General features: G+C 66.9%; 99 protein-coding genes, 1 tRNA gene and 1 pseudogene (1 of these 101 running past the window's edge). 53 read left to right on the top strand and 48 right to left on the bottom strand.

All coding sequences use genetic code 11. The annotated features are described in order from the left end of the window. Positions 1-482: the final stretch of a PAAR domain-containing protein gene (locus tag C9412_RS18860; protein WP_258190360.1), read on the top strand. 802 nt of this gene lie to the left of the window's left edge; only the last 482 of its 1,284 coding nucleotides appear in the window; its start codon lies off the left edge, out of view; its stop codon occupies positions 480-482. Positions 483-1,820: 1,338 nt separating this feature from the next. Here C9412_RS18860 and C9412_RS18855 read toward each other — a convergent pair. Continuing rightward, positions 1,821-2,168: a helix-turn-helix domain-containing protein gene (locus tag C9412_RS18855; protein WP_107233013.1), complete on the bottom strand. Its 348-nt coding sequence runs from the start codon at positions 2,166-2,168 to the stop codon at positions 1,821-1,823. 102 nt (positions 2,169-2,270) lie between these two features. On the opposite strand from C9412_RS18855, the gene C9412_RS18850 reads away from it, so the two are divergent. From C9412_RS18850 to C9412_RS18840, 3 genes are all read left to right on the top strand, one after another. Then, the gene (locus C9412_RS18850; RefSeq protein WP_107233012.1) at positions 2,271-3,260 is read left to right on the top strand and encodes an MDR family oxidoreductase; all 990 of its coding nucleotides are present in this window, start codon (positions 2,271-2,273) and stop codon (positions 3,258-3,260) included. A 149-nt stretch (positions 3,261-3,409) separates the two neighbouring features. Further along, complete coding sequence (locus tag C9412_RS18845; protein ID WP_107233011.1) at positions 3,410-6,163, top strand: UvrD-helicase domain-containing protein; 2,754 nt, start codon at positions 3,410-3,412, stop codon at positions 6,161-6,163. A 128-nt stretch (positions 6,164-6,291) separates the two neighbouring features. After that, positions 6,292-6,678 (top strand): DUF6713 family protein, encoded by a 387-nt coding sequence (locus C9412_RS18840; RefSeq protein WP_107233010.1) that lies wholly within the window; start codon positions 6,292-6,294, stop codon positions 6,676-6,678. Between the two features lie 45 nt (positions 6,679-6,723). Here the strand turns inward: C9412_RS18840 and C9412_RS18835 are convergent. Next, positions 6,724-6,813 (bottom strand) — tRNA-Ser (locus tag C9412_RS18835). A 124-nt stretch (positions 6,814-6,937) separates the two neighbouring features. Here C9412_RS18835 and C9412_RS18830 point away from each other — a divergent pair. After that, positions 6,938-8,011 (top strand): DUF4241 domain-containing protein, encoded by a 1,074-nt coding sequence (locus C9412_RS18830; RefSeq protein ID WP_107233009.1) that lies wholly within the window; start codon positions 6,938-6,940, stop codon positions 8,009-8,011. A gap of 54 nt (positions 8,012-8,065) precedes the next feature. Here C9412_RS18830 and C9412_RS18825 read toward each other — a convergent pair whose 3' ends face one another. Then, positions 8,066-9,058 carry a LysR family transcriptional regulator gene (locus C9412_RS18825; protein WP_107233008.1) on the bottom strand — a complete coding sequence of 331 codons (993 nt, stop codon included), beginning with the start codon at positions 9,056-9,058 and terminating at the stop codon, positions 8,066-8,068. 127 nt (positions 9,059-9,185) lie between these two features. On the opposite strand from C9412_RS18825, the gene C9412_RS18820 reads away from it, so the two are divergent. Both C9412_RS18820 and C9412_RS18815 read left to right on the top strand, forming a co-directional pair. Continuing rightward, a complete protein-coding gene (locus C9412_RS18820; RefSeq protein WP_107233007.1) occupies positions 9,186-9,773 on the top strand; it encodes an NAD(P)H-dependent oxidoreductase in 588 nt (195 codons plus the stop codon). Between the two features lie 168 nt (positions 9,774-9,941). Next, the gene (locus C9412_RS18815) at positions 9,942-10,292 is read left to right on the top strand and encodes a ligand-binding protein SH3 (RefSeq protein WP_107233006.1); all 351 of its coding nucleotides are present in this window, start codon (positions 9,942-9,944) and stop codon (positions 10,290-10,292) included. Positions 10,293-10,498: 206 nt separating this feature from the next. Here C9412_RS18815 and serS read toward each other — a convergent pair whose 3' ends face one another. Then, the gene (gene serS / locus C9412_RS18810) at positions 10,499-11,779 is read right to left on the bottom strand and encodes a serine--tRNA ligase (RefSeq protein WP_107233005.1); all 1,281 of its coding nucleotides are present in this window, start codon (positions 11,777-11,779) and stop codon (positions 10,499-10,501) included. A gap of 113 nt (positions 11,780-11,892) precedes the next feature. On the opposite strand from serS, the gene C9412_RS18805 reads away from it, so the two are divergent. Further along, a complete protein-coding gene (locus C9412_RS18805) occupies positions 11,893-12,531 on the top strand; it encodes an energy transducer TonB (RefSeq protein WP_107233004.1) in 639 nt (212 codons plus the stop codon). A gap of 119 nt (positions 12,532-12,650) precedes the next feature. Then, on the top strand, positions 12,651-13,211 hold the full coding sequence (locus C9412_RS18800) for an energy transducer TonB (RefSeq protein WP_107233003.1): 561 nt from the start codon (positions 12,651-12,653) through the stop codon (positions 13,209-13,211). Positions 13,212-13,333: 122 nt separating this feature from the next. On the opposite strand, the gene aroA is transcribed toward C9412_RS18800, so the two are convergent. From aroA to C9412_RS18780, 4 genes are all read right to left on the bottom strand, one after another. Further along, on the bottom strand, positions 13,334-14,641 hold the full coding sequence (aroA, locus tag C9412_RS18795; RefSeq protein WP_107233002.1) for a 3-phosphoshikimate 1-carboxyvinyltransferase: 1,308 nt from the start codon (positions 14,639-14,641) through the stop codon (positions 13,334-13,336). Positions 14,642-14,720: 79 nt separating this feature from the next. Beyond that, the gene (gene pheA, locus C9412_RS18790) at positions 14,721-15,926 is read right to left on the bottom strand and encodes a prephenate dehydratase (RefSeq protein ID WP_181358733.1); all 1,206 of its coding nucleotides are present in this window, start codon (positions 15,924-15,926) and stop codon (positions 14,721-14,723) included. 45 nt (positions 15,927-15,971) lie between these two features. Next, positions 15,972-17,057, bottom strand: a complete 1,086-nt coding sequence (serC, locus tag C9412_RS18785; protein WP_107233000.1) for a 3-phosphoserine/phosphohydroxythreonine transaminase — start codon at positions 17,055-17,057, stop codon at positions 15,972-15,974. Between the two features lie 276 nt (positions 17,058-17,333). After that, entirely contained in the window at positions 17,334-18,140 is an 807-nt protein-coding gene (locus tag C9412_RS18780; RefSeq protein ID WP_107232999.1) for an FHA domain-containing protein, read from the bottom strand. A 125-nt stretch (positions 18,141-18,265) separates the two neighbouring features. Here C9412_RS18780 and C9412_RS18775 point away from each other — a divergent pair, with 125 nt between their 5' ends. From C9412_RS18775 to C9412_RS18765, 3 genes are all read left to right on the top strand, one after another. Beyond that, positions 18,266-18,541, top strand: coding sequence for a polyhydroxyalkanoic acid system family protein (locus C9412_RS18775; protein WP_107232998.1), 276 nt, complete (start codon positions 18,266-18,268; stop codon positions 18,539-18,541). An 80-nt stretch (positions 18,542-18,621) separates the two neighbouring features. Continuing rightward, the gene (locus tag C9412_RS18770) at positions 18,622-19,113 is read left to right on the top strand and encodes a phasin family protein (RefSeq protein WP_107232997.1); all 492 of its coding nucleotides are present in this window, start codon (positions 18,622-18,624) and stop codon (positions 19,111-19,113) included. 237 nt (positions 19,114-19,350) lie between these two features. Next, positions 19,351-20,346, top strand: a complete 996-nt coding sequence (locus tag C9412_RS18765; RefSeq protein ID WP_107232996.1) for a restriction endonuclease — start codon at positions 19,351-19,353, stop codon at positions 20,344-20,346. A 116-nt stretch (positions 20,347-20,462) separates the two neighbouring features. Here C9412_RS18765 and C9412_RS18760 read toward each other — a convergent pair whose 3' ends face one another. The 4 genes from C9412_RS18760 to C9412_RS18745 form a co-directional block, all read right to left on the bottom strand. Then, entirely contained in the window at positions 20,463-20,855 is a 393-nt protein-coding gene (locus C9412_RS18760) for a type II toxin-antitoxin system HicB family antitoxin (protein ID WP_107232995.1), read from the bottom strand. Between the two features lie 8 nt (positions 20,856-20,863). Further along, the gene (locus tag C9412_RS18755) at positions 20,864-21,046 is read right to left on the bottom strand and encodes a type II toxin-antitoxin system HicA family toxin (RefSeq protein ID WP_107233019.1); all 183 of its coding nucleotides are present in this window, start codon (positions 21,044-21,046) and stop codon (positions 20,864-20,866) included. A gap of 94 nt (positions 21,047-21,140) precedes the next feature. After that, complete coding sequence (hutC, locus tag C9412_RS18750) at positions 21,141-21,869, bottom strand: histidine utilization repressor (protein ID WP_107232994.1); 729 nt, start codon at positions 21,867-21,869, stop codon at positions 21,141-21,143. A gap of 28 nt (positions 21,870-21,897) precedes the next feature. Beyond that, on the bottom strand, positions 21,898-23,268 hold the full coding sequence (locus C9412_RS18745) for a formimidoylglutamate deiminase (RefSeq protein WP_107232993.1): 1,371 nt from the start codon (positions 23,266-23,268) through the stop codon (positions 21,898-21,900). 67 nt (positions 23,269-23,335) lie between these two features. On the opposite strand from C9412_RS18745, the gene hutI reads away from it, so the two are divergent. The 6 genes from hutI to C9412_RS18715 all read left to right on the top strand — a co-directional run bounded on the left by hutI (position 23,336) and on the right by C9412_RS18715 (position 32,509). Continuing rightward, a complete protein-coding gene (gene hutI / locus C9412_RS18740; RefSeq protein WP_107233018.1) occupies positions 23,336-24,559 on the top strand; it encodes an imidazolonepropionase in 1,224 nt (407 codons plus the stop codon). Continuing rightward, positions 24,556-26,097 (top strand): histidine ammonia-lyase, encoded by a 1,542-nt coding sequence (gene hutH / locus C9412_RS18735; protein ID WP_107232992.1) that lies wholly within the window; start codon positions 24,556-24,558, stop codon positions 26,095-26,097. Before hutI ends, hutH begins: the two co-directional genes overlap by 4 nt. Further along, a complete protein-coding gene (gene hutG, locus C9412_RS18730) occupies positions 26,094-26,948 on the top strand; it encodes an N-formylglutamate deformylase (protein WP_107232991.1) in 855 nt (284 codons plus the stop codon). The genes hutH and hutG overlap by 4 nt, the downstream gene beginning before the upstream one ends. Further along, positions 26,945-28,612 (top strand): urocanate hydratase, encoded by a 1,668-nt coding sequence (hutU, locus tag C9412_RS18725; protein ID WP_107232990.1) that lies wholly within the window; start codon positions 26,945-26,947, stop codon positions 28,610-28,612. The genes hutG and hutU overlap by 4 nt, the downstream gene beginning before the upstream one ends. A gap of 198 nt (positions 28,613-28,810) precedes the next feature. Further along, a complete protein-coding gene (locus tag C9412_RS18720) occupies positions 28,811-30,241 on the top strand; it encodes a serine hydrolase domain-containing protein (protein WP_107232989.1) in 1,431 nt (476 codons plus the stop codon). A gap of 159 nt (positions 30,242-30,400) precedes the next feature. Then, positions 30,401-32,509: a TonB-dependent receptor gene (locus C9412_RS18715; RefSeq protein WP_107232988.1), complete on the top strand. Its 2,109-nt coding sequence runs from the start codon at positions 30,401-30,403 to the stop codon at positions 32,507-32,509. A 17-nt stretch (positions 32,510-32,526) separates the two neighbouring features. On the opposite strand, the gene C9412_RS18710 is transcribed toward C9412_RS18715, so the two are convergent. Further along, positions 32,527-33,306: a hypothetical protein gene (locus C9412_RS18710; protein ID WP_107232987.1), complete on the bottom strand. Its 780-nt coding sequence runs from the start codon at positions 33,304-33,306 to the stop codon at positions 32,527-32,529. Positions 33,307-33,522: 216 nt separating this feature from the next. Further along, on the bottom strand, positions 33,523-34,098 hold the full coding sequence (locus C9412_RS18705) for a TetR/AcrR family transcriptional regulator (RefSeq protein ID WP_107232986.1): 576 nt from the start codon (positions 34,096-34,098) through the stop codon (positions 33,523-33,525). A gap of 70 nt (positions 34,099-34,168) precedes the next feature. On the opposite strand from C9412_RS18705, the gene C9412_RS18700 reads away from it, so the two are divergent. Then, entirely contained in the window at positions 34,169-34,714 is a 546-nt protein-coding gene (locus C9412_RS18700) for a thioesterase family protein (protein ID WP_107232985.1), read from the top strand. A gap of 6 nt (positions 34,715-34,720) precedes the next feature. Here C9412_RS18700 and C9412_RS18695 read toward each other — a convergent pair whose 3' ends face one another. Then, positions 34,721-35,851 (bottom strand): agmatine deiminase family protein, encoded by a 1,131-nt coding sequence (locus tag C9412_RS18695; RefSeq protein WP_107232984.1) that lies wholly within the window; start codon positions 35,849-35,851, stop codon positions 34,721-34,723. A gap of 102 nt (positions 35,852-35,953) precedes the next feature. Here C9412_RS18695 and C9412_RS18690 point away from each other — a divergent pair, with 102 nt between their 5' ends. After that, on the top strand, positions 35,954-36,838 hold the full coding sequence (locus C9412_RS18690) for a LysR family transcriptional regulator (protein WP_107232983.1): 885 nt from the start codon (positions 35,954-35,956) through the stop codon (positions 36,836-36,838). Here the strand turns inward: C9412_RS18690 and C9412_RS18685 are convergent. Continuing rightward, positions 36,813-37,595 carry an SGNH/GDSL hydrolase family protein gene (locus tag C9412_RS18685; RefSeq protein WP_107232982.1) on the bottom strand — a complete coding sequence of 261 codons (783 nt, stop codon included), beginning with the start codon at positions 37,593-37,595 and terminating at the stop codon, positions 36,813-36,815. The two genes, C9412_RS18690 and C9412_RS18685, sit on opposite strands and share 26 nt — an antisense overlap. Before the next feature lie 49 nt (positions 37,596-37,644). Beyond that, positions 37,645-38,607: a DUF2268 domain-containing putative Zn-dependent protease gene (locus tag C9412_RS18680; protein WP_107232981.1), complete on the bottom strand. Its 963-nt coding sequence runs from the start codon at positions 38,605-38,607 to the stop codon at positions 37,645-37,647. 138 nt (positions 38,608-38,745) lie between these two features. Here C9412_RS18680 and C9412_RS18675 point away from each other — a divergent pair, with 138 nt between their 5' ends. Next, positions 38,746-39,729 carry a hypothetical protein gene (locus C9412_RS18675; protein WP_107232980.1) on the top strand — a complete coding sequence of 328 codons (984 nt, stop codon included), beginning with the start codon at positions 38,746-38,748 and terminating at the stop codon, positions 39,727-39,729. A 13-nt stretch (positions 39,730-39,742) separates the two neighbouring features. Here C9412_RS18675 and C9412_RS18670 read toward each other — a convergent pair whose 3' ends face one another. From C9412_RS18670 to C9412_RS18660, 3 genes are all read right to left on the bottom strand, one after another. After that, positions 39,743-40,063, bottom strand: coding sequence for a hypothetical protein (locus tag C9412_RS18670; RefSeq protein WP_107232979.1), 321 nt, complete (start codon positions 40,061-40,063; stop codon positions 39,743-39,745). A gap of 629 nt (positions 40,064-40,692) precedes the next feature. Beyond that, positions 40,693-43,155: a prolyl oligopeptidase family serine peptidase gene (locus C9412_RS18665; protein WP_107232978.1), complete on the bottom strand. Its 2,463-nt coding sequence runs from the start codon at positions 43,153-43,155 to the stop codon at positions 40,693-40,695. A 168-nt stretch (positions 43,156-43,323) separates the two neighbouring features. Next, positions 43,324-43,653 (bottom strand): hypothetical protein, encoded by a 330-nt coding sequence (locus C9412_RS18660; protein ID WP_107232977.1) that lies wholly within the window; start codon positions 43,651-43,653, stop codon positions 43,324-43,326. A gap of 460 nt (positions 43,654-44,113) precedes the next feature. Here C9412_RS18660 and C9412_RS18655 point away from each other — a divergent pair, with 460 nt between their 5' ends. Further along, positions 44,114-44,890, top strand: a complete 777-nt coding sequence (locus C9412_RS18655; protein ID WP_107232976.1) for a HipA family kinase — start codon at positions 44,114-44,116, stop codon at positions 44,888-44,890. Beyond that, entirely contained in the window at positions 44,868-45,269 is a 402-nt protein-coding gene (locus C9412_RS18650; protein ID WP_107232975.1) for a DUF3037 domain-containing protein, read from the top strand. The genes C9412_RS18655 and C9412_RS18650 overlap by 23 nt, the downstream gene beginning before the upstream one ends. A gap of 127 nt (positions 45,270-45,396) precedes the next feature. Here C9412_RS18650 and C9412_RS18645 read toward each other — a convergent pair whose 3' ends face one another. From C9412_RS18645 to C9412_RS18635, 3 genes are all read right to left on the bottom strand, one after another. Next, the gene (locus C9412_RS18645; RefSeq protein ID WP_107232974.1) at positions 45,397-46,830 is read right to left on the bottom strand and encodes a serine hydrolase domain-containing protein; all 1,434 of its coding nucleotides are present in this window, start codon (positions 46,828-46,830) and stop codon (positions 45,397-45,399) included. Between the two features lie 64 nt (positions 46,831-46,894). Further along, positions 46,895-47,380, bottom strand: a complete 486-nt coding sequence (locus C9412_RS18640; RefSeq protein WP_107232973.1) for a DUF4952 domain-containing protein — start codon at positions 47,378-47,380, stop codon at positions 46,895-46,897. A 51-nt stretch (positions 47,381-47,431) separates the two neighbouring features. Beyond that, positions 47,432-48,337 (bottom strand): LysR substrate-binding domain-containing protein, encoded by a 906-nt coding sequence (locus tag C9412_RS18635; protein WP_107232972.1) that lies wholly within the window; start codon positions 48,335-48,337, stop codon positions 47,432-47,434. Between the two features lie 119 nt (positions 48,338-48,456). Between C9412_RS18635 and C9412_RS18630 the strand changes: the two genes are divergently transcribed. Then, the gene (locus tag C9412_RS18630; RefSeq protein WP_107232971.1) at positions 48,457-49,446 is read left to right on the top strand and encodes a zinc-dependent alcohol dehydrogenase family protein; all 990 of its coding nucleotides are present in this window, start codon (positions 48,457-48,459) and stop codon (positions 49,444-49,446) included. Between the two features lie 37 nt (positions 49,447-49,483). Here the strand turns inward: C9412_RS18630 and C9412_RS18625 are convergent, their stop codons facing one another. From C9412_RS18625 to ligA, 7 genes are all read right to left on the bottom strand, one after another. Beyond that, positions 49,484-52,015 carry a membrane-bound PQQ-dependent dehydrogenase, glucose/quinate/shikimate family gene (locus C9412_RS18625; protein ID WP_107232970.1) on the bottom strand — a complete coding sequence of 844 codons (2,532 nt, stop codon included), beginning with the start codon at positions 52,013-52,015 and terminating at the stop codon, positions 49,484-49,486. A 126-nt stretch (positions 52,016-52,141) separates the two neighbouring features. Continuing rightward, positions 52,142-54,856, bottom strand: a complete 2,715-nt coding sequence (gyrA, locus tag C9412_RS18620; protein ID WP_107232969.1) for a DNA gyrase subunit A — start codon at positions 54,854-54,856, stop codon at positions 52,142-52,144. A gap of 287 nt (positions 54,857-55,143) precedes the next feature. Then, positions 55,144-56,208, bottom strand: a complete 1,065-nt coding sequence (gene mtnA / locus C9412_RS18615) for an S-methyl-5-thioribose-1-phosphate isomerase (protein WP_107232968.1) — start codon at positions 56,206-56,208, stop codon at positions 55,144-55,146. A 47-nt stretch (positions 56,209-56,255) separates the two neighbouring features. After that, positions 56,256-56,987, bottom strand: a complete 732-nt coding sequence (locus C9412_RS18610) for a DUF3011 domain-containing protein (RefSeq protein ID WP_107232967.1) — start codon at positions 56,985-56,987, stop codon at positions 56,256-56,258. Between the two features lie 139 nt (positions 56,988-57,126). After that, entirely contained in the window at positions 57,127-58,083 is a 957-nt protein-coding gene (epmA, locus tag C9412_RS18605; RefSeq protein WP_107232966.1) for an EF-P lysine aminoacylase EpmA, read from the bottom strand. Then, positions 58,080-58,565, bottom strand: a complete 486-nt coding sequence (locus C9412_RS18600; protein WP_107232965.1) for a GNAT family N-acetyltransferase — start codon at positions 58,563-58,565, stop codon at positions 58,080-58,082. Before C9412_RS18600 ends, epmA begins: the two co-directional genes overlap by 4 nt. A gap of 50 nt (positions 58,566-58,615) precedes the next feature. Continuing rightward, positions 58,616-61,087 carry an NAD-dependent DNA ligase LigA gene (gene ligA / locus C9412_RS18595; RefSeq protein ID WP_181358734.1) on the bottom strand — a complete coding sequence of 824 codons (2,472 nt, stop codon included), beginning with the start codon at positions 61,085-61,087 and terminating at the stop codon, positions 58,616-58,618. A gap of 267 nt (positions 61,088-61,354) precedes the next feature. On the opposite strand from ligA, the gene C9412_RS18590 reads away from it, so the two are divergent. Further along, positions 61,355-62,485, top strand: a complete 1,131-nt coding sequence (locus tag C9412_RS18590) for a pyridoxal phosphate-dependent aminotransferase (protein WP_107232963.1) — start codon at positions 61,355-61,357, stop codon at positions 62,483-62,485. A gap of 79 nt (positions 62,486-62,564) precedes the next feature. Here C9412_RS18590 and zipA read toward each other — a convergent pair whose 3' ends face one another. From zipA to C9412_RS18555, 7 genes are all read right to left on the bottom strand, one after another. After that, positions 62,565-63,305: a cell division protein ZipA gene (zipA, locus tag C9412_RS18585; protein ID WP_107232962.1), complete on the bottom strand. Its 741-nt coding sequence runs from the start codon at positions 63,303-63,305 to the stop codon at positions 62,565-62,567. A 46-nt stretch (positions 63,306-63,351) separates the two neighbouring features. After that, positions 63,352-66,855, bottom strand: a complete 3,504-nt coding sequence (gene smc / locus C9412_RS18580; protein ID WP_107232961.1) for a chromosome segregation protein SMC — start codon at positions 66,853-66,855, stop codon at positions 63,352-63,354. 235 nt (positions 66,856-67,090) lie between these two features. Further along, positions 67,091-67,540 (bottom strand): 50S ribosomal protein L9, encoded by a 450-nt coding sequence (rplI, locus tag C9412_RS18575; protein ID WP_107232960.1) that lies wholly within the window; start codon positions 67,538-67,540, stop codon positions 67,091-67,093. Positions 67,541-67,644: 104 nt separating this feature from the next. Beyond that, positions 67,645-67,875, bottom strand: coding sequence for a 30S ribosomal protein S18 (gene rpsR / locus C9412_RS18570; RefSeq protein WP_002804494.1), 231 nt, complete (start codon positions 67,873-67,875; stop codon positions 67,645-67,647). 11 nt (positions 67,876-67,886) lie between these two features. Beyond that, on the bottom strand, positions 67,887-68,324 hold the full coding sequence (rpsF, locus tag C9412_RS18565; protein WP_107232959.1) for a 30S ribosomal protein S6: 438 nt from the start codon (positions 68,322-68,324) through the stop codon (positions 67,887-67,889). Positions 68,325-68,536: 212 nt separating this feature from the next. Continuing rightward, entirely contained in the window at positions 68,537-69,079 is a 543-nt protein-coding gene (locus C9412_RS18560; protein WP_107232958.1) for a CbrC family protein, read from the bottom strand. A 133-nt stretch (positions 69,080-69,212) separates the two neighbouring features. Continuing rightward, positions 69,213-69,551 (bottom strand): iron-sulfur cluster assembly accessory protein, encoded by a 339-nt coding sequence (locus C9412_RS18555; RefSeq protein ID WP_006452998.1) that lies wholly within the window; start codon positions 69,549-69,551, stop codon positions 69,213-69,215. Positions 69,552-69,679: 128 nt separating this feature from the next. Between C9412_RS18555 and asnS the strand changes: the two genes are divergently transcribed. The 12 genes from asnS (at position 69,680) to C9412_RS18495 (ending at position 80,183) form a co-directional block, all read left to right on the top strand. Next, positions 69,680-71,074 carry an asparagine--tRNA ligase gene (asnS, locus tag C9412_RS18550; protein WP_079222389.1) on the top strand — a complete coding sequence of 465 codons (1,395 nt, stop codon included), beginning with the start codon at positions 69,680-69,682 and terminating at the stop codon, positions 71,072-71,074. 29 nt (positions 71,075-71,103) lie between these two features. Next, on the top strand, positions 71,104-71,403 hold the full coding sequence (locus tag C9412_RS18545; RefSeq protein WP_099490769.1) for a hypothetical protein: 300 nt from the start codon (positions 71,104-71,106) through the stop codon (positions 71,401-71,403). 7 nt (positions 71,404-71,410) lie between these two features. Continuing rightward, the gene (locus tag C9412_RS18540; protein WP_107232957.1) at positions 71,411-71,725 is read left to right on the top strand and encodes a hypothetical protein; all 315 of its coding nucleotides are present in this window, start codon (positions 71,411-71,413) and stop codon (positions 71,723-71,725) included. Between the two features lie 7 nt (positions 71,726-71,732). Further along, positions 71,733-72,371, top strand: a complete 639-nt coding sequence (locus C9412_RS18535) for an FMN-binding negative transcriptional regulator (RefSeq protein ID WP_107232956.1) — start codon at positions 71,733-71,735, stop codon at positions 72,369-72,371. Between the two features lie 72 nt (positions 72,372-72,443). Then, a complete protein-coding gene (gene can / locus C9412_RS18530; protein ID WP_107232955.1) occupies positions 72,444-73,106 on the top strand; it encodes a carbonate dehydratase in 663 nt (220 codons plus the stop codon). 20 nt (positions 73,107-73,126) lie between these two features. After that, positions 73,127-73,648 (top strand): 3-hydroxyanthranilate 3,4-dioxygenase, encoded by a 522-nt coding sequence (locus tag C9412_RS18525; protein WP_107232954.1) that lies wholly within the window; start codon positions 73,127-73,129, stop codon positions 73,646-73,648. A gap of 154 nt (positions 73,649-73,802) precedes the next feature. Next, positions 73,803-75,077, top strand: a complete 1,275-nt coding sequence (gene kynU / locus C9412_RS18520) for a kynureninase (RefSeq protein ID WP_107232953.1) — start codon at positions 73,803-73,805, stop codon at positions 75,075-75,077. A 31-nt stretch (positions 75,078-75,108) separates the two neighbouring features. Further along, entirely contained in the window at positions 75,109-76,476 is a 1,368-nt protein-coding gene (locus tag C9412_RS18515) for an NAD(P)/FAD-dependent oxidoreductase (RefSeq protein ID WP_107232952.1), read from the top strand. Further along, positions 76,476-77,915, top strand: a complete 1,440-nt coding sequence (gene sbcB / locus C9412_RS18510; RefSeq protein WP_107232951.1) for an exodeoxyribonuclease I — start codon at positions 76,476-76,478, stop codon at positions 77,913-77,915. The genes C9412_RS18515 and sbcB overlap by 1 nt, the downstream gene beginning before the upstream one ends. Next, positions 77,912-78,598, top strand: a complete 687-nt coding sequence (locus C9412_RS18505; RefSeq protein WP_107232950.1) for a DUF2461 domain-containing protein — start codon at positions 77,912-77,914, stop codon at positions 78,596-78,598. Before sbcB ends, C9412_RS18505 begins: the two co-directional genes overlap by 4 nt. Then, entirely contained in the window at positions 78,598-79,590 is a 993-nt protein-coding gene (locus tag C9412_RS18500; protein WP_107232949.1) for an aldo/keto reductase, read from the top strand. The genes C9412_RS18505 and C9412_RS18500 overlap by 1 nt, the downstream gene beginning before the upstream one ends. Before the next feature lie 41 nt (positions 79,591-79,631). After that, positions 79,632-80,183, top strand: coding sequence for a DUF2939 domain-containing protein (locus C9412_RS18495; RefSeq protein ID WP_107232948.1), 552 nt, complete (start codon positions 79,632-79,634; stop codon positions 80,181-80,183). Positions 80,184-80,294: 111 nt separating this feature from the next. Here C9412_RS18495 and C9412_RS18490 read toward each other — a convergent pair whose 3' ends face one another. From C9412_RS18490 to C9412_RS18480, 3 genes are all read right to left on the bottom strand, one after another. Then, positions 80,295-81,239, bottom strand: coding sequence for a 5'-nucleotidase (locus C9412_RS18490; RefSeq protein ID WP_019660382.1), 945 nt, complete (start codon positions 81,237-81,239; stop codon positions 80,295-80,297). A 46-nt stretch (positions 81,240-81,285) separates the two neighbouring features. Further along, positions 81,286-82,059, bottom strand: coding sequence for an NAD kinase (locus tag C9412_RS18485; protein ID WP_107232947.1), 774 nt, complete (start codon positions 82,057-82,059; stop codon positions 81,286-81,288). 214 nt (positions 82,060-82,273) lie between these two features. Then, positions 82,274-87,250 carry an NAD-glutamate dehydrogenase domain-containing protein gene (locus C9412_RS18480; protein WP_107232946.1) on the bottom strand — a complete coding sequence of 1,659 codons (4,977 nt, stop codon included), beginning with the start codon at positions 87,248-87,250 and terminating at the stop codon, positions 82,274-82,276. A 250-nt stretch (positions 87,251-87,500) separates the two neighbouring features. On the opposite strand from C9412_RS18480, the gene C9412_RS18475 reads away from it, so the two are divergent. From C9412_RS18475 to C9412_RS18460, 4 genes are all read left to right on the top strand, one after another. Beyond that, positions 87,501-88,157: a TetR/AcrR family transcriptional regulator gene (locus tag C9412_RS18475; RefSeq protein ID WP_107232945.1), complete on the top strand. Its 657-nt coding sequence runs from the start codon at positions 87,501-87,503 to the stop codon at positions 88,155-88,157. After that, entirely contained in the window at positions 88,157-89,425 is a 1,269-nt protein-coding gene (locus tag C9412_RS18470) for an efflux RND transporter periplasmic adaptor subunit (protein WP_107232944.1), read from the top strand. The genes C9412_RS18475 and C9412_RS18470 overlap by 1 nt, the downstream gene beginning before the upstream one ends. A gap of 15 nt (positions 89,426-89,440) precedes the next feature. Continuing rightward, positions 89,441-92,614, top strand: a complete 3,174-nt coding sequence (locus C9412_RS18465) for a multidrug efflux RND transporter permease subunit (protein WP_107232943.1) — start codon at positions 89,441-89,443, stop codon at positions 92,612-92,614. A gap of 419 nt (positions 92,615-93,033) precedes the next feature. Continuing rightward, positions 93,034-93,945 carry a hypothetical protein gene (locus tag C9412_RS18460; protein ID WP_107233017.1) on the top strand — a complete coding sequence of 304 codons (912 nt, stop codon included), beginning with the start codon at positions 93,034-93,036 and terminating at the stop codon, positions 93,943-93,945. An 86-nt stretch (positions 93,946-94,031) separates the two neighbouring features. Here the strand turns inward: C9412_RS18460 and C9412_RS18455 are convergent, their stop codons facing one another. Then, positions 94,032-95,180: an acyl-CoA dehydrogenase family protein gene (locus tag C9412_RS18455; protein WP_107232942.1), complete on the bottom strand. Its 1,149-nt coding sequence runs from the start codon at positions 95,178-95,180 to the stop codon at positions 94,032-94,034. 153 nt (positions 95,181-95,333) lie between these two features. Between C9412_RS18455 and C9412_RS18450 the strand changes: the two genes are divergently transcribed. The 3 genes from C9412_RS18450 to metH are packed head-to-tail and all read left to right on the top strand — an operon-like array spanning position 95,334 to position 100,052. Further along, positions 95,334-96,263: a metalloregulator ArsR/SmtB family transcription factor gene (locus tag C9412_RS18450; protein WP_057495390.1), complete on the top strand. Its 930-nt coding sequence runs from the start codon at positions 95,334-95,336 to the stop codon at positions 96,261-96,263. Between the two features lie 13 nt (positions 96,264-96,276). Next, positions 96,277-97,371 (top strand): homocysteine S-methyltransferase family protein, encoded by a 1,095-nt coding sequence (locus tag C9412_RS18445; protein WP_107232941.1) that lies wholly within the window; start codon positions 96,277-96,279, stop codon positions 97,369-97,371. Further along, complete coding sequence (gene metH / locus C9412_RS18440; protein WP_107232940.1) at positions 97,368-100,052, top strand: methionine synthase; 2,685 nt, start codon at positions 97,368-97,370, stop codon at positions 100,050-100,052. The genes C9412_RS18445 and metH overlap by 4 nt, the downstream gene beginning before the upstream one ends. A 21-nt stretch (positions 100,053-100,073) precedes the next feature. On the opposite strand, the gene C9412_RS18435 is transcribed toward metH, so the two are convergent. The 6 genes from C9412_RS18435 to C9412_RS18410 form a co-directional block, all read right to left on the bottom strand. After that, a complete protein-coding gene (locus C9412_RS18435; RefSeq protein ID WP_107232939.1) occupies positions 100,074-102,146 on the bottom strand; it encodes an acyltransferase family protein in 2,073 nt (690 codons plus the stop codon). A 48-nt stretch (positions 102,147-102,194) separates the two neighbouring features. After that, positions 102,195-102,872 (bottom strand): DUF2058 family protein, encoded by a 678-nt coding sequence (locus tag C9412_RS18430; RefSeq protein WP_107232938.1) that lies wholly within the window; start codon positions 102,870-102,872, stop codon positions 102,195-102,197. A gap of 10 nt (positions 102,873-102,882) precedes the next feature. Next, a complete protein-coding gene (locus C9412_RS18425) occupies positions 102,883-103,122 on the bottom strand; it encodes a SlyX family protein (RefSeq protein ID WP_019660397.1) in 240 nt (79 codons plus the stop codon). Further along, on the bottom strand, positions 103,115-104,464 hold the full coding sequence (locus C9412_RS18420) for a UDP-glucose/GDP-mannose dehydrogenase family protein (RefSeq protein WP_107232937.1): 1,350 nt from the start codon (positions 104,462-104,464) through the stop codon (positions 103,115-103,117). The genes C9412_RS18425 and C9412_RS18420 overlap by 8 nt, the downstream gene beginning before the upstream one ends. A gap of 23 nt (positions 104,465-104,487) precedes the next feature. Then, positions 104,488-105,465 carry an FKBP-type peptidyl-prolyl cis-trans isomerase gene (locus C9412_RS18415; protein WP_107232936.1) on the bottom strand — a complete coding sequence of 326 codons (978 nt, stop codon included), beginning with the start codon at positions 105,463-105,465 and terminating at the stop codon, positions 104,488-104,490. Between the two features lie 96 nt (positions 105,466-105,561). Continuing rightward, on the bottom strand, positions 105,562-106,146 hold the full coding sequence (locus C9412_RS18410) for a glutathione peroxidase (protein ID WP_107232935.1): 585 nt from the start codon (positions 106,144-106,146) through the stop codon (positions 105,562-105,564). A 606-nt stretch (positions 106,147-106,752) separates the two neighbouring features. On the opposite strand from C9412_RS18410, the gene C9412_RS18400 reads away from it, so the two are divergent. From C9412_RS18400 to C9412_RS18370, 7 genes are all read left to right on the top strand, one after another. Further along, positions 106,753-107,112 carry a GntR family transcriptional regulator gene (locus C9412_RS18400; RefSeq protein WP_107232934.1) on the top strand — a complete coding sequence of 120 codons (360 nt, stop codon included), beginning with the start codon at positions 106,753-106,755 and terminating at the stop codon, positions 107,110-107,112. Beyond that, positions 107,112-107,987, top strand: a complete 876-nt coding sequence (locus C9412_RS18395; RefSeq protein WP_107232933.1) for an ABC transporter ATP-binding protein — start codon at positions 107,112-107,114, stop codon at positions 107,985-107,987. The genes C9412_RS18400 and C9412_RS18395 overlap by 1 nt, the downstream gene beginning before the upstream one ends. Beyond that, positions 107,984-109,012 carry an ABC-2 transporter permease gene (locus C9412_RS18390; RefSeq protein WP_107232932.1) on the top strand — a complete coding sequence of 343 codons (1,029 nt, stop codon included), beginning with the start codon at positions 107,984-107,986 and terminating at the stop codon, positions 109,010-109,012. The genes C9412_RS18395 and C9412_RS18390 overlap by 4 nt, the downstream gene beginning before the upstream one ends. Before the next feature lie 25 nt (positions 109,013-109,037). After that, complete coding sequence (locus C9412_RS18385) at positions 109,038-109,925, top strand: DUF4097 family beta strand repeat-containing protein (RefSeq protein WP_107232931.1); 888 nt, start codon at positions 109,038-109,040, stop codon at positions 109,923-109,925. 30 nt (positions 109,926-109,955) lie between these two features. Beyond that, positions 109,956-110,561, top strand: coding sequence for a hypothetical protein (locus C9412_RS18380; RefSeq protein WP_107232930.1), 606 nt, complete (start codon positions 109,956-109,958; stop codon positions 110,559-110,561). A gap of 95 nt (positions 110,562-110,656) precedes the next feature. After that, the gene (locus C9412_RS18375) at positions 110,657-111,259 is read left to right on the top strand and encodes a hypothetical protein (protein WP_107232929.1); all 603 of its coding nucleotides are present in this window, start codon (positions 110,657-110,659) and stop codon (positions 111,257-111,259) included. Positions 111,260-111,358: 99 nt separating this feature from the next. Beyond that, positions 111,359-111,784 carry a hypothetical protein gene (locus C9412_RS18370; protein ID WP_049458788.1) on the top strand — a complete coding sequence of 142 codons (426 nt, stop codon included), beginning with the start codon at positions 111,359-111,361 and terminating at the stop codon, positions 111,782-111,784. A 110-nt stretch (positions 111,785-111,894) separates the two neighbouring features. On the opposite strand, the gene C9412_RS18365 is transcribed toward C9412_RS18370, so the two are convergent. Next, entirely contained in the window at positions 111,895-113,334 is a 1,440-nt protein-coding gene (locus C9412_RS18365; RefSeq protein WP_107232928.1) for a class II fumarate hydratase, read from the bottom strand. 292 nt (positions 113,335-113,626) lie between these two features. Between C9412_RS18365 and purB the strand changes: the two genes are divergently transcribed. Both purB and C9412_RS18355 read left to right on the top strand, forming a co-directional pair. Continuing rightward, complete coding sequence (gene purB, locus C9412_RS18360) at positions 113,627-114,994, top strand: adenylosuccinate lyase (protein WP_107232927.1); 1,368 nt, start codon at positions 113,627-113,629, stop codon at positions 114,992-114,994. A 126-nt stretch (positions 114,995-115,120) separates the two neighbouring features. Then, a pseudogene (locus tag C9412_RS18355) lies at positions 115,121-115,291 on the top strand (adenylosuccinate lyase); the annotation flags it as partial. Positions 115,292-115,343 lie beyond the last annotated feature (52 nt).

Below are 115,343 nucleotides of genomic sequence, written 5' to 3'. Positions count from 1 at the left end.
TTGGCGACTCTGTCGACTACAGCCGGGTAAAGGTTCACAACCATGGCTACTGGCTGTTTTTTGGGTTCCAGCACAAGGACACTGGCGTCACGCCCAATGGCGAAATGTACTTTCCGAAGGGAATCTATCGCGACGACTACTCCTTGGATACCTTGAGACTCCAGGCCTTCTTCATCCACGAGATGACCCATGTCTGGCAGTACCAGCTCGGCTATAACGTCAAGCTGGTGCGAACACCCCGTCCGAACATGAGTTACGACTATGTGCTCGACAAGACGCGCCTGCTGCATGACTACAACATGGAGGCTCAGGGCGACATCCTGGCGGACTACTTCCTCGTAACATTCCGTGGCTCACGGTCGAGCATGAGCAATTCGCGGTATCACGCGACGGTGGATATCGAAGCATACTTTGAACATACCCTCTCCCAGTTCCATGCCGACATCTCAAGCAGGAACAACTTACCGAGAACAACCCGATGATGCGCACACAGATCCCGGCGATTCTATTGGGACTCCTCCTTCCCACATTGGCCAGCTGCTCATCACCGCCAGGTCGCTATCAGCAGGCGACGATACAGAACCAAAATGGCCTACCGTGCTTCGGCGTACCCGACACCAAAGAGACGCGCGGCAACGCGCCGATTGTCACCGGCGTGTCAGTGACAGAAGTAGGCTCGGGTGGTGCACCGATATGGGAACACGATTTTCTGCGCGAGAGGGCGAATGAACCCTCACTCCCTCCCAACCAGTGCCTCAAGTACGGCGATGGCTCGGCGTCTGCACCGATGCTGCGTCCAGGCAAACGGTACCAAGGCGAAATATGGGGCCGAACTCCAGGCATACCCGGCAGGAAGGGCGAAGCCGAGGCCCGTGTCTTCAGTGTCTGCTTCCAAATGGTGGAAGCGAGCGGAAAGGGTATAGAGCCCGTCGTATCGAATTGTTCGACCGCGCTGCCCGCCGGGCCACCGCCTGTTCGGATGGAAGACAGATAGCGAAGGTCCCACAGGGAGAACTCCATGAAACGAATACAAGCATGGATGCTGTCAGCTCTACTGCTGCCGATGATGGCCAGCGGTTCAGCGCCCCCTGGCCGCTACCAGCAAGCGACGATTTGGGACCTCAATGGCATGCCATGCTTCGGCGTAGCCGACACGCGCGAGGCACGTTCCGCCCCCCCTCTGATCGCGGGCATTACGGTGATGGAGGTGGGTTCGGGGGGCACGCCAATCTGGGAGCGCGTCTTCCTGCGCGCCGGAACTACCGAGCCCGCGCTGGGTCCCGATCAGTGCATCGGCTACGGTTTGGGGGGAACGCCCGCCGGCCCCTTGCGCATGGGCGCGCACTATCAAGTGGAAATCTGGGGTAGAACGCCTGGCACACCAGGCAATAGTGGCGAAGCGCAATCACGCTGGTATCACGGCTGCTTCCATGTAGCGGAAGTCATTGGCAAGAATGAAATAAGAACGGCGGTATCGGATTGCTCGACCGCACGCTCGTCTGGACCACCAGCGACGCACTTGGACGGGAAGAATAGGATACTCCGTTGACTACCAGGTGGTCCTTTCCGGATATACGCCAGACAACCCAGACAATGGAGCCGTGGGACAGAAGCGTGTATTCGGCGCCTGCTTCCACCTGCGTCAATCCGCCGATGGCCGCGAGTTGAAGCCTGTCGTGGTGGCCTGCGGGAAGGTGCCTCCATCTCCGCTGCCCCCGTCATGAGCGGAGGACCAACGGCTTGCGCGGCTCAGAGCACGATCGAATGAATCGCTGCGGCAGAAGCTTCACCGCACTTCCGGCCTCGCCGGCGCCCAGCCTTCAGCTGTCCCCACGCGCGCCCTGGTAGCCGCGATAGGTTTCACCCCATTCCCGCATCGCCAGCAGCACCGGCACCAGCGTGCGCCCGAATTCGGAAAGCTCGTATTCCACCTTGGGCGGCACCTCGGGATAGACATGGCGGATCACGACCCCATCGGCCTCCAGTTCCCGCAGCTGGCTGGTCAGCATCGACTGGGTGGCGTTGGGTACCCGCCGCGTCAACTCCATGAAGCGTCGCTTGCCGGCCATCAAGTGAAAAAGAATGATCGGCTTCCACACACCACCCATCACCGACAGCGTGACTTCCACGGCGCAACCGCTCTTGCCATCCCAACGCCTGCTACGCATGCATACTCCGGAAAACCATAGTACCTATGAAAAAACATCGTTCTTGTTGCGATAACGGTGCGAGCCTAGCATGGGTCCATCCACTGAACGTGAGGCCCTTCCATGAGTTTCAAGGCACTACTGACCCGTAAAACCGACGACGGCGTTTCCACGCAACTGGTCGATTTCGATGAAGCGGACCTGATGGACGGCGACGTGCTGGTGCAGGTCGAGTACTCCACGCTCAACTACAAGGATGCGCTCGCCCTCACCGGCACGCGCCCAGTGATGCGGACGTTCCCGTTGATTCCGGGCATCGACCTGGCGGGCGTGGTACTGGAATCCGGCAACGCCGGTTTCCAGCCCGGTGACCGGGTCGTGTTGAACGGGTGGGATCTCAGCATGGGCCACCACGGTGGCCTGGCCCAGCGCGCCCGCGTGCGCGGCGAATGGCTGAACAGGATTCCCGGCAACCTCACCACCCGCGATGCCATGGCCATCGGCACTGCCGGCTACACCGCCATGTTGTGCGTGCTGGCGCTGGAGGACGCGGGTGTGACCCCGGAAAAGGGCGATGTACTGGTGACCGGTGCCAATGGCGGCGTGGGCTCGATTGCCGTGGCCATCCTTTCCAGGCTGGGCTACCGGGTGGTGGCCGCCACCGGGCGCCCGCAACACGCCGAGTATCTGCGCAGCCTGGGTGCAGCCGAGATCATCGACCGTGCGCAGCTTTCAGAACCGCGCGACCGACCCGTCAGTGCCGAGCGCTGGGCGGGCGTGGTGGATGTGGCCGGCGGCCCGACGCTGGTCAATGCCATCGCCGAGACGAAGTACCGCGGCGCCGTGGCGGCCTGCGGCCTCGCCCAGAGCGATGCACTGCATGGTTCGGTGCTGCCCTTCATCCTGCGCAACGTGACCTTGGCCGGCGTGGATTCGGTGAACGCGCCGCAGCACGTTCGCCAGCGCGCCTGGGATCGCCTCGCCACCGATCTGGACCCGCAGAAACTGGAAAGCACGGTGCAGCAGATCGGGCTTGCCGAAGTGCTGGACGTCTATGAGCAGATCATTCCGGGTAAGGTGCGCGGACGGATCGTGGTGGATGTGAACGCCTGACGCCTGTTACGTCAGCGGTGGTGCAACGCCACCGCTGGCAGCTGGCCTGCCCAGCCAGACGCCCTGCGCACGGCACCAAGCCCCCTTATCATGGGGGCGTAAGGGCGCTTTACGCCCAGTGACGTACGCAAGGCAGTATCTGGATGTCTATGGAATGGCGCCCCTCGGGCTGGGGCCAGCGTGTGACCCGCTCGCCGGACTGGCGACTGCGGCTGGATGGCGAGCATGTCGAGCTTCTGATTGGGGGCCGGCAGTACTCGCAGCGCTTGGATCACGATCAGCGCGTGCGGGTGCTTCCGGGCGTGTTCTGGGCCAAGGTAGCGCTGCAGACCGAGGATGGCCAAACGCTGTCTGTGGATGGCCTGCCGAACCGCCAGGCGTCCCGCCTCTCGGCGGCTGTCCAGAACGTGCTCTTTGCGCGCACCACGCGCGGGCGCAAGGCGCTCTTTGAGGAGATCCTGGAGCAGATCCAGTCATGGCTGAGCGCGGCGGACGCGCTGACCGATCGAGGTCACGCCAGCCGCCGCTGGATCACCCACGAGCAGCAGCAGGCGCTGCTGGCTGAGCGGCCGGCTCTGCCACTGCCGCCAGATGAGCTGGAGAGACTGTTCCTTGATGCGAGCGTGCACGACGACCTGCACTGCAGCCGCCATCTGGCCGCACTGGAAGCGCTCAATGACTGGCATCGGGATTGGCCCGCTGCCTGGGCCGAGGCCAACGAGGCCATGACCCAGCGCGAGCTGGTGCTGGCCAAGCACCTGCTGGACCACGTCGAGAGCAGGCCACTGACCGAAGAGCAGGCGCGCGCGGTCATCTGCTTCGATAACCGGGTACAGGTGGTGGCCTCGGCCGGCTCCGGCAAGACCTCCACCCTGGTCGCCAAGGCCGCCTACGCGATTGATCGCGGCTTCGTCGAACCCGAGCGCGTGCTGATGCTCGCCTTCAACAAGGACGCGGCCGAGGGACTGGAAGCGCGTGCGCAGCGCGCGTTCCAGCGGCTTGGCATGACCGATGCCGTGGTGGAAGCGCGGACCTTCCATGCGCTGGGCCTGGCCATCATCGCCAAGGCCACGGGGCGCAAGCCCGATATCCCGGATTGGGCCACTGACGCCACGCTGGGCTTCAACAGGCTCGCCGAACTGGTGGACGACCTGAAGGACCGCTCGAGCCACTTCCGCACCCAGTGGGACATGTTCCGCCTGGTGTTCGGCCGCGACCTTCCCCCGTTCGGCGCCGAGATGCTGGCCGACGGCTACGACCGCGATGGCACGCCCTACATCCGCACCCTGCAGGGTGAGCGGGTGAAGAGCCTGGAAGAATGCGTCATCGCCGACTGGCTGTTCTACAACGGCGTGGCCTACGACTACGAGCGGCGCTATGAGTTCGATACCGCGACCGACACCCACCGCCAGTATCGCCCGGACTTCTATTACCCCGACGCCGCGCTGTATCACGAGCACTTTGCGCTGGATGCCGACGGTCAGCCGCCGAAGCACTTCGCCAACTACAGTGAAGGCATGCACTGGAAGCGCCAGCAGCATGCTGCGCGCGGTACCTCGCTGGTCGAAACGACCTCGTTTGGCCTTCGTAGCGGCCACGCGCTGCAGCACCTGGCCCAGGCGCTTGGCGAGTCTGATGTCGAACTGGACCCGAACCCGGACCGAACGCTTCCCGAGCAGGGCGCAAAGCCGATGCCGGACGCTGACCTGATCGGGCTGATGCGCACCTTCATCGCCCATGCCAAGAGCAACTGCCTGACGCTGGAGGACATGGCTGGGCGCCTGCGGCAGATGCCCGAAGACCAGTTCAAGGAACGGCACCGGCGTTTCCTGGAGATCGCCGGACCGGTCTTCCAGGCCTGGGACAACGCGCTGGCCGACGAGCGCGGCATCGACTTCGAAGACATGCTCAACATGGCCGCAAGGCTGCTGGAACAGGGCCGCTACGAGTCACCCTACGAGCTGGTGATGGCCGACGAATTCCAGGATGCCTCACGCGCCCGTGCGCGACTCTGCCGCGCGTTGGTCAGCCGACCCGGCCGCCATCTGTTCGCGGTGGGCGATGACTGGCAGTCGATCAACCGCTTCGCCGGTGCCGATGTTTCAGTGATGACCGGCTTCCCGGAGTGGATGGGGCAAGGCCAGGTACTCAAGCTGGAACAGACCTTCCGCTGCCCGCAAGCGCTGTGCGATGTCTCCGGCCGATTCATCCGTCGCAATCCAGCGCAGATGGCCAAGGCGGTTCGCTCGGCGACGCCGGCGGTGGGTCCGGTGCTGCAGGCCTTCCAGCTGGCCCGCCGTGAGGAAGTGCAGGACGGAGTTCGCCAGTACCTGGCCACGCTGCACCAGCAACTGCTGTCCGGCGCACTGCCTCGCGGCCGCACCGGTCGCGTGACGGTGTTCATTCTGGGCCGCTACCGGAATGAGCGCAGTGCCTTGCCTGCGGACTGGAAGAGCGCGTTTGGCAGCACGATGGACGTCGAGTTCCTGACCGCGCATCGTTCGAAGGGGCGCGAGGCGGATTACGTGATTCTGCCGGGCATGGTGAATCGTGGCTTCCCGAGCCTGCGCTCGGATGATCCGGTACTTTCGCTGGCGATGCCCGAAGGCGATCCCTTCCCGCTGGGCGAAGAGCGACGGTTGTTCTATGTGGCGCTGACGCGTGCGCGGCGCTCGGTGGCGATGTTCACCCTGCAGGGCAAGCACTCGCCGTTCCTGGATGAGCTGGTGCAGGACGGCGTGGTGGAAGTGACGAGCCTGTCGGGTGTGGCGATCAATGAGGAACGCTGCCCGGCGTGCAAGGTGGGGGTGTTCGTGGAGCGGAATGGGCCGCATGGAGCTTTCAGATCGTGCTCCAGCTATCCGTTGTGCCATAACAAGCCCAGGGGTGGCCGTCGCGCATGAGTGCCTCTTTCTGCGTCTTCGTGGCGATGCGCGTACTGGCCTCACGATCATTCTGAGCTTCGCCCACGCCGGAGATCGACCCTCCATTCCGGCTGCTAGACTTTGCCGACTTTCAAACGGACGACCCCATGGAACGGTGGTATCTGGCAACACTGCTGGCATTGATCCTGCACCAGATCGATGCCGCGTTCTGGCAGGAGTGGGCCCTGTTCGGTGTTCCCGGCGGCGTCCAGGGGTTTCTGGTTTTCAACCTGATCGCCGTCGGCGCGCTGCTGCATGGCTATCGCCAGGTGGTGCTGGCCAAGCCCTCCGCGCGGGCCTATGCCCGCCTGTGCGGGGCAACAGGCGCCGGCACCGCCATGATTCATGTGGGCTTCGCCGCAGCCGGCCGTGACGAGTTCCTGCTTCCTCTCTCCATCGCAACCCTGGCGGCATGCCTGGTGGCTGGTGTCGGCCTGCTCGTGCAAAGCCGTCGTGCTACGGCGGCTCACGTGCAGATCGATGGCGCGGACTGAAGAAACGAAAAAGCCCCTGTAAAAACAGGAGCTTTTTGCAAAGACTGGCGGAGAGAGTGGGATTCGAACCCACGGAAGGTTTAACCCTTCGCCGGTTTTCAAGACCGGTGCCTTAAACCGCTCGGCCATCTCTCCAATCGGGTCCCGGTCGCCCGGGCAGCGCCGTATTCTCGCACGTGAAGGCCATTTGCCCAAGACCACCCTTGCCCCCGCCCTGCGCATGCGGCACGGTGGGGGCTCGACCGCATCCGGAGCCCCCATGGCCCACCTCGACCTGGCCAACCTGCGCACCATCCTGCTGGACGACACCCAGTTGGCCGCGGTAGCCCTGCATCGCACCCTGGCCGGCCACCTGCCGGTCAGCAGCGGGCAGCTGGTGGTCTGCGATCCGCTGGTCCAGGCCGAGGCGCCGGCGCTGGCCGACTACACCGCGCCGGCCGGCCGTCATCCGGTGGAGATCATCGTGCACAGCGGCCGCCCGGCGCTGGCCGTGGTCTGGTTCAAGCCTCGCCAGGCTCTCACTGCATCGGCCCTGCATTGGCAGATGACGCGCTGGACCACGCAGGACCTGACCGGCCTGGATGAGGACAGCTTCATCGGCTATCCGGTCGACGCCGGCATCGGCTGCTTCATGGATACCGACGCCCAGCAGGCGCTGCTGGCTCTGATCGAGCAGACCGCCGGCGAGGAAAACAGCGCGTGGTCCGATGCACTGATCGATCATGACGGCCTCGACGAAGGGGCCGAGTACCGCCCGTGGGGCGAGGATTCGCCGCATGGGTTGGTGGTATTCACCAGTGGCTGGGGCGACGGCGTGTATCCCAGCTATTGGGCGCTGGATACCTCGGGCCATCCAGTGGCGCTGGTCACTGATTTCCTGTGCATCCAGAACGGCGACGGGCGCGACGAGCGTGAGATCGCCGACCAGGCTTATCGCGACAGCCTGCCACCGGAAGAAGCCGAGGCCCTGGCGCGACTGGTGGCCGCCGTCGAGCGCGATGATGCCGACACATTGCGTGTACTGCTGAAGGACGCACCACAGCGCGCCAACCAGATCGAGCCCGGCTGCGGTGGTACCGCGCTGTTCGAGGCGATCCGCCTGGATCGACCCCAGGCGCTGCGGGTACTGCTGCAGGGTGCTGCACTGCCGGCGATGCCCGAGCGCCTGCACATGAGCAGGGTCACCAGCTATCTGGAGTACGCACGTTTCCTGAAAAAGCCACGCAGCGCCGAACTGATGGCGGTGTTGGAAGCGCCGGTGATCGCGGATCGGCCAGAACCGGTGGCAGCGCCGCGACGCAGCTTCTGGGACCGGCTGTTCGGGCGGAAGTGATCGGCACCTGATACAGCAACGCCGGGCATGGCCCGGCGCTACCGTTGATATCGCTCAGCCGGCATCCACCGCCAACGCGCCCAGCGCACTGGCCTTGATCCGCTCCTTGGCCTTCTCGCACGCACCATCGCAATGCAGGCGCGAGGCCTCCAGCTGCGGCGGCAGGTGCTCGGCCAGGAAGTCGATGAACACGCGCACCGCCGGCAGCAGGCCGCGACGCGAGGCGAACACGGCATGGCACACGCCCTGCGGCAGCGACCAGTCCGGCAGCACCACTTCCAGCTCGCCATTGCGTACTGCATCGGCGCACACGGTTTCCGGCAGCATGGTGATGCCGAAGCCGTCCTTGACCATGCTCTGCAGCAGCGGGAAATCGAAGCCGGCCACGCGCGGCTGCAGGTCGACCCGGCGCACCTCGCCTTCCGGGCCATGCAGCTCCCAGCGCTGGCGCGCTTCGTCTTCGCTGATGCTGAGGGTGACGTGCTGGGCCAGCTCCTCCGGGTCCTTCGGGCGACCGGCGCGGTCCAGATACTTCGGGCTGGCCACCAGCAGTTCCTGCACCTGGCCGAAGCTGCGCATCACCAGGCTGCCGTCGTCGTCCAGCCGCGAACGCACGCGCAGGGCCACGTCGTAGCCTTCATTGATGATGTCCACGCGGCGGTTGCTGATGTTCAGCTGCAGGCGCACCTTCGGGTACTGCTCAAGGAACTTGGGCAGCAGCTTGGGCAGCTGCATCTGCGCCAGCGACACCGGCACGCTGGCACGCACCACGCCACGCGGTTCCGCACTGAGGCGGTCCACCACTTCGCGCGCAGCCTGCGCCTCGGCCAGCATGGTCTGGGCGTGGCGGTGCACGCTGGTGCCGACGTCGGTGACCGCGAAGCGACGCGTGGAGCGCTGCAGCAGGCGCACGCCCAGGTCGGTCTCCAGCTGGCTGATGCGGCGGCTCAAGCGCGACTTGGGGATGCCCAGTGCGCGCTCGGCGGCGGCGAATCCGCCGTGGTCGACCACCATCGCGAAGTAGTACAGATCATTCAGGTCATGCATGCCCGAGTTCCATATCTAGAACAATACGTGGCATTCAATCACCTTTATCCCGTCTTTGCAACAACCTATCGTTCTCTCCGTCGGCGGGGCCTACCCGCTTCTTCCTTCCAGAACATAGGTGACTGCCATGAAGCTTCTGCATCTCGACGCCAGCGTGCTTGGCGAGAACTCCGTCTCCCGCCACCTGACCGCCGCCGTGGTGGCCCGGTTCAAGCAGCAGATCGAAGGCCTGCAGGTCGATTATCGCGATCTTGACGCCAATCCGGTACCGCATCTGCGCAGCAGCTCGCTGGCCAAGGCCGACGCGGCCGAAGCCGCCGATGCTGAACAGGTGCTCGAGCAGTTCCTGGCAGCAGACATCGTGGTGATCGGTGCGCCGATGTACAACTTCAGCATTCCGTCCACCCTGAAGGCCTGGATCGACCGCGTGGCCGTGGCCGGGCGCACCTTCAAGTACACCGAGAACGGCCCGGTCGGCCTGGCCGGCGGCAAGCGTGTGATCGTGGTCAGCAGCCGTGGCGGCATCTACACCGATTCGCCGGCCGACTTCCAGGAGCCGTTCCTGCGCCAGACCTTCGCCTTCTGGGGCATCAATGACATCGAGTTCGTGCGTGCCGAGGGCATTGCCTACTCGCCGCAGCACCGCGAAGACGCCATTGCCGGCGCGCTGGCGGCACTGCCGTCGCACGAGGCCGCCGAATCCGTCGCTGCGTAAAGCGTTCCAGCGCTCGGCGCCCCTCTCTCCTCGTCTGGGCGCTGAACGCGGGCCGGGATCCCCTCCCCCATCCCGGCCCACCCTGGCGGCCCCGCTCTGCGGGGCCGTTTTTTTGTGGACCGATTCCCGCACGCCGGGCCATGCCCGGCGGAAACGGTACAGTGGGTCATGGACTACATCGTGACGGCTGCGCACCGCAGCGAATTTCCGCATCCAATCACCCTGCGCCGAGGCCAGGCGCTGGTGGTGGGCGAGCGCTACGCAGGCCCGGAGGGCTGGGAGGATTGGTTCCTGTGCCAGGCCGAGGGGCAGCAGCCCGGATTCGTGCCGGCACCGGTGATCGGTCGTGATGCGCAGGGTGACGCGTATGCCACCGAGGCTTACTGCGCGCGGGAGCTGGATGTGGATCCGGGGCAGAGGCTGCGCGCAGTGCGCACGCTCAATGGTTGGGCATGGTGCGTGCCCGAGGCGGGCGAACCAGGATGGGTGCCGCTGGAGAAGCTGCGGGTTGTGGGGTGATCGCGGGGGTTCATCCACGCATGGCGTGGATCTACTGGAGCCTCGTTGGATTCACACTGGGCACCATTCGGTCAAATCCACGCCGCGCGTGAATGCCCGAGCATTCGGTAGATCCACGCCATGCGTGGATGCGATGCCATGCAAGCATGGCACCCACCAGAGCCACAGCAGTGCCATGCAAGCATGGCACCCACCAGAGTCGGTTGTCAGGCGATGGTTTCCAGCCCGCCCATGTACGGGCGCAGTGCTTCCGGCACGGTGATGCTGCCGTCGGCGTTCTGGTAGTTCTCCATCACCGCGATCATCGCGCGGCCAACCGCCACGCCCGAGCCGTTCAGGGTGTGCGCCAGCTCCGGCTTGCCGGTGGCCGGGTTGCGCCAGCGCGCCTGCATGCGGCGGGCCTGGAAGTCGCCGCAGTTCGAGCACGAGGAGATCTCACGGTAAGTCTCCTGCGACGGCAGCCAGACTTCCAGGTCGTAGGTCTTGACGGCCGAGAAGCCCATGTCGCCGGTGCACAGCAGCACCTTGCGGTACGGCAGGCCCAGCTTTTCCAGCACCACTTCGGCGCAACGGGTCATGCGCTGGTGCTCGGCGTCGCTGTCTTCCGGGCGGCTGATCGAAACCAGCTCGACCTTCTCGAACTGGTGCTGGCGGATCATGCCGCGCACGTCGCGGCCACCGCTGCCGGCCTCAGCACGGAAGCACATCGAATGGGCGGTCATGCGCAGCGGCAGCTGCTCGGCATCAACGATCTCGTCACGCACGATGTTGGTCAGCGGCACTTCCGAGGTCGGAATCAGGTAGCGCGTGGAGTCACCCACCGCAGTCTTGAACAGGTCGTCCTCGAACTTCGGCAGCTGGCTGGTGCCACGCAGCGAATCGGCGTTGACCAGCAACGGCACGTTGGTTTCCTCATAACCGTGCTCGCCGGTATGCAGGTCGACCATGAACTGGGCCAGGGCGCGGTGCAGGCGCGCGATCGGGCCACGCAGCACGGTGAAACGCGAACCGGACAGCTTGGCCGCGGTCTCACCGTCCAGCCAGCCGTTACGCGCGCCGAGCTCGACGTGGTCCAGCACCTTGAAATCGAACTGGCGCGGGGTGCCCCAGCGCGACTGCTCGACGTTGTCGTTCTCGTCGGCACCGGCCGGCACGTCATCGGCCGGCAGGTTCGGGATGCCCATCGAGATCGCTTCGATCTTCTCGCGCAGCTCGTCCAGCGCCACTTCCGAGGCCTTCAGCTCGTCGGCAAAGGCCGCGACCTCGGCCATGATCGCCGAGACGTCCTCGCCCTTGGCCTTGGCCTGGCCGATCGCCTTGGAACGGCTGTTGCGCAGGCTCTGCAGCTCCTGGGTCCGCACCTGGATGCGCTTGCGATCAGCCTCCAGGGACTCCAGGGCAGACACGTCGAGCTCGAAGCCGCGGCTGGTGCGCAGGCGTTCGGCGAGGTCGGCGGGCTGGTGGCGGAGCAGGGCTGGATCAAGCATGGCAGGTGTCGTGGTGGGTATCAGGGATGGGATTATCGCCTGTTATACGGATTTCTGCCGCCCGGTTCATTCCCGGCGTGGCAGAATCGGGGCATTCCGTACTGGTCCGGTCCATGTCTGCACCCCGCTCGTCGTCCGCCAAGTCGTTCACTGTGCATATCCCGCGCAACGCGCTGAAGATCGCCGGCATCGCCTTCGGCGTCGGCGTGCTGCTGTTCGTGGTGGTCTGGCTGACCGGCCGCGACAAGGAGTTCTTCCGCGCCGACCCGGCCGCTCAGACCCCGCAGGAGACCGCCCAGGTGGAACCGCTGCCGGAACCGCTGGCCGCCGCCGCCGGGTCCAGCGACATGCCCGATGCCAAACCGGCGCCGGTGGAAGAAGAAGCGCCGAAGCTGGTGGAAACCGCCCCGCCGCCGCCGGCCCCGGTGGCCGAAGCAGCCCCGGCCGCCACGGGTCCGGCGCCCGCCGTGGCCGCCAACAGCCAGCCGATGCCGATTGCCGGCCAGTCGCCACCGCCGACCTACCCTGCCGCTGCCCTGCGCGCCGGAGAGACGGGCAGCGTGGTGGTACGCGTGGATGTGGACGCCACCGGCTATCCCAACAACGCCACCGTCATCCAGCGCAGCGGTTCACGCGAGCTCGACCGTGCCGCCACCGATGCCGTGCGCCGCTGGCGCTTCACCCCGGCACACAGCAATGGCCAGCCCGTTCCGGGCAGCATTGAAGTGCCGTTCGACTTCAAGACCCAGTAACTGAATGTAGTCCGGCAGGCAAACTGAACCCTGCCGGTGGTGTTGACGCAGCACTGACACTTCCGCACGGCGGCTCGGGCAACACTCTGCACGTCGTCAATTGACGGAAGGAGTTTGCGATGACTGCCACCACCCACGAGAACCTTCATTCGACACACGACAGCCACGCACAGCAGCGGCCGACGTCGCCCTGGATGTGGATCGCACTGATCGTGGCGATGTTCGCTGCCGCACTGCTGTGGCTGCGTCACGCCAACCAGGACGACGTGGCACCGGCGCCGGTGGGCGAGCGGATGCTGCCGGCTGCGGAGCAGCCGCTGGCCGATGCGGCCGTGCCTGCCAACGGGCAGGCGGCTCCTGCCGCCACCCAGCGCCGTGCAGCACCGGCGGTGCGTAACCGCGAGGCGCGCCCGCTGGCCAGCAACAGCAAGCCGACCTACCCGGCCACGGCACTGCGCAATGGCGTGCAGGGCAGCGTGGTGGCCAGCCTCAATGTCGATACCCGCGGCCATGTGACCAATGCGGCGATTGTTTCGCGCAGTGGCGAACGCAGCCGTGATCTTGATCGTGCGGTGCTGAGCACCGTGCAGAACTGGAAGTTCCAGCCGGCCATGCATGAGGGCCGTGCGGTAGCGAGCGTGGTGCGGGTCCCGGTGGACTTCCGCACCGAGCAGCGTTGATCGCGGACGAGGGGTTCGTGATGTTTCGACGGAGGCTTCGGCCTCCGTCCTTTTATGCGAAGCATCGTGCCAACCAAGGTTGGCACCTACCGGGCAACGCGGTGCGGCGGTTGCGGTGCCGATCAGGCCAGGTTGAAGCCGGCACTGCGGGCCAGGCCGTCGAAATCCGGGAACGAGGTGGCGACATTGGCGACGTCGTTGATGCGCACTTCGCCATCGCTGATCTGGCCGGCAATGGCGAACGCCATGGCGATACGGTGGTCACCGTGGCTTTCGATGGTGCCGCTGCCCAGGCGCACACCGCCGTGCAGGGTGGCACCGTCTTCGGTTTCATCCACCTGCATGCCCAGCGCGCGCAGGCCGGTGGCCATCGCCGCAAGGCGATCGGATTCCTTCACCCGCAGTTCGGCCGCACCGGTCACCACGGTCTGGCCTTCGGCGGCCGCCGCCGCCACGAACAGCGCCGGGAACTCGTCGATCATGTCCGGCACCAGCGCCTCCGGAATACGGGCGCCCTTCAGCGGCGCGTAGCGCACCACCAGATCGGCCACCGGCTCACCGCCCTGCTCGGCCGGATTCTCTTCGGTGATGTCCGCGCCCATCAGGCGCAGCGCATGCAGCAGGCCGGTGCGACGCGGGTTCAGGCCGACCTGCTTCAGGCGCAGCGCGGAACCGGGAATGATGCTGGCAGCCACCAGGTAGAACGCCGCAGACGAGAAGTCGGCCGGCACCACGATATCGGTGGCGCGCAGGCGCTGGCCACCACGCAGGCGCGCCTTGCCCGGTGAGAATTCGATGTCCACGCCGAACGCCGACAGCATGCGTTCGGTGTAGTCGCGGGTCGGGTGCGGCTCGGTCACCGTGGTTTCGCCCTGTGCATACAGGCCAGCCAGCAGCACCGCCGACTTGATCTGCGCGCTGGCCACCGGCGAGGCGAAATCGATGCCGTGCAGCGACTGGCCACCATGCACGTGCAGCGGCGGCGTGCCATCACTCTCGGTGTCGATCTTCGCGCCCATCTGCGACAGCGGGCCGGTGACGCGACGCATCGGGCGGCCGGACAGCGATTCATCGCCGATCAGCGTGCAGTCGAAGGCCTGGCCGGCCAGCAGGCCGGCCAGCAGACGCATGCCGGTGCCGGCGTTGCCACAGTCCAGCGCCGCATCTGGCGCCTGCAGGCCGTCGATGCCAACACCATGCACGATGCGCTGCGACGGGCTGGGCGTTTCGATGCGCACGCCGAGCTGGCTGAAGATGCGCGCGGTGGCGCGGGTGTCTTCGCCTTCCAGGAAGCCGTCGATATGCGAGGTGCCATCGGCCAGCGCGGCAAACATCACCGAGCGGTGCGAGACCGACTTGTCGCCGGGAATGGTCAGGCTGCCCTGCAGCGGCTGGCCCTTGCGGGCAATCCAGTGTTGCGCGTTGCTCATCGTTCGATCATTCCGTAAACGCCGGCCGCGCCGGCGATGCATCAGGGGGCAGCGGCCACGGCCGCCGCGACAGCAGCACTCAGGGCACGGCCACCGGATAGGAGCCGAGCACCTTGATCTGCGCCGAGTGCGCTTCCAGTTCGGCCAGTGCGGCCTGCATCGGCGCGTCGTCGATATGGCCGGCCAGGTCGATGAAGAAGCCGTATTCCCACTTGCCATGGTGCGACGGGCGCGACTCGATGCGGTTCATGCTGATGCCATGGCGGGCGAACGGGCTGAGCACATCGAACAGCGCGCCAGGCTTGTCATGGATGAACACCAGCACCGAGGTGCGGTCGTGGCCGGAGGTCGGGAAGATGTTGCGGCCCACCACCAGGAAACGCGTGGTGTTGTCGGCATCGTTCTGGATCGGCTTGGTGACCACCTTCTTCAGGCCGTACACGTGGCCGGCACTCTCGCCGCCGATGGCCGCCGCGTCGTCGGCATTGCGCGCACGGCGCGCGCCTTCGGCGTTGCTCGACACCGGAATCTTCTCGGCCTTCGGCAGGTTGGCGCGCAACCACGCCGAGGTCTGCATGAACGACTGCGGATGCGCGTAGATGCGCTCGATGTCCTCGATGCGGCCGCTGCGCGACATCAGGTACTGCTGCACGCGCAGTTCCACTTCGCCACAGATCTTCAGGTTGGAGGTCAGGAACATGTCCAGGGTGATCTGGATGGTGCCCTGCCCCGAATTTTCCACCGGCACCACGCCGAAATCGGCATTGCCGGCTTCCACTTCCTGGAACACCTCTTCGATGCTGGCCATCGGCAGGCCCAGCGCCGAACGGCCGAAGTGCTTGAGCACGGCCTGCTGGCTGAAGGTGCCTTCCGGGCCGAGGTAGCCGATCTTCAGCGGCTCCTGCTGGGCCAGGCAGGCCGACATGATCTCGCGGTAGACATGCACCAGCAGCTCGTCGCTGAGCGGGCCTTCGTTGCGGTCGACCACCATGCGCAGCACCTGCGCTTCGCGCTCGGGGCGGTAGTAGTCGACGGCGGCGGCCAGCTTGCCCTTGGCCTTGCCGACCTGGTGGGCGAAACGCGCGCGCTCGGCGATCAGGTTCTGGATGTCACGGTCGATCTGGTCGATCTTCGAACGCACATCGGCCAGTGCCAGCGGCGCCAGGGTCGGCGCCGGGTTCGAGGCGGCCTTGGACTTCGCCTTGCTCTTGGGCGCCGCACTGTCCTTGGCCGGTTCGGCCTTGCTCGGGGCCTTCTTGCTGGATTTGCTGCTTGCCATCGGAATTCCTTGTTGCGGGGCACGCACCCGACGGTGCGCGCCGTTCATTGCTCAACCGTGACGCTGCTGGAAATCGGCCATGAAGGCGACCAGCGCCTCGGCCCCGGCCAGCGGCATGGCGTTGTACAGCGAGGCGCGGATGCCGCCGACCACCTTGTGGCCCTTCAGTGCCAGCAGGCCGGCGGCCTTGGCTTCGGCCACGAAACGGGCATCCAGATCGGCGTTGGGCAGGAAGAACGGGATGTTCATCCGCGAACGTGCGGCGTGCGCGACTTCGTTGCGGTAGAAGCCACCGGAGCCATCGATGGCGCCGTACACCAGCGCGGCCTTGGCGGCATTGCGCCTGGCGAACTCGGTCACGCCACCTTCGGCCAGCATCCACTTGAACACCAGGCCGGCCAGGTACCAGTTCCAGGTCGGCGGGGTGTTGAGCATCGAGTCGCGGGCGACGTGCGAGCGGTAATCGAAGATGTCCGCGCGCGGTTGGCCACTGCGTTCCAGCAGGTCGCGGCGGATGATCATCACCGCGATGCCGACCGGGCCCAGATTCTTCTGCGCGCCAGCGTAGATCACGCCGTAGCGGCGCACATCCAGTGGCTCGCTGGCGATGGACGAACTGAAATCGGCAATCAGCGGGACGTTGCCGGTGTCGGGCACATCACGGAACTCGACGCCGTGGATGGTCTCGTTGGCGGTGAGGTGCACGTAGGCCGCATCGGGCGAAAGCTGCCAGTCCGCGCGCGGCGGCAGCGTGCGGTAGCCATCGGCCTCGCTGCTGGCGGCGATGTTGACGTCCACGTAGACCCCGGCCTGCTTGACCGCGGTCTTGCCCCAGTGGCCACTGACCACGTAGTCGGCACGCTGGCCGGGGCTGGCGAAGTTGAGCGGGATCAGCGCCTGTTGGGTGGTGGCGCCACCGGACAGGAACAGCACCGCATAGTCGTCGGGGATATCGAGCAGGCGGCGCAGGTCGGCCTCGGCCTCGGCGGCCACGGACATGAATTCCGCGCCACGATGGCTCATTTCCACGATCGAAGCGCCGGACCCGTGCCAGTCCAGCATTTCCGCCTGCGCCTGGCGCAGGACCGATTCCGGCAAGGTTGCAGGGCCGGCACTGAAGTTGAACGCGCGCGTCATGTCACACCTGTGAGGCAAGATCCCTAGTATGCCGCACTGCACCAGCCTTGCGGCCTTGTGGCGCAAGGGAAATTTGGTTGCATTCGTATCCATTGGCCCGCAGCAATGTTCCGGTAGTCGCCGACCTTGGTCGGCGTACGCCGTCAGGCATCATGCCCGTCGGAGGAGCGTGCCGACCAAGGTCGGCACCTACCAAAGTCAAGCGTGCCGGCCGAGGTCGGCCCCCACCAAAGCCAGGCGTGGGTAGCGCCGGGCCAGGCCCGGCGGACGCAGGGTTCAGCGTGCGCCGAACCAGAGCAGCAGGCTGAGCAACGCCGCCAGCAGCAGCGCGCTGACCAGCAGCCACGGCCAACGCCGGACCCTGCGCGGCGCGACGGGCAGCACCGGCGCCTGCTCGATGTCCTGGCTGGCCTCATCCTCGTCCGGCAATGGGCGCCGGCGCGGGTCATGCGGAACCTCCAGCACGAACCGGTGCTGGCCATCGAACACCACCTGATCGCCAGCCTGCAGCCAGCAGTGGCGAACGGCCACGCCGTTGACCCGGGTGCCATCGGCACTGCCCAGGTCGCGCAGCAGCACGCGCTCGCCATGCACTTCCACGCGGGCGTGCTGTTCGGCGAACGCGGGGTCGTCGATGGCGATGTCAGCGTCGTTGCCACGACCGATCAGGCGCGCCCGCGACAGCGTGAAGCTGCGCCCATGGTGCAGGCCACCGACGCCACGCAGCAGGCGCTGCTGTTCGTCGCTACCCTCGTCACTCTTCGGCGCAGGCGCCTGCAGCAGGCGCTCGACCTCGCCCTGCAGCACCATCTCCACGCCATCGACGTACACCGCGTCGCCTGCACGCAGCAGGGCCATCCGCCGTACCGGCCGTCCGTTCACATGGATGCTGCGGATGCCGTTGCCGACCTGCAGCCACAGCCCCCGGTCATCCATGCAGAACTGCGCCAGCAGCAGGGCGCCATTGCCGCCCTCGCCCAGCCTGACGCTGCCGTTGGCCTGGCGCACGATACGCTGCACCCCGGGCCGCAGGGGCTGGTCGGGCTGTTGTTGTTGGCTGAAGTGGACAAGCAGGTTCTGCACGCGGCGCAGACTAGCAGGTTGCTCGCCAACGAAGAAGAACCGGTGATGAGTGCTTGGCGCGACGGCCCCCGATGCGCACAATGCTCGCCCTCATTGATCATCCCCGCCCTGCGCCAGGAGCCTGCATGTCCACCATCGATGTCCGCCACGCCCACGCCCTGCCCGACGCACAGGCACGCGCGGCGATCGAACAGGTCGCCGCCAAGTTGTCCGAACGATTCGGCCTGAAGTCGTCCTGGACCGCCGACGTACTGAACTTCTCCGGCAGCGGCGTGGACGGTGCGATCGAGCTGCAGCCGGGCGCCGTACGTGTCACCGCCAAGCTGGGCTTCCTGCTGTCGGCGATGAAGGGCATGGTGGAAGGCGAGATCCGGCGCGTGCTGAAGGAAAAGCTGGGCTGAATCCCTGCGGCGGCCGTCACGGTCGTGCAACGCCATCGCGCGCTACTCTCGGGGCAGGCCCAACTCCCACGGGAAGTGCGATGAACCGTTACGAAAACGACGACCGCCGCGACGACGACGCCTCGTTTGGCGACCAGGCCGAGCGCTTCTCGCGCAAGCTGAGCGATTCGGCCCAGCAGGTCTGGCTGGCCGGGCTCGGTGCCCTGGGCCGCGCCCAGGCCGAAGGCAGCCGCTTCTTCGATGGCCTGGTGAAAGAAGGCGAAGCCTGGGAGGCCCGCCGCCGTGAGCGCCAGGGCGACCAGGGCCCTGGCTGGCGCGACAACGTTGAATCGTCACTGGACGACGCGCGTGAGAAAGCCTCTGGCACCTGGAACAAGGTCGAGAAGGCCTTCGACGACCAGGTGCAGGGGGTGCTCAAGCGCCTGCATGTGCCCACCGCCGACGAAGTGACCGCGCTGGAAGCCCGCATCGATGCCCTGCATGCGCGCCTGGCCAAGCTGGAGACCCGGGCCGCTTCGGGCAGCGACGCGCCCGCGCCGGGCAGCCACCAGTCGCCGGACAGCGTGCCCTGACCGACGATTGTTGCAATGCAGTAAAATCTGGTTGACAATCGCGAGCAACCCGCCAATCGCTTCGGCTGCCGTTTGTTCCCTCCCCTCACGGCTTCAGGATTGGCGGGTTTTTCGTGCCTGCACTACGCCGATCTGAGCGATTGATCACATTTGGTGTCAGGAACCTCCTGACCCAGCGGGGCGGTGCGCCGATTACACTGTCGTCTTCCGCATTCGCCCCTTCCGCGCACCTCCCGCATGCTCCCCTGGATCCTGGCCCTGCTGTCGGCCCTGCTTGTCTGTTCCCTGGCCGTTGTCTATCTGTGGTGGATCAAGCGGCGCCAGAAGGAGATGCAGCTTGGCCTGCAGGCCCTGGCCGGCATGCACTGGCGTGAGTTCTCGGTGCTGGTCAAGCGCATGCTGCGCGAGCAGCGCGGGCTGCGCGAACTGAACGATCCGGCCGAGGATGCGCGGGAGCCGAGCAGCGATTTCGTGCTCAGTGATGGCCCGAACCAGTGGCTGGTGTCGTGTAAGCATGGCCTGGCCTACCGCATCGGCACCGCCGCGGTGAACGAACTGGGCGCCGCCGCGCGCCTGGCTGGTGCCAGGGGCGGCATGCTGCTGACCGAAGGGCGGATCGAACGCGACGGTCGCGCCGCCGCCGAAAAGCAGGCGGTTGAGGTGCTGGATGGCCCGCGCCTGTGGCCCCTGTTGCAGCCTTATCTGCCGGGTGACATCGACACGCGCGTGCGTGCGGGTGCGCGCCACGAAGCGCTGCGCCGGATCGCCATCGCCGCGCTGGGCTCGGTGACGCTGGGCCTGCTGGTGGGTGTGAGTCTGCAGGGCCTGCATGTGGACCGCACCGAGCCCGTTGCCGCGGCGCCGGTCACCCCGACCGTGGCCGCTGAAGCGGCCCGCGAATCCGCTCCGGTGGCCACGCCGGCCGCCATGGCACCTCTGCCCGCGCCGGAAACCCTCGATGCGCGCAGCAACCCCAATCCGGATGCGGCCACGCTGGACCGTTTCCAGGCGGATCTGTCGCGCGCGCTGGCCGGCAAGCCCGGCATCGCCAGTGGCGTCTGGTTGACCCGCCAGACCCTGGCGATCAACCGCACCGGCGAACTGGATGTGGTATGGCCGCAGGTCTGCGAGGAAGTGCTGCACTACCCGGCCCTGCGCAATGTCCGCATCCAGCTCAATGCCCGCCCCGGCGTGGACGAGCCGGTGCGCTGGCGGCAGTGCGCCACGTACTGATGGGGACCGACATCCACGCATGGCGTGGATGCCCCTGTAGCGTCGAGCCACGCTCGACTCATCGCGCATCGCGCGAACAGCAGCCGAGCGTGGGCTCGGCTCCACATGGCGCCTGCTCAGCCCAAGGCAGCGAGACGGGCGATGTAGCTGGAGCGGGATTCACCCGCAGCTCTGGCCTGCGCATCCAGCCTCGCCAGGATTCTACGTGGCAGGCTGATGTTGACCCGCTCGATGGTGTCGTCCAGCAGCGCCGGATCAATGCAGATGTAGGCAAGAATCCAGGTCGTATCGCTGGAAGCCTCGGCAACGATCTTCTGTGGCGCAGAAGGATTGGGAATCGAGCGCCCCTCATCCAGGGCCGCATCGATCCAGGCAAGCGCAGATTCCTCGGCCGCACTAAGTGCATCGTCAAGCGTGTCGGCCGCCGAGAAGCACCCCGGCAGATCGGGAACGATGACACCCCACGCGGTGCGTTCATCGCCGGCCTCAATCAAGACTGGATAGCGCATGGGACCTCCTACGTCAGTCCTGCGAGCTTCCGCAACGCCTGAACCAGCCCCTTACCCAGATCCTTTCTGGGGTGAGGCACGGTGATGATGTGAGGCCGCTGCGGGTGCACGAATACATGATGGGATCCGCGGATCCTGCAACAGGTCCAACCTGCCGCCTCCAGATCCCGGATGAGGTCCCTGCTCTTCATGCAGGGACGATACACATCGTACACACGCATCAACAGAGTTCAAGACGACAGCCGTTCCGGACCCATAGATCCACGCCATGCGTGGAGGGAGCTCCTACCGCGCGCCGGGCGCGAAGCGCGCCACCAGGTCCCAGGCGTCCCCCAGGAACACCTGGCGCACGCGGGTGATCGGCTGCTCGCCGCGCCAGGTCAGGCGCTCGATCACCAGGCAGGCGGTGCCGGGCTTCACATCCAGCAGCTTGGCGCTGGCGGTGTCCGCGCCCCAGGCGCTGATGCGGTGCTGCGCGCGCGTCCACGACACGTTCTGCAGCAGCCAGCTGCCCGGCGCGGTGGTGTTGAAATCAACCTCCAGCACCTCGGGAACGCCCACCGGGCTGATCAGGCGATGCTCCAGCGCCAACGGACGGCCATCGGCCAGATGCAGGCAACGCATCGCCAGCAGCATTTCCTGGCCGGCCAGCTCGATCTCACCGGCATTGCCGGCCTCGGCCCGGCGCAGCTCGCGTTGCAGCAGGCGGTAGCCGTACTGATGGCCGCGCGAGCCAACCTCCATGGCGATATCCGGAATTTCCAGCGCCACCTGCTCCAGATGCGGCGGCTGCCGCGCCACGAACGAGCCTGCACGGCGGCGGCGCTCGATCATGCCGCTCTCGGCCAGCGCGGTGAGTACCTTGTTCACCGTCATCCGCGAGCAGCCGTACTGCTCCATCAGCTCATGCTCGTACGGGATGCGGAACCCCGGCGCCCACTCTCCACTGAGAATGCGGCTTTCCAGATCGCTGCGGATACGCTGGTTGAGCGTGGCGGACTTGCTGGCCTTCACGTGGTGGGGTCTCGGTGGCGGGGGGCGATCAGCCCAGCACGCCCTTCAGGGCGGCGGCGAAGGCGGTGGTGATCGCCTCGCGCTGCAGGTGGCGGCCTTCGGCCACACACTGGCGGCCATGGCGCCAGACCGATCGCAGCGCGCCATTACGTGCGGCGAACACCCAGCTGTCAAGCCATGCGTCACCCTGTCGCGCCTGCAGTGCCGGGTGCGCGGCGTCCAGCTCGACCAGATCAGCACTGGCGCCGACCTGCAGGCCGGCCGCCACGCCCAGCGCCTGCGCGCCGCCGTGCAGTGCACCTTCAAACAGGAAGCGGCCGGTGCTGCGGGTGGCATCCGGGGCCAGCACGTTGCGCCCGCGCAGGGTCAGGCGCTGGCCATATTCGAGCAGGCGCAGCTCTTCGGCCGCGTCGATCAGCACGTTGGAATCGGAGCCGACACCGAAGCGCCCGCCCTCGCGCGCGAACGCCTGCATCGGGAACAGGCCGTCGCCCAGGTTGGCTTCGGTGATCGGGCACAGCCCGGCCACGGCCTGGCTGGCCACGATGGCCGCGCGCTCGTCATCGGTGATGTGGGTGGCATGCACCAGGCACCAGCGCGCATCCACCGGCGCATGGTCGTACAGCCACTGCACGGGGCGCTGGCCGCTCCAGGCCAGGCAGGCCTCGACTTCGCGCACCTGCTCGGCGATATGGATATGCACCGGGCCGTCAGTCAGCGGCAGCAGCGCACTCAGTTCCTCACCGGTGACCGCGCGCAGGCTGTGCGGCGCGATGCCGAGCACGGCGTCAGGCAACGCGGCCAACGCCGGCCTGGCGGCATCCAGCAACCGCGCGAAGCCGTCCACATCGTGGATCAGGCGGCGCTGCGCCGGATTGGGCGGCGCGCCACCGAAATCGGCGTGGGCGTAGAACACCGGCAGCAGGGTCAGGCCGATGCCGGTCTGCGCAGCGGCAGCGGCGATGCGCGCGCTCATCTCGGCACGGTCGGCGTACGGCTGGCCGTCGGCATCGTGGTGCAGATAGTGGAATTCGCCGACGCGGGTGAAGCCGCTTTCCAGCATTTCCATGTAGGCCTGGGCGGCGATGGCCTGCACCGCGTCCGGGCGCAGACGGGCCAGGAAGCGGTACATCAGCTCGCGCCAGCTCCAGAAGCTGTCACCGTCACCGCCGCCGATCTCGGTCAGGCCGGCCATGCCGCGCTGGAACGCGTGGCTGTGCAGGTTGGGCAGGCCCGGCACCAGCAAGCCAACGCGGGTATCACCGTCCTGCGCGCCCTGCCCGGTGCTGATCGCGGCGATGCGGCCGTCCTGCACCTGCAGGCGGACATCACCGGCCCAGCCTTCGGCCAGCAGGGCGTGGGCGGCATGGAAGCAGTGCGGGGAACGCGAATCGGACATGGCTGGACAACCCGAAATGGACGCCTATATTGTATAGACATATAAGCACAGCCGCGTTGTGGATGCCATGCACGTCGATACCCTCTGGTCCAACGTCCACCTGATCACCCTCGATGGCGAGGGCCTGGGTGTCATCCGCGATGGCGTACTGGCCTGCACCGAGGGCCGCATCGTCCACGTCGGCGCCGCCGGCAGCGATGCCCACCTGCAGCCGACCACCCGCATCGACGGTGAAGGGCGCTGGATCTCGCCGGGCCTGATCGACTGCCACACCCACCTGGTCTACGCCGGCAACCGCGCCAACGAATTCGAGCAGCGCCTGCAGGGCGTCAGCTACGCCGAGATCGCCCGCGCCGGCGGTGGCATCGTCTCCACCGTGCGTGCCACCCGCGCCGCCACACCCGAGCAGCTGGCCAGCGAAAGCCGCCTGCGCCTGCTGGCGATGCGCGCCGAAGGCGTGACCACGATCGAGATCAAGTCCGGCTACGGCCTGACCCTGGCCGACGAGCGCAAGCAGTTGCAGGTCGCACGTGCACTGGGCGAGGAATGCCGGGTCAACGTGGTCACTACCTTCCTTGGCGCGCACGCGATTCCGCCAGGCCGCGAGGCACAGGAATACACCGACGAGGTGTGCAACGTGATGATTCCGGCCATCGCTGCCGAAGGCCTGGCCGAAGCGGTGGACGTGTTCTGCGAGAACATCGCCTTCTCGCCGGCGCAGGCGCGGCAGGTGTTCGAGGCTGCCCGCGCGAACGGGCTGGCGCTGAAGATCCACGCCGAACAGCTGAGCAACCAGCACGGCGCCGAACTGGCCGCTGGTTTCGGCGCGCTGTCGGCCGACCATATCGAACATCTGGATGACGCCGGCATCGCCGCGATGGCCGCCGCCGGCACCGTCGCCGTGCTGCTGCCGGGCGCGTTCTATTTCACCCGCGATACCACCCTGCCGCCGATTGCTGCATTGCGCGCGGCCGGCGTGCCGCTGGCACTGGCCACCGACAGCAACCCGGGCACCTCGCCGCTGACCAGCCCGCTGCTGGCGATGAACATGGGCGCCACCCTGTTCCGCCTGACCGTGGACGAATGCATCGCCAGCTTCACCCGTGAAGCGGCGCGTGCACTCGGCCATGGCGAGCGCATCGGCCGCCTCGCCGTCGGCATGGACTGCGACCTGGCGATCTGGGACATCGACGCCCCCGCCGACCTGGTCTATCGCATTGGATTCAACCCGCTGCACGCGCGCGTGGTGCGCGGGCAGCCCGACCTGCCTGCCTCCTGGAGCAACACATGAGCAACACCCTGGTTCTTCGCCCCGGCCATGTCACTCTCGCCCAGTGGCGGCAGGTCTATCGCGGTGTGCCGCTGGCACTGGACCCGGCCGCACTGCCGGTGGTGCGCGCCAGTGCCGCCGCCGTGGCCGCCATCGTCGCCAAGGGCGCGCCGGTGTATGGCATCAACACCGGCTTCGGCAAGCTGGCCAGCGTGCGCATCGAGCGCGAGGACCTGGCCACCCTGCAGCGCAATATCGTGCTCTCGCATGCTGCCGGCGTGGGCGAGCCGATGCCGGCCAGCGTGGTGCGCCTGATGATGGCGCTGAAGCTGGTCAGCCTGGCGCAGGGCGCTTCGGGCGTGCGCGAGGAAACCTTGCTGCTGCTCGAAGCGATGCTCATCAAGGGCGTGCTGCCGGTGGTGCCGGCGCAGGGCTCGGTGGGTGCATCGGGCGACCTGGCGCCGCTCTCGCATCTGGCCAGCGTGATGCTGGGCGTCGGCGAAGCATTCATCGGTGATGAGCGTCTGCCGGCCACCGACGCACTGGCGCGTGCCGGCCTGCAGCCGATCGAACTTGGCGCGAAAGAAGGCCTGGCGCTGCTCAACGGCACCCAGTTCTCCACCGCCTATGCGCTGGCCGGCCTGTTCGAGATCGAGACCGTGTTCCAGGCCGCGCTGGTGACCGGAGCACTGTCGGTGGAAGCGGCCAAGGGTTCGGATACTCCGTTCGATCCGCGCATCCATGCCATCCGTGGCCAGCGCGGGCAGATCGCCACCGCTGCGACCCTGCGCACCCTGATGCAGGGCTCGGACATCCGCGAATCGCACCGCGACAACGACGTGCGCGTGCAGGACCCGTACTGCCTGCGCTGCCAGCCGCAGGTGATGGGCGCGGCGCTGGACATCCTGCGCCAGGCCGCAACCACGCTGGAAATCGAAGCCAACGGCGTGTCCGACAATCCGCTGGTGTTCACCGATACCGGCGAAGCGCTGTCCGGCGGCAACTTCCATGCCGAACCGGTGGCCTTCGCCGCCGACATGCTGGCGATGGCGGTGTGCGAGATCGGCTCGATCAGCGAGCGCCGCCTGGCGATGCTGGTGGACCCGGCGCTGTCCGGCCTGCCGGCGTTCCTGACCCCGCGCCCGGGCCTGAATTCCGGCTTCATGATTCCGCAGGTGACCGCCGCCGCGCTGGTCTCGGAAAACAAGCAGCGCGCCTACCCGGCCAGCGTCGATTCGATCCCGACCTCGGCCAATCAGGAAGACCACGTGTCGATGGCCGCACACGGCGCGCGCCGTTTGATGCAGATGGCCGAGAACGCGGCCAACGTGATCGGCATCGAACTGCTGGCCGCCGCGCAGGGGTGCGACTTCCATGCGCCGCTGCGCTCCAGCGCTGCGCTGGAAAACGTGCGTGCCACCCTGCGTGCACAGGTGCCAACGCTGGAAGAAGACCGCTACTTCCACCCGGACATGGTGACCGCCACCCACCTGGTGCGCAGCGGTGCGCTGGCTCGTGGCCTGAGCGACCTGTTGCCGACCGTGGAACCGCAGGCATGAATGCCCATCCCGAATGGCTGACCGTGCACGAGGGCGATGCCCCGTTGATCGTCAGCTTCCCGCACACCGGCAGCGAGCTGCCTCACGACCTGATCGGCCACTACCACTCGCCGTGGCTGGCGCGCCGCGATGCCGACTGGTGGGTGCACGAGCTGTACGACTTCGTGCGCGGTATGGGCGCGACCACGGTGCGTTCGGCGATCTCGCGTTCGGTGATCGACCTCAACCGCGATCCCAGCGGTGTCTCGCTGTATCCGGGCCAGAACACCACCGGCCTGTGCCCGCTGACCACCTTCGACAACCAGCCGCTGTACCACGCCGGGCGCGAACCGGATGACGCCGAGATCGCCCGGCGCCGCGACACGTATTTCCTGCCTTACCACGATGCACTGGCCGCACAGATCACCCGCCTGCGTGCACGCCACGGCACCGTGGTGGTGTACGACGCGCATTCGATCCGCTCGCATATCCCGCATCTGTTCGACGGCGAGCTGCCGCAGTTCAACCTGGGCACCGCCGGCCCGTCCGGCGCACCAGACACCTCCTGCGACAACGCATTGAGCGATGTGGTGGAGAACCTGCTCAGGATCAGTGGCATGAGCCAGGTGCGCAACGGCCGCTTCAAGGGTGGCTGGATCACCCGTCACTACAGCAACGTCGCCGGCGGCGTGCACAGCCTGCAGATGGAGCTGGCCTGCCGCGGCTACATGCACGAGCCACTGCCCGACCAGGTGGACGAACACAGCTGGCCCACCCCGCTCGACCCTGACCACGCCGCACCGCTGCGCCACACCCTGGCGCAGGTGCTCAATGCCTGCCTTGAATTCGCTACGAACCGGAGCGCCGCATGACCCGCAACGACCCGTCCCGCACCATCGCCGCGCCGACCGGCACCACGCTCAACGCCAAGAGCTGGCTGACCGAAGCGCCGCTGCGCATGCTGATGAACAACCTGCACCCGGACGTGGCCGAGCGGCCGCAGGAACTGGTGGTGTACGGCGGCATCGGCCGCGCCGCGCGCGACTGGGAGAGCTTCGATGCGATCGTCGAAACGCTCAAGCGCCTAGACGACGACCAGACCCTGCTGGTGCAGTCGGGCAAGCCGGTGGGCGTGTTCCGCACCCACGCCGATGCACCGCGCGTGCTGATCGCCAATTCCAACCTGGTGCCGCGCTGGGCCAACTGGGACCACTTCAACGAGCTGGATAAGAAGGGCCTGGCCATGTACGGCCAGATGACCGCCGGCAGCTGGATCTACATCGGCGCACAGGGCATCGTGCAGGGCACCTACGAGACCTTCGTGGAAATGGGCCGCCAGCACTTCGGCGGCGACCTGACCGGCAAGTGGCTGTTCACCGGCGGCCTCGGTGGCATGGGGGGCGCACAGCCGCTGGCCGCGGTGATGGCCGGCGCTTCGTGCCTGGCCGTCGAGTGCCGCAAGAGCAGCATCGACATGCGCCTGCGCACCGGCTACCTGGACACCTGGACCGACAACCTGGACGAAGCGCTGCGCCTGATCGACGAATCCTGCAAGGCCGGCACCCCGAAGTCGGTGGGCCTGCTGGGCAATGTGGCCGACGTGCTGGCCGAACTGCTCAAGCGTGGCGTGAAACCGGACCTGCTGACCGACCAGACCTCGGCGCATGACCCGGTGAACGGCTACCTGCCGCAGGGCTGGACCGTCGAGCAATGGGACGACAAGCGCGTGTCCGCGCCGAAGGACGTGGAGAAGGCTGCGCGCGCCTCGATGGCCAACCACATCCGCGCCATGCTCGGCTTCCACGCACTGGGTGTGCCGACTGTGGACTACGGCAACAACCTGCGGCAGATGGCACTGGAAGAAGGCGTGGCCAACGCGTTCGACTTCCCCGGCTTCGTGCCGGCCTATATCCGCCCGCTGTTCTGCCGTGGCATCGGCCCGTTCCGCTGGGCGGCACTGAGCGGCGACCCGGAAGACATCGCCAAGACCGATGCCAAGGTCAAGGAGCTGATTCCGGACAACCCGCACCTGCACCGCTGGCTGGACATGGCCGCCGAGAAGATCAAGTTCCAGGGCCTGCCGGCGCGCATCTGCTGGGTCGGCCTCGGCGACCGTGATCGACTGGGCCTGGCCTTCAACGAGATGGTGGCCAACGGTGAACTGAAGGCACCGGTGGTGATCGGCCGCGACCACCTGGACAGCGGCAGCGTGGCCTCGCCGAACCGCGAAACCGAGGCGATGGCTGACGGTTCCGATGCGGTGTCCGACTGGCCGCTGCTGAACGCCCTGCTCAACACCGCCAGCGGCGCGACCTGGGTGTCGCTGCACCACGGCGGTGGTGTCGGCATGGGCTTCTCGCAGCATGCCGGCATGGTGATCGTGTGCGACGGCACCGAGGCAGCGGCGAAGCGGATTGGCCGCGTGCTGTGGAACGACCCGGCGACCGGCGTGATGCGCCATGCCGATGCGGGCTATGAGATCGCGATCGACTGCGCGAAGGAAAAGGGGCTGGATCTGCCGGGAATTCTGGGCTGATCCAGGGGTGCCGGCCGGCGGCCGGCACTACCGGAAACATCGGGTTCTGCCGGACACTCTCGGCTGATCCACGGTAGGCGGCCAGCGAACGCGTGGTAGTGCCGGCCGCTGGCCGGCATCGCACCCACCCACCGATGGCCCTTGACCGGGCCACAATGGGGTTTCCATAGTGCGGCCTCACCCTTGGGTTGATCCGTCATGAACCGACTGCTTCGCTATAGCGTTGCCCTGCTGTGCCTGCTTCCGGGCGTCGCGTTCTCAGCCCCGTCCGGCGTGGCCACCCGGTTGGACACGCAACTGCAGACCAACCGCGAACGCTACGGCATCGCAGGGCAAGCGGTGCTGGTCGCCCACAACGCACAGGTGCTCTACCAGGGCGCCAGCGGCGATCGTGATCCCGCTAGCCATGCACCTGCCACCGTCGATACGATCTTCGCAGCGCAGTCGATGGCCAAGCTGCTGACCAGCACGCTGGTGATGCAGTTGGTCGACCAGGGCGAGGTGGATCTGGATGCACCGGCCAGCCGTTATGTACCGGACCTGCCGGCCGCCTGGCGAACGATCCCGGTGCGCGACTTCCTCAATCACAGTTCGGGCATCGGCGAGTACTACGACCGGGTCGACAACCGCTGGGTGAGCAAGGGCTACAGCGGCGTTGCGCCGGATCTTGCGGCTGCGCTGAAGGTGGCCGCCGCCGCGCCGATGCAGTTCGCCACCGGCAGCCGCGTGCAGTACACCCAGGCCAACTACCTGGTGCTGACGGCGTTGCTGGAGGCGCATTACCGCAAACCCTATCCGGTCATCGCGCGCGAGCGCATCCTGCAGCCGCTGAAGATGACCAGCACCTCGTGGGGCGTGGCCAGCGTGCCGGCCCAGCGCGCGGCGGTGCCGTACATCGGCAAGGACGGCGCATTGCAACCGGCCAACGAAGACCCGTGGCCGAACTACGGCTGGGGCCACGCCGACCTGCAGACCACCGTGGGCGACATGAACCGTTTCCTGCAGGCACTGGCCACCGGCAAGCTGCTGCGCACGGCCACACTGGAAACGCTCTGGCAGCCACAGACGCTGAGCGGCGGCGGCAGCAATTTCTTCTCCACCGGCTGGGACACCACCCGCAGCGATGGCTACACCCAGGTTGGTCACGATGGCGGCACCCGTGTGCGTGCGCGGCTGGCCTACAAGGGCACGCTGGCCGACGGCTACTGGGTGTTCGTGTACCTGACTAGTGGCAGTGCGCGCAATGTGTGGTCGAGCACGTTGGTGGAAAGCACGATGGCGGTGGCCGCACCGGGGGAATTCCCGCATGCGGTGCTGTCCGAGCGGTTGATCGCTTATGCGCTGGACGATGATGCAGACGCTGCTACGGCGCTGCGTGCGTGGTTGCGCGGCAGCAGCGGCATCGCGGCCAACGAACTGGAACGCGCGATCAACAGCGATGGCTACGCCATCCTCGCGAGCCTCGGCGCGCGCAGGGCGTTGAAGGTATTCACCCTCAACACCGAGCTGTATCCGCAGTCGGCCAACGCGTGGGACAGCCTGGCCGAATGCCACGCGGCGCTGGGTGAGAAGGAAACCGCCGAGCGGCTCTACGCAAAGTCGAAAGCGCTGTCGAAGCCTTCGCCGTAAACCGATTGTAGAGTCGAGCTTGCTCGACTCCGTAGAAGAGAAGCAGTCGAGCAAGCTCGACTCTACGAAGCGCGCGGGCGGCCATACGCTGCCGATGGGTGACGTGGCACGCCCGACCTGTTAACTTGCGCGCCACTTTCGTGGTTTACAGCATTTCGCATGTCGCTCTCGTCTCACCGCCCCACCCCGTCGCTGCTGTTCCTGGCCGTTTCCTTCAGCCTGGCCGTCACTGCCCAGGCCGCCCCGCAGGCCACCACTCTCGATGCCGTGCAGGTCACCGCCGCCGATGCCAGTGCGCAGGCACGCGCGGAACTGAAGCGCGTGCCGGGAGCCAGCAATGTCATCGACGTCGCCAAGGCTGACAGCCGCCTGTCCAGCAGCGTTGATGTGCTGGCCTACCAGCCCGGCATCAGCGCGCAGTCCCCGGGCAACGAGGGCACCAAGGTGTCCATCCGCGGCTCAGGCATCAACCGCGGTCCGGGTGCGCATGCGTCTGGTATTGCAGTTTCGATCGACGGGCTGCCACTGACCGGTCCAGGTGGCACGCCCTATGAACTGCTGGAACCGTTGTGGCTGTCGCGCGTGGAAGTGCTGCGCGGGGCCAACGGTTTCGAACGCGGCGCGCTCGCGCTCGGCGGCGCCATCGATTACGTCAGCCGCAGCGGCCGTGATTCGGCGGGCGGGCAGTTGCATTACGAGGCCGGCAGCCGTGGCTACCAGAAGCGCGGCCTGAGCTGGGGCGGCGTCAGCGGTGATGTCGACTACTTCCTGGCCTACACCGACACCGAATTCGACGGCTACCAGCGCCACGCGCGCGGCGACGGCAAGGGTGCGATGGCCAATGTGGGATGGCAGATCACGCCCGATCTGCAGACGCGCTTCTTCGTGCGCTACCGCGAAACCAACCACGAAACACCCGGGCGCCTGACCCGCGACCAGATCCGCAACGACCCGCGTGCGGCCAATCCGGCCAACCTGGCCATCGATGCGCGCCGCCCGCAGCCGGGCAGCACCTGGCTGGGCAATGTCACCACGCTGCAGATCGATGAGGATTCCTCATTGCAGGCCGGGTTGGTCTATCACAAATATCCGATGGACCTGAACGAAAGCCTGTACCGCCAGCAGCTGGACTACGCCAACCTCAACGCCACGCTGGATTACCGCCATCACCACACGCTGTTCGGGCTGGACAGCGACACCACCATCGGCCTGCGCGTCACCCACGATCTGGATGCCGACGTGCGCGAGTCGCTGCGCTTTGCCAGCAACGGCCATGCCGCCGGCACGCGCACGCGCGACTTCCGCCACCACGGCACCGACAGCACGCTGCACGTCAGCAATACCCTCGCCTTGAACGACCGCCTGCGCATGCAGACCGGACTGGCACTGATCAACACCCGCCGCGATGTGCAGGTGACCTGGCCAAGCAGCGGCGGCCGCCTGCGCGATCATGACTGGGACTACGCGCCGCGACTGGGTTTCACCTGGCAGCACAGCGCGCAGACGCAGTGGTTCGGCAACCTCAGCCATTCGGTGGAAGCGCCGCATCCGTGGTCGATGATCTGGGGTTCGAACCAGTATTTCGGGCCGGGCAATGGCCCGTCCACGGGCCGCCAGCGCGCGCCGGTGCCGATGCAGAACCAGACCGCCACTACGCTGGAACTGGGTGCACGTGGCGACGCTGCGCTCGGTCGTTGGGAACTGACCGGCTACTACGCGCATGTGAACCACGAACTGCTGAGCGTGGAGCTGCAGCCGGTGCCGAACCTGTTCATCGCAGAAAACAACGCCAGCCCCACCGTGCACCGTGGCATCGAAGCCGGCCTGGACAGCACGCTGTGGCAGGCCGCGCCGGGACGCCTGTCGTTGCGCCAGGCGTACACCTTCAGCGACTTCCGTTACCGCCACGATGCGCGCTTCGGCAGCAACCGCCTGCCGGGCCTGCCACGCCACAGCTACCAGGCTGAGCTGCGCTTCGATCACGCATCCGGTCTGTACGCCGCGCTGAACACCGAATACGCCTCACGCATCGCGGTGGACTATGCCAACAGCTACTGGGCCGACAGCCATGTGATCTTCGGCAGCCGCATCGGTTACGACGCACCCGATGGCCGCTGGCAGGCGTGGGCGGAGATGCGCAACCTCGGCAACCGTCACTACGCCGCCACGGTCACACCAGGCTATGACGATGCGGGCAAGGATGTGGCGCGCTCGACGCCGGGCGAAGGCAGTGGCGTCTATGCGGGCGTGCGTTGGCGCTTCGATTGAGCCACGCCACGGCGCGGTCACAACCCGCGGAAGACTTCCAGCAGGCTGGCCGCGCCCGGTACCAGCTGCTGGGCCAGCCAGCCCACGATCGCAAAGAACAACAGCAGGCCCAGCAGCGGCCAGAGCGTGTGCGTCACGCATACCCGCCACCAGCCCTGCTCCTGCATGCCCTGCATGCGCCGGTACAGGCCACCGGCAATGGCCGCGTCCACCAGCAGTTCGGCCATCAGCAGCGGCGCCGACCACACCACCCACACGCTGGCCAGCAGCACGGCAGCCACCAGAGCGTCGATGCCGAGGACGGCCAGCAATGGCAGCCCGGCTTCGTCTTCGGCCAGTCCGGCCAGCGGCACCTCGCTCACCTCAACCTCGCTCTGCGCTGCCGGCTCATTCCACGAGGCAGACGCACCGCCACCACCGGAACGGCCGCCGACACTACTCCACGGCGATTGCGCGACGCTGCCGTGTGCCGATGGGGTGCCTCCGCCCACCTCCGACGACAGCGCATCGAGCACGTTTTCCCACCGCCAACGGATCCAGATCCACATCAGCAGCAGGAACACACCGTAGGCCAGCAGTACCGCCAGCGGGTAGCGCAGCAGCAGGACCTCGACACCGGCCAGCCGCAGCAGATGCGAGACAAGGAACCCGGCGGCTCCGGTCAGCGCAACGATCAGGGCCATCTGCAGCCGGGGCCAGCCACGCTGCTGCAGGTGCCGCCGCGCACGCACGACTTCGCTGCCGCGGCTCCTGCACAGCTTCAATGCGCTGATGGAAAAATGGCGTGGGTTCTTCATGCCGCCCCCCGTAGGCGGGAGGCAACGCGGTCAGCGATCTCGGAAACCTGATGCTGCATGCGGACGTCCTTGCCGGGCACGCGTAGGCGGTGATGGCCGGATTCTATCGCGACACGGCGCCGCGTCGAGCGCGCGCGCAGCTTCATTGATCAGGCAGCACCGGGCGTTACGCGCTCGTCCACGCGTGGCGTGGATCTACCGGATACGGCCGGATGATCAGGGCGGCGTAGCCGCTTTCAGCAGCTGCGCGGCCACCTGGTCGAACGGGGCGATATCCTGCAGCGCGCGGCTCATCGCCACCGCACCCTCCACGCTGGCAATCACCAGGCTGGCCAGGCCGGCCGCGGCGGTCGCGTCGTGGCCATCGGCGATGAAGGCAGCCGCCAGGTGCCCCTGCCAGCGCACGAACACCTCGGCGGCGGCCACACGTGGCTGGCTCGGTGCGGCATCCATCGGCTCTTCCACTGCGGCCGCCAGCACCGGGCAACCGGCACGGAACTGCGTGCGCAGCAGGCGTTCGCGCCACATCGCCAGGAACTGCTGCAGGCCCTGTGCCGCGCCGCCCTTCAGCAATTCCACCAGCAGCGCCTCCACCTTGTCGCCGGCCATGTGCGTGGCGCGTGCCAGCAGTTCCTGCTTGCCACCTGGGAAATGATGGTAGGTGGAGCCCAGGGGCGCGTCGGCCAGCTTGGTCACCTCGCGGATGCTGGTCGCGTTGAGGCCGACCCGTGCCAGCATCTGTGCCGCAGCATCAATCACCCGTTGCGGGGCGTCAGAGGGTCGCGGGCTCACGGCGGGGTTCCTTGCCAGGACAGTCGTCATAGATTAGCGTACCGACCGTTCTATAACAGTCGTCATAACCATGAATCTCTGGTTCCGCCTGCTCCACCTGCTGCTGTGCAGCCTGTTCCGGCCGAAGCTGGAAGCCCCGTTCGGGGTCTCGCGGCTGCAGTTCCGCGTGCTGCCCAACGACCTGGACAGCAACCTGCACATGACCAACGGCCGCTACTGGAACATCTTCGATCTGGGCCGGCTGGACCTGATCCTGCGCATGGGCCTGGGCCGGGTGGCGCTGCGTGAGAAGTGGGCACCGATCGTCGGCGCCGGCACCATCCAGTTCCGCCGCGAGCTGAAGCCGTTCCAGCGCTTCACCCTGGAAACGCGCCTGGTCGGCTGGGTCGGCTCGCGCGGCATCATGGAGCAGCGCGTGCTGATCGGCCGCGAACAGAAGATCGCCACCCGTGCACTGCTGGTCACCGGCATCTACGACCGCCGCGCGCGCCAGTTCGTGGGCATGCCGACGATGATGGAAGCCATCGGCGTGGTCGCGCCGCCGTCACCGCCGCTCAGTGCCGCCGCCGAAGCGCTGCTGGCAGCGGATGCGGCGCTGAAGCGGGATGACGCCTGAGCCGCATCAGACCCTGGGCATGTTCTTGGTCACGCAGTGGATGCCGCCACCGCCGCCGGCAATCGCGTCGATATCCACCTGCTCGATCACGCGGCCGGGGTACAGATCCTCCAGCAATTCGCGGCAGTAGCCATCTGCCGCATCGTCACCGAACTGCGGCGCGACCACCGCGCCGTTGATCGGCAGATAGTTGATGTAGCCCATCGCCAGATCGTCGTTGTCACGGGTATGCACGTTGTCGCGCCCGTCCAGCGGCGGCGGCAGCGTGTGCACCTGCAGGCGCCGGCCATCGGCGTCGGTCGCATCGCGCAGGATCTCAAGGTGTTCGCGGGTCAGATCGTAGTCGTAGGACTCCGGATCGTTGTCGAGGTTGGCGATCACCACGCCGGGGCGCACGAAGCGTGCATAGAAATCCACGTGCGCATCGGTGATGTCCTCGCCGGCGATGCCGGGCAACCAGATCACCTTGCGCAGGCCGAGGTGGTGCTTCAGCTCGGCCTCGATATCCGCGCGCGACCAGTCCGGATTGCGGTTGCGGTTCACCCAGCAGCTCTCGGTGAGAATGGCCGTGCCGTGGCCGTCGACTTCGATGCCGCCCCCCTCGCCAACCAGATCACTCTCCAGCAGCGTTGCGCCGGTCACCTGCGCCAGCCACGGTGTCACCGCGCCATCGCTGCGCGCGCTCTGCTTGCCGCCCCAGCCGTTGAAGTTGAAATCAACCAGGCCCAGTCCGCCTTGGCCGTCGGTGACGAAACAACCGCCGTAGTCGCGCACCCAGATGTCATCGAGCGGCACCTCCAGGAATTCGATGTTGTCGCGGCCGCAACGGTCCTGTGCCTGCTTCCGCTGCGCGGGGCGGCACAGCACGCTGACCGGCTGGTGGCGAGCGATGGTACGGGCCAGCCGCGCCACGGCGCTGTTTACTGCATCGGCCTGCGCCCCCCACACCCGCGGCTGCGCCGCGAAGGACAGGAAAACGCGCTCCTGCGGGCCATGTTCATCGGGCATGCGCCAGGCGCCCGCGCCTGGGGCCGCTGCCCCAACACGGCCCGGCAGGCCGGCCAGGCCCAGTGCCGCCAGGCCGCCAAGCCCGGCCGCACCGGCCAGCTGGGTAAGGAAGTGACGACGGTTAGGCATGACGGGCTCCACGGGGTTGGGGGTCAGACCATGCTGCGCTTGCCGACGCATAAGAACAAACGATAGATTCAGCCATTAATTGAACAGTTCTGCTTATCTGAGATGCTCAAGCACTGGCCCCCGCTGAACGCCCTGCGCGGCTTCGAAGCCGCCGCCCGGCTGGGCAGTTTCCAGGCCGCGGCCGAGGAACTGCACCTGACCCAGTCGGCGATCAGCCAGCAGATCCGCGGGCTGGAGGCCTCGCTGCAGCAGCCACTGTTCTTCCGCCAGGGCCGCAGTGTCACCCTCACCGACGCCGGCATCGACCTGCTGGAAACCACCCAGTCCCTGCTGCGGCAGCTGGCCAGTGGCATCCGCCGGCTTGATCAGTACCGCAAGCCCAATCAACTGATCGTCAACACCAGCCCGGCCTTCGCGCGGCATTGGCTGGTGCCACGCCTGGCGCACTTCCATCGCCTGCATCCCGATGCCGACCTGTGGCTGCTGACCAGCGAACAAGCGCCGGACATGACCGCGCAGACCCTGGACATCGCGGTACGCGATGACCTCGATTCACAGGCGCACTGCCAGCACCGCGTGCTGCTGCAGGACCGCCTCTATCCGGCCTGCCACCCGGCGCTGCTGGCCACGCCGGTGCATGAGCGCCTGACCCTGCACGGCGAGCGCGAGATGGACTGGAGCCAATGGCAGGTGCAGGGCGGTGCCGACGTCGGCCAGCGTCGCGAGGGCATGAATTTCTCCGAGCCGGGGCAGCTGCTGGACGCCGCCTGCCAGGGGCTGGGCATTGCTCTGGTGAGCGAGCTGCTGGCGGCGCGGGCCTGCCAACAGGGACAGTTGCAGGCACTGGATGACGCGCGCGTGCGCGGCCCGCGCTGGAGCTGGCTGGTGCATGAGGACAGCGCGGCCGATCCGCTGGTGATCGGCTTCTGCGGGTGGTTGCAGGCCAGCCTGTCCGCCAGCGCTACTTCTGTTTCAGTGCACGGCTGACGGCCGCTTCTGCCAACGGTGCCATGCGCGCGTAGCCCTGCGCCGTCGGATGCACACCGTCCTCGGCCAGCTGCGGATCGAGGCCGCCGGCCGCATTGGCCATCGGCGTGTAGTAGTCCAGGTAGACCAGCTGCTTCGCCTCGGCATAACGCTTCAACGCCGCGTTCAACGCACGCACCTTCGGTGCCGGCGTGATGCCCGGCATCCACGGGTACTCGCTGACCGGCAGCACCGAGGCCAGCACCACGCCGATGCCGTGCGCGCGCGCCAGATCCACCATCGCATGCAGGTTGTCTTCGATCATCGCCTGCGTGGAAGGGCCGGTGTTGCCGGCAAGGTCGTTGGTGCCGGCCAGGATCACCACCGCCTGTGGCTTCAGCGCCAGCACATCCTGCGGGAAACGCAGCAGCATCTGCGCCGTGGTCTGGCCACTGATGCCGCGGTTGAGCCAGCCTTTGCCGGCAAAGAACGAGGCGCTGCCTTCCCTGCCCCAGCCTTCGGTGATGGAATCTCCGTAGAACACCACGCGCGGCTGGCCGGCCACGGCGGCGGGCAGCTGCGCGTTGGCGTCACGGTAGCGTAGCAGCTGCGGCCAATCGGCCAGGCGCTGCTGCATGAAACGCACCTCGTCCGCGCGTAGCTGTTCAACCGGCTTCAGCAGCAGCGGATTGACCGCCACAGGTTCAGCCGCCTTCAGCGGGGCGCTCAGCGCCATGGCAACGGTGATGGCAGTGGCCAGCAGCATGGATCCACGCATGCGGGTTCTCCAGGAAACCAGACCCGCAGTCTAGCGCTGCCTGCCCGGCTCATCGCGAAGCCGAGCGCGCCGCGACGCCGGTCACCTTGGCCGGCATCCACATGCCCGGCGTCCAACCGCTGGCGGCCAGGATCGCCTTCGGGTCATCCTGCTGGACCAGCGCGCGCACCGCCTCGCGCTTGTCCTTGGCCTGCAGGTAGTACGCCTTGGCGATGCGGTAACCCACCCAGTAACCCAGGTCGTAGGGCTCCTGCGAACCGGGCGTGTAGTTGTACAGCCACGGCGACAGGTCGGTGCTGTCCAGGTCGAGTGCGAATGCGCTTTCGATATGCACTTCGCGGCCGCGCGTCCACGCCGCGTGGCGCCCATTGCCAACGTTGCCGGAGATCAGTTCGGTGATGAACTCGGCAATCCCTTCGCCCAGCGAAATGCGCAGCACCGTCGCGCGTGGGTCACCCGGTTCGACATCGATCAGGCCGGTCTGCTGGATGTGCACGTACTCGTGCGCGATCACGTGCACGAAACGATCCTGCACGTTGGCATTCATGAAATCGGCCGCACACAGCGCTTCCAGGCCGATGATCACGCCACTTTTCGAGGTCAGGCCGACCGGCCGGCCGCGGCCCACCGCGATGGTCACCGGAGGAAATGTGGTCTGCGGGTAGATCGCCTGCAGGTTGGCGAACACCTGCACCAGGCGCTGCTTCACCGCCGGCAGCTCGGCCAGGCAGTTCCGTCCCTGCGCGTACAGCGCCGGCTGGTTGGCGATGGCCTCGGCGATGCGTTCAGCGGTGACCCGGCGCGCCTTGGCCAGCTCGGCCAGGCCGGTTGAGCCCTCGGCCATGTAGCCGCGCAACTGGGCCACGCTGGGCTTGCCATCCGCACTGTCGTAAATCGCGTAGAAGCGGCCGACATCCTCGGTGAGGATCTGCGGCCCCGCCGGTGCGGCGGCGGCCACGCCCACCGCCCCGGCACAGGCCAGGGCCAGCAGGCCGCGCAGGATCATGTACATCGCTCCGTCCTTGGTGGTGTGCATGCAAGGCGCGCAATTTACCACTCTGCCCGACCCGCCGCAGCAGGTGGATGCGGCAACCCCTGGGCTATGCCAGACTCCCCCGGGCAGCCAGCCACGGATGACGGAGCACGCACCATGATGATCGTTCCCGCCTACTGGGCCGAAGCCCGCGTGCAGGCCCGTTTCCGTGGCCGTGCGCTGGTCGTGCGCCGCTTCGGCTGGTCCGATGAGGGCCCCGCCGAAGCCCAGGCACATGCCGATGCCCGCGCCAACGAGGCACTCAACGCCATCGTTGCCGGCCAGCCGCTGCCGCGCCGCGAGGTGCGCAGCAATTACGGCGTGGAAGGCGTGCCGATCCGCGAACAGATCGTGCAGCGCGATGGCGACGTGGTGATCACCCGCAACAGCTACGGCGCGTTGTGCCTGAACAGTCCGGATGTGTTGTTCACCGACATCGACCACGCCCCTGCGCCGGGCGGTTGCGTGATGCCGGCCCTCATCGCCGCCGCGGTGCTGCTGGCCGGCGCCATCACCGGCACCCTGCTCTGGCATTGGCTGGCGGGGCTGGTGCTGGGCGTGGTGGCACTGCTGCTGGTCAACGCGGCAGTGCTGGCACGCCGGCGGCAGCGCCTCGCCGCCGCCGGCGGTGCCGAAGGCATCGCACTGCAGCGGGTGGCGGCCTTCAGCGAACGGCACCCGGACTGGCACCTGCGCGCCTACCGCACCCCGGCCGGCCTGCGTCTGCTGGCGATGCACGCGACGTTCCCGCCCGAAGACGAGCAGCTGCAGGGCCTGTTCAAGGCCCTCGGCACCGATGCACTGTACGCACGCATGTGCCGGCTGCAGCACTGCTTCCGTGCGCGGCTGACCCCCAAGCCATGGCGGGTCGGCCTGAAGTACCGCATCCGGCCGCCGGTGGCGGCCTGGTCCGCCGAGCAGGCCAGCAACCCCGACCGCCTGGCCTGGATCGCCGAGTACGAAAAGAAGAGCGCCGGCTTCGCGGCCTGCGCCTATCTGCGCAGCTTCGGTGATACCACGCGGGTGCATGCCAAGGCCGAACATGTGCGCGAGCTGCACGACCGGCTGTCGCACGCGCAGGACCGCCTGCCGCTGGCGTGACGGCGGCGCAGGCTCAGTCGGCGCCCTGCACGAACGGCTGCCCGGCCAGGGTCATGCCCACCCGCACCGCGATCTGCTGGCCGCTCTTTTCGAAGGTCGTCGCACACTGCGTGCCGCCCTTCTGGCATCGAATCTCCGGAAAGCCTTCCAGGGGTTCGGCAGCGCCCGCCGCCGCGGTTGGCTGCCACCCGGCAGCATCCAGCAGGCGCTTGGCCTTGGCGTAGGGCATGCCGGCGATGATCCCCAGCTGCGCCAGCTCAGCGGGCAGCGGCTGGGCGTGAGCGGTTGAAACCAGGGCCAACGACAGCGTTGCAGCAAGAATGAGAGCGTTCATTGCACCGACCTGGAACGGGCTTCCAGGCGCAGCCTAGCCGATTTGCAGGGCGCCGGAATGTGCCGGTAACACGCCGTTACCAGCCCGCCACCGTTGATTGCAGAACACGGGCCGTTGATTACCCGGCAGATCCCCTGCCCCGCGCTCCACACTCCAGCAACTCCCTCGCCAGATCGCTGCGCAGCCGGTCCTGCAACCAACCGATCTGGACCGGACGACCTGATCGCTTCACTACCATGGTCATCAATGGGCCGTCATCGGTCCACATGCCTTCGAAATGCCGTGCCATGCGCCGTCGCAGGCCCTGCGTGGCCAGCGCCCGTCGTGCCCACTCCTGTTGTGGGGGAAACGTGCAGCCGGACACCGGAATATGGTGCTTCGTATTTCACCTCGACGCTCATCTGCGGCTGGGCAGCCATCGCCACTGACGAGACGGACGGCACGGACAGGGCAAGGGCCAACAACCATGACTTCATGGGGCGTGCCTGCGTCTGCAGTTGCAGCGAACGGAAGCCGAGCATGGCGCGGCGCTACGGGATGCAGCTGCGTCGTCGAGCAAGCTCGACGCTACGGGATGCAGAAAGGCCGCCCGCAGGCGGCCTTTGCTGCGCCGTCGAGCAAGCTCGAGGCTACTTGGCGTTCTTCACGTAGGTGTCGAACCAGTTCAGCATTTCCGCCACCAGCTGCTCGTTCGATTCCAGCGCGGTGTACCAGTGCGGCTCGTTGGGCAGCATCACCAGGCGGGTGGTGCCGCCGTTGCCGCGGATTGCCTGGTACAGCTTGCGCGACTGGAACGGCTCGGTGCCGGGGTTGGCATCGTCCTCACCGTGGACCAGCAGCAGCGGCAGCTTGATCTTGTCGGCATAGAAGAACGGCGACGCCTTCAGGTACACGTCCTGCGCCTGCCACACCGAACGACGCTCGTTCTGGAAGCCGAACGGGGTGAAGGTCTTGTTGTACGAACCGCTGGTGGCCACGCCGGCCTTGAACAGGTTGGTGTGCGCGATCAGGTTGGCGGTCATCAGGCCGCCATGGCTGTGGCCGGTCACGCCGATGCGGTTGCGGTCGACCACGCCCATGTCCACCGCCTTGTCCACCGCCGCCTTGGCATCAGCTTCGAGCTGCTCCAGGTAGGTGTCGTAGGCGTTCTTCGGGTCGCCCACGATCGGGAACGAGGCGTTGTCGATGATCGCGTAACCGGCCAGCAGCATCAGGCGGTACGGCTGCAGACGGGTGAAGGTCTGCTGCGAACCGGACACCTGGCCGGCCTGTGCCGCGTTGGCGAAGTCTGCCGGGTAGGCGTACAGGATCGCCGGCACGCGCTGGCCTTGCTTGTAGCCCGGCGGCGTGTAGAGGGTGAACGACAGGTCCACGCCGTCGGCACGCTTGTAGGTCACCAGCTGCTTCTTGATCTGGCGCACTTCCGGGGTCGGGTCGGCCAGCTGGGTCAGCCCAGTGGCACTGGACGCGAACTGGGCCTCGCCGGCCTTCGCGTCGGCCACCGCCTCACCCTGCTGGCGGATGAAGGCATTGGGCGGATCGATCACCGACTGGTGCCAGGTCAGATAGCGGCCGGGCGTGCTGCTGAAGCCGAGGAACTGCTCGTACGCATCGGCGCTGCTGCGGAACAGTCGTTCGCTCTTCAGCGAGCCCAGGTCCAGGCGGTCCAGGAACGGGCGGTCACCCTGCGGCGAGGCGCCGCGCCCGCTGAGGAAGACATGGTTGCCGTCCTGGCGCACGACCTGAGCACCGGTGGGCAGGCGGGTGAAGACCAGGTTGCCGGGGTCGCCGTACAGCTCATCACTGGACATGTCCCACAGGAGGCGGCCTTCCTTCTTCGGCTGGTCCACATCGACGATGCGGGTCTGCACCCAGTGCCGGTTCTCGTCATTCTCGTACTGGAACGCCACGGCCGGATCGGCAGTCCATGCGTAGCCCTCGAAGCGCTGCGCGGTGCGGGCGATCTCCACCGGCTTGCCGTTGAACGGCGCCTTCAGCATCAGCACACGGTCGCGGTGCGGCACGCTGACCTTCCAGTCACCCTTGTCCAGCGCTTCGGCATAGACCAGGGTGGCCGGATCGGTGGCGCGCCAGTCGAAACCACGCGGGCCTTCCGGCACGCCGTGCACCGGAACGCGGTCAGCCAGCGGCAGGCTGGCAATCGGCGTGGCCTTGCCACTGGTGATGTCCAGCACGGCCACGTCGTTGGCAAAGCGCTGGTAGGTCACCGCATGCGAGTACGGTGCCTTGATCGATTCGGTCAGCACATGCACGCCGTCGGGCGCGGCGCTGACGTCGTTGAACAACGCCGGCTGCCCGACCGGACGCACGCTGCCGGCGGCGGTGTCGACCACGGCCAGCTGCGAGGCACCGTAGTAGGCGAACAGCTTCTCATCATGCACGCTGGTCAGCGTATCGCGCGCCTCATAGGTGCTGCTCTCGCCGCTGCTGCCCAGCGATTCCTGCGCATCCGGGCCCGTGGGTACACCGCCGTTGGACGGTGCCGGGCCCTGGTTGGCTGGCACCAGCTTCACCAGCAGATTCTGGCTGCCGCCCAGCCACTGCACGGTGTTGCCGAAGATCGGGTTCAGCTGCACGTTCGGGATCTGCTTCACCTGCCCGGTGGCGGCGTCGCCCACCCACAGCTGCACGCTGGTATCGACCGCATTCTGGAAGGCGAAATGGCTGCCATCGGCCGACCACAGCGCGCCGGTGGCGCAGCCCTGCGGCAGGTTCACCCGGGTTTCCTTGCCTCTGCCGATGTCGACCAGGGTGAAGTCGGCCACGCACGCCGGAATGCCGTAGCCACCCGGGGTGTCGTGACGGCTGCGGTTCTTCGGTTCCAGGCGCACGCCGGCCAGCTTCAAGTACGGCTGGGCAACCCGGCTGATCGACGGATAGGTCTGCGCGGTGGTCAGCAGCAGGCGCTGGCCACCCGGGGCCACGTTCGGCGCCGGCGGCGGTGGTGCCTTCAGCACCTTGAGCAGGTGCTCCGGCGGTTTCGCGTAATCGGCAAGCGCCGGGCCAGCGGCCAGCAGGCCGGCAGTGGCAACGGCAACCGCCGCCGCCAGCGAGGTTCGACGGATCAGCATCCTTATCCCCTGCAGTGTGAATGGAGCCCTAGGACGGGCAAGAGCCCGAATCTAGCACCGCAGCAGGTGGGGGGAATGGGCCGGAAGGACTAGTGGCCGGATGGAGCAAAGTCGAACACACCCGGAGAGGCCGGCGGCGGGCCGGCATCTGCCAGGCATGGCCTCGCACTACTGCTGGGCGTGCAGATCCCAGGCGGTCAGGTAATCAGGGTCGACCACGATCATGCCGCTGTTGCGCATGCGGTATTCGCCGGGCGCGGCCCGCTGGTACTGGTCAAGCATGGGCGGCAGGTAGTGCTCATGACCATCATCTTCGTCGGCCAGCACCACGCCTTCATCGGCGCTGATGCGCAGCACGGTGCCGGCGTACTGTTCCAGACCCTGCACCTGGCCGTCGCCGCCATAGCGGGTGACGCCGACCAGCACCACCTTGCCGATCATTTCCTCGGCCTTGGCATCGTCCAGGGGCGGCAGCATGGGAGTGAATTCGTCGCTCATCGGTGCACCTCCAAAGCCTGTGGGGACATCGTGGATTCGGCAGCCTCCCGCGTTGCCAATGCCAACGGCGACGCAGGGGTCCATCTCGGGGCGCAAGTGCCTGGATCGCAGGACCGGCCGGGCCATACCGGGGTCGCGATGTGTGAAAGGTGTCTGGAACTGCGGGGAAACGGCCATCCGTGCCGGGGGCGTGACCGTGTCAGGTCAAGGTCAACACCACGCGTTGCGTTGCATACAGGGTGAAGCATGACAGCTGCACTGTAGCGGCATGACGGCCTCCTGTTGAAGGTCACACGCGGGCGTGTTGCTCCGTTGGAACGCATGCTGCCACCCCGCGCGGAAGGAAGAAGTGAAGATTGCCGGCGGTCGCTACACGATGATTCGCGCGCTACCTGTTCGTTAAGCCTGGGCCCTGCTCGTCTCCGGCGCGACGGCCCGGGCGCCACGCTAGAATGCGCCCATGCGCACCGTACATGCCCTCCGTTACATCACCCCGCTGCGGGAAGGCGGCTCCCTGCCTGCCGTGGTCGAGACCGACGACGACGGCATGGCCGTACTGAAGTTCCGCGGTGCCGGCCAGGGCCCGAAGGCGCTGATCGCCGAGCTGATTGCCGGCGAGATGGCGCGCACGCTGGGCCTGCCGATTCCGGAGATCCTGTTCGTCGAACTGGACCGCGAGTTCGCCCGCACCGAGCCTGATCCGGAGATCCAGGAGCTGATCCGTGCCAGCGAGGGCCTGAACCTGGGCCTGGACTACCTGCCCGGCGCGATCAACTACGACCCGGCCGCGATGCCGGTGGACGCCGATCTGGCGTCGCGCATCGTCTGGTTCGATGCGTTCACCAGCAATGTCGATCGCACCACGCGCAATCCCAATCTGATGGTGTGGCACCGCCAGCTGTACCTGATCGACCACGGTGCGGCGATGTACTTCCACCACGACTGGGCCAATGCCGGCGATGCCTGCGAGAAACCGTTCGTGCTGATCCGCGACCATGTGCTGCTGTCCTTCGCCAGCCGTATCGCCGAGGTCGATGCCGAACTGGCTGCACGCCTGACCGATGCCGAGATCGAGCGCATCGTCGGCCTGGTGCCCGACAGTTGGCTGGTGAACGAGCCTGCCTTCGACAGCCCGCAGGCCTATCGGCAGGGCTACATCGACTATCTCAAGCATCGCCTGAACGTGCGTGCGGTGTTCGTGCAGGAGGCCATCCATGCCCACGCTGCACACGTATGACTATGCGGTCATCCGCGTGGTACCGCGGGTGGAACGCGAAGAGTTCATCAACGTCGGGGTGATCGTGTCCTGCCCCGGTGCACGGCACCTGGAAGCGGCCATCGAGATCGATCCGGCACGCCTGCACGCGTTCGCACCAACGCTGGACCAGGAGGCACTGCAGCCGTGGCTGGATGCGATCGTGGCGATCTGCCGCGGCGATGCCGGCGCTGGGCCGATCGCGCAGCTGCCCGCACGTGCACGCTTCCACTTCCTCACTGCCAAGCGCAGCTCGATCGTGCAGATGTCGAGCACGCACGTGGGCCGCACCGCCGATCCGGCCGGCGTGGTCGAGCACCTGATGACGAAGATGGTGCGGGTGCCGGCCCCGACCGGATGACGTCGACTGGGTGGCGTCCAATGGGTAGAGTCGACTGCTGGTCGACTGCCGTTCGCGGAAAGATCGAAACGCCCGCGCTTGGCGCGAGAGTCGACCAACGGTCGACTCTACATCCATCGCCCCACGCTCACTGCAACGGCAACCGCCGCGCGATGTAGTTGACCACGTTCCCGATCGCGTCCGGATCGACATTGGCCAGGCCAACGATCACATATCCCTGCGCAGGCATCACCACGATGGCGCTGTTCGACCCCGGCGCACCGCCTTCGTGGCCATACTGGTGTTCCCTGCCCTCGCCCTGCACCACGAAGCCAAAGCCATACCAGCGCTTGTGATTCTGCCCCGTGGTGGCCTGCTGCAGCAGTGCCGGCGAGACCAGCTTTCCGCCGCGCAATGCCTCGGCGAACTTCAGCATGTCGGTGGCCGTGCTGTAGCCGCCACCGGCGGACATGCCGCGCCAGGGCAGCGACTTCGTTTCACGCACCCATTGCCCGTCCTTCTTCGTGTAGGCGACGGCACGCTGTGGCACCTTCATCGTTTCCGGTTCGAAGCCGGTGCCGGTCATGCCAGCCGGTCGCAGGATGTGCTGCTCCACATAGGCATAGTACGACTGTCCTGAAACGGCCTCGATGAGGCGCCCCAACACGATGAAGCCATAGTTGGAGTAGCCGTCCTGGCTGCCGGGCGTGAACTGCGGTGCATCCTCGGCGAAGCGCTGCACGTAGTCATCCAGCGTCTTCAGCGAGGCCGAATACTGGTCGAAATCATCGCTGAAAAAATCGCCAAGGCCACTGGTGTGGGTCAACAACTGGCGGACAGTCACCTCAGCGGCGACGGCCTTGTTCGGATAGTCTGGCAAGTGCTTGCCGATCGTATCGTCCAGACCCAGCTTGCCGGCCTGCACCAGCTGCAGGATGGCCACCGAGGTGAACATCTTGTTGGACGACGCCAGCCGGAAGCGCGTATCCGCCCGCACCGGAATACCGCCTTCGCGATCCGCCTGGCCGCCCCGCCAATCCAGCAGCACGTGGCCGTTGCGCGCCACCAACAGCGCTCCCGACAGCGCGTCCTGTGCGCGCAGCGCGTCCAGCTTCGTCCTGGCGTCAGCCATCAGGGCCGGCACCGCAACGCGCTCCGGCTTGTACTTGTCCGGTATTTCGGTGCCTTCGATCTGGAACAGCTTCAGGTGCGCTGGATGGTCCGCGTCCATCTCCGCCGTCACCCACATCGCACGCTCGTTCAGCTGGCCCATCACCAGCAGCTTCGCCTGACCAGACGCGCCCTCGCGCGTTTCCAGCACGCGCAGCGGGCCGGTACTCCCGCGGAACTCGAGATAGTCCTTGGGAGCACTGCCTTCCTTCTTCGCATACTTGTCGGCGAAAGCCTGCAACGCATCGAGGCTGCCTGCGTTGAAAGCCGCAAGCCAGTCATCGATGGCGTCCTGCGCATGCGGATGTGCAGGCGCGGAGGTGGTTGCGCCAATCGCAGGAAAAACCGGCACGGCCGTCAGAAGCGGACAGGCCAACGCAGCGCACAGCAGCAGACGTCCAACAGCCTTCATCGCAGTTCCTTTGCAGGGATCCCTGCACGCATCCTAGAGCAAGCATCCGCCTACCGCATCCACGCTACGGGCTCTGCCGCGTCACCTCCACGGTGACGTTGAATGCTTCGATGCGCCGCCACTCGCTGCGCGGATGCGGCAGCGATTCCACGCCCATCCCGATCTGGTACCTCACTGTGTCTGCACCTGCGCGCCAGCTGTAGGGCCCGCCATTGCTCCAGCCACAGCAGGTGTAACGCAACATCGGCATTCCGAACGTCGCGTGCAGATACGCTTCGACCTGCTCGGCGCGTGCGCCGGCGACGCGGTAGTGGGCCTGCATGGGCTTGATGTAGGACGCGTCGTCCTGGCTGCAGCCCACGTACTCCAGCCCAGCCGGCTTCCGCCCCATCGCCTGCAGGAAATCCTGGCATGGCGTGTCCGGTCGCGCCAATCCATCGGCACGCCCACGTGCCTCCCACTCGGCCAGCGCCTGCGCAGGCGCGCGACCGCCGGACAACGACGCCAGCAGCAGCACGCCGAGGGCAGGATGGAACGGCGGAATGGACATCACGGGGCGATCCTTCGCAGAGGGGCGCCGGAATGCTAACCGATACCCGCGCTATCGCCGCGCCATGCTCTGCTCATTGAAGCGCGCCACGCAGAAATCCAGGAAGCTGCGCAGCTTGGGCGTCAGCTGGCGATCACGCGGGTACACCAGGTTGATCCAGGTCGACACCGGCACGAAGCCGGGCAGCACTTCCACCAGTTCGCCGCGCGTGAGTGCGGCGGCCAGCATCTCGTGCGGCTGCAGGATCAGCCCCAACCCACCCACCGCAGCGGTCAGCAACGGCTCGGCCTGGTTGACCATGAAGCGGCTGGACACCGGCACGGTCAGCACACCGCCGTCGGCATCGAAGAAGCTCCAGCGGGTGCGGATGATCGAATGCGCGAAGCCCAGGCACTCGTGCCGGCTCAGGTCATTCGGGTGGGCAATTGGCGGACGCGACGCCAGGTAGGCCGGCGCCGCGCACAGTACCAGCGGATACGGCCCCAGCCGCCGCGCCACCAGTCCGCTGTCGGCCAGATCACCGGTGCGGAACACCAGGTCGTAACCGTCTTCGACGATGTTGACCAGGCTGTTGGACAGATTCAGATCAACCTGCACGTCTGGATAGGCCTGCATGTAGGCCACCACCGCCGGGCCCAGCGCATGTACGCCGAAGGTGACCGGCGCGCTGATGCGCAGGCGCCCCATCGGCCGCCCGCGCGCCACTTCGGCCAGCTGTTCGGCGCCCTCCACTTCCTCCAGGATCACCCGCGCCCGCGCCAGATAGGCCTGGCCGAAGTCGGTCAGGCTCTGCTTGCGCGTAGTGCGGTTGAGCAGGCGCACGCCCAGGTGCTGCTCCAGCGCCTGGATGTGCTTGCCGACCAGCTGCGGCGACAGGTCCAGCGCGTCGGCGGCAGCGGCGAACGAGCCGACCTCGGCCACCTTGGCGAAGGTCCGAAGGGGAACGATCAGGTCCATTGCAAACGGATGTTTTCCAATGAAACGCCAGATTACCCCTTATTCTGGATGCAGACCACGCGCATAGTGGCCGCCACGTCCCCGCCGGCCCGAGCGCCGGCCCTTCCCTGGAGCCCCCCATGAGTCAGGTAGTCCGCATCCACGAATATGGCAACGCCGATGTGCTGCGCATCGACGAGATCGACGTTCCCGCCCCCGCCGCCGACGAAGTGCAGATCCGGGTCAAGGCGATCGGCCTGAACCGCGCCGAGGTGATGTTCCGCAACGGCGCCTATCTGCAGCAGGCACAGTTCCCCAGCCGCCTGGGCTACGAAGCGGCCGGCGTGGTCGAAGCGCTCGGCAGTGCAGTGAACGGCTTGGCCGTTGGCGATGCGGTCAGCGTGGTGCCGCCGCTGGATATCGCGCGCTGGGGCACCTACGGCGAGCTGGCCAATGTGCCGGCGCGGCTGGTGGTCAAGCATCCGCAGGCGCTGGATTTTGAAACCGCGGCGGCCGTGTGGATGCAGTACGTCACCGCCTGGGGCGCGCTGCTGGAGCAGGCGCATCTGATCGCCGGGGATTTCGTCATCATCACCGCAGCCAGCAGCAGCGTCGGCCTGGCCGCCATCCAGATCGCCAACGCGGTCGGTGCCACGCCGATTGCGGTGACCCGCGGCCCGGGCAAGCGCCAGGCCCTGCTCAACGCCGGCGCCGCGCATGTCATCGCCACCCAGGATCAGGATCTGGCCGCCGAAGTGGCACGCATCACCGGCGGCGCCGGTGCCCGCGTGGTGTTCGATCCGATCGGCGGCCCGCAGTTCAATGCACTGACCGATGCAATGGCGCGCGGCGGCATCCTGCTGGAGTACGGCGCGCTGAGCAGCGAACCGACGCCGTTCCCGTTGTTCAACGTGCTGGGCAAGTCGCTGACGCTGAAGGGTTACCTGTACTCGGAAATCGTCGCTGATGATGCCGCGCTGGCGCGGGCCAAGGCCTTCATCGTCGACGGCCTGGACAAGGGCACGCTGGTGCCGATGATCGCAAAGGTGTTCCCGTTCGCGCAGATCCAGGACGCACACCGCTATCTGGAATCCAACGAGCAGATCGGCAAGGTGGTGGTGACGGTGTGATCCGACGCCATGCAATGGGGGCGGCCGATGGCCACCTCTATTTGTGCCCTGCCGGTAGCGCGTACGCCATCACGTAATCGCCCTTCGGGGTTTCCATGAAATGGTGGCCGCCGGCCATGATCACCACGTACTGGCGGCCGCCCTGTTCGTACACCATCGGGTTGGCCTGGCCACCGGCCGGCAGCTTGGCGTGCCACAGCTCCTTGCCGGTCTTCAGATCGATGGCGCGCAGCAGATCGTCGGTGGCCGCGGCGATGAACACCAGGCCACTGGCGGTGATCACCGAGCCGCCATTGTTCGGTGTGCCGATCTCGATCGGCAGGCCGGAGCGGATGCCGAACGGCCCATTGCCGCGTGCACTGCCGAACGGGCGATCCCACAGCAGCTTGCCGGTGCGCAGGTCGATGGCGCGGATGCCGCCGTAGGGCGGTTGCTTGCACAGCAGGCCGGTGAACGGCAGCCGCCAGCCGGCGTTGACCTGGATGGCATACGGCGTGCCCACCTGCGGATCGCCGGCGCCCTCGCCACCGCCCTTGTCGGCGCGGATCTTCTCGCGCGGCAGCCAGCCCCGCCGGTCGGCCTCCGCACGCGGTACCAGCCGGTTGTAGTTGGGCATGTCGTTGTAGTTGGCCACGATCACGCCACGCCGTGTATCGATGGAGACGCTGCCCCAGTCCGAACCACCGTTGTAGCCTGGATACTCGATGGAATGGCGGTCGCTGCTCGGCGGCGTGTAGAAGCCTTCGTAGTAGGCTTTGCGGAACTGGATGCGGCAGACCAGCTGGTCGATCGGGGTCAGCCCCCACATGTCGCGCTCGGTCAGGTCATGCTCGCGCCGCAGCGTGTGGTACAGCGAGAACAGCTGGGTGGGCGAACGCTGTTGCGGTTCGACACCGCCAACTGGAACCTTGCGCTCTTCGGCGGCGCTGAGCAGCTGGCCATTGCGGCGATCGAGGATGTACAGGTCGCCCTGCTTGGTCGGCAGCAGGATCGCCGGCACCTTGCCGGCCGCGGTCGGGTAATCGATCAGGCTGGCCTGCGAACCCAGGTCGTAATCCCATACATCCTTGCGCACGGCCTGGAAATGCCAGACCGGTTTGCCGGTGGCCACATCGATGGCCACCAGCGAGGTGGAATAGCGGTTCTGCGCTTCGCTGCGCGAGCCGCTCCAGTAGTCGCCGGCGGCATTGCCCAGCGGCAGATAGACCAGGCCCAATGCCTCATCACCGGTGGCGGTGGTCCACATGTTCGGCGTACCGCGTGTGTAGGTCTGTTCGCGTGGCGGCAGGCCGTTGCGCTCGGGCTGGTCCATGTCCCAGGCCCAGCGCAGCTTGCCGCTGATCGCATCGTAGGCCTGGATCACCCCCGACGGCGCATCCCGGCGCTGGCCATCGAGCACCTGGTGGCCGGTGACGATCACCCCGCGCACGATGGCCGGCGGCGAGGTGATCGACACATAACCCGGCGGCACCTCGCCCATGCCCAGGGTGATGTCGACCTGGCCGTTGTTGCCGAAATTGGCGCAGGGGCGGCCGCTGTCCGCATCCACGGCGATGATGCGGCCGTCCAGGGTGCCCTCGATGATGCGCGCCCAGCAGGCCGGATGGCTGCCGGGTGCGGCATTGCGGGTGACGGTGGGCGGTGGCTCGGGCAGCGCCAGATCAGCGGCCACGTCGGCCAGCACCGCATCGGCGATGGTCGGCGTGCTGGGTTGCTCGTAGTAGCTCACGCCACGGCAGGCGGCGGTATAGGGAATCGAAGCGTCCTTGACCTTCGGATCGAACCGCCACAGCTCCTTGCCGCTGCCGGCATCGAGGGCGATCAGACGATTGCGCGCGGTGCACAGGTACAGGCGGTCGCCAATCTTCAGCGGCGTGGTTTCCGCGCCCCAACGCTTCTTCGGCAGGTCACCGGTTCGGAACTGCCAGGCCAGCTGCAGCGTGCCGACGTTGGCCGGCGTGATCTGCTGCAGCGGCGAGTAACGGGTGGCGGCGTTGCTGCGGCCCCAGGCCGGCCAGTCGCCGTCGGCAGGCTGGTCGGCCGGCTGCAGCCCGGTGGTGTCACGGGTCGGTTCCAGGCCGGCGCTGACCGCGCCTTCCGGGAACGGCTGATGCCCATCCACCTCACCTTGCGGCGCAAACGCCAGGCCGAACGCGGCCACGAACACCAGCAGCAGCACAGCAGCCAGCGCACGCGAGAGCCGTCTGGAAACGGGCGTACGCAGGGTCGGTGCCAGCAGCGCCAGCACGATGCCCAGTGCGGTCACCAGACCCAGCCGTGGTACCCATCGCCAGTAATCGCCGCCCGACTCCCACCAGGTCCACAGCAGCGTTCCGATGAACACCAGCGCGTACAGCAGCGCGCCACTGCGCCGGTTGCCGAACAGCAGAATGCCGCTGGCCAGCAGACCGGCGCCGGCGATGGCGTAGTACGCCGAACCTCCCAGGCTGAGCAGCCACGCGCCGAGGCCGCCGATGACCAGGCCAAGCACGATCAGCAGCAGCGACAGCACGGTCACCAGCGGATGGCGGGACACAACGGGGGCGGCGGACTGCGGCGTGGCGGACATCGTCGATCTCCGGGGCAGCATGACCTGTTATCCCATCGTCGCTGTGAAGTGCGCGTGCGGTGAGCGCCGGATACAACAACGCCGGCACGGGGCCGGCGTCGTCGGGTACCTCTCATCGCGGCAGGATCACTCCTGCGCGGCGTCCTCGCTGCTGGCAGCAGCCGGTGCGCCGTCGGTCGCGGCCGGGGCGGCGGCAACCACCTCGTCCTCGTCCTCGTCGATCGAGGCATCCATGCGCTCCACCGCCTGCAGCTTCTCGTCCTTGGACAGGCGGATCAGGGTGACACCCTGGGTGTTGCGGCCGACGCGGCTGATTTCCGAGCCACGGGTACGCACCAGGGTGCCGCCGTCGGAGATCAGCAGCACTTCGTCGCCCGACCCCATCAGCACTGCGGCCACCAGCTTGCCGTTGCGCTCGGTGGTCTGGATGCCGATCACGCCCTGCGTGCCACGGCCCTTACGCGGATAGTCCGGCAGCGGGGTGCGCTTGCCGTAGCCGTTCTCGGTGGCGGTCAGGATGTACTGAACGCTGGCGTCGTCGGCGCCGTCGATCACCGCATCGCCATTGGCGGTGGCTTCCTCGACACCGTTGTCGTCCTCGTTCTCGTCCTCGATGCCACCGGCACTTTCGGCCACGATCAGGCTGACCACTTCCTCGCCGGCCGGCATCTTGATGCCGCGCACGCCGGTGGCGGTACGGCCCATCGAGCGGACCTTGTCCTCGCCGAAGCGCACGGTCTTGCCGTTGGAGGCGAACAGCAGGATGTCGCGCTCACCGTCGGTCAGGCCGACGCCGACCAGCGCATCGCCCTCGTCGAGGTTGATCGCGATCTTGCCGCGGGCCAGGCGGAAGGCGAACTCGCCCAGCGGGGTCTTCTTCACCGTACCGTTCTTCGTAGCGAAGAACACGAACTGGCCATCGGCGTACTCGCGCACCGGCAGCACGGCCTGCACGCGTTCGCCCGGTTCCAGCGGGATCCAGTTGATGATCGGGCGGCCACGGGCGTTGGAGCCCGCTTCCGGCAACTGGTAGACCGGCAGCCAGAACACCTTGCCCGAACTGGTGAAGGTCAGCAGCGTGTCATGCGTGTTGACCAGCCACAGCTGTTCAATGAAATCCTCTTCCTTGGTCGCCGCCGCACTGCGGCCACGGCCACCGCGGCGCTGCGCGCGGTACACGCTCACCGGCTGGCGCTTGACGTAGCCGGCGTGCGACACGGTGACCACCACGTCTTCCGGCGCGATCAGGTCGAGGATGTCCAGGTCTTCTTCGCTGTGGCGGATCTCGGTACGACGCTCGTCGCCGAACTCGGCCTTGACGCTGACCAGCTCTTCGCGGATCACCTGCAGCAGACGGTCGGGATCTTCCAGGATGTGGATCAGCCCGGCGATCACTTCCAGCAGCTGCTTGTACTCATCGGTCAGACGGTCCTGCTCCAGCCCGGTCAGGCGGTGCAGGCGCATTTCCAGGATCTGGGTGGCCTGGATCTCGGTCAGCTGGTAGCCGCCCTCGATCAGGCCCACGCCCTTGGGCAGGTCTTCCGGACGCGAGGCTTCGGCGCCGGCGGCACCCAGCATCGCACCGACCAGGCCCGGCTCCCACACCCGTGCCAGCATGCGCTCGCGGGCTTCGTTCGGGTTCGGCGAGGTCTTGATCAGTTCGATCATCTCGTCGATGTTGGCCAGCGCGACGGTCAGGCCTTCCAGCACGTGGGCACGGGCGCGCGCCTTGCGCAGCTCGAACACCGTGCGGCGGGTGACCACTTCGCGACGGTGGCGGACGAAGGCCTCCAGCATCTGCTTGAGGTTCATCAACTGCGGGCGGCCATCGACCAGCGCCACCATGTTGATGCCGAACACCGATTCCATCTGCGTCTGCTGGTACAGGTTGTTCAGCACAACCTCGGCAGATTCACCGCGCTTGATCTCGATGTAGATGCGCATGCCGTCCTTGTCGGACTCATCGCGCAGCTCGCTGATGCCTTCGATCTTCTTTTCCTTGACCAGCTCGGCGATCTTTTCGATCAGACGCGCCTTGTTCACCTGGTAAGGAATTTCAGTGACGATGATCGATTCGCGACCGTTGTCGGCCACTTCGATATCGGCCTTGGCACGGATGCGCACGCGGCCACGGCCGGTGCGGTAGCCGGCGACAATGCCAGCGGTGCCATTGATGATGCCGGCGGTCGGGAAATCCGGGCCCGGGATGTACTCCATCAGGCCATCGACATCGATGTCCGGGTTGTCGATCAGCGCGATGCAGGCGTTGATCGATTCGCTCAGGTTGTGCGGCGGGATGTTGGTCGCCATGCCCACCGCGATACCCGCCGAACCATTGACCAGCAGGTTCGGGAACCGGGTCGGCATGACCGTCGGCTCCAGTTCCTTCTCGTCGTAGTTGGGCTGGAAATCGACGGTTTCCTTGTCGATGTCGGCCATCAGCTCGTGCGCGAGGCGCGACATGCGCGCTTCGGTGTATCGCATCGCTGCCGCCGAGTCGCCATCGATCGAGCCGAAGTTACCCTGGCCATCGACCAGCATGTAGCGCAGCGAGAACGGCTGTGCCAGGCGCACCAGCGTGTCGTACACCGACTGATCGCCATGCGGGTGGTACTTACCGATGACGTCACCGACGATACGCGCCGACTTGAAGTAGGGCTTGTTGCTGTGCGCGTTGAGTTCATTCATCGCAAACAGCACGCGGCGATGCACCGGCTTGAGGCCGTCGCGCGCATCCGGGAGCGCGCGGCCCACGATCACGCTCATGGCGTAATCGAGGTAGCTCTTGCGCATCTCGTCTTCCAGGTTGACCTGGATGATTTCCTTGGCGGTTTCTGCCATTCGGGTTCCGTTGTCTGGTAGCGGTCCAGTCCGGCGCAGCCCTCTGCGGGAGGGGGTCGCGCCGGAACCTCGATTCAACCTGTGGATACTACCACAACGGGCCGTTTTCCGCCGCCTTTTACGGGGATTTTACCGGCACAAATCAGGAACTTAGGGGGTTGCCGGCTGCGGAACGGAGATCCATCCACGCATGGCGTGGATCTACCGGGCGGGCCCGGTCAGGCCGGGGGCTGGGGTCAGATCCCTTTCCTGCGAAAAGGGATCTGACCCCGGGGACGCCCCGTGCGTCAGCCGCCGAAGGCGGCGCGCATGTTCCCGGCGGTCGGGTTCAGGATCACGCCGCGCTCGGTCACGATGGCGTCGATCAGCTCGCCCGGGGTGACGTCGAACACCGGGTTCCAGGCGGCGATGCCTTCGGCCACGGTGCGGGTACCGCCCACGCCGTACAGTTCGCCCGGGTCACGCTGCTCGATCTCGATCTGGCTGCCGTCCACGGTGTCCATGTCCACCGTCGAGGACGGTGCCACGACCATGAACTTCACGCCGTGGTGGCGGGCGGCGATGGCCAGCTGGTAGGTGCCGATCTTGTTGGCGGTATCGCCGTTGGCGCAGATGCGGTCGGCACCGACGATCACCCACTGCACGGCACCGGTCTTCATCAGGTGCGAGGCCGCCGAGTCGGCGATCAGGGTGGCGTCGATGCCGTCCTGCTGCAGCTCCCACACGGTCAGGCGCGCGCCCTGCAGCCACGGCCGGGTCTCGCCGGCGAACACCCGCGCAATGCGGTGCTGGGCCATGCCGGCACGGATCACGCCCAGCGCGGTGCCGAAGCCGGCAGTGGCCAGCGAACCGGTATTGCAGTGGGTCAGCACGCCACTGCCGGCCTCGATCAGGCCCGCACCCAGCGCGCCCATGTGGCGGTTGGCGGCCAGATCCTCTTCGGCGATGGCCTGCGCTTCGGCCTCCAGCAACACCTTCCAGTCGGCGCCTGCGGCAGTCAGGCAACGGCGCATGCGCGCCAGCGCCCAGGCCAGATTGACTGCGGTCGGGCGCGAGGCGTTCAGGCGTTGCAGTGCCGGCTCCAGCTGCTGCAGGGCGTGCACGCCATCGGCGGCCTGCACCCCGCGTGCCGCAAGCACCACACCCCAGGCCGCGGCAATACCGATGGCCGGCGCGCCGCGCACGGTCAGTGCGTGGATGGCCGAGGCAACCTCGTCACTGTCATGGCAGACCACGTGCTCGACCACGAACGGCAGCTTGCGCTGGTCCAGCAGTTGCAGGGCATCGCCAGTCCAGAGGATCGGGCGGATGTGGTCATAGCGGGCGTAATCGATGTCAGGGGCAGTGTTCATGGGCCCATTGTAGGGCCACGTCCTGCGCGGTTGGAGCCCGCCAGGGCTCAATTCACCGAGAATTCGGCGCGGCAGCCGCCGTCCACCCAGATCCCGTTGCGGCTCCAGCCCCAGGTGCTGCCCTCCTCGCAGGGCGTGCTGGACAGCTGCTGGGACACGACCGCGCCGACGGAGATGCTCGCCCCGCAGAAGCGCCGCTTCTTTGACTTCGATTCGCAGGTCAGCCGGCGCGGCATATCGACGAAGCGGCCCTGCTCATCGGCCACTTCGAAATCGCCCTGGCAGCCACGGCTGGTCCACACTTCGTTGCGCTTGTAGCCCCAGCCCTGCCCTTCGCGGCACGGCAGTACGGACAGCTGGCGCAGCAGGCGCACCGGCGCCCCATCCAGGCGGACCGGACAACTCTGCGGGCGGCCGTTGGACTCGCAGCGCACCACGCGGCGGAACTGGCGCTTGCCGTCGCTGCCGGCCGCTGCGGCGGCGCCCGGCGCACGGCGCGCACGGAACTCGGCGCGGCAGCCAAGGGTGACCCAGACGCCACTGCGATCGGTCCCCCATTCGCTGCCGCGGATACAGCTGTTGCTGGACAGCTGCCGGATCAGGTCGACGCCATTGGCGACCTCGATATCGCAGTGCACCCAGCCCATGTCGCGTGATTCGCAGGTGACCACTTCCTCGTCATAACCCGGCTGCTGGGCGGACGCGGAGAACGGCAGCCAAGCACCCCAGAGCGCGATGGAGTAGACCGGTACCGCAACAACCGCAAACCACTTGACCAATGCCTTCCCCAACAGGAGTGGACGAATTCCGATGCCAGTGTCCCGCATCGCCCGTGATAAGAGCATCATCCTGCTTGCTGAAGCAAGCGCGTGGATCCGGCAATCCGTTCAGTCTTTGATGTCCGGCAGCGGACGATGTTCATGCATGGGCGAAATCGAACGCCAGCACATCGGCGATGCGCGGCGTGCGCTCCATCGCCATCAGCAGGCGATCCACGCCCACCGCCACCCCTGCGCACGCCGGCATCGACGGCAATGCGGCCAGCAACGCCTCATCCAGCGCCGGCTGCACCTGCCCGCGTGCATGACGCCGCTGCTGGTCACGCTGGAAGCGTGCACGCTGCTCGTCGGCATCGTTCAGCTCGTGATATCCGTTGGCCAGCTCGACCGTGCCCAGGTACAGCTCGAACCGTTCGGCCAGTGCCGGCGAACCGGGGCGGATGCGCGCCAGCGCTGCCTGGCTGGCTGGCCAGTCATGAACCACGGTCATGACGTTGTCATCGAAGCCGGGCTGGATGCGATGGGTCATCAGCAGGTCCAGCCAATCGTCGCGGGTCAAGCCGACCGGATCGATATGCACCTCGCCCAGCGCGGCGCGCAGCGCCGATTCATCGGCATCGAACGCGTCGATGCCCAGGTAGTGCTGGAACAGCTCGCGGTAGCTCAGCACGCGCAGCGTCGCCGTGCGGCCGACCAGGGCCAGCGCCTGGTTGACCAGCTCGGCGGTTTCCTGCACCAGACGGTGGTGATCCCAGCCCACCCGATACCACTCCAGCATGGTGAACTCGGGATTGTGGCGGCCGCCGGCCTCGCCGTTGCGGAACACCCGGCCCAGCTCGTAGCAATCGCCGACACCGGCCGCCAGCAGCCGCTTGAGCGGATACTCCGGCGAGGTCCGCAACCAGCGGCGGCGGCCACCCGCATCGACATGCCCACTGAAATCGGTGTGGAAGCTGTCGATGTTTGGCTCGGTATTGCCGGCCACCGACAGGATCGGCGTTTCCACTTCCAGCACATCGCGCTCGGCGAAGAAGCGGCGCACCAGCGCGTTGAGCGCAGCACGCTGGCGCAGCGCATGCAGCAGCGCCTGGCTCACAGGATGCCCTCCGGGCGCGGGTGGTCCAGCGGCAGGGTCAGCAGGTCGCGGGTGTCATCGATGTAGCCACTGGCCAGGTACAGGCGGCGGGCCAGTTCGTTGTGGTGGTTCACTTCCAGGCGCAGGCGGCTGACGCCACGGCCACGCGCACGCTGTTCGCAGATGGCCAGCGCCTGCTTGCCGCGGCCACGACCGCGTGCACGGTGGGCCAGGTACAGCTCATCCAGCAGCATGAAATGGCCGCCCTGCTCCAGGCTGAAGCCCATCGCGATGACCGCGTAGCCGACCACCTCACCGGCCTCGTCCAACCACAGCAGCACCTCGCCGTTGCGCGGGTCGGCCAGCAACGCATCCACGCCGCGGCGCACGCGTGCATCGTCAAAGTCGATCCTGTCTTCGGCGTAGAACTCGCGCATCAGCGCGATCAGCCGTTCTTCGTCGGCACGGGTCGCCAGGCGGAAATCCAGCGGGGCGGTCTGCATCGGTGTTCCTTTGTGTTTCATGCCGGGCGCGGGGGCACCCGGCGGGGTCATCATTCGTGTTCGGCCAGGTAGGCCAGCAGGCGGTCCTCGTCCCACACCGGCACGCCCAGCGACTGCGCCTTGTCCAGCTTGGAGCCGGCCTCGGTGCCGGCCACCACGAAGCTGGTCTTCTTCGACACGCTGCCGGAGACCTTGGCGCCGAGGGCTTCCAGGCGTTCCTTGGCGGCATCGCGGGTGAGCTGGGCCAGGGTGCCGGTCAGCACCACGGTCTGCCCGTCCAGCGGACCGGCCACGATCTCGGCCAGCGCCGGCGCCTTGGCCAGGATCTGCTGCATCGCCTTCTCGGCAGCCAACAGCATCGCACCATGGCCGTCGGTGTCCAGCCATCCGGCCAGTCCACGCGCGGTGTCATCGGGCAGCCCGGCGTTGACGAACTGGCCATGCTCGGCGTCGAGCACGGCCTGCGCACCGGGAAGCGCGGCCACCAGCTTTTCCGCACGCAGGCGGGTGATGCCGGGAATCTCCGATTCGACCAGCAGCTGGGCCAGATCCAGCCCCTCGCGCAGCTTGGCACTGGGCGCATGCACATCGCTGATGCGGACCTGGCCGACCTGCAGCAGGTCATCGATGGCCTGCTGGTTGCCCTGCTGTTCGAAGAAATGACCCAGCGAACGCGCCACTTCGCCGCCGATATCCGGCACGCGCTTGAACAGCGGCCACGGCAGGTGGCGGATCAGGTCCAGGTCACCGAACCACTGCGCCAGCGCCTTGGCGGTACTCTCGCCCACGTGCTCGATGCCGAGCGCGAACAGCAGCCGTTCCAGCGTGGCGGCACGGCTGGCGTCGATGGCTGCGATCAGGTTGTCGGCCCACTTGGTGGCGATCTTCTTCGTGTTCCATTCGAAACTGGCCGGCTGCGCCAGCGCCTGCGCGCGCCAGCCCGGATCGTTGCCATCCAGTCTGAGCACCGCGTTGAGCACCGCACCACTGCCCTCGGCGGGCAGATGCAGCTTCAGCGCGGCGGCCAGCGCCGAGGGATCTTCGGCGTCGAGCACCAGCTTCAGGTGCAGCAGCGTATCGCGGCTGAGCCGGTACAGGTCGGCCACGCTCTTGACGATGCCGGCATCGACCAGGGTTTCGATGTACTTGTCGCCCAGGCCGTCGATGTCCATCGCGCGGCGCGAGGCGAAATGAGCGATGGCTTCCTTGCGCTGCGCCGGGCAGGACAGCTCACCCGAGCAGCGCCATGCGGCCGCGCCCTCTTCGCGCACGATCTCCGACCCGCACACCGGGCAGCGCGTCGGCATCTGCCAGGGCGTGGTGCCCTGCGGCCGACGGTCGAGGATGACGCTGACCACTTCGGGAATCACGTCGCCGGCGCGGCGCACGATCACGCTGTCGCCGACGCGCACATCCAGGCGCGCGATCTGGTCGGCGTTGTGCAGCGTCGCGTTGGATACGATCACCCCGGCCACCGCTACCGGCGCCAAGCGTGCAACCGGTGTTGCGGCACCGGTGCGGCCGATCTGGATCTCGATCGCCTCCACCGTCGTGCTCTGCTCCTGCGCCGGGAACTTGTGCGCGATGGCCCAGCGCGGTGCACGCGAGACGAAGCCCATCGCCTGCTGGCCAGCACGATCATCGAGCTTGTAGACCACGCCGTCGATATCGAACGGCAGGCCGTCACGGCGCTCGCCGATAGCGCGGTAATAGCCGAGCAGGCCGTCGGTACCCTCGACCACCTTGCACAGTGCACTGACCGGGAAGCCCCAGGCGCCCAGCTGCGCCAGCGTCGCCGAGTGGGTATCGGGCAACTCACCGCCCTGCACCTCGCCGGTGCCGTAAGCGAAGAAGCTCAACCGGCGCTGTGCACTGATCTTTGGGTCGAGCTGGCGCAACGAGCCGGCTGCGGCGTTGCGCGGGTTGGCCAGCACCTTGCCGCCCTGCTGGCGCGCACGTTCGTTGTAGGCCTCGAAGTCGGCGCGGGCCATGTAGACCTCGCCCCGCACTTCCAGCACGTCCGGCCAGTCCTTGCCATGCAGGCGCTTGGGAATGTCGCCGATTTCACGCAGGTTGGCGCTCACGTCCTCGCCGGTGCTGCCATCGCCGCGGGTCGCGCCGAGTACGAAATGACCCTCCTCGTAACGCAGGCTGATCGCCAGCCCATCCATCTTCGGCTCGGCCGAGAACTGCAGACTGCGGCGGCCCAGGCGCTCATCGATGCGGCGCACGAAATCGGCCACTTCCTCGTCGCTGAAGGCATTGGACAGCGACAGCATCGGCACCGCGTGGCGCACTTCCGGGAAGCGACCGGACGGACGCGCACCGACCTGCTGGGTCGGGCTGTCGGCACGGGCCAGTTCCGGATGCTCGCGCTCCAGCGCTTCCAGCTCGCGCACCATGCGGTCGTAGTCGACATCGGGGATCTCCGGCGCATCCAGCTCGTGATAGGCGCGGTTGGCCTGGGCGATCTGCCGGCGAAGGTCTTCGGCGCGTTCGGCGGGGCTGGGGCTCATCGGGATCCGGTGGTTCTGGGATGGCCGGGGATTCTACCTCGCCCGGCCGTCAGGCCCTGTAACGCCCCCGCCCTTGTAGCGTCGAGCTTGCTCGACGGCCGCTTTCGTAGCGTCGAGCTTGCTCGACGGCTCTACCGGCCCAGGATGGCAGTCGAGCAAGCTCGACGCTACGGAGGGGTGGCCGTCGAGCAAGCTCGACGCTACACAACGCGGGCTTGCCGCGCGCCACCACCAGCGCTAGCGTGCGCGGGCTGCCCTTCGGAAACCCTGCCCGTGACCCTGCCCGCCTCCCGCCGCCACTTCCTGCAACTGGCCGGTGCCGGCCTCGCCCTGGCCGGCGCCAGCCTGCCCCGCCTTGCCGGTGCTCAACCCGCTGCGGCTGCAACGGTGCCCTCCGCACCCGCCGAAGGCGCCGTGCTGCTGAATTTCAACGAGTGCCCGTATGGCCCCTCGCCTGCAGCGCAGCAGGCTGCGCGCGACAGCATCGCCGGTTGCGGCCGCTACCGCTTCGCCCTGGCCGGCCAGGTGCGCGACGCTTTCATCGAGCAGGCGCGAATTCCGGCCGACCATGTCCGTCTCTACCCCGGCTCCAGCGAACCGCTCAATCGCGCGGCGGTCGTGTGGACCGGCCCGCAGGCCGGGCTGGTGGTAGCCGACCCGACCTTCGAGACGCTGGGCGAGGTCGCCGCCGCGCACGGCGCGCACGTGCAGAAGGTGCCGCTGCGAACCGACGGCGCACACGACCTGCGCGCGATGGTCGCTGCCGCGCATGCGCGCCCGACCGGGTTGCTGTATGTGTGCAACCCGAACAACCCGACCGGCTCGATCAGCCCGCCGGCCGAACTGGCGTGGCTGCTGGCGCACAAGCCCGCCACTACCCGCGTGCTGGTGGACGAGGCCTACCTGCAGTACAGCGATCAACCGAGTCTGATCGCCGAGGTGGCGCAACGCGATGACCTGATCGTGCTGCGCACGTTCTCCAAGCTGTACGGCATGGCCGGGCTGCGCCTGGGCGTGGCGGCCGCGCACCCCGACCGCCTGCGCGAACTGGCGCGCCTGGGCGACAACCCGCTGCCGGTGCCGGCGTTGGCCGCCGCCTTGGCCAGCCTGCAGGATCCGCAACTGGTTGCGCAGCGCCGCCGGCAGAATGCCAAGGCCCGGCAGGCCACCATTGCCTGGCTCGGCAAGCGCGGTTTCAGCTGCCTGCCTTCGGAGGCGAACTGCTTCGTGGTGGACGTGCAGCGCGACGGCGCCGCGTTTGCCAAGGCGATGGCAGAGAACGGCGTGGTGATCGGGCGCAGCTGGCCGATCTGGCCGCAGCGCGTACGCGTGACCGTGGGAACCGAGGACGAGATGGCGGCATTCCGCCACGCGTTCGCCAAGGTGGCCGGCGTCCCGTCGTAAACCGCATCCACGCATGGCGTGGATCTACCGGGGATTGCCGACGGGGGTGGGTGCCGACCGTTGGTCGGCACATCAGGCATTACCAGCGCGGCGTCTTGGTCAGCGGCGGCGCCTGGTGCTGGCGGTCGTAGGCGCGCAGTTCGTCACGGATGTGCGCGATGCGCTGCCGGCCGAGCGCATTGCGGCTGTCATCCAGCACCACGCCGTCGAGCAGCTCGGCCATGCGCTGCACGGTCGGCAGCATCTTCTCCCAGGCGTCCAGCGCGGTCAGCGGCGCCGGAAGGGTCAGGAAGAAAGCGATGGCCGGGGTTTCCATGGCACGGATGTTGGCCATGTCGAAACTGCCCGGCTTCATGATGCTGGCCATCGAGAAGATCGGGCCGCGCTCGGGGTGGCCTTCCACCAGGCGGTGGAACACGTTCATGTGGCCGAACACCAGGCCGGTCTTCTCCGCTGCCACCACGATGTCTTCGCCACGCAGCTGCTCGCCCGCGCGGGCGGCCACGAACAGCGAGACGATCTTGTCGAAATCCTGGGTGGCGCGCTTGCCAAGGTCGCTGGCTGCGCCTACGTCGGTATCGGCCAGGCCCAGTTCGGCCTGCTCGCCCTCTCCGCCCATGCCGGGTTCGAGGCGGCCACCGGTCACGGCGACGCCATCCTCACCCAGGACCGGCTCGCGACGCTCGCCGCTGGTCGGTTCCGCGCCTTCCACGCGGCGCCCCTGGGGCTTCTTCTTCGGGCGGCCAAACAGGAAGATCGCGGCGATCAACAGCAGGCCGGCGGCCAGGATGCCGATGCGCAACAGTGCCGTGTCGGACATTCGATAGGTTCTCCGGCTGGTTCATTCAGGTAGTTAGGATGGCACGTCAGGCCGCGCCCGCCAATCGTGCGGCCTCTTCCAGGTCGACACTCACCAGCCGGCTGACGCCCGGCTCGCGCATGGTCACGCCCGACAGCTGGTGCGCGGCCTCCATCGTCGCCTTGTTGTGGCTGACGAACAGGAACTGCACCTTCTCGCTCATTTCCTTGACCATGTTGGCCAGGCGACCGACGTTGGCCTCGTCCAGCGGCGCGTCCACCTCGTCCAGCAGACAGAACGGCGCCGGGTTCAGCTGGAAGATGGCAAACACCAGCGCCACCGCGGTCATCGCCTTCTCGCCGCCGGACAGCAGCGAGATGCTGGACACGCGCTTGCCCGGCGGACGCGCCATGATGGTCACGCCGGTATCGAGCAGGTCCTCGCCGGTCAGTTCCAGATACGCATGGCCGCCCCCGAACAGGCGCGGATACAGCGCCTGCACGCCGGCGTTGACGCGGTCGAAGGTGTCCTTGAAGCGGCCACGGGTCTCGCGGTCGATCTTGCGGATGGCATCTTCCAGCGTTTCCAGCGCGGTGGTCAGATCCACATGCTGGGCATCCAGGTACTCCGAGCGCTGCGAGGCCTCGCCGTACTCGTGGATGGCGGCCAGGTTGACCGGCTCCAGCCGGCGCATGCGGCCATCGATCTGGTGCACGGCCTGCTCCCAGTCACCCAGGCGGGCGTCCTCGGGCAGTGCGTTGAGCACGTCCTGCATGACGAAACCGGCTTTCTCCACAGCGCCCTGCAGGGTCTCGGCGCTGAGCACCAGGGCCTGCTGGTCCAGCTTGCGCTGCGAAATTCGCTCGCGCTGCGCCAACGCCTGTTCGTCGCGCTGGTGGCGGGTCTGCTCGTAATTGCGCAGCTCGGCGTCGATGCCATCCAGCAGGGTGCGCGCCTCGGTCAGCACGCGGTCGGCGCGCACGCGTTCTTCCAGTGCGTTCTGATGTTCGGCCTGCAGCGATTCGACCGGCGAATCGCCTTCATCCAGCTGCGAGTGCAGTTCGCCCAGGCGCGAATCGAGCTGGCCACGCTGGGTGCCCATGCGCTCCAGTGCCTGGCCCAGCGACGCCAGCTGCGCCCGCTGCGATTCCAGGGTCAGGGCCAGCGAATGCGAACGCTCGCGCACCCCGCGTGCGGCATCGCGTGCGAGGTCGCGGGCCTCGGTCAGCTGGCGGCGTTCGCCTTCCAGCCGCTGCCGGGTCGACTCCAGATCGCCCATGCTGCTGACCGCGTTTTCCAGCCGCGAACGGGCTTCGCGCGCCTGCTCGCTGTTGGCTTCCAGCGTTTCCTGCAGCTGCTTCAGTTCGCCTTCGATGCGATCGATGCGGGTGCGCGCGGCCTCGACCTTGCCCTGCTGGCTCTGCAACTGGCCGGCCAGTTCGGACACCGCACGATGCGCCTGGTAGAGCGCACGCTGCGCGTCCTCGCGCTGCTGCTCGGCCGCCAGCAACTGCTCGCGGAAGCCCGACAGCTGTTCTTCCAGCGCAGCCTCGCGCTCCTGCAGCTGCTCGATCTGCTCGCGCAGTTCGTTGATCTCACGTTCGCGCAGCAGGGCCCCCTGCTGGGCCGCACCGGAGCGCGACACGCGCAGCCAGCCCTGGCCCAGTCGTTCACCGCTCTGGGTGATGATCGAATCGCCCTCGGGCAAGCCGGCCTGCAGCGCCTTGGCCTCGGCCAGATCCCGGGCACCATGCAGATGCGCCAGCAGTCGGCGGATCGCCGCCGGGCCGCGCACGCGTGCGGCCAGCGAGGTCGGCGCGACCTTCAGCTCGGCATCGTCATGGGCAACCAGCGCGATATGACCCTCGCCGAGTTCGCCCAGTGCATCGACCAGGCGGCCCGGGTCATCGACCAGCACGCCTTCGATCAGCTCGCCGAGCGCGCTTTCCACCGCGTTTTCCCAGCCGGCATCGACATCCAGGCGCTCGCCGACGCGTGCCGCCGAATCCAGCCCACGGGCCTTCAGCCAGGCGACGGCCGCGCCCTGCTCCTGGCCAAGCGCGGCCTGCTGCAGGGTTTCCAGCGATGCCAGCCTGCCGCGCAGGGCGTTGGCCTGCTTGCGCAGCTCGGCCAGTTCGTTCTGGCCCGCGCGCTGCTGTTCCTGCACGGCGGCGACGCCTTCCTTGCGCTGCTCGACGTCCTCGGTCAGCTCATCCAGTGCGGTCTTCTGCGTGTCGTGCTTCAGGTGCAGCTGCTCGAAGGCGTCCTCCAGCGCGTCCACGTCCAGCCCGGCACGTTCGGCGGCCAGCGCCTCGCGGCGCCGGTCGGCGTCGAGGATCTGCTTGTCCAGGTAGTCCACGCGGGTGCGCTCGACATCGCCGGCGCGCGAAGCTTCCGAGCTCTGTGAGGTGTGCTGTTCCCAGCGCTGCTGCCAGCCAGCCAGACGGTCCTCGGCCTCGCGCAGGCTTTCCTGCTTGATCTCGTTCTCTTCCTGCAACGCCTCCAGCTGCGGACTGGCGGCGTCCACGGCCTCGCGCAGTATGCTCAGCCTGGCCTCATCACCACTGATGTGCTGGCCCAGTTCGGCCAGCGCCTGCTGCGTTTCATCGCGCGCCTTGTGCAGGCGCTGCGACAGCTCGCGCTGATGCTGGATCTGCTGTTCCAGGCGCGCCAGCGTGCTGCCCACCTGGTAGACCGCCGCCTGCGCGGTGTTGAGCGCATCGGCGGCCTCTTCGCGGCGCACGCGCGAGGTCTCGATACGGGCCTCGGCGTCGCGCTGGTCGGCAATCAGCTGCTGCAGCCTGGTCTCTTCCTGCGACAGCCCTTCGCGCAGCTTCGACAGGCGACCGTCCAGGCCCCGGAACTCCAGCGCCTTCCATTCGGCATCCTTGACCCGGCGCTCTTCCTGCAGCGCCTGGTACTGCTCGGCCTGCCGGGCCTGGCGTTTGAGGTGTTCCAGCTGCTTGCTGATCTCGTCACGCAGGTCACCCAGCCGGTCCAGGTTCTCGCGGGTGTGGCGGATGCGGGTCTCGGTCTCCTTGCGGCGCTCCTTGTACTTGGAGATGCCGGCGGCCTCTTCCAGGTACACACGCAGGTCTTCCGGACGCGCCTCGATGATCTGGCTGATCATGCCCTGCTCGATGATCGAGTAGCTGCGCGGGCCCAGGCCGGTACCGAGGAACAGGTCGGTGATGTCACGGCGGCGGCACTTGGTGCCGTTGAGGTAGTAGTTGCTGGTGCCGTCGCGGCTGACCGTGCGCTTGACCGAGATTTCGTTGAACGAGGCGTACTCGCCGGAAATCGTGTGATCCGAGTTGTCGAAGATCAGCTCGACGGTGGCCTGCGAGACCGGCTTGCGGGCGTTGGAACCGGAGAAGATCACGTCGGTCAGCGAGTCGCCGCGCAGGCGGCTGGCCGAACTCTCGCCCATGACCCAGCGCACGGCGTCGATGATGTTCGACTTGCCGCAGCCATTGGGCCCCACCACGCCGGTCATGTTGGTCGGCAGGTGCAGGGTGGTCGGATCGACGAACGACTTGAAGCCGGACAGCTTGATCGTGGAAAGACGCATAGAGGTTCCGGACTGGGGCCGGCGAGCGGCCTGCATTTACCCTCCAAGTCATTGATCCTGCTGGGATCGCTGACCGTGGAACAGGTGTGACGCCCTGAGTATACCGATGTGGCCGTGTTCTACGAATGGGGGTGGAATCCGGGCCCCCTTCCGGCCAGCGGCCGGGCCCACAAAACAAAACGGGCACCCTTGCGGGCGCCCGTTCTGCGGTGATGCCAGGCCTTGCGGCGTGGTATCAGGCTTCGGCGACGATGACGACCTTGACGGTGGTCTCGACGTCGGCGTGCAGGTGAACCAGCACGTCGTACTCGCCGATGTTGCGGTAAGCGCCTTCACCCAGGATCACTTCGCTCTTTTCCAGCGGCAGGCCGGCAGCGGTGAAGGCTTCGGCGATATCGCGCGGGCCGACCGAGCCGTACAGCTTGCCTTCGGTCGAAGCATTGGCGGCGATGGTCACGCTGGCGCCTTCCAGCTTGGCCTTGCGGCTCTCAGCGTCGGCGTGGATGGCCTGGGCCTTGGCTTCGTATTCGGCACGCTTGGCTTCGAACTCGGCCTTGTTGCTCTCGGTGGCCGGCACGGCCTTGCCCTGCGGCACGAGGAAGTTGCGGCCGTAGCCCGGCTTCACATCAACCAGGTCGCCCAGGTTGCCGAGGTTGGTGACTTTCTGCAGGAGGATCAGCTGCATGGTATTGCTCCAGATGAGTTATTCGTTAGCGAGGCGATGCCCCGCAACAAAGGCTGTCCGAATAGCTGGCACAGCGGGGGCGGCACCGGGCCGCCCCGCCGGCATCAGACGTCGTGGTTGTCGGTGTACGGGATCAGGGCCAGGAAGCGAGCGCGCTTGACGGCGGTCGCCAGCTGACGCTGGTACTTCGACTTGGTACCGGTGACGCGGCTCGGCACGATCTTGCCGTTCTCGGTCAGGTACTGGCGCAGGGTGTTGAGATCCTTGTAGTCGATCTCCTTCACACCTTCAGCCGTGAACTTGCAGAACTTGCGGCGACGGAAGAACTTGGACATGGGAAGGCTCCTTAGGCGGCAGAAGCGGCGTCGTCGCCGGCTTCGTTGTCAGCGGTGGTGGTGGACTCGCCTTCTTCGTCGTCACGACGACGGCGCTCACCGCGCTCCGGCTTGTCACCCTTCTCGTCCTTGCTCTTCATGATCAGCGACTGCTCGGTGTCAGCCTCGTCACGCTTGATGACCAGGTTGCGCAGCACGGCGTCGTTGAAGCGGAAGCTTTCGGTCAGCTCGTTCAGAACGGTCTGGTCGGCTTCGATGTTCATCAGCACGTAGTGGGCCTTCACCAGGTTCTGGATCGGGTACGCCAGCTGGCGGCGGCCCCAGTCTTCCAGACGGTGGATGGTGCCGTTGCCGTTCTCGACCAGCGACTTGTAGCGCTCGATCATGGCCGGGACCTGCTCGCTCTGGTCCGGGTGGACCATGAACACGATTTCGTAATGACGACTCATGTTTTTTCTACCTTTCGGATGTGGCCTTGCGGCCGGACAGCCCCCCGCCGTTGAGACCGCGGTGGGGCAAGGATTCCCGCCAGGGAGGCAGGAAGCCGCGCATTATGGCGCAGATGGGGGTGGCGGGCAACCAGGCGGCCCATGCCGCCGTGCCGACCAGGGTCGGCACCTACCCTCGGCAGGTAGCGCCGGGCCATGCCCGGCGAGCGTATTCAGCCCAGATCGACGTGAAGGCGGTGCTGGCCGCACTCCAGGCACTGGAACAGGCAACCGACCATCTCACCGTCACGGGTCAGGTGTTCCAGCACCCAGTCGGCGTCGCCCGGGTTGACCTCCGCCACGTCCGGCCGGACCTGATCCCGGATGGGCAGCAGGTCCTCGCCACCGGCGAATCCGAGGAACGCGCAGGGCCGTTCACAATGGCTGAGCCAGACCGACTGCTGCCAGGACCGATAGCCCGGCGTGCGCTCGCAGATCTCCAGCAGCATCTCACGGGGGATGGTCGGCGGCGGGTCGGCCGGGTCCGGCGACACCCCCTCGATATCACTCCAGCCGGTGAATTCGCCCTCGAAGCGTGCAGACGCACTGCCATCGGCGATGCACCACGGGCACAGGTAATCGGGCTTCAGGGCGGTGTAGAACGGCCCGCGGTAGCGCAGCGTCCGCGGCTGGCCGCAGCCGTCACAGACCCCATCGACTGCTTCGAAGGCGGTCGCGTAGGCGTTGGGGTGATAGGTGAAAACCGGGCGTTCCATCCGTGGGTCCTTCGTGCCGACCAAGGTCGGCACCTACCAAGCGGGTTGCGGTCGGCACCTGCCAGGCGGGTTGGCCGGGCCATTCCCCGGCGGGGTAGCGCCGGGCCATGCCCGGCGGGCGCCGGGCCGTGCGTCAGGCCTTGTCGGCGTCGGTGGTGAAGCTTTCGCCGCAGCCGCACTCGGCCGTGGCATTGGGGTTGCTGAACGTGAACGTCTCGCTCAGGCCGTGCTTGCCGAAGTCGATCACGGTGCCGTCCACCAGCGCCAGGCTCTTGGCGTCGACATAGATCTTCACGCCGTCCTGGTCGAACACGGTGTCGCCCTCGCGCTCGTCGCGGGCCAGGTCGGTCACGTGGCCCCAGCCGGAACAGCCGGTCTTGGTCACGCCGAAGCGCAGGCCGAGCGCGCCGGGGGTCTGGGCGACAAAGCGCTGCACGCGCTCGAAGGCAATGGGGGTCAGGCTGACAGCCATGGGGCTACTCCAGAGGTACGGGGACATTATAAGGAGCCGTTGCCACGAAAAATGCCTCGCAAGCGGAACGCTGCAACCGGTAAACTCCCGTGTTCACAGATCGAGTCGATCAGCAGAGGATTCAAGTCATGACGGTGGTCAGCGTTGAACATGCGCTTGCCGGGAAGATCCCGGAAGGCGGCGAAGTCACGGTACGCGGATGGGTGCGCACGGTGCGCGGTTCAGCGAATCTGGCCTTCGTGAATGTGAGCGACGGCTCCTGCTTCGCCCCGATCCAGGTCGTGGCCAACGACACCCTGGCCAACTTCGACGAGATCAAGCGCCTGACCAGTGGCTGCTCGGTCATCGCCACCGGCACCCTGGTGAAGTCGCAGGGCAAGGGCCAGTCGTTCGAGATCCAGGCCAGCGCGCTGGAAGTGGTCGGTTGGGTGGAAGACCCGCTCACCTACCCGATCCAGCCCAAGCCGATGTCGCCGGAGTTCCTGCGTGAAGTGGCGCACCTGCGCCCGCGCACCAACCTGTTCGGCGCGGTCACCCGCATCCGCAACTGCCTGGCCCAGGCCGTGCACCGCTTCTTCCACGAGAACGGCTTCAACTGGATCAGCACCCCGATCATCACCACCTCCGACGCCGAAGGCGCCGGCCAGATGTTCCGCGTGTCCACCCTGGACATGGTGAACCTGCCGCGCGACGAGAAGGGCGCGATCGATTTCAGCCGCGACTTCTTCGGCAAGGAAACCTTCCTGACCGTGTCCGGCCAGCTGAACGTCGAGGCCTACTGCCTGGCGCTGAGCAAGGTCTACACCTTCGGCCCGACCTTCCGCGCCGAGAACAGCCACACCACCCGCCACCTGGCGGAGTTCTGGATGATCGAGCCGGAAATCGCCTTCGCCGACCTGGCCGAAGACGCGCGCCTGGCCGAAGAGTTCCTGAAGTACCTGTTCCGCGCGGTGCTGAACGAGCGTGGCGACGACCTGGCCTTCATCGCCGAGCGCGTGGACAAGAACGCGATCACCAAGCTGGAAGACTTCATCAATGCGCCGTTCGAGCGCATCGACTACACCGATGCGGTCAGCCTGCTGCAGAAGTCCGGCAAGAAGTTCGACTTCCCGGTCGAATGGGGCCTGGACCTGCAGACCGAACACGAGCGCTGGCTGACCGAGGAACACGTCGGCCGCCCGGTGGTGGTGACCAACTATCCCGAGCACATCAAGGCCTTCTACATGCGCCTGAACGACGACGGCAAGACCGTCGCCGCGATGGACGTGCTGGCCCCGGGCATCGGCGAGATCATCGGCGGCAGCCAGCGCGAAGAGCGCCTGGATGTGCTGGATGCGCGCATGGCCCAGTTCGGCCTGGACCGTGAGCACTACAGCTGGTACCGCGATTTCCGCCGCTATGGCTCGGTGCCGCACGCCGGCTTCGGCCTCGGCTTCGAACGCCTGGTGGTCTACGTCTGCGGCCTGTCCAACATCCGCGATGCGATCCCCTACCCGCGCGCCCCGGGCAGCGCGGACTTCTAAACCCAAACGAGCACGGAGGTACTGCCCCCATGACCCTGTTCTTCGCCCTCTGTTTCGTCGGCGTTGCAGTGGCCGGGTTCAGTGCCTTCGTGATCTTCTGGCCGCTGACCCTGGTGCACGTGCGCGATCGCCATCCGGCGCTCGCCGCGCGCTTCGGCAGCGGCGCCTTCCTCAAGCCCGACGCCCTGGGCTGGCTGTTGCGCCGCGACTATCGCCAGCAGCCGGACCGCTCGCTGTCCGGGCTGGCGACACCGGCCTGGGTATCGCTGCTGACCCTGCTGGCCGGACTGGGCATGGCCGCCCTGCTCTGGCTGGCCTCGCTCTGGTAATACGCTCATGAATGACATCACCGCCTCGCGCGACAGCTGGTGGCTGGCCAGCCTCGGCAACACCCTGATCTGGGCCCGCCTGCGCGTGCGTCCGGCCGGCACCGCCGAAGTGCTCGACAGCGATGGCAATACCCTCAGCTACGACAGCGAGGACACCGCCCGCGCGCAGCTGTTCGACGCCGAATTCGTCGAGTTCGACGGCCTGGACGAGGAAGACGCGCTGGTGCGCGGCTTCAGCCTGCACGAGGTGCAGCCGCCGCACGCCGACAGTGACGAAGGCCTGCGTGGCCGCATGGTGCAGTCGCTCGGCGGGCGCGCCTGAGCCGGACATGTTCACCCCGCGCGCCTTCGCCGAGACCGACCTGCTCTGGCTGGACCGACTGCTGGCGCGCGACCCGTTCGTCACCGTGCTCACCCCCGGCAGCGATGGCCTGCCCGAACTGACCCGGATGCCGGTGCTGTACCAGCGTGACGGTGACCGCATCGAACTGCGCGGCCACTGGGCCCGCGCCAACCCGCAGTCACGTTGTCGTGGCGCGGCCAAGGTGCTGGTCGATGGCCCGCATGGCTATGTGTCTGCCAGCTGGTATCCGGACAAGGAACCTGCCGCGCGGGTGCCGACCTGGAACTACGCCGCCGCCGAACTGCGTGGCCAGCTGCAGACGTTCGACGATACCGCCGCGCTGGCCGATCTGGTCGGCGCGATCAGCGACCGTTTCGAAGCCAGCGTCGGCCAGGCCTGGCAGTTCGATGCCACGCGCGCCGAGCATGGCCCGGAGCTGCGCGCGATCGTCGGCTTCCGCTTCCAGGTCGAGCACGTGCAGCTGAAGCTCAAGCTCAGCCAGAACCATCCCGAGGCCAACCAGCAGGCGGTGATCGCCGCGCTGGAGGCACTGGCCACCCCTTCTTCCCAGGAGCTGGCGCAATGGATGCGCTGGCACCGCGAACAGGCTGCCCGCAGCGACTGATCGCCCCTGTTCCCGCGACGCTGCAGCCGGACGGCTGCGGCGAGCCCCCACCCGACGCCAGGGATACCGCACATGAAAGACATCCATCGCCTGCTGCAGAACAACCGCGACTGGGCCGACCGCATCGCCCAGGAAGATCCGGAGTTCTTCCACCAGCTGGCCAAGCAGCAGCATCCGGAATATCTGTGGATCGGCTGCTCCGACTCGCGCGTGCCGGCCAACCAGATCATCGGCATGGCGCCGGGCGAAGTGTTCGTGCATCGCAACGTCGCCAACGTGGTGGCGCACAGCGACCTGAACTGCCTGAGCGTGGTGCAGTACGCGGTGGACCAGCTGAAGGTGAAACATATCCTGATCGTCGGCCACTACGGCTGCGGCGGCGTGCATGCCTGCCTGCACAACACCCGCGTCGGCCTGGCCGACAACTGGCTGCGCCACGTCGGCGATGTCGTGCAGAAGCACCAGGGCATCCTCGATGCGATCGACGATGACGAGCTGAAGCATGCACGTCTGTGCGAACTGAACGTGATCGAGCAGGTCGCCAACCTGTGCCGCTCGACCATCGTCGAGGACGCCTGGGCGCGCGGCCAGAAGCTGATGGTGCACGGCTGGGTCTACAGCCTGAAGAACGGCCGGGTCAGCGAGATGGGCATCGACGTCGGTGCACCGGAAGAGCTCAAGCCGGCCTATGAAAAGGCCCTGTCCTACGTGCCGCGCCAGGGCCGGCGCGACTGACCTCTCTACGGATCACGACCATGCTCGCCTCGCCGATCAATCTGCACGCCTGGATCGAAGAACATCGCCACCTGCTGAAACCGCCGGTGGGCAACAAGATGATCGACAACGGCGACTTCATCGTGATGGTGGTGGGCGGGCCGAACTCGCGCACCGACTACCACTACGACGAAGGCCCGGAGTGGTTCTACCAGCTCGAAGGCGAGATGGTGCTGAAGGTGCAGGAAGACGGCGCGGTGCGCGACATTCCGATCCGTGCCGGCGAGATCTTCCTGCTGCCGGCCAGGGTGCCGCACTCGCCGCGGCGCCCGCCCGGCGGTGTCGGCCTGGTGGTCGAACGCAAGCGCCTGCCGCATGAACGTGACGGCGTGATCTGGCACTGCGAGCGCTGCAACCACAAGCTCTACGAAGAGTATTTCACGCTGCAGAACATCGAGACCGACCTGCCCAAGGTCTTTGCCAGGTACCAGGCCAGCCTTGAACTGCGTACGTGCAGTGAATGCGGGCACGTGGACCCGTTGCCCGCGCCGGCGGCAGGTTGAGCCCTTGTAGAGCCGAGCCCATGCTCGGCTGTGGGCCCGCGTAGCCGAGCATGGGCTCGGCTCTACATGTTCGGCGGCATGCACGCATCCCTGCCACCGGGTACGCCGCCCCAGGCGCTACACTGGCCGTCCCGTTGCAGCCTGTTGCCCAACCATGTCCGACCTGCTCAGCCGCACCCACGCCATTGCCCTGGACGCCGCCGATCCGCTGCGCCCGCTGCGTAACGAATTCCTGATTCCGCGCCATGGCGGCGGCGAACAGACCTACTTCGTCGGCAACTCGCTGGGCCTGCAGCCGCGCGGTGCGCAGGCGGCGGTGCAGGAAGTGATGAAGCAGTGGGGCGAGCTGGCGGTGGAAGGCCACTTCACCGGCCCCACGCAGTGGCTGTCCTACCACCGTCTGGTGAGCGCGCAGCTGGCCCGCGTAGTCGGCGCACTGCCCAGCGAAGTGGTGGCCATGAACACGCTGAGCGTGAACCTGCACCTGATGATGGTCAGCTTCTACCGGCCGACGGCCGAGCGCCCGGTGATCCTGATGGAGGCCGGCGCGTTCCCCACCGATCGCCATGCCGTTGAGGCACAGATCCGCTTCCACGGCTTCGACCCCGCCGAATGCCTGGTGGAAGTACAGCCGGATGAGCCCAATGGCACGATCTCGCAGGTGGCGATCGAACGCGCCATCGCCGAACACGGCCCGCGCCTGGCGCTGGTGCTGTGGCCGGGCGTGCAGTACCGCACCGGCCAGGCCTTCGACCTGGACGCGATCACCCGCGCGGCGCGACTGCAGGGCGCGCGCATCGGCTTCGACCTGGCCCATTCGGTGGGCAATCTGCCACTGCGCCTGCATGAGGTGGCCCCCGATTTCGCCGTGTGGTGCCACTACAAGTATCTCAACAGCGGCCCGGGCGCGGTTGCCGGTGCATTCGTGCACGAGCGCCACCACCGCGACACCACGCTGCCGCGCTTTGCCGGCTGGTGGGGCCATGAAGAGAGCACCCGCTTCCAGATGGCGCCGCAGTTCACCCCGGCCATCGGTGCCGAAGGCTGGCAGCTGAGCAATCCGCCGATCCTCGGCCTGGCCCCGCTGCGCGCCTCACTGGACCTGTTCGAGCGTGCCGGCATGGAGACGCTGCGCAGCAAATCGCTGGCACTGACCGGCATGCTTGAAGCGCTGGTACGCGCGCGCCTGTCCAGCGTGCTGGACATCATTACCCCAGCCGATCCGCAGCGCCGTGGCTGCCAGCTGTCGCTGCGCGTGATCGGCGGTCGTGAGCGCGGTCGTGCCCTGTTCGAGCATCTGCGTGGCATCGGCGTGCTCGGCGACTGGCGCGAACCGGACGTCATCCGCATTTCTCCCACCCCGCTCTACAACCGCTACCTGGACGTGCATCACTTCGTCGAGGAAGTGGAAGCCTGGGCCGGCCTCTGAGCCGGCGCCTCCCCTACTGCTGGACAGTTCGTTGATCGCACACGCTTCCCGCTCGTTGAGCATTATCGGCGCCGGCCTGGCCGGATCCCTGCTGGCCATCCTGCTGTCGCGGCAGGGCTGGCGCATCACCCTGTACGAACGCCGCGGCGATCCGCGCATCGCCGATTACGAGAGCGGCCGTTCGATCAACCTGGCCCTGGCCGAGCGCGGACGCAACGCGCTGCGCCAAGCCGGCGTGGAGGACGAGGTGATGGCGCGCGCGGTGATGATGCGTGGGCGCATGGTGCACCCGCGCGAAGGCGAACCGCAGCTGCAACGCTATGGCCGCGATGACAGCGAAGTGATCTGGTCGATCCACCGCAGCGACCTCAACACCACGCTGCTGGAGCTGGCCGAACAGGCCGGTGCCACCGTGCACTTCCACCGCCGTCTGCACACCGTGGACTTCGATGCCGGCTACGCACGCTTCATCGACGACCGCGATGACAGCCCGCATGACATCCACTTCGACAGCCTGATCGGTGCAGACGGCGCCGGCTCGGCGCTGCGGGCGGCGATGAACCGGCGCGCACCGCTGGGCGAGGACATCGCCTTCCTCGACCACTCCTACAAGGAGCTGGAGATCCCGCCGGCCGCCGACGGCGGCTTCCGTATCGAGCGCAATGCACTGCACATCTGGCCACGCGGCCACTACATGTGCATCGCCCTGCCCAACCACGAAGGCACCTTCACCGTCACCCTGTTCCTGCCCAACCAGGGTGATCCCAGCTTCGCCACAGTCAACACCGGGGCGCAGGCCGAAGCACTGTTCGCGCGCGAGTTCGGCGATACCCTGCCGCTGATCCCGAACCTGCACGCAGACTGGGAACAGCACCCGCCGGGCCTGCTCGGCACGCTCACCCTGGAACGCTGGCACCAGCAGGGCCGCGCCGTGCTGATCGGCGATGCCGCCCATGCCATGGTGCCGTTCCACGGCCAGGGCATGAACTGCGCCTTCGAGGACTGCGTGGCACTGGCCCGCCATCTGATGGAAGCGGATGACCTGGAAGGCGCGTTCGCGGCATTCGAGCGCGAGCGCAAGCCGAACGCGCGTGCCATCCAGCAGATGGCGCTGGAGAACTATCTGGAAATGCGCGACCGCGTGGCCGATCCTGCGTTCCTGCTGCAACGCGAGCTGGAGCAGGAACTGCAGCGGCGCTGGCCGACCCGCTTCGTGCCGCACTACACCATGGTCACCTTCCTGCACACGCCGTATGCCGAAGCACTGCGCCGCACCGAACTGCAGCGCGACATGCTGGTGGTGGCCACCGCCGGCCACGATTCACTGGACAACATCGACTGGGCTGCACTGGAAGCGCAGATCCATGCGCAGCTGCCGGTGCTGGAGGGCGCGCACTGATGGCTGACAGCTTCCTGTTCTACGACCTGGAAACCTTCGGCCAGGATCCGCGGCGCACCCGCATCTCGCAGTTCGCCGCGATCCGCACCGACGCCGACCTCAACGAGATCGACACCCCGGTCAGCTTCTTCGTGCGCCCGGCCGATGACCTGCTGCCCTCGCCGATGGCCACCCTGGTCACCGGCATCACACCGCAGCAGGCCCTGGCTGAAGGCATCAGCGAGGCCGAAGCGTTCGACCGCATCAACGAACTGCTGTCGCGGCCCGGCACCTGCGCACTGGGCTACAACACGCTGCGCTTCGATGACGAGTTCGTCCGCTACGGCCTGTTCCGCAACTTCCACGACCCGTACGAGCGCGAGTGGCGCAACGGCAATTCGCGCTGGGACCTGCTGGACATGCTGCGGCTGATGCGCGCGATGCGCCCGGATGGCATCCAGTGGCCGCTGCGCGAGGACGGCGCCACCTCGTTCAAGCTGGAACATCTGGCCGAAGCCAACCACGTGCGCGAAGGCGATGCGCACGAAGCGCTTTCGGACGTGCGCGCCACCATCGGCATGGCGCGCCTGTTCAAGCAGTCGCAACCCCGCCTGTGGGACTACGCACTGAAACTGCGCGACAAGCGCTTCGTCGGCAGCCTGCTGGATGTGGCCGCGCTCAAGCCGGTGCTGCATATCTCCATGCGCTACCCGGCCAGCCGCCTGTGCGCCGCACCGGTACTACCGCTGGCGGTGCACCCGACCATCAACAACCGGGTGATCGTGTTCGACCTGGACGGCGACATCGACGACCTGCTGGAACTGCCCGCCGAGGTGATCGCGCAGCGGCTGTACATGCGCGCCAGCGAACTGCCCGAGGGCGCGGCGCGGGTGCCGCTGAAGGAAGTGCATCTGAACAAGGTGCCGGCACTGATCGCCTGGAATCACCTGCGTGCCGATGACCATGCGCGGCTGGGCCTGGACGTGGCGGCGATCGAGGCCAAGGTCGAGCGCCTGCGTGCGTTCGCCCCGCAGCTGGCCGAGAAGGCGCGCCAGGTCTACAACCAGCCACGCGCGGCCACCGTGGCCGACGTCGATGCCTCGCTGTATGACGGTTTCCTCGGCAACGGCGACAAGCCGCTGCTGGCGCTGGCCCGCACCACCGCGCCGGAACAGCTGGCCGCGCTGGAAGGCCGCTTCCGCGACCCACGCCTGCCCGAGCTGCTGTTCCGCTACCGCGCGCGCAACCATCCTGGCAGCCTCGCGCCGGCTGAACGCGAGCGCTGGCAGGATTACCGCCGCCAGCGCCTGCTCGGAGACGGCGGCCTGGGCGAACTCAACCTGCCCCAGTACCAGCAGCAGCTCGATGCACTGGCCGCCGATGCGCCCGATGACGCCCGGCGCCAGGCTCTGCTGCAGTCGCTGCGTGAGTGGGGCCAGCATCTGCAGGAGACGTTGTGAGTACCTATTTCTCGGACGCCAGCTTCAGGTTCCTGCGCAGCCTCGCGCGGCACAACGACAAGGCCTGGTTCAACGACCATCGCCAGCAGTATGAAGACCACGTGCGACAGCCGTTCCTGCGCCTGCTGGGCGATCTGCAACCGGCGCTGGCCGAGGTCAGCGAGCACTTCCGCGCCGATACCCGTGGTGTCGGTGGCTCGCTGTTCCGCATCCATCGCGACGCGCGTTTTTCCAACGACAAGTCGCCCTACAAGACCTGGCAGGGCGCGCGTCTGTTCCATGAGCGCCGCCGCGAAGTGGCCGCGCCCTCGTTCTACGTGCATCTGCAGCCGGGCGAGAGCTTCGTCGGCGCAGGCCTGTGGCACCCGGAGCCGGAGACCCAGCGCCGCGTGCGCCATTTCATCCTCGACAACCCGGGCAGCTGGAAGGCGGCCGCGCATGCACCGGCCCTTCGCAAGCGCTTCGATTTCGAGGAAAGCGAGAAGCTGGTGCGCCCGCCGCGCGGCTTCCCGGCCGACTTCGAGTTCATCGATGACCTCAAGCACCGCAACTGGGTGATGTGGCGCTCGCTGGACGACGCCACGATGACCGGGCCGCGCCTGCTGTCCACGCTGGGCAAGGATCTGGCCGGGCTGGGCCCGTTCGTCGACTACCTGTGCGCGGCATTGGACCTGGAATTCTGATGTCGCCGCAGTCTGCGCTGGCGCGCCAGCGGCGAGTGCTGGGCCGTACCGGCTTGGCGGTTTCACCGGTCGGTCTGGGCTGCTCCGGGTTCTGGGGCCATCGCCGCTTTCCCGAAGAGGCGGCGGCAGCCGTGGTCGCGCATGCCCTGGCCCATGGTGTGAACCTGCTCGACACCGGGCACAACTACTCCGGCTTCCATGCCGAGCCGCGCCTGGGCCGCATTCTTCGCCCGCTGCTGAAGCACTACCCGCGCGATGCGCTGGTGATCTCCAGCAAGGGCGGCACGCTGACCGGCCAGGCCGGCATCAGCGGTGCCGAGCAGCGCAACTTCTCGCCTGCGGCCATCACCGCCAGTTGCGAAGCCTCGCTGCGCAACCTCGGCCTGGACCATCTGGACATCTACCAGCTGCATGGCGCCAGCGAACACGACATCAACGACGATCTGCTGGCCGCACTGCAACGCCTGCGCGAGCGTGGGCTGATCCGGCACACCGGCATCAACACCCACTCCGCATCGACCCTGCGCTGGATGATCGCCCACCCCACCGCCTTCGATGTGGTGCTGCTGGACTACAACGCCCTGCAGCAGGACCGCGAACCGCTGATCGAGCAGCTGCACGCCGCTGGCATCGGCGTGCTGGCAGGCACGGTGCTGGCACAGGGCCACCTGCTGCCCGCGCGCCCGCGCCTGCCGCGGCTGGCCGATGGTTGGTACCTGGCGCGCGCCTGGCTCAAACCCAGCAGCCGGCAACTGATGCGCAGCGCCCGCAGCATGCGCAGCGCCGTGGCCGCGATCCACAGCCAGCGCCCGGCGCAGACCGCCTTCGCCTACGCGCTGGGCCACCCCGGCGTGGCCAGCGGGATCCTCGGCACCACCCGCATCGGCAGCCTGGATGAAGTACTGGCCACACGGCTGGAGGCGCTGAGCGCTGCCGAGCGCCAGCAACTGGTGGACGCCTTCGGAGATGGCCGCGGCTCCCCCAGTCATTGAGTCTTCACCCGGCACGCCCGCCGTTGCGGCAGTCTGGGGGCATGAAAAAGCTCACTGCCCTCGCAATCCTGCTGGTCCTGGCGCTGGCAGCCTGGTGGTTTGGCGGCCCCTACATGGCCGTCAACGGCCTGTCCAAGGCCATCGAGCAGCGTGACACCGCGCGCCTGGAGCGCTACGTGGACTTCCCGCGCGTTCGCAGCAGCCTGCGCGCCCAGCTCAACGACTATCTGGTACGCCAGGCCGGTCCGGATGTGGCGGCCAGCCCATTCGGCGCCCTCCTCTACGGCCTGGGCGACCAGCTGGGTGGTGCCGCCGTGGACACCATGGTCACCCCGGCCGGGATCGGCGCAATGCTGCAAGGTCACGTGCTGTGGAAACGCGGCCGCAATGAGCTGCAGGGCGGCGACGCCTTCGGCCCGACCGAGCCAGCGCGGCCATTGAAGAACGCCGAACACCATTTCGAAGCGCTGGACCGCTTCGTGATCGACGTCGATCGCGGTCCCGGCCAGCCGCCCTTGAAGGTCGTGCTGGAACCGCAGGGCCTGCGCTGGAAAGTGGTGGATCTGCAGCTGGGGATGTCGGTCACGCATTGACCGGTAGCGGCCCACCTTGGTGGGCAGTGACGCACCACCGTGCCAACCAAGGTTGGCACCTACCGGGGCGATGACGTGCCAACCAACGGTTGGCACCCACCCATCATGACGTCAGCCCTCGTTGGCGACACCGTGCGGGACGTGACCGGCGGCCACGTGTTCGCGCGCGCTGTCGATGTTGTGCTGCGAATCGTCGAAGAAGATGTCGGCACCGAAGGCCTGCAGGAACGGCCCCTTGTGGCGGCCACCGAGGAACAGCGCCTCATCCAGGCGCACGCCCCACTCACGCAGGGTGCGGATCACCCGCTCGTGCGCCGGCGCCGAACGCGCGGTGACCAGCGCGGTACGGATCGGTGCACTTTCGCCGGCCGGGAACACTTCCTGCAGCGTATGCAGGGCCGACAGGAAACCACGGAACGGACCGCCGCTGAGTGGCTCACGGGCGCGCTCGCGCTCGTGGCGACCAAACGCTTCCACGCCCTGCTCGCGCGAAATGCGCTCGCTTTCATCGCCGAAAATCACCGCGTCGCCGTCGAAGGCGATGCGCAGCTGGCCGGCCGGGCGGCCGATGTCGATCTGGTCGGCTGCCGCCGCCGCGGTCTCACCCGGCGGCTTGGGCAGGATCGTCGCTGCGGCGATGCCGTGGCGCAGCGCGCTGCGCACCGATTCCGGGTTGGCCGACAGGAACAGGTCGGTACCGAACGGCTTCACATACGGCCAGGTCGGCTCGCCGGCGGTGAACGTCGCGCGGATGATGCCCAGGCCATAGTGCTGGATCGAATTGAAAATGCGCAGGCCGGTATCGGCCGAGTTGCGCGACAACAGGATCACCTCGACCCGCGGGTTCTCCGGGCTGGCGCCCTGGTTCAGCGCCAGCAGCTTGCGCACCACCGGAAAGGCCACGCCCGGGCCGAGGATATCGTCCTCATGCTGGCGCTGGAATTCGGCATAGGCCGCCACGCCATCGCTCTCGAACAGCGCGTGGCTTTCTTCCAGATCAAACAGCGCGCGCGAGGTCACCGCGACGGTCAGCAAACGGGGGGAGTTGTCGCCCATCGGTGGGGTCCTTCAAGCGGTCGGCGGGGCCGGCGGCCTATTGTCCTCAAAAAACGAACTGTTCGCTCAGGATCCGGTCTTCCAGATTGTGCTCCGGGTCGAACAGCAGGGTCACCCGGCGGTCCTTCGACTCGCGGATGGTCACCTCCACCACATCACGGGTCTCGTGCGAATCGGCGGTGACGCTGACCGGGCGCTTGTACGGATCGAGCACGCGGAAGCGCACCTCGGTATCGGCCTTGAGGATCGCGCCGCGCCAGCGCCGTGGCCGGTACGGGGCCAGCGGCGTCAGCGCAATGGTATGCGAGCCCAGCGGCAGCACCGGCCCATGCGCGGAATAGTTGTAGGCGGTACTGCCGGCCGGGGTGGCCACCAGCACGCCGTCACCGATCAGCTCGGCCACCCGCTCCTGGCCGTTGAGGTCGATGCCGATGTGTGCCGCCTGCCGGGTCTGGCGCAACAGCGAGACATCGTTATATGCCAGCGAACCGGTGCTGGTGCCCGATTCGGTCAGTGCCACCATTTCCAGTGGGCGCAGATGGGCCGGCTCGGCGCGGGCGATGCGGGCATGCACGTCATCGTCGCCGCGGTACTGGTTCATCAGGAAGCCGACGGTGCCCAGCTTCATGCCGAACACCGGCTTGCCCAGGTGCCCGTGCCGGTGCAGCGTCTGCAGCATGAAGCCATCACCGCCCAGCGGGCACAGCACGTCGGCCTGCTCGGGCGCGAAGTCGCCATAGCGCGAGACCATCGCCGCGCGCGCCATCTGCGCCGGTTCGGTGCTGCTGGCCAGGAAAGCGATGCGGGGGGAGTCGCTCATCGGTGGATCCGGGTGGGTGTGCCAGCAAGAGCATACCCGGTCGTGCAATGCAGAAAGAACGGCCCCGCTTTCGCGGGGCCGTTCCTCCAACTGCTGCAGATCAGGAGCCCCCCTGAGTCAGGGGGGCGCGCCAACGGCGCGGGGGTCTGGGAGCATGGTTGGCATGGGGCCCACGGTTTGCAGAGCAAACCGTGGGGCGTCAGCGCGAATGCGCTTACGCACCATGCGCCGCCAGCTGGCCCAGGCGCTGCACCGCGACCGAGACGGTCGGGTAGTCCAGGGTCTTCTGCTCGGCCAGTTCGGCCAGCATTGCCAGGGTGAAGCGCAGGCTGTTGTCGTCACGGCCCATCCAGGCTGCCACCTTGGCCTCCGCGCTGCTGCCCTTGGTGCCCAGCACCTGGCCGGCCAGGTTGCGGTGGTTGGCCGCCAGTTCGTCACGCAGCACGCCACGTGCCACCGCGTGCCAACGACCGTTGACCTCCAGCGCGTCGACCTGCTCGAACAGCCACGGCAGCTGCAGGGCATCGCCCAGGCGGAAGTGGACCTTGGACACGTCCACCGGCTTCAGCTTGCGGGTGCGGGCCAGTTCGATGATGTCGAACGCCGGCTCCAGGAAGTGCAGTTCGGCCAGCTGCTGCGCCAGCGCGGACGGCAGGCCCTTTTCCTTCCACTCGGCCACCAGGGCTTCGTAGGTCGGACGCTGCGAATCCGGCAGCACGCCCGAGGCGACACGGATGTCGTTGAACGGGCCCTGGTAGCGGTTGACCGCTTCGGTGATGCCCGGCATCGCGCCCGGGCGCGACAGCAGCCAGCGCACGAACGAACGCTGCAGCTTCCAGATCACTTCCAGTGCGTCGATCTGCACCGACTCCGGCACCTTGCCGTCGAGCGCATCGATCTGCGCCCACAGCGCGCGTGCATCCAGCGTTTCGCGGCTGATGGTGTAGGCCTTGGCGACCTCGGCGATGGAACGGCCGGTGTCTTCCTGCATGCGCATCAGGAAGGTGGCGCCCATGCGGTTGATGGTCTGGTTGGTCACGGCCGTGGCGATGATTTCGCGCTTCAGGCGGTGACGCTCCATCGCGTCGGCATACTTCTTCTGCAGCGGGGTCGGGAAGTAGCGCTGCAGTTCCTTGGACAGGTACGGATCTTCCGGAATGTCCGAATCCAGCAGCTGGGCGAACGCCACCAGCTTGGAGTAGGACAGCAGCACCGACAGTTCCGGACGGGTCAGGCCCTGGCCACGCGCCTTGCGCTGGGACAGCTCGGCATCGGACGGCAGGAACTCGATCTGGCGATCGAGCAGGCCCTGCTGTTCCAGGGTGCGGATGAAGTGCTGCTTGGAACCCAGGCGCTTGACCGCCATCCGCTCCATCAGGCTCAGGGCCTGGTTCTGGCGGTAGTTGTCGTTGAGCACCAGCTCGGCCACTTCGTCGGTCATCGACGCCAGCAGCTTGTTGCGCTGTTCAACGGTCAGCTTCTTGGCCCGCACCACATCGTTGAGCAGGATCTTGATGTTGACTTCATGGTCGGAGGTATCCACACCGGCCGAGTTGTCGATGAAGTCGGTGTTGAGCAGCACGCCGGCCTGCGCGGCTTCGATACGGCCCAGCTGGGTCATGCCCAGGTTGCCGCCCTCGCCCACCACCTTGCAGCGCAGCTCGCCACCGTTCACGCGCAGCGCATTGTTGGCGCGGTCGCCGACATCGCTGTGCTGCTCGCTGGCGGCCTTGACGTAGGTACCGATGCCGCCGTTCCACAGCAGGTCGACCGGTGCCTTCAGGATCGCGCTCATCAGATCGTTCGGCGACAGCGCCTTGACGCTGTCGTCCAGGCCCAGCGCTTCACGCACCTGCGGGGTGATCTCGATCGACTTCAGGCTGCGCGGGAAGATGCCGCCGCCCTTGCTGATCAGCTTGGCATCGTAGTCGGCCCAGCTCGAACGCGGCACGGTGAACATGCGCTCACGCTCGACGAACGAGGTCGCCGCATCCGGGTTCGGGTCCAGGAAGATGTGGCGGTGATCGAACGCGGCCACCAGACGGATATGGCGCGACAGCAGCATGCCGTTGCCGAACACGTCGCCGGACATGTCGCCGACGCCGACCGCGGTGAAGTCCTGGGTCTGGCTGTCACGGCCCAGCGCACGGAAGTGGCGCTTGACCGACTCCCACGCACCGCGTGCGGTGATGCCCATGCCCTTGTGGTCGTAACCCACCGAACCGCCGGAGGCGAAGGCATCGCCCATCCAGAAGCCGTGCGCGATGGCCAGGCCGTTGGCGATGTCGGAGAAGGTCGCGGTGCCCTTGTCAGCGGCCACCACCAGGTACGGATCGTCCATGTCGTGGCGCACGACATCCACCGGCGGCACGATCTTGTTGTTGACGATGTTGTCGGTGATGTCCAGCAGGCCCTGGATGAACAGCTTGTAGCAGGCCACGCCGTTGGCGAAGATCGCATCGCGATCACCGTTCACTGGCGGCATCTTGGCGAAGAAGCCCCCCTTGGCGCCGACCGGCACGATCACGGTGTTCTTCACCATCTGCGCCTTGACCAGGCCCAGCACCTCGGTACGGAAGTCTTCGCGACGATCCGACCAGCGCAGGCCACCACGGGCCACGGCGCCGAAACGCAGGTGGGTACCTTCCACGCGCGGGCCGTACACGAAGATTTCGCGGTACGGGCGCGGCTTGGGCAGGTCCGGCACCAGCGCCGAATCGAACTTGAAGCTGATGACATGGCCGTGCTGGCCGTTGGCATCGGTCTGGTAGTAGCTGGTGCGCAGGGTCGCGTCGATCACGCCCATGAACGAACGCAGGATGCGGTCCTCGTCCAGGCTCGACACGCGGTCCATCAGCTTCAGCAGCGCATCGCGCGCGGCCTGCATCTGTGCATCGCGGTCACCCTTGCGGGCGTCGACCACGGTCTTGAGCACCTTCAGGGTGGCCTCGTCGCCGGCGGCCAGCACATCGAGGTGCGCCTTCAGCTGGGCCTGGCCCGCGGCGATGTCGTCCTTGCTCTCGTGGCCGGTGGCCGGATCGAAGCGCGCTTCGAACAGTTCCACCAGCAGGCGGGCCAGCAGCGGGTAACGGGCGAAGGTGCCCTCCACGTAGGCCTGCGAGAACGGCACGCCGGTCTGCAGCAGGTACTTGCAGTAGCCGCGCAGCATGGCGACCTGGCGCCAGTGCAGGCCGGCGGCCAGCACCAGGCGGTTGAAGCCATCGTTCTCGGCATCGCCGTGCCAGACGCGGGCGAAGGTCTCGCCGAAGGCTTCATCGACGCTGGCGGCATCGATCGCACCGGCGGTCGATTCGACTTCGAAGTCCTGCACGTACACCGGCGCGTTGTCGACCGACAGGCGGTACGGACGCTCGGCGATCACGCGTAGGCCCATGTTTTCCATCATCGGCAGCGCGTCCGACAGCGGGATGTCATCCAGCTGGCGGTACAGCTTCAGGCGCAGGCCATCACCGCTTTCGCGCGGCACCGCCTGCAAGCTCAGGCGCAGGTCGTCCGGGCCGGTCAGGGCGTCGAGCTGGCTGACATCGTTGGCGGCAACGGCGGTGCTGTTGTCTTCGATGTAGCCGGCGGGCAGCGCCTTGCCGATGCGGGCAGCGATGCGCAGGCCTTCGGTTTCGCCATGGCGCGACACCAGCGCTTCACGCAGGTCGTCCTGCCAGTTGCGCAGCACCTGGGCCAGCTTCTGTTCCAGTTCGGCGGTATCGACGTCGAGCATTTCGCCCGGCTTCGGGCGCACGATCAGGTGCACCTGGGCCAGCGGCGATTCGCCCAGCACCACCGAGCTGTCCACGTACTCGCCGTGCAGCGCGTCCTTCAGCATCGCTTCGATGCGCAGGCGCACATCGGTGTTGAAGCGTTCGCGCGGCAGGTAGACCAGCGCCGAAATGAAACGGCTGTACTTGTCGCGGCGCAGGAACAGGCGGCTGCGCACGCGCTCCTGCAGGCCCAGCACGCCCATCGCGGTGCGCAGCAGTTCGTCCTCGCTGGACTGGAACAGCTCTTCGCGCGGCAGGGTTTCCAGGATGTGGCGCAGCGCCTTGCCACTGTGGCTGGCCGGGGCCAGGCCGGACTGCTTCATCACGTGTTCGTGGCGCTGGCGCACCAGCGGGATTTCCCACGGGCGGCGGTTGTAGGCGCTGGAGGTGAACAGACCAAGGAAGCGCTGCTCGCCGATGATCTTGCCCTTGGCGTCGAATTCCAGCACGCCGATGTAGTCCATGTAGCCGGCGCGGTGCACGCGCGAACGGGCATTGGTCTTGGTCAGGATCAGCGCGTCCTTCAGCCCGGACGTGGCGTTCAGGCCCTGCGCGGCCAGGGTCTTGACCGGACGGGCGGCGGACTTGTCCTTGCCGCGCATCAGGCCCAGGCCGGTGTCGTTCAGCGGCGCCAGCACTTCTTCCTTGCCCTGCTTCTCGACGCGGTATTCGCGGTAGCCGAAGAAGGTGAAGTGGTTGTCGGCGGCCCAGCGCAGGAACTCCTGTGCTTCCTTGCGCGAGGCATCGTCGACCGGCAGCTGGCGGCTGCCCAGGTCGTCGGCCAGCGCCAGTGCCTTGTCCTTCATCGGCTGCCAGTCGCGCACGATCGCACGCACTTCATCCAGCGCCTTGTTGATCGCCTGCTCGATGGCGGCCATGGCTTCGGCCGGCTGGCGGTCGATTTCCAGCAGCATCACCGACTCGGCATCACCCTCGCCGACCTTGAGCAGCTTGCCGGCCTTGTCGCGGCTGAAGTGCAGCACCGGATGACCCAGCACGTGGACGCCCACGCCCTGCTCGGCCAGCGACATGGTCACGGTGTCGACCAGGAACGGCATGTCGTCGTTGACGATCTGCAGCACGGTGTGCGGCGATTCCCAACCATTGGCCTTGGCGGTCGGATTGAACACGCGGACGTTGGCCTTGCCGGCCTTGCGGGCACGGGCGAATTCCAGCGTCTCAGCCGCGAGAGCGGCCCACTCTTCAGCGCTGTGGTGCGGGAACTCGTCCGACTCCATGCGCTTGTAGAAGCCAGTGGCGAAGGCCACTGCTTCGGCCTGTGCGGCCGCGGGGTAGCGCTTGCGCAAGGCCGTGTACACCGGCTCCAGGGAGAAACCAGCGGTCACTGCGACCTCCGACTCTGCTGGTTTGGTCTTGTTTTTCACGGTCTTGGCTGCGGTTTTTTGCGGTTTCATGGCAGAGCGATGCGCTTGCTCAGTTGGGAAAATGAAATTGTAGCCCTACCGCACGAAAAGGCCTTGCTGCAGGACGGAATAAGCAGATTCGGGTTTGCTGCGGTTTAGACGCCTATTCAGTTCGCACCGGTATGGTCCCGGGGCCCTCCGCAGCACTGCCGACAGGATCGGCAAAGCGTGTTACCGGAAGACACACGCGGCCACACCCATTCGATTCCACAATGCTGAACTGGACGGTATAGTCCACCGCGTGAACCCGCCCTGCCCCCCCGCTGCCCTGGACGCGCGCGATGAGCGTGTGTTCGCTGCCGTGCGCGAACTGCTGGCCCAGCAGGGCATGCAGATGAGCATGGACGCGGTGGCCCAGCACGCCGGCTGCTCCAAGCAGACCCTGTACTCGCGCTATGGCAGCAAGCAGGAACTGCTGCGCCGGGTCATGCAGCGCCATGTCGGCCACGCCACCGGCGCCATGGTGCGTGCACTCCGCACTGACAACCTGCGTGCCAGCCTGCTCCAGTTCGCCACCGACTTCCTGGAGCATTTCAACCAACCGCACGTGGGCCAGGCCTGTCGGCTGATCGCCGCCGACGCCGCGCAGTTTCCTGAAGAGGCGCGTACGCTGTACCGGCATGGCGCCGGCGCACTGACGCTTCATCTTGCTGAATGGATTGAAACCGTTTGCATGCAAGGCCGGCTTCGCCATGACGACCCGCACTACATGGCCGAACTGCTGCTGAGCATGATCGCCGGTCAGGATTTCGACAAACAGCGCTTCCATACCGCCCATCGTGATGACGCGCAGCTGCGTCGGCGCTGGGCAGAGTTCTCCGTCGACAGCTTCCTGCGCGCGTTCGCGCCACAGCCGTCGCCGGCCCCGCCTACAAACCAACCCCGGAGTTCCTCCTGATGACCGCCCCACTCCGCACCCTTGCCTTGACGTGCGCCGTTGCTGTCGCGCTGGCTGCCTGCAAGAAGCCGGAACAGCAGACGCCCCCGCCGCCGGAGGTGGGCGTGATCGACGCCAAGCCGCAGACCCTGCCGCTGCAGCGTGAGCTGGTCGGCCGCCTGTCGCCGTTCCGCAGCGCCGATGTGCGCGCACGCGTGCCGGGCGTTCTGCTCAAGCGCGTCTACCAGGAAGGCTCGCAGGTCAAGCAGGGCCAGGCCCTGTTCCTGATCGACCCGGCCCCGCTGCGCGCCTCGCTCAATGCCTCCGAAGCCCAGCTGGCCTCGGCCCGCGCCACCTACGCCAATGCCAAGGTGGCCGCCGACCGTGCCCGTTCGCTGGCGCCGCAGCAGTTCGTCTCCAAGTCCGACCTGGACAACGCCGAATCGGCCGAGCGCACCGCGCTGGCCGCGGTCAAGCAGGCCGAAGCCACCGTCACCTCCTCGCGCATCAACCTGGGCTACACCGAAGTGACCGCGCCGATCAGTGGCGTGGCCAACAAGCAGCAGGTCACCGAAGGTGCGCTGGTCGGCCAGGGCGATGTGACCCTGCTGACCACCGTCGACCAGCTCGATCCGCTGTACGTGAACTTCTCGCTGAGCGTGGACGAACTGACCCAGCTGCGCGCACAGCAGGCCAAGGGTGCGCTGGCACTGTCCGGCGACGGCAAGGCGACGGTCAACGTCAAGCTGGCCGATGGCAGCACCTACAGCGAGCCGGGCACGCTGGACTTCTCCTCGACCACGGTCGATCCGGCCACCGGTGCGGTGTCGCTGCGCGCACTGCTGCCCAACCCGCAGCAGATCCTGCTGCCAGGTGCCTTCGTCAGCTTCCAGGCCAACCTGGGCGAGCGCAACAACGCCTACCTGGTGCCGCAGCAGGCGCTGCTGCGCGACACCACCGGCGGCTACGTGATGGTGGTCGGCGCCGACGGCAAGGTCATTCGCAAGAACGTCAAGACCGACGGCGCGCAGAACGGCAACTGGCTGGTCAGCGACGGCCTGGCCGCCGGTGACAAGGTCATCGTGGCCGGCGTGCAGAAGGTCAAGGAAGGCGCACCGGCCGTGGCCAAGCCGTGGACCCCGGGACAGGACGCCAACGGCAAGCCTGCCGCAGGCGGCGCTGCACCGGCGGCCGCGGCTCCGGCTGCAGGCAAGGCACCGGCCGACGCGGCCAAGCCCGAGCAGGCCGATGCGGCCAAGCCGGCCGCCACCGAATCGAACAAGCAGTAACGGGAACCTTCCGTCATGCCTAAATTTTTCATCGAGCATCCAGTCTTCGCCTGGGTGGTTGCGATCCTGATCTCGCTCAGCGGCGTGATCGCGATCCTCAACCTGGGTGTGGAGTCCTACCCCAACATCGCCCCGCCACAGGTGACCGTCTCGGCCACCTACCCGGGCGCCAGTGCCGACACCACTGAAAAATCGGTCACCCAGGTGATCGAGCAGCAGCTGACCGGTATCGATCACCTGCTGTACTTCAGTTCCTCGTCCGCCTCCAACGGCCGTGCCTCGATCACCCTGACCTTCGAGACCGGCACCGATCCGGACATCGCCCAGGTGCAGGTGCAGAACAAGGTCTCGCTGGCCACGCCACGACTGCCTTCGGAAGTGACCCAGCAGGGTGTGGTGGTGGCCAAGGCCAACGCTGGCTTCCTGATGGTGATCGCGCTGCAGTCCGATACGCCGACGATCAATCGTGACGCCCTGAACGACATCGTCGGCTCGCGCGTGCTCGACCAGGTCTCGCGTATCCCCGGCGTCGGCAGCACCCAGCAGTTCGGTTCCGAGTACGCCATGAACATCTGGCTGAACCCGGAAAAGATGCAGGGCTACGGCCTGTCGGCCAGCCAGGTGCTGGCCGCGGTGCGCGCGCAGAACGTGCAGTTCGCCGCCGGTGCGCTGGGTTCGGACCCGTCGCCTGAGGGCCAGCACTTCACCGCCACGGTCTCGGCCGAAGGCCGCTTCAGCTCGCCGCAGGAGTTCGAGAACATCATCCTGCGCGCCAACGCTGATGGCTCGCGCGTGCTGCTCAAGGACATCGCCCGGGTGGCCTTCGGTGCCAACAACTACGGCTTTGATACCCAGTACAACGGCAAGCCCACCGGTGCCTTCGCCATCCAGCTGCTGCCGGGCGCCAACGCCCTGAACGTGGCCGATGCGGTGCGCGCCAAGATGGACGAACTGCAGCCCAGCTTCCCGTCCGGCGTGACCTGGTTCTCGCCGTACGACAGCACCACCTTCGTCAAGATCTCGATCCAGGAAGTGGTCAAGACCCTGTTCGAAGCAGTGTTGCTGGTGTTCCTGGTGATGCTGATCTTCCTGCAGAACTTCCGCGCCACGCTGATCCCGACCCTGGTCATTCCGGTGGCCCTGCTCGGTACCTTCCTGGGCATGTGGATGATCGGCTTCACGATCAACCAGCTGACCCTGTTCGCGATGGTGCTGGCAATCGGCATCGTGGTCGATGACGCGATCGTGGTGATCGAGAACGTCGAGCGCATCATGACCGAAGAAGGGCTGGCGCCGAAGCCGGCCACGCAAAAGGCGATGACCCAGATCACCGGCGCGGTGGTGGCGATCACCGTCGTGCTGGCCGCGGTGTTCATTCCGTCGGCACTGCAGGGCGGTGCGGCCGGTGAGATCTACAAGCAGTTCGCGCTGACCATCGCCATCTCGATGGCGTTCTCGGCGTTCCTGGCGCTGGGCTTCACCCCGGCGCTGTGCGCGACCTTCCTGAAGCCGACGCACAACGACAACCCGAACATCGTCTACCGCACCTTCAACAAGTACTACGACAAGATCAGCCACACCTACGTGGGGCATATCACCTCGGCGGTGCGCCACGCCCCGCGCTGGATGATCCTGTTCGTGGTGCTGACCGCGCTGTGCGGCTTCCTGTTCACCCGCATGCCGGGCAGCTTCCTGCCCGAAGAAGACCAGGGCTATGCGCTGGCGATCGTGCAGCTGCCGCCGGGTTCGACCAAGGGCCAGACCAACGAAGTGTTCGCGCAGATGCGTGGCGTGCTGGAAAAGCAGGATGGCTATGAAGGCATGCTGCAGGTGGCCGGCTTCAGCTTCGTCGGTTCCGGCGAGAACGTGGGCATGGGCTTCATCCGCCTGAAGCCGTGGGAGGAACGCAAGTTCACCGCGCCGGAGTTCATCCAGAACATGAACGGCGCGTTCTACGGCATCAAGGAAGCGCAGATCTTCGTGGTCAACCTGCCGACCGTGCAGGGCCTGGGCCAGTTCGGCGGCTTCGATATGTGGCTGCAGGACCGCAGCGGCGCCGGCTACGAGCAGCTCACCCAGGCACGCAACATCCTGCTCGGCAAGGCCGCACAGAAGCCTGAAGCGCTGGTCGGCGTGCGCCCCAACGGCCTGGAGAACGCGCCGCAGCTGCAGCTGCACGTCGATCGCGTGCAGGCGCAGTCGATGGGCATGTCGGTGTCGGACGTGTACAGCACCATCCAGCTGATGCTGGCCCCGGTGTACGTCAACGATTTCTTCTACGAAGGCCGCATCAAGCGCGTGACCATGCAGGCCGATGGCCCGTACCGCACCGGCCAGGAATCGCTGAAGAGCTTCTACAGCCCGTCCAGCCTGACCACCAATGCCGATGGCACCAACGCGATGATCCCGCTCAACACGGTGGTCAAGTCCGAGTGGGTGTCGGCACCGCCGTCGTTGAGCCGCTACAACGGCTACTCGGCGATCAACATCGTCGGCTCGCAGGCCCCGGGCACCAGCTCGGGTGAAGCGATGCAGACGATGGAGAGCATCGTCAACGACGACCTGCCGGCCGGCTTCGGCTACGACTGGTCCGGCATGTCCTACCAGGAAATCCTGGCCGGCAACGCCGCGACCCTGCTGCTGGTGCTGTCCATCGTGGTGGTGTTCCTGTGCCTGGCCGCGCTGTATGAAAGCTGGTCGATTCCGGTGGCGGTGCTGCTGGTGGTGCCGCTGGGCGTGCTCGGTGCGCTGGGTCTGTCGATGCTGCGTGGCCTGCCCAACGATCTGTTCTTCAAGATCGGTCTGATCACCGTGATCGGCCTGGCGGCGAAGAATGCGATCCTGATCGTGGAGTTCGCGGTGGAGCAACGCGCAGCAGGCAAGAACCTGCGCGATGCCACCATCGAGGCGGCGCGCCTGCGCTTCCGCCCGATCCTGATGACCTCGTTCGCGTTCATCATGGGCGTCATCCCGATGGCGATCTCCAGCGGTGCCGGCGCCAACTCCCGTCACGCCATCGGCACCGGCGTGATCGGTGGCATGCTGTTCGCCACCCTGCTCGGCCTGCTGATGATTCCGGTGTTCTTCGTGGTCGTGCGGCGCATGCTGGGCGACAAGCTCGATGAACCCTCCAAGGAGTTCATGGAACGCCAGCGCGACGCCGACGCCGCGCACCGCCCGGATCGCTGATCCGGAGATGAGCTGAAACGAGAAAGGCCCCGGCGCGATCCGGGGCCTTTTTTGTTGGCGCTTCTGGATCCATGCCATCCAAGGTTGGCATCTACCAGAGCAACGGCAGGCCCGCATGCCAACCAAGCAACGGCATCCCCGGTAGCCGCCAACCTTGGTTGGCGCTCTACAGGGCAACGCCTCAGCGCAGCAGCGCCACCAGCGCGCGTCGCGATTGCCTGAACGTTGGAGCGTAATGCAGGTGCTGAACCAGGGTTCGAACGCATCCGCCTCGCGTGCTCCTGCCCAGCACCACGTCAATTGCGACAGTAAACCGCACATGGAGACAGAGGCCTCCACAATGGGATCCACGTCGCAGCATGATTGAGCCCACGCCGGTATCCAGTGCACTCCTTCAACGGATTGATCGGAGCGCTCTCATGTCACCTCTCCGGAACACGCGCCTGCTCGGCGCCTGCCTGTTCCTGTCGTCGAGCCTCGGCCTGCACGCGACCGCGCACGCCGGCGGTGTCATACCCTGCAACAACTGCGCCAATCCACGCTCGGCCGCGCTCCAGTCAGGAACGGGATTGACTGTCGTGGTTGACCTGGAGCGCAAACGGCTCAGTGGTTATGAGGTGGAGTATGACCGTGAACTACGGAAGTACCGCGCCGTTCCCGCGGCCGTCCCCGCAGAGGTCACCGCGATGTTCAATCGCATCCTCGCACTGCCACAGGCCGGCATCGGGTCAGGAACGCAGTTCGTGCCACAGTCATTCGGCCGTGGAACGGTTGTTCCGGTCCATCCTGATGACCCGCAGATGGCCAATGGCATCACCTTCCCAGCCGAGCTGAAGGGTCTCAATGCCTACGATGTGGTGCAGTCGGCCACCTACCGCACCCAACTGGAACTTGGCATGGGACGCGCCTTCAGTGGCGCCACCACGTCGCAGCCCGCATGGAATTCCCTGGCTACCACGATCTCTTCTGTTGTGCTGAGCTGGGTGAGCAAACTGTTTGGCGTGGACACCGTTACCTATGTGATTACCTGGCGCGATGGCTCGCGAACCAGGCTGGTGATCTCTCCAGACTCGGTCGACAGGGCAAAGTACGTTACGGGTGAGAGCGTTGACGCAGCAGGAAATCGGATACCGGACGGCGCGGCGTCAAACAGCGATACGGGCCAAGACTATTCGGGCACGTATCATTTCAGCAACGAGGGCGACTATCAGAGCTGGATCGATACCGCACATCTGTATGGCGTAAGAATCGAGATCAATCCCGGATCGGCCCCGACAGGTCCCATCTGCAGGTGGGATGGCCGCCAACTTCATTGCCAGGTGCCCCGTTAGCGCACTCCTGGTCCGCGTTGCGCCATCCACGTATGGCTTGCCCCAGCATTGCCGCGCCGCCGTCGCAGCGGCGCGGCCCCAGCCACTCAGCGCAGCCCGGTCTCGTTGCGTGCGATCACCAGACGCTGGATCTCCGAAGTGCCCTCGTAGATCTCGGTGATCTTGGCATCACGGAAGTAGCGCTCCAGCGGCATTTCCTTCGAATAGCCCATGCCGCCGTGGATCTGCACCGCCTGGTGGGTGATCCACATCGCCGCTTCCGAAGCGGTCAGCTTGGCGATGGCCGCTTCATTGCTGAAGCGCTTGCCCTCGCCCTTCACCCACGCCGCGCGCAGGGTCAGCAGCAGCGCCGCGTCCAGCTTGCACTTCATGTCGGCGATCTTGGCCTGGGTCATCTGGAAGGTACCGATGGCCGCGCCGAACGCCTTGCGCTCCTTCACGTACTCGATCGTGGCTTCATAGGCAGCACGGGCAATGCCGATTGCCTGCGAGGCGATGCCGATGCGACCGGCATCCAGCACGCCCATCGCGATCTTGAAGCCCTCGCCTTCCTGGCCCAGCACGTCCTCGGCCTGGGCCACGTAGTCGTTGAACTCGATCTCGCAGGTGGCTGAGGCACGGATGCCCAGCTTCGGTTCGGTCTTGCCACGGCCAAAGCCGGGCTTGTCGGTGTCGATCAGGAAGGCGGTGATGCCGCGCGCGCCCTTGTCCGGCTCGCTCATTGCAAACAGCACGATGTACCTGGCCACCGGGCCGGAGGTGATCCAGCTCTTCTTGCCGTTGATGACGAAGCTGCCATCGGCCCGCTTGACGGCGCGGCAACGCATGGCCGTAGCGTCCGAACCGGACTGCGGCTCGGTCAGCGCGAACGCACCAATGGCCTCGCCCTCGGCGATGGCACGCACGTACTTCTGCTTCTGTGCTTCGCTGCCATGGGTCAGGATGCCGTTGCAGAACAGCGAATTGTTCACCGACATGATGGTCGAATGCGCAGCATCACCGGCGGCGACCTCCACCATCGCCAGCACGTACGCAACCGGGTCCATGCCCGCGCCACCGTATTCGGTCGGCACTTCGATGCCCATCAAGCCGTTCTCGCCCAGCAGGCGGATGTTGTCCAACGGGAACTCGCCGGTGCGGTCATGGTGCTCCGCGCTGGGGGCGATCTTCTCCTGCGCGATGCGACGCGCCACGTCCTGCAGCATCAACTGCTCTTCGGTAAAGCTGAAATCCACAACACCCTCCCGGGTACATGAAGTTATGGGCCGCGTACGGCGCGCCCAGGTAGCTCGATTGTACCGGGGCGTGAATGGTTCCGTACGCCAGCGACTTGACCCTGGCAGGCCTTCTCGGCGAATATATCTCTATATCGCGATAGGTAGATATTTATGGATCTGGAAGACTGGTCGACCCGCCTGAAGGTGTTCGCCGATGCCACCCGCGTGCGCCTGCTGGCGCTGCTGGAACAGGAAGAGCTGACCGTGGCCGAGCTGTCGGCGATTACCCGGTTGGCGCAGCCGCGCGTGTCGACCCATCTGGCGCGCCTGAAGGAAGCCGGTCTGGTCCGTGACCGCCGTGCTGGCGTATCGGCCTACTACCGCTTCGACGAGGCCCAGCTGGACCCGGCGCAGCGTGCATTGTGGCACGCCTTGAGCAACGGAAGCGACGATCCGCTGCTGCGCCAGGATGCTGAACGGGTGGCCGCCGTGCTGGCCCACCGCGCCTCGGACCAGAACTGGGCCGACAGCGTGGCAGGCGACATGGAACGCCATTACTCCCCGGGCCGCACCTGGGAGGCGCTGGCCCGCACCGCGCTGCCGCTGCTGGAAACCGGCGACGTGCTCGACATCGCCTCCGGTGACGGCGTGCTGGCCGAACTGGTCGCCCCGCACGCCAAGCGCTACGTCTGCATCGACACCAGCGCGCGCGTGGTCGCCGCCGCCAGCGAGCGCCTGCGCCGCCTGCCCAACGTGGAGGTACGCGAGGGCGACATGCATGCACTGCCGTTCAAGGACCGCAGCTTCGACCTGGTGGTGCTGATGCACGCGCTGACCTATGCCAGCAAGCCGGCGCAGGCGGTGACCGAGGCCGCACGCGTACTGCGCCCGGGTGGCCGGCTGCTGCTGTGCAGCCTGGCCCGCCACGAGCACAAGGCCGCCGTCGAGGCGTATGGCCACGTCAACCTCGGCTTCAGCGACAAGGAACTGCGCAAGTTCGTCGACAAGGCCGGCCTGCAGGTGTCCAGTCTGGAGACGGTCACCCGCGAGAAGCGCCCGCCGCATTTCGAAGTGATCTCGCTGATCGCCAACAAGCCCTGAGCCCGAGTCCGCCATGTCCGCGCTGCCCTGGTTGCATCCTGATCGTGCCAACGCCCTGCTCGTCGCCCTGCGCGAGCGCATCCTGATCATCGACGGTGCCATGGGCACCATGATCCAGCGCCACGGGCTGCAGGAGCAGGATTATCGCGGCGAGCGCTTCGCCGGCGGCTACGACCACGCCCACGGGCCAGGTTGCGACCACGGTACGCCCGAGGGTCACGATCTGAAGGGCAACAACGATCTGCTGCTGCTGACCCGGCCGCAGATCGTCGCCGACATCCACACCGCCTATCTGCTGGCCGGCGCCGACCTGGTGGAAACCAACACGTTCAACGCCACTTCGGTGAGCCAGGCCGATTACCACCTGGAACACCTGGTGTATGAGCTGAACAAGGCCGGCGCGGCCATTGCACGCGCCTGCTGCGATGCGGTGGAAGCGACCACGCCGGACAAGCCGCGCTTCGTCATCGGTGTGATCGGCCCCACCAGCCGTACCGCCTCGATCAGCCCGGACGTGAACGATCCCGGCTTCCGCAACACCAGCTTCGATGAACTGCGCGATACCTACCGCGAAGCGATCGAAGGCCTGATCGACGGCGGCGCCGACACGTTGATGGTCGAGACCATCTTCGACACGCTCAACGCCAAGGCCGCGCTGTATGCGCTGGAAGAAGCCTTCGATGCACGCGGTGCGCGCCTGCCGGTGATGATCTCCGGCACCATCACCGACGCCTCCGGGCGCACCCTGTCGGGGCAGACCGCCGATGCCTTCCACGCCTCGCTGGCGCACGCGCGGCCGCTGTCGATCGGCCTGAACTGCGCGCTGGGCGCCGACGCGATGCGCCCGCATGTGGAGACCCTGGCGCGCGTGGCCGACTGCCATGTCAGCGCACACCCCAACGCCGGCCTGCCCAATGCCTTTGGCGAGTACGACGAAACGCCCGAGGAAATGGCCACCACGCTGCGCGGCTTCGCCGAGGATGGTCTGCTGAACCTGGTCGGCGGCTGCTGCGGCTCCACCCCCGAGCACATCCGCGCCATCGCCCAGGCCGTGGCCGGCCTGCCGCCCCGTCCACTGCCCGGCGCGCAGGAGCAGCAGGCCGCATGAGCACCGCCCCCTACACCCGCCTGTCAGGTCTGGAACCGCTGGTCATCACCCCGGACCTGCTGTTCGTCAATGTCGGCGAGCGCACCAACGTCACCGGCAGCGCGCAGTTCCGCAAGCTCATCAAGGAAGGCCGCTACGAGGAAGCCGTGGACGTGGCCCGCCAGCAGGTGGCCAGCGGCGCGCAGATCCTTGACGTCAACATGGATGAAGGCCTGATCGATTCGGAGGCAGCGATGACCCGCTACCTCAACCTGATCATGTCCGAGCCGGACATCGCGCGCATCCCGGTGATGGTCGACTCGTCCAAGTGGAGCGTGATCGAGGCCGGGTTGAAGTGCCTGCAGGGCAAGAGCGTGGTCAACTCGATCTCGCTGAAGGAAGGCGAGGCGCCGTTCCGCGAGCATGCACGCAAGGTACTGCGTTACGGTGCAGCTGCGGTGGTGATGGCGTTCGACGAGACCGGCCAGGCCGATACCTGCGCGCGCAAGGTGGAAATCTGCACCCGCGCCTACCGCATCCTGGTCGATGAGATCGGCTTCCCGCCGCAGGACATCATCTTCGACCCGAACATCTTCGCCGTCGCCACCGGCATCGAAGCGCACGACAACTATGCGGTGGACTTCATCGAAGCCACCCGCATCATCAAGCAGACGCTGCCGCACTGCCATGTCTCCGGCGGCGTCTCCAATGTGTCGTTCTCGTTCCGCGGCAACGAAACGGTGCGCCAGGCCATCCACTCGGTGTTCCTGTATCACGCCATCGCCGCTGGCATGGACATGGGCATCGTCAACGCCGGCGCCATGCCGATCTATGACGAGCTGGAGCCGGAGCTGCGCGAACGCGTGGAGGATGTGATCCTCAACCGCCGCAGCGATGGCACCGAGCGCCTGCTGGAGATCGCCGAGCGCTACAAGGGCAAAAAGGGCGCGGCCAAGACCGAGGATCTGGCCTGGCGTGAAAAGCCGGTGGCGCAGCGCCTGGCGCACGCGCTGGTGCACGGCCTGGACGCCTGGGTCGAGGAAGATACCGAGCTGGCCCGGCAGGCCTCCAGCCGCCCGCTGGACGTGATCGAAGGCCCGCTGATGGATGGCATGAACATCGTCGGCGACCTGTTCGGCGCCGGCAAGATGTTCCTGCCGCAGGTGGTCAAATCCGCGCGCGTGATGAAGAAGGCAGTGGCCTACCTGCTGCCGTACATCGAGGCTGAAAAGGCCCGCAGCGGCGACACCGCCAAGAGCAACGGCCGCATCATCATGGCCACGGTGAAGGGCGATGTGCACGACATCGGCAAGAACATCGTCGGCGTGGTCCTGGCCTGCAACAACTTCGAAGTGATCGACCTGGGCGTGATGGTGCCGGCGCAGAAGATCCTCGACGCCGCGCGCGAGCACCATGCCGACCTGATCGGCCTGTCCGGGCTGATCACTCCCTCGCTGGAAGAAATGAGCCACGTCGCGCGCGAAATGGAACGCCAGGGCTTCGACCTGCCGCTGCTGATCGGCGGGGCGACCACCTCGCGCGCGCACACGGCCTTGAAGATCGACCCGCACTACAAAGCGCCCACGGTGTGGGTGAAGGATGCCTCGCGTGCGGTGGGCGTGGCCCAGTCGCTGATCTCGCGCGATCTGCGCGAGGCATTCGTCGCCGCCAACGAAGCCGACTACGCCGAGATCCGCGCGCGCCATCGCAACCGTGGCGATGCCAAGCGCCTGGTCTCGCTGGAGCACGCACGCGGGCAGAAATTCCAGGGCGACTGGGCCGCTTACACGCCACCGGCACCGCGTCAGCCCGGCCTGCATGTCTTCGATGACTACCCACTGGCCGAACTGGTGGACTACATCGACTGGACCCCGTTCTTCCAGGCGTGGGAGCTGGCTGGCAAGTTTCCGGCCATCCTCACCGACGAGATCGTCGGCAGCCAGGCCAGCGAGCTGTACCGCGACGCGCGCACGATGCTCGACCGCATCGTCGGCGAGAAATGGCTGACCGCCAAGGCGGTGTTTGGCCTGTGGCCGGCCAACAGCATCGGCGACGACGTGCGCGTGCAGCATCCACAGGGCGAAACCACCCTGCACTTCCTGCGCCAGCAGGTGGACAAGCCGGCCGAGCGCCCGGACTTCTGCCTGGCCGATTTCATCGCACCTGCCGACAGCGGAAAACAGGATTGGATCGGCGCGTTCGCGGTGACCGCCGGCATCGGTATCGACGCGCACGTCGCACGCTTCGAAGCCGAGCATGACGACTACAACGCGATCCTGCTGAAGGCACTGGCTGACCGCTTCGCCGAAGCGCTGGCCGAGCGCCTGCACCAGCGCGTGCGCACGCAGTTCTGGGGCTATGACCACGCCGAGACGCTGGACAACGAGGCGCTGATCGACGAGCAGTACCGCGGCATCCGCCCGGCGCCCGGCTACCCGGCCTGCCCCGAGCACAGCGAGAAGCGCCGGCTGTTCGACCTGCTGCAGGCCGAAACCAACGCCAGCATGGAGCTGACCGAGAGCTTTGCGATGCTGCCCACCGCGGCGGTATCCGGCTACTACTTCAGCCACCCGCAGAGCCAGTACTTCGTGGTGGGCCGGCTCAGCCGTGAACAGGTCAGCGACTACGCCCGACGCAAGGGCGTGGACCGCGCGCAGGCCGAGCGCTGGCTGGCCTCCAACCTCGACTACGACCCCGAATAGAAAAAGGGGACGGGTCCGCGTTCAGCGCTGCAGCAGCACCTGCTGCAGCGAGGGCAACAGCAGGCGATTGCCCTGCGCACTGAGGTGATCGCCATCGAAGAACAGCGGCCGGCCATCACGCTGTGCCGGGCACAGGCGGTCGTCGCACAGGGCCGGCAACGGATCCCAGAGCACGCCGCCGGGCAGACCGTCGACCACCTGGCGCAGGCTGCCCAGCATCGGCGCGCGCAGCGTCTCCATCGCTTCGCGCGTGCTGTCCAGGCCATTGCGGCAGACTTCGTTGCGCGCGTTGAAGCTGTCCGAACAGCGATACGGGGGCGCCGGCAGCACCGGCTTGGGCGCCTCCAGCACGATGCGCACGCCACGCTCGGCCAGCGGCCTCCACTGCGCGATCGCCTCGGCCGCCTCAGCCTCACGCCCGGCGGCAGCTTCGGCGGTCAGCTCACCGGCCAGCTGCGCCTGCGCGTCGAACAGCACGAACTGATCGGACAGGCGCGGAACCCGCAGCGACACCAGCACCACCGCGTCACCCGGTTGCGCACGGCGTGCGATGTCGGCGAACACAGCCGCATCGAATCCGGCACAGCCCGCACCTGCACCACGCCACTTCTGCAGGCTCACCTGCGGGCATCCGCCACGGCCATACAGCGACACTTCTGCGCCGGTTTCCAGCGCCAGCCGTTGCAGCAGTTCGATGTAGGCCATCGCATGCGAATCACCGGCAACAAACACCCGCGCCGGCGCCCCCGCCGGCACCGCACGGTGGCAGTCTCCACGGGCATAGGTGCGCGCACTGCCACCTTCGAAGCGATGCTTGGCCGTCACCAGGGCACAGCCGGGATAGTCGCCGGCCACACTCTTGCCATTGGGGTACCAATCGGCCGGATGCCGGCTGACGGTACTCAACGACAGCCGTGGCGCCTGCTGGTAGAGCAGTGTCTGCAGGCCGGCAGCGAGCAGCAGCGCAACGGCGCCGGCCAGCACCCACCGCCCGGGGCGCAAGCGCTGCGCCAACGTGCCGCGGAAGGGTTGTTCCACCCAGCGCCACGACAGCCACGACAGCAGCAGCACCAGCGCGATCGCAGCGATCATCTGCACCGGTGTCTGCAGGCCCACGGTCCAGCGCATCAGCACGAACACCGGCCAGTGCCACAGATACAGTGAATACGACAGCAGGCCGACACGGCGCATCGGGGCACTGGCCAGCAGGCGCGCGATCCAGCTCTGCGGATGATGATGCAGCGACCACAACAGGCCTGCAGTGGCGAAGGCCGGCAGCAGACCATCCGGCCATGGCGAATGCCCCGCACGCGCGGACCACAGCGCCCACCCCAGCAGAGCCAGCGCCACCGCGGCCAGCAGGGAGAATACCGGCGCCATGCGCCTCAGTGCCTGCCCCGTTGTGCGCTCCAGCGACGGGCGCAGGTGCAGCCACTGGAACAGCAGCACCCCCACCCCCAGCTGCCACAGGCGCGTGCTGGTGGCATAGAACGCCCACGGCGGCACCACATCGCGCATGCCCAGCAGCGCTGCATGCAGCAGCGACGCCACACTGACCAGCCCGAACAGGCCCAGGCTGACCCAGCGCCCACGCGCACCGCGTGCCCAGGCCAGGAACAGCAGCGGGAAGATCAGATAGAACTGCTCCTCCACCCCCAACGACCAGGTATGGGTATAGGGATTGAACTCGGCCCTGGGGGCGAAATAATCGTTGCCGATCGCTGCCAGCACCCAGTTGCTGAAGCCGAACAGGGCCATCAACCCTGTCTTGTCACTGGCCTCGCTGAGCCAGGACTCGGGAATGAACAGCACGCTGGCCAGCGCGGTCAGCAACAGGCAGGTCAACAGGGCCGGCGCGATGCGGCGGATGCGGCGCGCATAGAAGCGCAGCATCGACGGCCCCAGCGAAAGCGGTGGCAACCGGTGTACCGACGCACTGACCACGAAGCCGGAGATGACGAAGAACACGTCCACACCGGTGAACCCGCCCGGCAGCCAGGCCGGGTCGAGGTGGAACACGATGACGGCCAGCACGGCAATCGCGCGCAGGCCGTCGATGTGCGGTACATAGCCGCGGCTTGGATCTGCGGTCATCCCTTCCCCCACCGCCGCGACGGCCGTGGGCCCGCAGCATTCACCCGTTTACCAGACCAGGTCGTCCGGCACCTGGTACTGCGGATCGGCGTACGGATCTTCCTCGGCCGGCGCGTTCGGATCGACCTTCAGCGCCACCGATGCGGCAAACACCGCCTCGGACTGTGCCAGCACCTCGGCGGTCACCAGCAGGTATCGGCCATTGAGCTGGACCACACCCAGTTCACCGGCATTGAGCGCGGTCAGCTGTTCGGCGGTCACGTAGATGCGCTTGATCTTGCCGCCATACGGGAAGTGGCGGGCGATGTCCGCGTCCTCGGCGTTCAGGCCCTTGTCCTTCAGCAGTTCTTCCAGCTTGGCCTTGGCCTCGCGGCGCACGCGCGCCTCTTCCTGCTTCAGGCGCTCGGTCTCGATGCGCTCTTCCTTTTCCCGTTGCGCACGGATGGCGTAGGCCTTGGCCAGATCCATCTCTTCGGCGCTGCGCGGCTTGCGCGGGCCCTGCGGGCCCTGGCCACGCGCCGGGCCACCGGGCTTGCCCGGACCGCCCTGCCCACGGCGCTCGCCAGGCTTGTGCTCGCCCCGGCCGGCGCCCTGCGGCTTTCCATTGCCATTGCCACCCTTGCCCTGCGGGCGGCCATCACGGCGGGGGGCATCGTTCTTGCGCTCGGGCTTGGGCGCCGGCTTGAAGCCCAGGCCCATCAGCTGGTCGCGGAGGGTATCGCTCATAGGATTCGGATCAGTAGTGCGGCGGCGGCGGTTCGCTCGCCGGATCGGAAGAATTCAGTGCGTTACGGACCTTGCCCAGGTCTTCCAGCAACACGCGCAGCACGTCGGCATTGCGCATGCCCTGCATGCGGGCATCGGCCAGCGCATCGCTCAGCTCGGCCAAAGCCTGTTCCTGGAAGGACACGCGCATTTCCAGTTCGACCAGGCGCGCTTCCAGCGCCTGTTCGCGTTCGGTGGGCAGATCAGACATGCAACGAGCGCCCCCGGCCAATGCCGTAGTAGGCCAGCCCGGCAGCTTCCACGTCCGCAGGCTCGTACAGGTTGCGGCCGTCGAACACCACCGCATCCTTGAGCTGCTCGCGCAGCTTCTGGAAATCCGGGCTGCGGAACTGCTTCCACTCGGTCACCACCACCAGCGCGTCGGCACCCTGCAGCGCCTCATCGGCACTGTTGCAGAACACCAGATCGTCACGATCGCCAAAGATGCGCTGCGATTCGTGCATCGCTTCCGGGTCGTAGGCACGCACCGTCGCACCGCCCTCCCACAGCTGCGCCAGCAGGCGACGGCTGGAGGCTTCGCGCATGTCGTCGGTGTTGGGCTTGAAGGCCAGGCCCCACACGGCAAAGGTCCTGCCGCGCACGCCTTCATCCTCGCCCTTGTCGTAATGACGCTGGATCAGGGCGAACAGATGGCCCTTCTGCGATTCGTTGACCGCTTCCACCGCATTCAGCAGCTTCGGTTCCAGACCGTACTGCTGCGCGGTGCGGGCCAGCGCCTGCACATCCTTGGGGAAGCACGAGCCACCGTAACCGGCGCCCGGGTAGATGAAGTGCCAACCGATGCGCGGATCCGAACCGATACCCTGGCGGACCTGCTCGACGTCGGCGCCGACACGCTCGGCGATGTTGGCGATTTCGTTCATGAACGAAATCTTGGTCGCCAGCATCGCGTTGGCCGCGTACTTGGTCAGCTCGGCCGAACGCACGTCCATTTCCACCACGCGGTCGTGGTTGCGGTTGAACGGTGCGTACAGACGGCGCATCACTGCCACCGACTCTTCGCTGGTGGCACCGATGATGATGCGATCCGGGCGCATGCAGTCGGCGACCGCGTCACCTTCCTTCAGGAATTCCGGATTGGACACCACGTCGAAGGCGATGTCCGCACCACGTGCGGCCAGCTCTTCGGCAATGGCGGCACGCACCTTGTCGGCAGTACCCACCGGCACCGTCGACTTGTTGACCACCACGGTCGGCACACTCATGTGCCGGCCGATGGTGCGGGCCACGGCCAGCACGTACTGCAGGTCGGCACTCCCGTCCTCGTCCGGCGGCGTGCCGACGGCAATGAACACCACCTGGCCATGGCTGATCGCGGCAGCCGCGTCCGTGGTGAACGCCAACCGCGAGGCCGCATGGTTGGCCTTCACCATGGGTTCCAGGCCCGGCTCGTAGATCGGGATGATGCCCTGGTTGAGGCCGTCCACCTTGGCCTGGTCGATATCGACACAGACCACCTGATGACCGACATCGGCCAGGCAGGTACCGGTCACCAGCCCTACGTAACCGGTACCAAAAATTGCAACGCGCATGTCCGTATTCGCTCCTGGATGACTTACGGCAGAACGCCCAGCAGCTCGACGTCAAAGGTCAGCGTGGCGTTCGGGCCGATCGGGCCACCCGGGGTGCCGTTCTCGCCATAGGCCAGTTCGCCCGGGATCCAGAAGCGGTACTTCGAACCCACCGGCATCAGTGCCACGCCTTCAGTCCAGCCCTTGATCACCTGGTCCAGGCCGAATTCGGCCGGCTGGCGACCGTAGGAGCTGTCGAACACGGTGCCGTTGAGCAGCTTGCCTTCGTAGTTGACGCGCACCTTGCTGCTCGGCAGCGGACGCTCGCCACTGCCCGGGCGGATCACCTGGTACTGCAGGCCCGACGCGGTGGTCACCACGCCCGGCTGCGTCTTGTTCTTGGACAGGAACGCATTGCCTTCCTCACGGTTGGTCTGCGCGGCGGCGGCGGCCTTGGCCTGCATTTCGGCCTGCTTGCTGCCCATGAAGGCCTGGATGGTGGCGGTCGCGTCAGCTTCCGTCATCTTCGGCTGGCCCTTGCTCAGACCCGTGCTGATTGCGTCAAACAATGCGGCAACGTCGATGTCGTTCTTCAGCTGTGCCAGCGACGGACCGACCGAGTAGGAACCGATCATCTGCGCGACCTTGACACGATCGACCTTCGGCGGCTGCGTGCCCGGCGCCATGCCCGGCACCTGCTGGCCGCTGCGCGCCATCACCACCTGGCGCAGCGCAGCGTCGGTGGCCTTGGCCTGTTCCTGGGTGATCTGCGGCTGCAGGCCTTCGAAGGAGCGCTCCACGGCGGTGCGCAGCGCGGCCACATCGATCTCATCGGCGATCGGGGTGAACGACTTGGCCACGTCCAGGCCGATGGCATAGCCCAGCTTCTGCTTGGGGGAATTCAAGGTTGCGGTCTCCTTGGCGGCTGCCGGAGCAGCCGGTTGTTGCGACAGAGCGACACCCGAAGTGCCCATCGCCAGAATCAGAACCGACGCCGCGGCGCCGCGCATTCCCATCTTCATTCGCTGCATTCCTGGAAGTGTCTGGGCGCCGACGTCGGCGCGAAAAGAACCATTGTCGCACGCATGCCCCCGATGTCGAGGCATCCGTGCCGGATATCAATGCTGGGCGGCGGCCAGGGCCTTGTCGATGGCCGCCGTCAACTGCGGATCATCCGGCGTCACCTTGCTGGCGAACTGGGCGATGACCTTGCCATCGCGGCCGACCAGGTACTTGTGGAAGTTCCATCCGGGCGCCACGCCGGTGGCCGCGGTCAGCCGCTGGTACAACGGCGTGGCCTGCGCACCAACCACATGCACCTTCTCGAACATCGGGAACCGGACCCCGTAGGTCAGCGTGCAGAAGTCCTGGATCTGCTTCTCGTCGCCCGGCTCCTGGCCCTTGAAGTCGTTGGACGGAAAACCGAGCACGGCGAATCCACGGCCGGCGTAGCGCTTGTGCAGGGCTTCCAGACCTTCGTACTGCGGGGTATAGCCACACTTGCTGGCGGTATTGACCACCAGCAGCACCTGCCCGTGATAACGCTGTTGCAGATTGACCTGCTGCTTGCCCGCCAGCGGGCGGTACGACAGGTCAAGCAGATCGGCGGCCAGGGCCGTGGCCGGACCGGCAACGCCGGCAACCATCAGGGCCAGCAGGGAGAGCCCACGCAGGCGGCGCAGGGAAACGGTCGGCAGAGGCATCAAGGTCAGTCCGTAGTGGCCTTTTACAGGGCCCGACCGGTACGGGCCGGGGATCGGCCGAACTATAGCACCGGGCCTGCGCTGCCCCGGCCGGCGCAGGCCGGACCGGCTTTGCGCGGCATGGCGACTTTGCCTGCGCTCGCCGCTGCACGGCTCAGGAATGACACGACATGGACAATACTGAATGCAGGGACGGTGTTGAGCCCCACCTGCATGATTTTTATTTCCGTTGAAAAACAATGGATTGAATGAATATTTCGGTCATATGACCCCCCGTGCCATCAGTTGGGTCCGGCAAGGGCTTGCACGGTGGCGTGCCGGTGTTATAGTTGCATACAACACCAGTCACCTGAGACAGGGGGAAGCCATGAACGCTCGGATTCGTCGCACTCTCACCGCACCCGCGGTCACGGCCGTTTCGACGCTGCTGGTGCTGGCCTGGCTGGCCATGCCCGCCCCCCCGGCCTCGGCCGACAGTGCGCAGGACGCGACCGTTTCACCGACAGGGACTGCCACCCCCTCCCCCCCTCCCCCGCGTCGGCTGCACAGCTCCCTGTCCATGCCGTATTTCTCGTTCGCACAGCCGCTGACCCCACGGAGCTGAACATGAGCGACATCCAGTGGAGCGACGGCGCTCCGATCTACCGTCAGTTGAAGGAGCGCGTGATCGCCATGATGCTCGACGGAATCCTCAAGCCGGGCGATGCCCTGCCCTCGGTGCGCCAGGTCGCCGCCGACTATCAACTCAACCCCATCACCGTTTCGCGCGCTTACCAGGAACTGGCCGATGAAGGCCTGGTGGAAAAGCGCCGCGGCCTGGGCATGTTCATGACCGAGCAGGCGGCCACGCAGCTGCGCAGTACCGAGCGCGACCGCTTTCTCAACGAAGAGTGGCCGGCCGTACTGGAGCGCATCCAGCGCCTGGGCCTGAGCCTCGACGAATTGCTGCCCCAGGGGAATGTCTGATGAATAGCTCCGCAAGTGAATCGGTGATCACCGCCCGAGGCCTGCGCAAGGCCTACAAGACCACGGTCGCGCTCGACAATGCCAGTTTCAGCATTCCGAGCGGGCGCATCGTCGGCCTGATCGGCCCCAACGGTGCCGGCAAGACCACCGCGTTGAAGGCCATCCTCGGCCTGACCTCGGTGGAAGGCGAGTTGAGCGTGCTCGGACGCGACCCGCGCCTGCACCGCGATGAGCTGATGAAGGACATCTGCTTCATCGCCGATGTTGCCGTGCTGCCGCGCTGGTTGAAGGTACGCGAGGCGATCGATTTCGTCGCCGGCGTGCATCCGCGCTTCGACCGCGCCCGCTGCGAGCGCTTCCTGGCCAACACCAAGCTGCAGCCCAAGCAGCGCGTGCGCGAACTGTCCAAGGGCATGATCGTGCAGCTGCACCTGGCGCTGGTGATGGCCATCGATGCCCGCATCCTGGTGCTGGACGAACCCACCCTGGGCCTGGACATCCTTTACCGCAAGGAGTTCTACCAGCGCCTGCTGGAAGACTACTTCGACGAACAGAAGACCATCATCGTCACCACCCACCAGGTGGAAGAGATCGAGCACATCCTCAGCGATGTGATGTTCATCCGCGATGGCCGCATCGTGCTGGATGCGGAAATGGACGACGTCGGCCAGCGCTACACCGAGCTGCTGGTGAACGCCGACCAGCTGGAAACAGCGCGCGCCCTGAAGCCGATCGACGAGCGCAGCCTGGCGTTCGGCAAGACCGTGATGCTGTTCGATGGCGTGCCGCGCACCCAGCTTTCCACCCTCGGTGAAACCCGCAGCCCGGGCCTGGCCGATCTGTTCGTCGCCATCATGAAGGGGACCTACGCATGAATGCCGTCAACCACCCTGTCGGCCCGATGGGCACCCTGCGCTGGCTGCTCAAGCGCGAGTACTGGGAAAACCGCGGCGGCTTCCTGTATGCCCCGCTGATCGCCGGCCTGATCTCGCTGGTGATGAGCACCGTGGGCATCGCCTTCGGCCTGTTCGCCCTGCATCGTGCCGCCCGCGATGGTGGCCTGCACATCGACGGCGAGGACGTGAACATCAATGGCCTGGACCTGGCCCTGCTGACCCGCGACATCAGCGCCAAGGACCTGACCGACCTCGGCAATGGACTGGACCTGACCCTGGTACTCAGCTCGGCCTGGCCGTTCCTGGTGCTGGCCTTCGTGGTGTTCTTCTACTGCCTCGGCGCACTGTATGACGACCGCCGCGACCGCAGCATCCTGTTCTGGAAGTCGCTGCCGCTGTCGGACAGCCAGACGGTGCTGTCCAAGGTGCTCAGCGCGCTGATCGTGGCGCCACTGATCGCCGTGGTGGCCGGCATCATCACCATGTTCGGTTTCATGCTGGTCATCAGCATCGTCGCGCTGATGCACGGCGGCAGCCCGATGACCCTGATCTGGGGCCCGGCCAGCCCGCTGACCCTGGCCGCCGGGCACCTGGCCTGGATTCCGGTCTATGCCCTGTGGGCGCTGCCGACCGCCGGCTGGCTGCTGCTGTGCTCGGCCTGGGCCAAGAGCAAGCCATTCCTGTGGGCGGTGATGCTGCCGCTGTTTGCCGGCGTCATCGTCAGCACCACCAAGGTCATGCCGCTGGTTGGCCTGAGCACCGGCTGGTTCTGGCAGAACATCGTCGGCCGCCTGCTGCTGGGTGGTGTGCCGGGCATGGACCTGCTGTACCGCCTCAGCGCCGATGACAACGCACGCCGCGACCTGGACTCGGTGGTCAGCCTGATGTCGCCGGCCTCGCAGTTGAAGTCACTGGCCATGCCGGAACTGTGGATCGGTGCGGTCGTCGGCGCACTGTTCATCTTCCTCGCCATCCGCCTGCGCAAGCGCGCCGGCGAGATCTGACCCCAACCCTCTGGAGGCACCACCCATGCGTTCCCTGCTCGCTTGTTCTGCGCTGTTGCTGTTGCCACTGTCGGCGCTGGCCGCCGATGCTCCGAACTGCAAGTTCACCGCTGCGCGCGCGTTGAAGCTGGACGTGGCCGGTGCCAAGGCGGTGGTCTTCGAAGTGAACCAGCATGACCTGAAGGTCGTCGCCAGCGCCGGCGGTGGCCAGCTGGACGGCCGGGCCTGCGCCTCCAGCCAGGAATGGCTGGACCAGCTGGTACTGGATCAGCGCCGGGTGGGCGACAAGCTGGTGGTGAGCCTGCGCCGCGAAGGCCGCACCAGCGGCATCAACCTGGGCAACAGCTACGCCTGGCTGGACATCCGTGGCAGCGTGCCGGACAACCTGCCGTTGCAGCTCAAGGTCGGCTCCGGCGATGCCAGCGTGGAGAACGCGCAGTCGCTGAGCGTGGACGTCGGTTCCGGCGATGCCATTGCCCGCGGCACCCGCGGCAGCATCCATGCGGCCGTGGGCTCGGGTGATCTCGACATCGATGGCGGCAGCTCGCTGAACCTGCTGTCGCTGGGTTCGGGCGACGTCAACGCGCGCAATATCGGCGGCGATGCCAGCACCGGTACGGTGGGCTCGGGCGACCTGAAGATCAGCGATGTGCGCGGCAATGCGCGGCTGGACACGGTGGGCTCCGGCGACATCGAGTTCAAGCGCGTGCAGGGCAATGTGGAGGTCGGGGTGGTCGGCTCCGGCGGCGTCGATCTGGATGACATCGGCGGCAGCGTGCACGTGCGCAGCCACGGCTCGGGCGATATCCGCGTGGACGGCGTGCGCGGCGCGCTGACTGTCGACCACAGCGGCAGTGGTGATGTGGAGCACCGCAACGTCAGCGGCAAGGTCACCCTGCCGCGCAACAAGTAACCACCATCCAACCGGTTCGAGGGGAATGCCATGAAGCTGTTGCGCCTGCTGCCCGCCACCCTGTTGTGCCTGCCGCTGATCGCCTGCGGCGGCCCCGCCTCCAGCCCTGACAGCTCGGTCGGCAAGAGCGTTGCCGACGCCACCAGCGGCGTCAGCCAGACGGTGAAGGAGACCATGGACGATGCCCGCCGCGACATCGCCCAGGGCAACATCAAGATCTCTGCCGACAAACAACCGCGTGCGGAAATCACACCGGACGGCCACCTGCTGATCGATGGCAAGGATGTTCCTGCCAACGATGCACAGCGCCGCCAGCTGCTGGCCTACCGGGGCCACGTGGTCGCCATCGCGATGGACGGCATGGATGTCGGCCTGGCCGGCGCCAAGCTCGGTGCCAGCGCGGCCGGCGAAGCGCTGAAGGGCATCTTCAGCGGCGACAGCGAAGGCGTGGAGAAGCGCATCAACGCCGAGGCCGCCAAGATCGAGGCGCAGGCCAAGCGCATCTGCCAGCGCCTGCCGGCCATGCTGGCCAGCCAGCAGGCCCTGGCCCGCGAACTGCCTGCGTTCAAGCCCTACGCCACGATGGACCAGAGCGACGTGGACGACTGCGGCAAGGACACCGTGGTCCTGCGCTAGACCGCTGGCGGGTCTGTGCATCCGGCCGGCAGTGACATCGCGCTGCCGGCCGGCGGCCCTACAATGACGGCCCCGGACGCCGACGAACCGAAGCCATGATCAAGCCGTTGCTGCTGCCCGCCCTGCTGTGTCTGCCACTGCTGGCCTGCGACGGCAGCGCCGACAGCGCCGGCAAGGGCCTGGGCACCCGCGCGGCCGAGATCTCCGGCGGCCTTGGCCAGAAGGTCAGGGACGCCACCGATGAAGCCCGCAGGAATCTCGTCCGGGACAACACCGCGCTCCACGCCAAGGGACAGCCGCGCGCGGAGATCACCGCCGACGGCCAGCTGTTGATCGACGGCAAGCCGATCCCCACCGATGCGGCACAGCGCCGCCAGCTGCTGGATCATCGCAGCCTGCTGATCGCCAGTGCCTCCGACCGCCTGGACGCGGATCAGACCTACGCCAATGCCGCCGACGCCACGTTGAAGGGACTCCTCGGCAGCGGTGGTGATGTCCGCAAACAGGTCGGCGGTGAGTACGACCGGCTCGAAGAGAAGCTCAAACGCATCTGTGCCCGCATGCCCGCGCTGTTGGCCAGCCAGCAGGCCCTGGCACGCGACATTCCGGCCGTCAAGGCCTACGCGACGATGACACAGAATGACGTTGCCACCTGCGGCAAGGGCGACGGCTCGCTCTCGATCCCGTTCGACGACTGAGACATTTCAGCGCACCCTGCCGGCGGCGGGCTGCCGAAGCCGGCCGTTAGGCGCCGGCCCGCTTACAATGGCAGCCCCGGACGCCCCCGAACCGACGCCATGAAGAAGCTGTTCCTGCTGCTGGCCGCCCTGCTCTGCCTGGGCCTGGCCGGCTGTGACAAGGATTACCGAAACCACCGCGCCGAGCGCGGCAAGCCCAAGATCTCCGTCAGCGAAGGCATGGTGACCGTGCGTCGCCCGCCGGCACCGAACATCATCATCCTCGGCGATGGCACGATGAAGGTGGACGAGATCCAGATTCCGCTGGATGACGGCCAGAAGCAGATGCTGCAGACGATGTTCGGCAAGCTGCAGGTGCTGCGCCAGAATACGCTGGTGGCCGCCCCGGCCGACCCGAACATGCAGCCGGTGAAGATCCAACCGCCGGAAGGCATGGAGGTGATTCCCGCGGACCTGATCCAGCGCATCCCCGAATTCAAGGATTACACCGACACCTTCGGCAACATCGTCGCCGACCGTCGCTGAAAACAGAAACGCCGCCCGAGGGCGGCGTTTCTCATTTCCGTAGCGTCGAGCGTGCTCGACTGCTGCCTGGAACCTGAGCCGAGCATGGGCTCGGCTCTACAACCGGCCGATCAACCGCCGGCGCCACCCCCACCGGCCTGGATGCCACCGGCGGTCAGCGCGGTCGGGTCCAGCAGGCGACGCAGCTCGGCCTCTTCAAGCCCGCTGTCTTCCAGCGCCACATCCAGCACCGGGCGCTGTTCCTTGTAGGCACGCTTGGCAATCGCCGCGGCCTTCTCGTAGCCGATGATCGGGTTCAACGCGGTGACCAGGATCGGGTTGCGCGCCAGCGCCTCGGCCACGCGGTCCTCGCGCACCTTCAACCCGGCGATGGCACTGTCGGCCAGCAGCGTGGACACGTTGGCCAACAGGCCGATGCCATCGAGCAGGTTCACCGCAATCAGCGGCAGGGTGACATTGAGCTGGAAGTTGCCGGTCTGCCCGGCCACGGTAATCGCGGTGTGGTGGCCGATCACCTGCGCGCAGGCCATCACCGTCGCTTCAGGGATCACCGGATTGACCTTGCCCGGCATGATCGAGCTGCCCGGCTGCAGTGCCGGCAGTTCAATCTCGCCCAGCCCGGCCAGCGGACCGGCATTCATCCAGCGCAGGTCATTGGCGATCTTGATCAGCGCCACCGCCAGCGCGTTGAGCTGGCCGGACAGTTCCACCGCGTCGTCCTGTGCGGCCAGGCCTTCGAACTTGTTCTCGGCGCTGTCGAACTTGAAACCGGTCTGCTGCTTCAGCGCCTTGGCCACCTGCGCACCAAAGCGCGGGTCGGCGTTGATGCCGGTGCCGATGGCGGTACCGCCCAGCGGCAGGCGACGCACGCGCTTGAGGCTGTCCTCGATGCGCTCCTGCGCCGAGGCCAGCTGTGCCGACCACGCACCGAACTCCTGCTCGAAGGTCAGCGGCATCGCGTCCATCAGGTGGGTGCGGCCGGTCTTGACCACCTTGCGCAGGCTGCGGCCCTTCTTGTCCAGGGTCTTGCGCAGGTGCACCAGCGCCGGCAGCAGCTGCTCGTGCGTGGCCAGCACCGCCGACACACGCAGCGCGGTGGGGATCACGTCATTGGAGCTCTGCCCCTGGTTGACGTGATCGTTGGGGTGCACGGCGGTCTTGCCGGCCTTGCCGGCCCGGTTGGCCAAGGTGGCGATGACCTCGTTGGCATTCATGTTCGACGACGTGCCCGAGCCGGTCTGGTAAACGTCGATCGGGAAATGCGCGTCCCAGTCACCGGCAGCCACTTCGGCGGCGGCGGTCTGGATGGCCTTGGCCACGGTCTTGGGCAGGTGGCCCAGTTCGGCATTGACGCCGGCGGCGGCGCCCTTGACCAGGCCCAGCGCCCGGATGAAACCGCGCGGCATGCGCTGGCCCGAGACCGGGAAATTCTGCACAGCGCGCTGGGTCTGCGCGCCCCACAGGGCATCGGCAGGCACCTGCAGCTCGCCCATGCTGTCATGTTCGATCCGGAACCCGGTGGTTCCACCCTTGCTTGCAGCTTTGCTCATTGCATCGACTCCGCACTACTTCAGTTGGGGAAAGGGAAGCGGCGGCTGGCAGGGTGTCGCTTCCCGGGCTGGCGGCTGCGCCCACGATACTCCCTTGCCTGCAGTGCGGGATGACGAGCACGGGCCAGATCGTTTCATCCGCAGGGCCGTGTTGTAGAGCCGAGCCTACGCTCGGCTGGCCCGTGGGCGCTGGATTACCCGGAGCAGCCGAGCGTGGGCTCGGCTCTACAGGGCACGCCTGCCCGGCACGTCGTAGAATATCGGCCCCGCCGCTCGCCCCAGCCCTGCCGACATGTCCGATTCCGCCCTGCTCGCCCTGTCCCCGCTCGATGGCCGTTACGCCGGCAAGGTCGACGCCCTGCGCCCGATCTTCTCCGAATATGGCCTGATCAAGGCCCGTATCGTGGTCGAGGTGGAATGGCTGCTGGCGCTGGCCGCCGAGCCGGGCATCGTCGAACTGGCGCCGTTCTCCGAGGGCGCCATCGCCCGCCTGCGTGGGCTGGCCGCCGGCTTCAGCCCGGCCCAGGCCGCGCGCGTGAAGGAGATCGAGCGCACCACCAACCATGACGTCAAGGCGGTGGAGTACTTCATCAAGGAACAGCTGAAGGACGACGCCGAGCTGGCCCCGGCGCTGGAATTCGTGCACTTCGCCTGCACCAGCGAGGACATCAACAACCTCAGCTACGGCCTGATGCTGGAACAGGCCCGCCGCGAAGTGCTGCTGCCGACCCTGGACGGCATCGCCGCCAGCCTGCGCAGCCTGGCCCACGCCCAGGCCGGCCAGCCGATGCTGTCGCGCACCCACGGCCAGACCGCTTCGCCGACCACCCTGGGCAAGGAACTGGCCAACGTGGTCGCGCGCCTGGAGCGCCAGCGCAAGCAGATCGCTGCGGTCGAGCTGACCGGCAAGATCAACGGCGCGGTCGGCAACTACAACGCGCACGTAGCCAGCTACCCGGACGTGGACTGGCCGGCCTTCGCCGAGCGCTTCGTCACCGGCCTGGGCCTGGTGTTCAACCCGTACACCACGCAGATCGAACCGCACGACAACGTCGCCGAGATCGGCGATGCCGCCCGCCGCGCCAACATCATCCTGATCGACCTGGCCCGTGACATCTGGGGCTACATCTCGCTGGGCTACTTCAAGCAGCGCCTGAAGGAAGGCGAAGTGGGCTCGTCGACCATGCCGCACAAAGTCAACCCGATCGATTTCGAGAATGCCGAAGGCAACTTCGGCATTGCCAACGCACTGTTCGAGCACTTCAGCGCGAAGCTGCCGATCAGCCGCTGGCAGCGTGACCTGACCGACTCCACCGTGCTGCGTGCACTGGGCACCGCGTTCGGCCACAGCCAGGTGGCACTGGACTCGCTGGCCAAGGGCCTGGGCAAGCTGGAAGTGAACCCGCAGCGCCTGGATGCCGATCTGGACGCGGCCTGGGAAGTGCTGGCCGAGGCCGTGCAGACGGTGATGCGCCGTCACGGCCTGCCCAACCCGTACGAGCAGCTGAAGGCGCTGACCCGCGGCCAGGGCATCACCGCCGAGTCGATGCGTGCGTTCGTGCAGGGGCTGGAGCTGCCCGCCGACGCCAAGCAGCGCCTGCTGGAGATGACCCCGGGCAGCTACACCGGCCTGGCCGAGGCGCTGGCGAAGAAGATCTAAGGGATTTCCTTTGCGGCGGCGGCCGCGGCGCTGCCTGCGGCAGGCAACAGCAACGGCAACGTCAAAGGCGGCTCTGGGTTTTTGTTGGGATTGGCGGGGCGGGTTGGATTCGCGGGGGACGCCGTGAATCCGTCCGTGGAGCTGAAGGCACTGACCCGTGGCCAGGGCATCACCGCCCAGTCGATGCGGGCGTTCGTGCAGGGGCTGGAGCTGCCCGCCGATGCCAAGCAGCGCCTGCTGGAGATGACCCCGGGCAGCTACACCGGCCTGGCCGAGGCGCTGGCGAAGAAGATCTAAGGGATTTCCTTTGCGGCGGCGGCCGCGGCGCTGCCTGCGGCAGGCAACAGCA

Source organism: Stenotrophomonas sp. Nf1, from assembly GCF_003028475.1.
Lineage (GTDB): Bacteria > Pseudomonadota > Gammaproteobacteria > Xanthomonadales > Xanthomonadaceae > Stenotrophomonas.
This window is presented reverse-complemented; position numbering and strand designations above follow the sequence as displayed.

Coding starts and splice junctions, on each gene's coding strand:
- C9412_RS18855 (WP_107233013.1), bottom strand. CDS start 2,168: ATGCGTAGCAGGCGTTGGGATGGCAAGAGCGGTTGCGCCGTGGAAGTC.
- C9412_RS18850 (WP_107233012.1), top strand. CDS start 2,271: ATGAGTTTCAAGGCACTACTGACCCGTAAAACCGACGACGGCGTTTCC.
- C9412_RS18845 (WP_107233011.1), top strand. CDS start 3,410: ATGGAATGGCGCCCCTCGGGCTGGGGCCAGCGTGTGACCCGCTCGCCG.
- C9412_RS18840 (WP_107233010.1), top strand. CDS start 6,292: ATGGAACGGTGGTATCTGGCAACACTGCTGGCATTGATCCTGCACCAG.
- C9412_RS18830 (WP_107233009.1), top strand. CDS start 6,938: ATGGCCCACCTCGACCTGGCCAACCTGCGCACCATCCTGCTGGACGAC.
- C9412_RS18825 (WP_107233008.1), bottom strand. CDS start 9,058: ATGCATGACCTGAATGATCTGTACTACTTCGCGATGGTGGTCGACCAC.
- C9412_RS18820 (WP_107233007.1), top strand. CDS start 9,186: ATGAAGCTTCTGCATCTCGACGCCAGCGTGCTTGGCGAGAACTCCGTC.
- C9412_RS18815 (WP_107233006.1), top strand. CDS start 9,942: ATGGACTACATCGTGACGGCTGCGCACCGCAGCGAATTTCCGCATCCA.
- serS (WP_107233005.1), bottom strand. CDS start 11,779: ATGCTTGATCCAGCCCTGCTCCGCCACCAGCCCGCCGACCTCGCCGAA.
- C9412_RS18805 (WP_107233004.1), top strand. CDS start 11,893: ATGTCTGCACCCCGCTCGTCGTCCGCCAAGTCGTTCACTGTGCATATC.
- C9412_RS18800 (WP_107233003.1), top strand. CDS start 12,651: ATGACTGCCACCACCCACGAGAACCTTCATTCGACACACGACAGCCAC.
- aroA (WP_107233002.1), bottom strand. CDS start 14,641: ATGAGCAACGCGCAACACTGGATTGCCCGCAAGGGCCAGCCGCTGCAG.
- serC (WP_107233000.1), bottom strand. CDS start 17,057: ATGACGCGCGCGTTCAACTTCAGTGCCGGCCCTGCAACCTTGCCGGAA.
- C9412_RS18775 (WP_107232998.1), top strand. CDS start 18,266: ATGTCCACCATCGATGTCCGCCACGCCCACGCCCTGCCCGACGCACAG.
- C9412_RS18770 (WP_107232997.1), top strand. CDS start 18,622: ATGAACCGTTACGAAAACGACGACCGCCGCGACGACGACGCCTCGTTT.
- C9412_RS18765 (WP_107232996.1), top strand. CDS start 19,351: ATGCTCCCCTGGATCCTGGCCCTGCTGTCGGCCCTGCTTGTCTGTTCC.
- C9412_RS18760 (WP_107232995.1), bottom strand. CDS start 20,855: ATGCGCTATCCAGTCTTGATTGAGGCCGGCGATGAACGCACCGCGTGG.
- C9412_RS18755 (WP_107233019.1), bottom strand. CDS start 21,046: ATGAAGAGCAGGGACCTCATCCGGGATCTGGAGGCGGCAGGTTGGACC.
- C9412_RS18745 (WP_107232993.1), bottom strand. CDS start 23,268: ATGTCCGATTCGCGTTCCCCGCACTGCTTCCATGCCGCCCACGCCCTG.
- hutI (WP_107233018.1), top strand. CDS start 23,336: ATGCACGTCGATACCCTCTGGTCCAACGTCCACCTGATCACCCTCGAT.
- hutH (WP_107232992.1), top strand. CDS start 24,556: ATGAGCAACACCCTGGTTCTTCGCCCCGGCCATGTCACTCTCGCCCAG.
- hutG (WP_107232991.1), top strand. CDS start 26,094: ATGAATGCCCATCCCGAATGGCTGACCGTGCACGAGGGCGATGCCCCG.
- hutU (WP_107232990.1), top strand. CDS start 26,945: ATGACCCGCAACGACCCGTCCCGCACCATCGCCGCGCCGACCGGCACC.
- C9412_RS18720 (WP_107232989.1), top strand. CDS start 28,811: ATGAACCGACTGCTTCGCTATAGCGTTGCCCTGCTGTGCCTGCTTCCG.
- C9412_RS18715 (WP_107232988.1), top strand. CDS start 30,401: ATGTCGCTCTCGTCTCACCGCCCCACCCCGTCGCTGCTGTTCCTGGCC.
- C9412_RS18710 (WP_107232987.1), bottom strand. CDS start 33,306: ATGAAGAACCCACGCCATTTTTCCATCAGCGCATTGAAGCTGTGCAGG.
- C9412_RS18700 (WP_107232985.1), top strand. CDS start 34,169: ATGAATCTCTGGTTCCGCCTGCTCCACCTGCTGCTGTGCAGCCTGTTC.
- C9412_RS18695 (WP_107232984.1), bottom strand. CDS start 35,851: ATGCCTAACCGTCGTCACTTCCTTACCCAGCTGGCCGGTGCGGCCGGG.
- C9412_RS18690 (WP_107232983.1), top strand. CDS start 35,954: ATGCTCAAGCACTGGCCCCCGCTGAACGCCCTGCGCGGCTTCGAAGCC.
- C9412_RS18685 (WP_107232982.1), bottom strand. CDS start 37,595: ATGCGTGGATCCATGCTGCTGGCCACTGCCATCACCGTTGCCATGGCG.
- C9412_RS18680 (WP_107232981.1), bottom strand. CDS start 38,607: ATGTACATGATCCTGCGCGGCCTGCTGGCCCTGGCCTGTGCCGGGGCG.
- C9412_RS18675 (WP_107232980.1), top strand. CDS start 38,746: ATGATGATCGTTCCCGCCTACTGGGCCGAAGCCCGCGTGCAGGCCCGT.
- C9412_RS18670 (WP_107232979.1), bottom strand. CDS start 40,063: ATGAACGCTCTCATTCTTGCTGCAACGCTGTCGTTGGCCCTGGTTTCA.
- C9412_RS18665 (WP_107232978.1), bottom strand. CDS start 43,155: ATGCTGATCCGTCGAACCTCGCTGGCGGCGGCGGTTGCCGTTGCCACT.
- C9412_RS18660 (WP_107232977.1), bottom strand. CDS start 43,653: ATGAGCGACGAATTCACTCCCATGCTGCCGCCCCTGGACGATGCCAAG.
- C9412_RS18655 (WP_107232976.1), top strand. CDS start 44,114: ATGCGCACCGTACATGCCCTCCGTTACATCACCCCGCTGCGGGAAGGC.
- C9412_RS18650 (WP_107232975.1), top strand. CDS start 44,868: ATGCCCACGCTGCACACGTATGACTATGCGGTCATCCGCGTGGTACCG.
- C9412_RS18645 (WP_107232974.1), bottom strand. CDS start 46,830: ATGAAGGCTGTTGGACGTCTGCTGCTGTGCGCTGCGTTGGCCTGTCCG.
- C9412_RS18640 (WP_107232973.1), bottom strand. CDS start 47,380: ATGTCCATTCCGCCGTTCCATCCTGCCCTCGGCGTGCTGCTGCTGGCG.
- C9412_RS18635 (WP_107232972.1), bottom strand. CDS start 48,337: ATGGACCTGATCGTTCCCCTTCGGACCTTCGCCAAGGTGGCCGAGGTC.
- C9412_RS18630 (WP_107232971.1), top strand. CDS start 48,457: ATGAGTCAGGTAGTCCGCATCCACGAATATGGCAACGCCGATGTGCTG.
- C9412_RS18625 (WP_107232970.1), bottom strand. CDS start 52,015: ATGTCCGCCACGCCGCAGTCCGCCGCCCCCGTTGTGTCCCGCCATCCG.
- gyrA (WP_107232969.1), bottom strand. CDS start 54,856: ATGGCAGAAACCGCCAAGGAAATCATCCAGGTCAACCTGGAAGACGAG.
- mtnA (WP_107232968.1), bottom strand. CDS start 56,208: ATGAACACTGCCCCTGACATCGATTACGCCCGCTATGACCACATCCGC.
- C9412_RS18600 (WP_107232965.1), bottom strand. CDS start 58,565: ATGCAGACCGCCCCGCTGGATTTCCGCCTGGCGACCCGTGCCGACGAA.
- zipA (WP_107232962.1), bottom strand. CDS start 63,305: ATGTCCGACACGGCACTGTTGCGCATCGGCATCCTGGCCGCCGGCCTG.
- smc (WP_107232961.1), bottom strand. CDS start 66,855: ATGCGTCTTTCCACGATCAAGCTGTCCGGCTTCAAGTCGTTCGTCGAT.
- rplI (WP_107232960.1), bottom strand. CDS start 67,540: ATGCAGCTGATCCTCCTGCAGAAAGTCACCAACCTCGGCAACCTGGGC.
- rpsR (WP_002804494.1), bottom strand. CDS start 67,875: ATGTCCAAGTTCTTCCGTCGCCGCAAGTTCTGCAAGTTCACGGCTGAA.
- rpsF (WP_107232959.1), bottom strand. CDS start 68,324: ATGAGTCGTCATTACGAAATCGTGTTCATGGTCCACCCGGACCAGAGC.
- C9412_RS18560 (WP_107232958.1), bottom strand. CDS start 69,079: ATGGAACGCCCGGTTTTCACCTATCACCCCAACGCCTACGCGACCGCC.
- C9412_RS18555 (WP_006452998.1), bottom strand. CDS start 69,551: ATGGCTGTCAGCCTGACCCCCATTGCCTTCGAGCGCGTGCAGCGCTTT.
- asnS (WP_079222389.1), top strand. CDS start 69,680: ATGACGGTGGTCAGCGTTGAACATGCGCTTGCCGGGAAGATCCCGGAA.
- C9412_RS18545 (WP_099490769.1), top strand. CDS start 71,104: ATGACCCTGTTCTTCGCCCTCTGTTTCGTCGGCGTTGCAGTGGCCGGG.
- C9412_RS18540 (WP_107232957.1), top strand. CDS start 71,411: ATGAATGACATCACCGCCTCGCGCGACAGCTGGTGGCTGGCCAGCCTC.
- C9412_RS18535 (WP_107232956.1), top strand. CDS start 71,733: ATGTTCACCCCGCGCGCCTTCGCCGAGACCGACCTGCTCTGGCTGGAC.
- can (WP_107232955.1), top strand. CDS start 72,444: ATGAAAGACATCCATCGCCTGCTGCAGAACAACCGCGACTGGGCCGAC.
- C9412_RS18525 (WP_107232954.1), top strand. CDS start 73,127: ATGCTCGCCTCGCCGATCAATCTGCACGCCTGGATCGAAGAACATCGC.
- kynU (WP_107232953.1), top strand. CDS start 73,803: ATGTCCGACCTGCTCAGCCGCACCCACGCCATTGCCCTGGACGCCGCC.
- sbcB (WP_107232951.1), top strand. CDS start 76,476: ATGGCTGACAGCTTCCTGTTCTACGACCTGGAAACCTTCGGCCAGGAT.
- C9412_RS18500 (WP_107232949.1), top strand. CDS start 78,598: ATGTCGCCGCAGTCTGCGCTGGCGCGCCAGCGGCGAGTGCTGGGCCGT.
- C9412_RS18495 (WP_107232948.1), top strand. CDS start 79,632: ATGAAAAAGCTCACTGCCCTCGCAATCCTGCTGGTCCTGGCGCTGGCA.
- C9412_RS18490 (WP_019660382.1), bottom strand. CDS start 81,239: ATGGGCGACAACTCCCCCCGTTTGCTGACCGTCGCGGTGACCTCGCGC.
- C9412_RS18485 (WP_107232947.1), bottom strand. CDS start 82,059: ATGAGCGACTCCCCCCGCATCGCTTTCCTGGCCAGCAGCACCGAACCG.
- C9412_RS18480 (WP_107232946.1), bottom strand. CDS start 87,250: ATGAAACCGCAAAAAACCGCAGCCAAGACCGTGAAAAACAAGACCAAA.
- C9412_RS18470 (WP_107232944.1), top strand. CDS start 88,157: ATGACCGCCCCACTCCGCACCCTTGCCTTGACGTGCGCCGTTGCTGTC.
- C9412_RS18465 (WP_107232943.1), top strand. CDS start 89,441: ATGCCTAAATTTTTCATCGAGCATCCAGTCTTCGCCTGGGTGGTTGCG.
- C9412_RS18460 (WP_107233017.1), top strand. CDS start 93,034: ATGTCACCTCTCCGGAACACGCGCCTGCTCGGCGCCTGCCTGTTCCTG.
- C9412_RS18450 (WP_057495390.1), top strand. CDS start 95,334: ATGGATCTGGAAGACTGGTCGACCCGCCTGAAGGTGTTCGCCGATGCC.
- C9412_RS18445 (WP_107232941.1), top strand. CDS start 96,277: ATGTCCGCGCTGCCCTGGTTGCATCCTGATCGTGCCAACGCCCTGCTC.
- metH (WP_107232940.1), top strand. CDS start 97,368: ATGAGCACCGCCCCCTACACCCGCCTGTCAGGTCTGGAACCGCTGGTC.
- C9412_RS18435 (WP_107232939.1), bottom strand. CDS start 102,146: ATGACCGCAGATCCAAGCCGCGGCTATGTACCGCACATCGACGGCCTG.
- C9412_RS18430 (WP_107232938.1), bottom strand. CDS start 102,872: ATGAGCGATACCCTCCGCGACCAGCTGATGGGCCTGGGCTTCAAGCCG.
- C9412_RS18425 (WP_019660397.1), bottom strand. CDS start 103,122: ATGTCTGATCTGCCCACCGAACGCGAACAGGCGCTGGAAGCGCGCCTG.
- C9412_RS18420 (WP_107232937.1), bottom strand. CDS start 104,464: ATGCGCGTTGCAATTTTTGGTACCGGTTACGTAGGGCTGGTGACCGGT.
- C9412_RS18415 (WP_107232936.1), bottom strand. CDS start 105,465: ATGAAGATGGGAATGCGCGGCGCCGCGGCGTCGGTTCTGATTCTGGCG.
- C9412_RS18410 (WP_107232935.1), bottom strand. CDS start 106,146: ATGCCTCTGCCGACCGTTTCCCTGCGCCGCCTGCGTGGGCTCTCCCTG.
- C9412_RS18400 (WP_107232934.1), top strand. CDS start 106,753: ATGAGCGACATCCAGTGGAGCGACGGCGCTCCGATCTACCGTCAGTTG.
- C9412_RS18395 (WP_107232933.1), top strand. CDS start 107,112: ATGAATAGCTCCGCAAGTGAATCGGTGATCACCGCCCGAGGCCTGCGC.
- C9412_RS18390 (WP_107232932.1), top strand. CDS start 107,984: ATGAATGCCGTCAACCACCCTGTCGGCCCGATGGGCACCCTGCGCTGG.
- C9412_RS18385 (WP_107232931.1), top strand. CDS start 109,038: ATGCGTTCCCTGCTCGCTTGTTCTGCGCTGTTGCTGTTGCCACTGTCG.
- C9412_RS18380 (WP_107232930.1), top strand. CDS start 109,956: ATGAAGCTGTTGCGCCTGCTGCCCGCCACCCTGTTGTGCCTGCCGCTG.
- C9412_RS18375 (WP_107232929.1), top strand. CDS start 110,657: ATGATCAAGCCGTTGCTGCTGCCCGCCCTGCTGTGTCTGCCACTGCTG.
- C9412_RS18370 (WP_049458788.1), top strand. CDS start 111,359: ATGAAGAAGCTGTTCCTGCTGCTGGCCGCCCTGCTCTGCCTGGGCCTG.
- C9412_RS18365 (WP_107232928.1), bottom strand. CDS start 113,334: ATGAGCAAAGCTGCAAGCAAGGGTGGAACCACCGGGTTCCGGATCGAA.
- purB (WP_107232927.1), top strand. CDS start 113,627: ATGTCCGATTCCGCCCTGCTCGCCCTGTCCCCGCTCGATGGCCGTTAC.